General features: G+C 60.6%; 96 protein-coding genes and 1 tRNA gene (1 of these 97 running past the window's edge). 38 read left to right on the top strand and 59 right to left on the bottom strand.

What is annotated here, in order from left to right; genetic code table 11:
* From mltG to Q4S41_RS14205, 4 genes are all read right to left on the bottom strand, one after another.
* On the bottom strand, positions 1-151 hold the beginning of the coding sequence (mltG, locus tag Q4S41_RS14220; RefSeq protein ID WP_305031785.1) for an endolytic transglycosylase MltG. It extends 887 nt beyond the left edge of the window; 151 of the gene's 1,038 nt are visible here — the first part of the coding sequence; the start codon lies at positions 149-151; its stop codon lies beyond the left edge, outside the window.
* A 191-nt stretch (positions 152-342) separates the two neighbouring features.
* Positions 343-1,515, bottom strand: a complete 1,173-nt coding sequence (locus Q4S41_RS14215) for a ribonuclease D (RefSeq protein ID WP_305031784.1) — start codon at positions 1,513-1,515, stop codon at positions 343-345.
* 158 nt (positions 1,516-1,673) lie between these two features.
* Positions 1,674-2,585: a prohibitin family protein gene (locus tag Q4S41_RS14210; RefSeq protein WP_305031783.1), complete on the bottom strand. Its 912-nt coding sequence runs from the start codon at positions 2,583-2,585 to the stop codon at positions 1,674-1,676.
* A 66-nt stretch (positions 2,586-2,651) separates the two neighbouring features.
* The gene (locus tag Q4S41_RS14205) at positions 2,652-3,119 is read right to left on the bottom strand and encodes a hypothetical protein (RefSeq protein WP_305031782.1); all 468 of its coding nucleotides are present in this window, start codon (positions 3,117-3,119) and stop codon (positions 2,652-2,654) included.
* Between the two features lie 139 nt (positions 3,120-3,258).
* Between Q4S41_RS14205 and Q4S41_RS14200 the strand changes: the two genes are divergently transcribed.
* A complete protein-coding gene (locus Q4S41_RS14200; protein ID WP_305031781.1) occupies positions 3,259-3,495 on the top strand; it encodes a hypothetical protein in 237 nt (78 codons plus the stop codon).
* Between the two features lie 100 nt (positions 3,496-3,595).
* Here Q4S41_RS14200 and Q4S41_RS14195 read toward each other — a convergent pair whose 3' ends face one another.
* From Q4S41_RS14195 to Q4S41_RS14185, 3 genes are all read right to left on the bottom strand, one after another.
* Positions 3,596-3,904: a hypothetical protein gene (locus Q4S41_RS14195; protein ID WP_305031780.1), complete on the bottom strand. Its 309-nt coding sequence runs from the start codon at positions 3,902-3,904 to the stop codon at positions 3,596-3,598.
* Positions 3,905-4,031: 127 nt separating this feature from the next.
* On the bottom strand, positions 4,032-5,273 hold the full coding sequence (locus Q4S41_RS14190; protein WP_305031779.1) for an S-adenosylmethionine:tRNA ribosyltransferase-isomerase: 1,242 nt from the start codon (positions 5,271-5,273) through the stop codon (positions 4,032-4,034).
* Positions 5,274-5,381: 108 nt separating this feature from the next.
* The gene (locus Q4S41_RS14185; protein WP_369811303.1) at positions 5,382-6,185 is read right to left on the bottom strand and encodes a class I SAM-dependent methyltransferase; all 804 of its coding nucleotides are present in this window, start codon (positions 6,183-6,185) and stop codon (positions 5,382-5,384) included.
* A 219-nt stretch (positions 6,186-6,404) separates the two neighbouring features.
* Here Q4S41_RS14185 and Q4S41_RS14180 point away from each other — a divergent pair, with 219 nt between their 5' ends.
* A complete protein-coding gene (locus tag Q4S41_RS14180) occupies positions 6,405-7,046 on the top strand; it encodes a hypothetical protein (RefSeq protein WP_305031778.1) in 642 nt (213 codons plus the stop codon).
* 78 nt (positions 7,047-7,124) lie between these two features.
* Here Q4S41_RS14180 and priA read toward each other — a convergent pair whose 3' ends face one another.
* The 6 genes from priA to rpsF all read right to left on the bottom strand — a co-directional run bounded on the left by priA (position 7,125) and on the right by rpsF (position 15,943).
* On the bottom strand, positions 7,125-9,668 hold the full coding sequence (gene priA, locus Q4S41_RS14175) for a replication restart helicase PriA (RefSeq protein WP_305031777.1): 2,544 nt from the start codon (positions 9,666-9,668) through the stop codon (positions 7,125-7,127).
* Positions 9,669-9,734: 66 nt separating this feature from the next.
* A complete protein-coding gene (locus Q4S41_RS14170) occupies positions 9,735-11,831 on the bottom strand; it encodes a thioredoxin domain-containing protein (protein WP_305031776.1) in 2,097 nt (698 codons plus the stop codon).
* Positions 11,832-11,895: 64 nt separating this feature from the next.
* Complete coding sequence (locus Q4S41_RS14165) at positions 11,896-14,571, bottom strand: GSCFA domain-containing protein (RefSeq protein WP_305032006.1); 2,676 nt, start codon at positions 14,569-14,571, stop codon at positions 11,896-11,898.
* A 170-nt stretch (positions 14,572-14,741) separates the two neighbouring features.
* A complete protein-coding gene (rplI, locus tag Q4S41_RS14160) occupies positions 14,742-15,185 on the bottom strand; it encodes a 50S ribosomal protein L9 (protein ID WP_305011752.1) in 444 nt (147 codons plus the stop codon).
* Between the two features lie 92 nt (positions 15,186-15,277).
* Positions 15,278-15,511: a 30S ribosomal protein S18 gene (rpsR, locus tag Q4S41_RS14155; protein WP_035561439.1), complete on the bottom strand. Its 234-nt coding sequence runs from the start codon at positions 15,509-15,511 to the stop codon at positions 15,278-15,280.
* A gap of 54 nt (positions 15,512-15,565) precedes the next feature.
* Entirely contained in the window at positions 15,566-15,943 is a 378-nt protein-coding gene (rpsF, locus tag Q4S41_RS14150; protein WP_305011753.1) for a 30S ribosomal protein S6, read from the bottom strand.
* A gap of 504 nt (positions 15,944-16,447) precedes the next feature.
* Between rpsF and Q4S41_RS14145 the strand changes: the two genes are divergently transcribed.
* The 18 genes from Q4S41_RS14145 (at position 16,448) to Q4S41_RS14060 (ending at position 38,121) form a co-directional block, all read left to right on the top strand.
* On the top strand, positions 16,448-17,773 hold the full coding sequence (locus Q4S41_RS14145; RefSeq protein ID WP_305031775.1) for a cytochrome c3 family protein: 1,326 nt from the start codon (positions 16,448-16,450) through the stop codon (positions 17,771-17,773).
* Positions 17,774-17,874: 101 nt separating this feature from the next.
* The gene (locus tag Q4S41_RS14140) at positions 17,875-20,886 is read left to right on the top strand and encodes a TAT-variant-translocated molybdopterin oxidoreductase (protein ID WP_305031774.1); all 3,012 of its coding nucleotides are present in this window, start codon (positions 17,875-17,877) and stop codon (positions 20,884-20,886) included.
* A 12-nt stretch (positions 20,887-20,898) separates the two neighbouring features.
* Positions 20,899-22,353, top strand: a complete 1,455-nt coding sequence (nrfD, locus tag Q4S41_RS14135) for an NrfD/PsrC family molybdoenzyme membrane anchor subunit (RefSeq protein ID WP_305011756.1) — start codon at positions 20,899-20,901, stop codon at positions 22,351-22,353.
* Positions 22,346-22,873 carry a DUF3341 domain-containing protein gene (locus Q4S41_RS14130; RefSeq protein WP_305031773.1) on the top strand — a complete coding sequence of 176 codons (528 nt, stop codon included), beginning with the start codon at positions 22,346-22,348 and terminating at the stop codon, positions 22,871-22,873. The genes nrfD and Q4S41_RS14130 overlap by 8 nt, the downstream gene beginning before the upstream one ends.
* Positions 22,873-23,622 carry a c-type cytochrome gene (locus Q4S41_RS14125; RefSeq protein ID WP_305031772.1) on the top strand — a complete coding sequence of 250 codons (750 nt, stop codon included), beginning with the start codon at positions 22,873-22,875 and terminating at the stop codon, positions 23,620-23,622. The genes Q4S41_RS14130 and Q4S41_RS14125 overlap by 1 nt, the downstream gene beginning before the upstream one ends.
* Before the next feature lie 6 nt (positions 23,623-23,628).
* The gene (locus Q4S41_RS14120) at positions 23,629-24,954 is read left to right on the top strand and encodes a quinol:cytochrome C oxidoreductase (RefSeq protein ID WP_305031771.1); all 1,326 of its coding nucleotides are present in this window, start codon (positions 23,629-23,631) and stop codon (positions 24,952-24,954) included.
* An 86-nt stretch (positions 24,955-25,040) separates the two neighbouring features.
* Positions 25,041-26,111, top strand: coding sequence for a cytochrome c oxidase subunit II (locus tag Q4S41_RS14115; protein ID WP_305031770.1), 1,071 nt, complete (start codon positions 25,041-25,043; stop codon positions 26,109-26,111).
* A gap of 21 nt (positions 26,112-26,132) precedes the next feature.
* On the top strand, positions 26,133-28,025 hold the full coding sequence (locus Q4S41_RS14110) for a cytochrome c oxidase subunit I (RefSeq protein ID WP_305011761.1): 1,893 nt from the start codon (positions 26,133-26,135) through the stop codon (positions 28,023-28,025).
* An 83-nt stretch (positions 28,026-28,108) separates the two neighbouring features.
* The gene (locus Q4S41_RS14105; RefSeq protein WP_305031769.1) at positions 28,109-29,266 is read left to right on the top strand and encodes a COX15/CtaA family protein; all 1,158 of its coding nucleotides are present in this window, start codon (positions 28,109-28,111) and stop codon (positions 29,264-29,266) included.
* Positions 29,267-29,334: 68 nt separating this feature from the next.
* Complete coding sequence (gene cyoE / locus Q4S41_RS14100; RefSeq protein WP_305031768.1) at positions 29,335-30,186, top strand: heme o synthase; 852 nt, start codon at positions 29,335-29,337, stop codon at positions 30,184-30,186.
* A gap of 155 nt (positions 30,187-30,341) precedes the next feature.
* Positions 30,342-30,869, top strand: coding sequence for a cytochrome c oxidase subunit 3 (locus Q4S41_RS14095; protein WP_369811302.1), 528 nt, complete (start codon positions 30,342-30,344; stop codon positions 30,867-30,869).
* 22 nt (positions 30,870-30,891) lie between these two features.
* The gene (locus Q4S41_RS14090) at positions 30,892-31,665 is read left to right on the top strand and encodes a cytochrome c oxidase subunit 3 (RefSeq protein ID WP_305031766.1); all 774 of its coding nucleotides are present in this window, start codon (positions 30,892-30,894) and stop codon (positions 31,663-31,665) included.
* Between the two features lie 89 nt (positions 31,666-31,754).
* Positions 31,755-32,099: a cytochrome C oxidase subunit IV family protein gene (locus Q4S41_RS14085; protein ID WP_305031765.1), complete on the top strand. Its 345-nt coding sequence runs from the start codon at positions 31,755-31,757 to the stop codon at positions 32,097-32,099.
* A gap of 3 nt (positions 32,100-32,102) precedes the next feature.
* Positions 32,103-32,777 (top strand): hypothetical protein, encoded by a 675-nt coding sequence (locus tag Q4S41_RS14080; protein ID WP_305031764.1) that lies wholly within the window; start codon positions 32,103-32,105, stop codon positions 32,775-32,777.
* Positions 32,761-33,330: a DUF420 domain-containing protein gene (locus Q4S41_RS14075; RefSeq protein ID WP_305031763.1), complete on the top strand. Its 570-nt coding sequence runs from the start codon at positions 32,761-32,763 to the stop codon at positions 33,328-33,330. The genes Q4S41_RS14080 and Q4S41_RS14075 overlap by 17 nt, the downstream gene beginning before the upstream one ends.
* 72 nt (positions 33,331-33,402) lie before the next feature.
* A complete protein-coding gene (locus Q4S41_RS14070; protein WP_305031762.1) occupies positions 33,403-33,663 on the top strand; it encodes a hypothetical protein in 261 nt (86 codons plus the stop codon).
* A gap of 110 nt (positions 33,664-33,773) precedes the next feature.
* The gene (locus Q4S41_RS14065) at positions 33,774-34,058 is read left to right on the top strand and encodes a DUF983 domain-containing protein (RefSeq protein WP_305031761.1); all 285 of its coding nucleotides are present in this window, start codon (positions 33,774-33,776) and stop codon (positions 34,056-34,058) included.
* Between the two features lie 157 nt (positions 34,059-34,215).
* Complete coding sequence (locus Q4S41_RS14060; protein WP_305031760.1) at positions 34,216-38,121, top strand: sensor histidine kinase; 3,906 nt, start codon at positions 34,216-34,218, stop codon at positions 38,119-38,121.
* 50 nt (positions 38,122-38,171) lie between these two features.
* On the opposite strand, the gene Q4S41_RS14055 is transcribed toward Q4S41_RS14060, so the two are convergent.
* Complete coding sequence (locus tag Q4S41_RS14055; RefSeq protein WP_305031759.1) at positions 38,172-39,875, bottom strand: FG-GAP-like repeat-containing protein; 1,704 nt, start codon at positions 39,873-39,875, stop codon at positions 38,172-38,174.
* A 150-nt stretch (positions 39,876-40,025) separates the two neighbouring features.
* Here Q4S41_RS14055 and Q4S41_RS14050 point away from each other — a divergent pair, with 150 nt between their 5' ends.
* Complete coding sequence (locus tag Q4S41_RS14050; protein WP_305031758.1) at positions 40,026-43,910, top strand: hypothetical protein; 3,885 nt, start codon at positions 40,026-40,028, stop codon at positions 43,908-43,910.
* A 112-nt stretch (positions 43,911-44,022) separates the two neighbouring features.
* On the opposite strand, the gene Q4S41_RS14045 is transcribed toward Q4S41_RS14050, so the two are convergent.
* The 12 genes from Q4S41_RS14045 to Q4S41_RS13990 form a co-directional block, all read right to left on the bottom strand.
* Positions 44,023-44,628, bottom strand: coding sequence for a 3'-5' exonuclease (locus tag Q4S41_RS14045; protein ID WP_305031757.1), 606 nt, complete (start codon positions 44,626-44,628; stop codon positions 44,023-44,025).
* A 162-nt stretch (positions 44,629-44,790) separates the two neighbouring features.
* On the bottom strand, positions 44,791-46,275 hold the full coding sequence (locus Q4S41_RS14040) for a hypothetical protein (protein WP_305031756.1): 1,485 nt from the start codon (positions 46,273-46,275) through the stop codon (positions 44,791-44,793).
* On the bottom strand, positions 46,272-48,317 hold the full coding sequence (locus Q4S41_RS14035) for a beta-N-acetylhexosaminidase (protein ID WP_305031755.1): 2,046 nt from the start codon (positions 48,315-48,317) through the stop codon (positions 46,272-46,274). The genes Q4S41_RS14040 and Q4S41_RS14035 overlap by 4 nt, the downstream gene beginning before the upstream one ends.
* 158 nt (positions 48,318-48,475) lie before the next feature.
* Complete coding sequence (locus tag Q4S41_RS14030) at positions 48,476-49,825, bottom strand: DUF58 domain-containing protein (protein ID WP_305031754.1); 1,350 nt, start codon at positions 49,823-49,825, stop codon at positions 48,476-48,478.
* Between the two features lie 25 nt (positions 49,826-49,850).
* Positions 49,851-50,306: a hypothetical protein gene (locus tag Q4S41_RS14025; RefSeq protein WP_305031753.1), complete on the bottom strand. Its 456-nt coding sequence runs from the start codon at positions 50,304-50,306 to the stop codon at positions 49,851-49,853.
* Positions 50,307-50,409: 103 nt separating this feature from the next.
* Positions 50,410-51,546 carry an AAA family ATPase gene (locus Q4S41_RS14020; RefSeq protein ID WP_305031752.1) on the bottom strand — a complete coding sequence of 379 codons (1,137 nt, stop codon included), beginning with the start codon at positions 51,544-51,546 and terminating at the stop codon, positions 50,410-50,412.
* Positions 51,547-51,822: a hypothetical protein gene (locus Q4S41_RS14015; protein ID WP_305031751.1), complete on the bottom strand. Its 276-nt coding sequence runs from the start codon at positions 51,820-51,822 to the stop codon at positions 51,547-51,549.
* A complete protein-coding gene (locus Q4S41_RS14010) occupies positions 51,819-53,321 on the bottom strand; it encodes a DUF4350 domain-containing protein (RefSeq protein ID WP_305031750.1) in 1,503 nt (500 codons plus the stop codon). The genes Q4S41_RS14015 and Q4S41_RS14010 overlap by 4 nt, the downstream gene beginning before the upstream one ends.
* Positions 53,321-54,169, bottom strand: a complete 849-nt coding sequence (locus Q4S41_RS14005; protein WP_305031749.1) for a DUF4129 domain-containing protein — start codon at positions 54,167-54,169, stop codon at positions 53,321-53,323. Before Q4S41_RS14005 ends, Q4S41_RS14010 begins: the two co-directional genes overlap by 1 nt.
* Before the next feature lie 63 nt (positions 54,170-54,232).
* On the bottom strand, positions 54,233-55,243 hold the full coding sequence (locus Q4S41_RS14000; protein ID WP_305031748.1) for a hypothetical protein: 1,011 nt from the start codon (positions 55,241-55,243) through the stop codon (positions 54,233-54,235).
* Between the two features lie 75 nt (positions 55,244-55,318).
* Positions 55,319-56,275 carry a hypothetical protein gene (locus Q4S41_RS13995; RefSeq protein WP_305031747.1) on the bottom strand — a complete coding sequence of 319 codons (957 nt, stop codon included), beginning with the start codon at positions 56,273-56,275 and terminating at the stop codon, positions 55,319-55,321.
* An 18-nt stretch (positions 56,276-56,293) separates the two neighbouring features.
* Positions 56,294-57,253 carry a stage II sporulation protein M gene (locus tag Q4S41_RS13990; protein ID WP_305031746.1) on the bottom strand — a complete coding sequence of 320 codons (960 nt, stop codon included), beginning with the start codon at positions 57,251-57,253 and terminating at the stop codon, positions 56,294-56,296.
* 131 nt (positions 57,254-57,384) lie between these two features.
* On the opposite strand from Q4S41_RS13990, the gene Q4S41_RS13985 reads away from it, so the two are divergent.
* Complete coding sequence (locus Q4S41_RS13985; protein WP_305031745.1) at positions 57,385-58,104, top strand: RDD family protein; 720 nt, start codon at positions 57,385-57,387, stop codon at positions 58,102-58,104.
* A gap of 89 nt (positions 58,105-58,193) precedes the next feature.
* Here Q4S41_RS13985 and Q4S41_RS13980 read toward each other — a convergent pair whose 3' ends face one another.
* The 18 genes from Q4S41_RS13980 to Q4S41_RS13895 all read right to left on the bottom strand — a co-directional run bounded on the left by Q4S41_RS13980 (position 58,194) and on the right by Q4S41_RS13895 (position 82,305).
* Positions 58,194-59,717, bottom strand: a complete 1,524-nt coding sequence (locus tag Q4S41_RS13980; protein WP_305031744.1) for a RagB/SusD family nutrient uptake outer membrane protein — start codon at positions 59,715-59,717, stop codon at positions 58,194-58,196.
* A gap of 13 nt (positions 59,718-59,730) precedes the next feature.
* Positions 59,731-62,928, bottom strand: coding sequence for a SusC/RagA family TonB-linked outer membrane protein (locus tag Q4S41_RS13975; RefSeq protein ID WP_305031743.1), 3,198 nt, complete (start codon positions 62,926-62,928; stop codon positions 59,731-59,733).
* Between the two features lie 349 nt (positions 62,929-63,277).
* Positions 63,278-63,991, bottom strand: coding sequence for an SDR family oxidoreductase (locus Q4S41_RS13970; RefSeq protein ID WP_305031742.1), 714 nt, complete (start codon positions 63,989-63,991; stop codon positions 63,278-63,280).
* A gap of 134 nt (positions 63,992-64,125) precedes the next feature.
* Positions 64,126-65,664, bottom strand: coding sequence for a carbon-nitrogen hydrolase family protein (locus Q4S41_RS13965; RefSeq protein ID WP_369811308.1), 1,539 nt, complete (start codon positions 65,662-65,664; stop codon positions 64,126-64,128).
* A gap of 362 nt (positions 65,665-66,026) precedes the next feature.
* The gene (locus Q4S41_RS13960) at positions 66,027-67,181 is read right to left on the bottom strand and encodes a hypothetical protein (protein ID WP_305031741.1); all 1,155 of its coding nucleotides are present in this window, start codon (positions 67,179-67,181) and stop codon (positions 66,027-66,029) included.
* A gap of 72 nt (positions 67,182-67,253) precedes the next feature.
* Positions 67,254-67,910 carry a CoA transferase subunit B gene (locus tag Q4S41_RS13955; RefSeq protein WP_305031740.1) on the bottom strand — a complete coding sequence of 219 codons (657 nt, stop codon included), beginning with the start codon at positions 67,908-67,910 and terminating at the stop codon, positions 67,254-67,256.
* Positions 67,911-68,068: 158 nt separating this feature from the next.
* Positions 68,069-69,478, bottom strand: coding sequence for a serine hydrolase domain-containing protein (locus Q4S41_RS13950; RefSeq protein ID WP_305031739.1), 1,410 nt, complete (start codon positions 69,476-69,478; stop codon positions 68,069-68,071).
* Positions 69,479-69,499: 21 nt separating this feature from the next.
* A complete protein-coding gene (locus Q4S41_RS13945; protein ID WP_305031738.1) occupies positions 69,500-69,745 on the bottom strand; it encodes a hypothetical protein in 246 nt (81 codons plus the stop codon).
* A complete protein-coding gene (locus Q4S41_RS13940) occupies positions 69,738-70,118 on the bottom strand; it encodes a hypothetical protein (protein WP_305031737.1) in 381 nt (126 codons plus the stop codon). Before Q4S41_RS13940 ends, Q4S41_RS13945 begins: the two co-directional genes overlap by 8 nt.
* 22 nt (positions 70,119-70,140) lie before the next feature.
* Complete coding sequence (locus Q4S41_RS13935; RefSeq protein WP_305031736.1) at positions 70,141-70,842, bottom strand: CoA transferase subunit A; 702 nt, start codon at positions 70,840-70,842, stop codon at positions 70,141-70,143.
* Positions 70,839-72,074 carry a carboxypeptidase-like regulatory domain-containing protein gene (locus tag Q4S41_RS13930; protein WP_305031735.1) on the bottom strand — a complete coding sequence of 412 codons (1,236 nt, stop codon included), beginning with the start codon at positions 72,072-72,074 and terminating at the stop codon, positions 70,839-70,841. Before Q4S41_RS13930 ends, Q4S41_RS13935 begins: the two co-directional genes overlap by 4 nt.
* A complete protein-coding gene (locus Q4S41_RS13925; RefSeq protein WP_305031734.1) occupies positions 72,074-73,324 on the bottom strand; it encodes a carboxypeptidase-like regulatory domain-containing protein in 1,251 nt (416 codons plus the stop codon). The genes Q4S41_RS13930 and Q4S41_RS13925 overlap by 1 nt, the downstream gene beginning before the upstream one ends.
* Positions 73,325-73,357: 33 nt before the next feature.
* On the bottom strand, positions 73,358-74,305 hold the full coding sequence (locus Q4S41_RS13920) for a bifunctional riboflavin kinase/FAD synthetase (RefSeq protein ID WP_305031733.1): 948 nt from the start codon (positions 74,303-74,305) through the stop codon (positions 73,358-73,360).
* A gap of 190 nt (positions 74,306-74,495) precedes the next feature.
* Entirely contained in the window at positions 74,496-75,344 is an 849-nt protein-coding gene (gene truB / locus Q4S41_RS13915; RefSeq protein ID WP_305031732.1) for a tRNA pseudouridine(55) synthase TruB, read from the bottom strand.
* Complete coding sequence (locus Q4S41_RS13910; protein WP_305031731.1) at positions 75,341-76,171, bottom strand: undecaprenyl-diphosphate phosphatase; 831 nt, start codon at positions 76,169-76,171, stop codon at positions 75,341-75,343. Before Q4S41_RS13910 ends, truB begins: the two co-directional genes overlap by 4 nt.
* 79 nt (positions 76,172-76,250) lie before the next feature.
* Complete coding sequence (locus Q4S41_RS13905; protein WP_305031730.1) at positions 76,251-76,598, bottom strand: DUF3098 domain-containing protein; 348 nt, start codon at positions 76,596-76,598, stop codon at positions 76,251-76,253.
* Between the two features lie 98 nt (positions 76,599-76,696).
* The gene (locus Q4S41_RS13900) at positions 76,697-77,596 is read right to left on the bottom strand and encodes a cell division protein FtsX (protein WP_305031729.1); all 900 of its coding nucleotides are present in this window, start codon (positions 77,594-77,596) and stop codon (positions 76,697-76,699) included.
* Between the two features lie 92 nt (positions 77,597-77,688).
* On the bottom strand, positions 77,689-82,305 hold the full coding sequence (locus tag Q4S41_RS13895) for a translocation/assembly module TamB domain-containing protein (protein ID WP_305031728.1): 4,617 nt from the start codon (positions 82,303-82,305) through the stop codon (positions 77,689-77,691).
* Positions 82,306-82,667: 362 nt separating this feature from the next.
* On the opposite strand from Q4S41_RS13895, the gene tsaD reads away from it, so the two are divergent.
* The 5 genes from tsaD to Q4S41_RS13870 all read left to right on the top strand — a co-directional run bounded on the left by tsaD (position 82,668) and on the right by Q4S41_RS13870 (position 87,038).
* Complete coding sequence (gene tsaD, locus Q4S41_RS13890) at positions 82,668-83,687, top strand: tRNA (adenosine(37)-N6)-threonylcarbamoyltransferase complex transferase subunit TsaD (RefSeq protein WP_305031727.1); 1,020 nt, start codon at positions 82,668-82,670, stop codon at positions 83,685-83,687.
* 109 nt (positions 83,688-83,796) lie between these two features.
* Entirely contained in the window at positions 83,797-84,255 is a 459-nt protein-coding gene (gene smpB / locus Q4S41_RS13885; protein WP_305031726.1) for an SsrA-binding protein SmpB, read from the top strand.
* Positions 84,256-84,391: 136 nt separating this feature from the next.
* Complete coding sequence (locus tag Q4S41_RS13880) at positions 84,392-85,183, top strand: C40 family peptidase (protein WP_305031725.1); 792 nt, start codon at positions 84,392-84,394, stop codon at positions 85,181-85,183.
* A 233-nt stretch (positions 85,184-85,416) separates the two neighbouring features.
* The gene (locus tag Q4S41_RS13875; protein WP_305031724.1) at positions 85,417-85,908 is read left to right on the top strand and encodes an HNH endonuclease; all 492 of its coding nucleotides are present in this window, start codon (positions 85,417-85,419) and stop codon (positions 85,906-85,908) included.
* Positions 85,909-85,970: 62 nt separating this feature from the next.
* Positions 85,971-87,038, top strand: a complete 1,068-nt coding sequence (locus tag Q4S41_RS13870; protein ID WP_305031723.1) for a fatty acid desaturase family protein — start codon at positions 85,971-85,973, stop codon at positions 87,036-87,038.
* Positions 87,039-87,135: 97 nt separating this feature from the next.
* On the opposite strand, the gene Q4S41_RS13865 is transcribed toward Q4S41_RS13870, so the two are convergent.
* Complete coding sequence (locus tag Q4S41_RS13865) at positions 87,136-87,972, bottom strand: alpha/beta fold hydrolase (protein ID WP_305031722.1); 837 nt, start codon at positions 87,970-87,972, stop codon at positions 87,136-87,138.
* A gap of 138 nt (positions 87,973-88,110) precedes the next feature.
* Between Q4S41_RS13865 and Q4S41_RS13860 the strand changes: the two genes are divergently transcribed.
* The 5 genes from Q4S41_RS13860 to Q4S41_RS13840 all read left to right on the top strand — a co-directional run bounded on the left by Q4S41_RS13860 (position 88,111) and on the right by Q4S41_RS13840 (position 95,832).
* Complete coding sequence (locus Q4S41_RS13860; protein ID WP_305031721.1) at positions 88,111-88,731, top strand: HEAT repeat domain-containing protein; 621 nt, start codon at positions 88,111-88,113, stop codon at positions 88,729-88,731.
* Positions 88,732-88,872: 141 nt separating this feature from the next.
* Positions 88,873-91,020, top strand: coding sequence for a 30S ribosomal protein S1 (gene rpsA / locus Q4S41_RS13855; RefSeq protein WP_305031720.1), 2,148 nt, complete (start codon positions 88,873-88,875; stop codon positions 91,018-91,020).
* Positions 91,021-91,137: 117 nt separating this feature from the next.
* Positions 91,138-91,208 (top strand) — tRNA-Cys (locus Q4S41_RS13850).
* Positions 91,209-91,371: 163 nt separating this feature from the next.
* Complete coding sequence (gene cphA, locus Q4S41_RS13845) at positions 91,372-94,008, top strand: cyanophycin synthetase (protein ID WP_305031719.1); 2,637 nt, start codon at positions 91,372-91,374, stop codon at positions 94,006-94,008.
* Positions 94,009-94,905: 897 nt separating this feature from the next.
* On the top strand, positions 94,906-95,832 hold the full coding sequence (locus Q4S41_RS13840; RefSeq protein ID WP_305031718.1) for a T9SS type A sorting domain-containing protein: 927 nt from the start codon (positions 94,906-94,908) through the stop codon (positions 95,830-95,832).
* Between the two features lie 147 nt (positions 95,833-95,979).
* Here the strand turns inward: Q4S41_RS13840 and Q4S41_RS13835 are convergent, their stop codons facing one another.
* On the bottom strand, positions 95,980-96,930 hold the full coding sequence (locus tag Q4S41_RS13835) for a hypothetical protein (protein ID WP_305031717.1): 951 nt from the start codon (positions 96,928-96,930) through the stop codon (positions 95,980-95,982).
* Positions 96,931-97,056: 126 nt separating this feature from the next.
* Between Q4S41_RS13835 and Q4S41_RS13830 the strand changes: the two genes are divergently transcribed.
* From Q4S41_RS13830 to Q4S41_RS13820, 3 genes are all read left to right on the top strand, one after another.
* On the top strand, positions 97,057-97,665 hold the full coding sequence (locus tag Q4S41_RS13830) for a methyltransferase domain-containing protein (RefSeq protein ID WP_305031716.1): 609 nt from the start codon (positions 97,057-97,059) through the stop codon (positions 97,663-97,665).
* A 138-nt stretch (positions 97,666-97,803) separates the two neighbouring features.
* Positions 97,804-98,664, top strand: a complete 861-nt coding sequence (kdsA, locus tag Q4S41_RS13825; protein WP_305031715.1) for a 3-deoxy-8-phosphooctulonate synthase — start codon at positions 97,804-97,806, stop codon at positions 98,662-98,664.
* On the top strand, positions 98,657-99,208 hold the full coding sequence (locus Q4S41_RS13820) for an STM3941 family protein (protein WP_305031714.1): 552 nt from the start codon (positions 98,657-98,659) through the stop codon (positions 99,206-99,208). Before kdsA ends, Q4S41_RS13820 begins: the two co-directional genes overlap by 8 nt.
* A gap of 33 nt (positions 99,209-99,241) precedes the next feature.
* On the opposite strand, the gene Q4S41_RS13815 is transcribed toward Q4S41_RS13820, so the two are convergent.
* Together Q4S41_RS13815 and apaG are read right to left on the bottom strand one after the other, a co-directional pair.
* On the bottom strand, positions 99,242-100,021 hold the full coding sequence (locus Q4S41_RS13815; protein ID WP_369811301.1) for an O-methyltransferase: 780 nt from the start codon (positions 100,019-100,021) through the stop codon (positions 99,242-99,244).
* Positions 100,022-100,114: 93 nt separating this feature from the next.
* Positions 100,115-100,501 carry a Co2+/Mg2+ efflux protein ApaG gene (gene apaG / locus Q4S41_RS13810; RefSeq protein WP_196291557.1) on the bottom strand — a complete coding sequence of 129 codons (387 nt, stop codon included), beginning with the start codon at positions 100,499-100,501 and terminating at the stop codon, positions 100,115-100,117.
* 114 nt (positions 100,502-100,615) lie between these two features.
* Here apaG and Q4S41_RS13805 point away from each other — a divergent pair, with 114 nt between their 5' ends.
* Positions 100,616-101,278, top strand: a complete 663-nt coding sequence (locus Q4S41_RS13805) for a uracil-DNA glycosylase (RefSeq protein WP_305031713.1) — start codon at positions 100,616-100,618, stop codon at positions 101,276-101,278.
* 209 nt (positions 101,279-101,487) lie between these two features.
* On the opposite strand, the gene lepB is transcribed toward Q4S41_RS13805, so the two are convergent.
* The 7 genes from lepB to Q4S41_RS13770 all read right to left on the bottom strand — a co-directional run bounded on the left by lepB (position 101,488) and on the right by Q4S41_RS13770 (position 107,156).
* On the bottom strand, positions 101,488-102,651 hold the full coding sequence (gene lepB, locus Q4S41_RS13800; protein ID WP_305031712.1) for a signal peptidase I: 1,164 nt from the start codon (positions 102,649-102,651) through the stop codon (positions 101,488-101,490).
* Between the two features lie 96 nt (positions 102,652-102,747).
* Positions 102,748-103,467: a 4-hydroxy-tetrahydrodipicolinate reductase gene (dapB, locus tag Q4S41_RS13795; protein ID WP_305031711.1), complete on the bottom strand. Its 720-nt coding sequence runs from the start codon at positions 103,465-103,467 to the stop codon at positions 102,748-102,750.
* Between the two features lie 123 nt (positions 103,468-103,590).
* Positions 103,591-104,319 carry a DUF5683 domain-containing protein gene (locus Q4S41_RS13790; protein WP_305031710.1) on the bottom strand — a complete coding sequence of 243 codons (729 nt, stop codon included), beginning with the start codon at positions 104,317-104,319 and terminating at the stop codon, positions 103,591-103,593.
* Positions 104,320-104,415: 96 nt separating this feature from the next.
* Positions 104,416-105,399: a ParB/RepB/Spo0J family partition protein gene (locus Q4S41_RS13785; RefSeq protein WP_305031709.1), complete on the bottom strand. Its 984-nt coding sequence runs from the start codon at positions 105,397-105,399 to the stop codon at positions 104,416-104,418.
* A gap of 193 nt (positions 105,400-105,592) precedes the next feature.
* Positions 105,593-105,934 carry a hypothetical protein gene (locus tag Q4S41_RS13780; RefSeq protein WP_305031708.1) on the bottom strand — a complete coding sequence of 114 codons (342 nt, stop codon included), beginning with the start codon at positions 105,932-105,934 and terminating at the stop codon, positions 105,593-105,595.
* 22 nt (positions 105,935-105,956) lie between these two features.
* Positions 105,957-106,331, bottom strand: a complete 375-nt coding sequence (locus Q4S41_RS13775; RefSeq protein ID WP_305031707.1) for a hypothetical protein — start codon at positions 106,329-106,331, stop codon at positions 105,957-105,959.
* Positions 106,332-106,349: 18 nt separating this feature from the next.
* Complete coding sequence (locus Q4S41_RS13770) at positions 106,350-107,156, bottom strand: ParA family protein (RefSeq protein ID WP_198067939.1); 807 nt, start codon at positions 107,154-107,156, stop codon at positions 106,350-106,352.
* 179 nt (positions 107,157-107,335) lie between these two features.
* Here Q4S41_RS13770 and Q4S41_RS13765 point away from each other — a divergent pair, with 179 nt between their 5' ends.
* Both Q4S41_RS13765 and Q4S41_RS13760 read left to right on the top strand, forming a co-directional pair.
* On the top strand, positions 107,336-109,153 hold the full coding sequence (locus tag Q4S41_RS13765) for an ABC transporter substrate-binding protein (protein WP_305031706.1): 1,818 nt from the start codon (positions 107,336-107,338) through the stop codon (positions 109,151-109,153).
* A 29-nt stretch (positions 109,154-109,182) separates the two neighbouring features.
* On the top strand, positions 109,183-110,031 hold the full coding sequence (locus tag Q4S41_RS13760; protein ID WP_305031705.1) for an alpha/beta hydrolase: 849 nt from the start codon (positions 109,183-109,185) through the stop codon (positions 110,029-110,031).
* A gap of 133 nt (positions 110,032-110,164) precedes the next feature.
* On the opposite strand, the gene Q4S41_RS13755 is transcribed toward Q4S41_RS13760, so the two are convergent.
* The 4 genes from Q4S41_RS13755 to Q4S41_RS13740 form a co-directional block, all read right to left on the bottom strand.
* Positions 110,165-110,674 (bottom strand): DUF6438 domain-containing protein, encoded by a 510-nt coding sequence (locus tag Q4S41_RS13755; RefSeq protein ID WP_305031704.1) that lies wholly within the window; start codon positions 110,672-110,674, stop codon positions 110,165-110,167.
* 164 nt (positions 110,675-110,838) lie between these two features.
* Entirely contained in the window at positions 110,839-112,623 is a 1,785-nt protein-coding gene (yidC, locus tag Q4S41_RS13750; protein ID WP_305031703.1) for a membrane protein insertase YidC, read from the bottom strand.
* A gap of 227 nt (positions 112,624-112,850) precedes the next feature.
* Positions 112,851-114,497, bottom strand: coding sequence for a CTP synthase (locus Q4S41_RS13745; protein ID WP_305031702.1), 1,647 nt, complete (start codon positions 114,495-114,497; stop codon positions 112,851-112,853).
* Positions 114,498-114,691: 194 nt separating this feature from the next.
* On the bottom strand, positions 114,692-115,343 hold a 652-nt coding region (locus tag Q4S41_RS13740), incomplete at its 5' end, for an FG-GAP-like repeat-containing protein (protein WP_305031701.1).

The following is a 115,343-nucleotide window of genomic DNA, read 5'->3' as shown; positions in this document are numbered from 1 at the left end:
CGTAGCCCGTACCGGTACGGATGTAGAGGTAGGCCGGGCCCTCGGCAAATTCGCGCACATTGGGGCGGTAGAACACCCGCCACGCCGCGTACGCGCCCGCCAGCAGCACCAGTAGCAACACCAGTCCCCCAATAAGCCAGCCGCGCCGCATCAGGTGTTGGTGTTAGGAAAAAAGGTGGGGGAAGCTGGGCGCAAAGGGCAGTTGAATGAGCTAAACAAAGGACGTCATGCTGAGCGCAGCCGAAGCATCTCTACCGCGTAACTAATCAGTTTTAGTGTTGCGGTAGAGATGCTTCGGCTGCGCTCAGCATGACGTCCTAATCATCGATTGTCGGAACTCCACTACGCCTGAAACGGCGCCGCAATCTGCTCGTAGCTCTCGCCGTGGCGCTCGGCCGACTCGCGCAGGAGCTGCTGCTGCCAGGGACGCAGGGCCGCGTCGGCGCCCAACTCAATGATGTCGGCGATGAGGCGGTTGCTGAGCACCATGTTGGCCATGGTGGTGCCGTGGTCGGTGGCCAAGTGGCCTTTCATGGCGTTGAGCATGGTTTCGCGGGCCTCGGCGCGGGTGGCAGCGGGGCCGCTCAGGCGGCGCCGGAACGGAAACTTGCGCTGGTCGGGCGGGAGCGGGGCATCAGGAGCCAGGTCGGTCGTGCCGATGGCCAGCAGCTGCTCGGCGTAGGGCGAGCGTTTCAGTTCGGGGTGCAGGCCGTTGGCGGTGCGGAGCTGCAGCGAAGTTTCGATGGGGTTGCGCGTCAGCTCGGCCAGCTTGTCGTTGCTCAGTACGTGGTAGGGCGGGCGGTCGAGCTGCCGGGCCACGGCGTCGCGCAGCAGGTACAGTTCCCGGAAAACGGGCATTTCCTGCGGCGTTATCTTGTACTTGGCCGCATTGCGCGACCACGGGCGGGGGTCGTCGCGGCCGTAGCGCACGGCCTCCAGGGCCAGGTTCTCCTGGGCGGCCCAGTCGGCGCGGCCCAGTTCCAGCAGGCGCGCGCTGAGGCGGTCGGTGAGCTCAAACAGGTAGAGCACGTCGTTGGCGGCGTATTCCTTTTGGGCTTCGGTGAGGGGGCGCTTCAGCCAGTTCGACTTCTGCTCACCCTTGTCCACCTCAAAGCCCAGCTCGGCCTGAATGAGGCGGCCCAGCGAAATATTGTTGTCCTCGGCCGCCAGCAGCGTGAACTGCACGCTGGTATCCACGATGTTGCGGCAGTTTACGCTGAACACCTCGTCGAGGAGCAGAATATCGGATTTGCAGGAGTGGAACACCTTGGCAACGGCAGGGTCGCGCAGTACCGCGAAGAGCGGCTCCAGGCCGGCGGCCATGTCCGTGAGCGGCAGCGGGTCGATGAGGTACACCTCCTGCCCATCAAACACCTGAATGAGCGCCAAGTGGCGCCCGTAGCGGTGGCGCATGTCGTCAAACTCCAGGTCGATGCCGATGCGCGGCAGGGTGGCAAAATGCGCGGCCGCGGTGGCAATGGCGTCGGCGGTGGTCAGGTAATGGATGGTGGGCATTGAAGCAGGAAGCAAGTCGGCGGCGCTGGCACCGGGCCGCGCCCGGTTGGCGCGGTAAAGGTAGGCATCTGCGGCAGCAAACCGCGTTTTGGCCCGCAAGGCCATTGGCGGCCCGCGCCAGCGCCGGCGTAGCTTCTACGAACCAGTTTCCAAAGCAGTTATTTGTCGCCGAGCAGCAGTTGTGGCGTGGGGCCCCGGCCGCCGCCCATGATGATGACCTTGGCGTTGGGCGAGGTGGCAATGGCCTGGTTGGCCTTAATGGTTTCGTACTGCAGCAGCTTGTCGCTCAGCTCGGTATTCACAATGCGCTGATAATCAGCAATACCCTGGGCTTCTACGCGTTTGCGCTCGGCTTCCTGCTTTTCCTTCTGCAGCACAAACTGCATCTTCTGGGCGTCCTGCTCGGCCGAAATCTTGCTCTCGATGCTGCGCTTCACCGACTGCGGCAGCTGAATGTTGCGAATGAGCAACTGGTCGAGCTGCAAGCCGTTGGTCCGAAAGTCCTTTTCAATGGCCGCCAGAATACGGGTTTGGAACTCCTCGCGGCGCGTCGAGTACAAGGCCACGGCATCGTAATAAACCGCGTTGTCGCGGATGCGGGTGCGCGAAATGGCCCGCACAATTTTGTCCTGGTAATCCTCGCCGATGGTGGCCAGAATGCGCGGCGCCTGCGCCGGCACCACGTGGTAGAGCACCGTGAGGTCAATCACCACTTCCAGCCCGTCGGCCGAAAGCACGCGGATGGCGTCGTCGCCGGCCTGCGCGCCTTCGCCGTGCTGCGCCGACATGGTATAGTTCTGGGTGCGGGTGTCGAAGCGCGTTACGTCCACCAGCGGGTTCACCACGTTCAGGCCGGGGTAAAGCAGGCGCGGCTGCACCTTACCAAACAACGTCTGGACGCCCACCTGGCCCACGCCTACCTGCACCACCGTGCTCAGGGCCAGCCCCAGCAGTAGAAACGCCACGCCCAGGAAGACGAGCCCGGCGCGCATGCGCTCCACGCGCTCCGAAAACCGCGAGGCGCTAAAGCCCAGCACCACCAGAATGAAACCCAGAATACTTAGGAACATGGCAATTTTAGTTAACAATTAACAGTGAGCAGTGAACAGCTTTTATGTGCGCCCTGCATGGCGTTTCTACTCCTCGTCCTCGTCGCGCTCAAAATCCAGCGTGCGGGCCAGGTCCACGCCTTCCTGCGCTACTTCTTCCAGCAGCTCGGGCGCATCGGCGTCGAGGGTGCGGCCGAAGAGGTTGAGCAATTCCTCGCCCTCCTCGTTCACGTACAGGTCCTCGTAGAGGCGGTCGAACAGCTTGGCGTCGCGGCCCACAATCCGGTCGATGTCTTCCGGGGAGCGGGCTTCGTTCAGGGCGCGGTGCAGCACGTCGAGCACCTGCCGGCTGGCGTCGTGGTCGCCCAGCTCGCTCACCAGCTTCAGCAGGCTCATGGCCAGGCCGAGGCGCACCTGCTCGAACCGGAACGGCCGCTGGGCCGGCGCGGCGGTGCGCAGTTGGTCGTAGGCCTGCCGGGCCGTGGGCGTGAGGTAATACTTCACATCGTTGGGAGCAGTGAAGGCGAGGTGCAGCAGTTGTTCGTAGGGCGACATAAGGGAAGGCAGGAGCCGAAACACGGCCCGATTCGGTGCGTAAGCTAAAAGCCGAAAGGTACGCGAGGAAGCACGGCCACTTGCTTCATCGCCGGCCGCGGCCCTGCATTACACCCGTATCCAACTATTCCCCTTTCCTATGACACACAAATCGAAGTGGCTCCTGTTTTCCCCGCTGGGGCTGATGGCCATCGGAGCCGGAGCCTGCCTGGTGCAATGGGCCGGCCGCATGAAACACAAAGGCGCGCCCGCCAAAGACTGGGTGCTGGCCGGCACGGCCGCCCTCACGGTGTTCAACGCCGGCGTCAGCCTGTTTGGGCAGGGCGTGGTCGAAAAGGTGCTGCACGAAGTGCGCGAAAAGTCGCAACAGCCTTAACCACGACTTTTTTAAAACCTCAAAAGCATAAAAAACCCCGGCCTAAGCAGGCCGGGGTTTTTGGGGAAATGCGAAAGGGGAAGTGTGGATTCAGCCGAACCTATTCGGTTTTGGCTTCCATTTTGGCGGTGCCTTCTTTGGTTTTCTCGCCTACTTTGTGGGCGCCGTGCTTCACGGCAGCGCCGGTCTTCTTGGCGCCGCGCTTGATGGCGTGACCGGTTTTCTTGGCTACGTTGCCGGCGGCATCCTTGGTGTTGTCGATGGCCTGGCCGGCGTTGGTTTTGCCGGTTTTGGTCACGACTTTGGTGGTGCCGTTGTCACGCACTTTCACTTCGGTCGAAGGCGTGGTTTGGGCGAAGCTGGTGGTGGCGAAAGCGCACAGGGCGAGCAGCAAGGTTACTTTTTTCATGGTCAGAAGTTGAATTAAAGGGTAAGTGGGGCATTGTACGGCCCCTGTTTTCAAAGGTTCTGACAAGAGCCGTGCCGCAATTATTTGCTGCCACTCACTGCCGTGGCTGGGCTTTGGCGCTCAAGCGCTACGGTAGCAGCAGGGAGCTGTCGCCGTAGCTCAGAAACCGGTAGCCATTCGCCAGGGCGTGCGCATACACATCGCGCCAGCCAGGGCCTAATAGAGCCGCTACCAGCAGCAGCAAGGTGCTTTCGGGCTGATGAAAATTAGTGATGAGCCCATCGACCAGCCGAAACAAGTAACCCGGCGCGATGAGCAGCTGCGTGCGGGCCTCCAGCGTATCGGTGCCCGCCGTTTCAAGGTGCTGCAGCAGGGCAGTCAGGGCCGTTTCGGCGGTGATGCTGGCGGCGGCTTCGGCCCATTCGTAGGGCTGCCACTGCGTGACGAGTAGCTCGGAATTGCTTGGTGCTTCTTTTTTCAACAAGCTCACGCCCAGCCAATACAGCGTTTCTAGTGTCCGCAGGCTGGTGGTGCCCACGGCTATCACCGGGCGCGGGCGGTGCGCGAGCAGCTGCCGCAGCAGCGCGGCCGTCACCAATATCGGTTCGGTGTGCATGGGATGGTCGGCCATGCGGTCGGCCTTCACGGGCTGGAAGGTGCCGGCGCCCACGTGCAGCGTGACGTGGCCGATTTCAAAGCCCTTCTCCTGCAGTTCCGCCAATATCTCGGGGGTGAAGTGCAGGCCGGCGGTGGGGGCGGCCACGGCGCCCTCGGTGGCGGCGTACACGGTTTGGTAGCGCACAGCATCGGCGGCGGTGTCGGGCCGGTCGATGTAGGGCGGCAGGGGCAGATGGCCGGCGGCGCGCAATACCTCGGCAAACGGCAGTTCGGCGGGTTCCCAGCGGAAATCAATCAGGGCCGTGCCGCTTTCCTGGGCCTGGCGCTCGGCGGTGAGGGTGGCGGTTTGGCCGCCGGAAGTGGTGAATTCCAGCGTCACGGGGCCTGCTTTCCAGCGGCGGCCGTTGCCCACCAAGCAGCGCCAGGTGCAGTGGCCGGTTTGCTGCAGGGCCAGCTCCAGGCTGCGGTGCGGCGCCACCGGCTCCAGGCAAAACAGCTCGACCTGCCCGCCGGTGGGGCGCCGGGCCAGCAGCCGGGCCCGCACCACCCGCGTGTCGTTGAAGATGAGCAGCGCGCCGGGCGGCAATTCGCCGGGCAGGTCGCGGAACTGCTTATCGACCAACTCGCCGTGGCGGCTCAGGAGCAGGCGGCTGGCGGCGCGGTCGGGCAGGGGCTCGGGCGCGATGCGCTCGGGCGGGAGGGGGTAGGTGAAATCGTGAATGGAAAGCTGGCGCGGGTCGGGGGTCGTCATAGGCCCGCAAAGGTCGGAAACGGAGAGACAGAAGTCAGAAGTGAAGTGTCATGAGCTGAAAAAGGCCGCCTGATAATTCAGACGGCCTTTTCAGCTTTTCATGCTTGATTACTTGCGCCGAAACAGCAGCAGGTGCTGCTGGGGCAGGGTTTCCACGGTTTCGACGAACTCCAGGCCCACGGCGGCCATTTCCTTGCGGGCCTGCTCCACGCTCATCTTGTGAATGCGCTTGATGGGCACGTTGGGGTCTTCGGCCCGGTACTCGACCAGCGCCAGGCGGCCGGTGCCGGGTTTCAGCGCGCGCCGGATGGCCCGGCCCATCTCGCGCGGGTGGTCGAATTCGTGGTAGGCGTCTACGATGAGCACTAGGTCCACGCTGTCGGCGGGGAGGGCGGGGCTGGTGGTGGTGCCCAGCACGGGGCGCACGTTGGTGACTTTCAGCTTGCGCTTGTTGTCTTGCAGCGCCGTCATCATCTCGGGCTGAATATCGACGGCCAGCACCTCGCCTTTCGGTACTTTTTTAGCCAGCTGGAACGAGAAAAAGCCCGTGCCGGCGCCGATGTCGGCCACTACGTCGGTGGGCTTCAGCTTGAGCTCTTTCAACAGCAAATCGGTGCCTTCTTCCTGGCGGCGGCCACTGCGCTCCAGCCAGCTGGCGCCCTCGTGGCCCATGACGTGGGCAATCTGGCGGCCCAGGTAGTAGGTGCCAATGCCATTGGGGTCGCGGGGCGGGGCGGTTTCATAGCCGCTGGTATCGGCTTGCACCACGGCCTGCATGCGCTGGGCGGCGAAGGCCGACGGCCGCGTTTCGGCGGGCAATTGGGTGCAACTGGTCAGCAGTAGCAGGCCGGCGCTGCCGCTCGTGCCTACAGTATTTAATGCCCGTTGCCAGGATGAAAAACGATACCTCATACAATTCGCAAGTAAGCACATCCAAGGCAGTCAACAGCAATTCGCGGCGGGGCGTTCAGCAATTTTTAAAGCCCTTGGCGGCCAGCGTCCGCGTCCGGCAATAGCGTTTAAAAGAAAGATGAGAATTGATTAAACAGGGAAAATGCTTGAAACGAACCACCCGGCCCCGACATTCGCCGTAGAACGCGCATTCTGCTTACCCATTACCCTTTTCAGATTATGAAAAACCTTTTTCCCTCCATCAGCAAATTTGCGGCCGTCGCGCTCTGCGCCCTCGCAATGGGCAGCTGCAACCGGGCCGAATACGCCATGCTGCCCCAGGGCGCTTCTTACCACGGCGTGACGCGCGCCGCCACGCCCGTGCCGGCCAAGCCCGCCACCGTGGCCGTGCAGGCCCCCGCCGCCCCGGCCGAAGCCGCCGCGCCCGCTGTAGAAACGACAGCCCCCGCCGCCGAGGCAACCGTGGCCACGAAGGCTACCAACAAAGCCCCCAAGGCCTTTGCCGAACCCGCAACTCCAAAAGCCCTGACTGCGGAAGAAAATGCTACCGTAGCCGCTGCCGTGGCGTCCATGCCCCAGGCCCAGGCGCCCCAGAAAATGACCCGCGTGCAGAAATTCGCCGCCACGCGCCTTGTGCGCACCATGAGTAAGGTTTCGGGAATCAGCCAGTTTCAGAAAACGCTGAACGTGGCCAAGGCCCAGAAAGTGAGCGGCAACCTGCGCACCGGCATCATCCTGATTCTGCTGGGCATCCTCATTTCGCTGTTCAACCGGGTTAGCAGCATTTTCGGATTGATTGGCGCCATTATCGCCATCATCGGCTTGTTTTTCATCATCCTGTGGCTGTTGGATAACTTGTAAGAGTTGCCCATTCAGCACAGCAAAAAGCCCCGGCTACGTTGGTAGTTGGGGCTTTTTCTATGGTCGAAAAAAAGCGTTTTACATCGGGTCCACATCGGCCACCAGGCGGGCCTGCCGGAATTCCTTTTGGTCGCGTACCACGTCCATGGCGTCCATAATCTGCTGCTTGGCGTGCTTGAGCACCGTGTGAGCACGGTCGAGCTTTATGGTGATTTCCTGCAGGAAGAAGTTGCGGATGCGGAAAATGTAGGGCGCCTCAGGACCCAGCACGGCGGCCTGGCCCAGGCGCTCCACCAACTCCTGAGCGAGGCGAATGGCGGCTTCCTCGCCCACTTGCTGGTCGACGTGCTTTACCGTCATCTTGATGATGCGCATGAAGGGCGGGTAGCCGTGCTCGTGGCGCTGCACGATTTCGTAGTTATAAAACTCCACGTAATCGTTGCGAATCACCTTGTCGAAAATCACCTGCGTCGGGTCGGCCGTCTGGATGATGACCTTGCCCTTTTTGCCTTTGCGCCCGGCCCGGCCGCTTACCTGCACAAACATCTGGTAGGCCCGCTCGTGGGCCCGGAAATCGGGGTAGTGGATGATGCTGTCGGCGTTGATGATGCCCACGAGGCTCACGTTGGCAAAATCGAGGCCTTTGGTCACCATCTGGGTGCCGACCAGCACGTTAGTCGTCTGCTTCTCGAAGTCGCCGATGATTTGCTGGTAGCTGTTTTTGGCGCGGGTCGTGTCCAGGTCCATGCGCTGGATGTTGGCCTGCGGGAGCATGATTTTGAGGTCGTCCTCAATCTTCTCGGTGCCGAAACCCTGGGTTTTCACGGCGCGGGAGCCGCAGGCGGGGCACTTGGTCACCATGGGGTCGTGGTAGCCGCAGTAGTGGCAGCGCAGCTCGTGGCTGTGCTTGTGGTAACTGAGGCTCACGGCACAGTTAGTGCATTTGGGTATCCAGCCGCAGTCCTGGCAGGCCACCACGGGCGCGTAGCCGCGCCGGTTCTGGAACAGGATGACCTGCTCCTTGGCCCCCAGCTTCCGCTCGATTTCGCCCAGCAAATCGGCCGTGAAGTGGTTGTGCATGGTTTTGTGCTCGCGGGCCTTGCGGGTGTCCACCAGCTCAATGTCGGGCATTCCGGCTTCCCCAAAGCGTTTGGTGAGACTTACGAGGCCGTAGCGGCCCTGCTTGGCTTGGTAGTAAGTCTCCACGGCCGGTGTGGCCGAGCCCAGCAGGGTTTTGGCGCCCTGGAAGTTGGCCATCATCAGGGCCACTTCGCGGGCGTTGTAGCGCGGGGCGGGGTCGTACTGCTTATAGCTCGATTCATGCTCTTCGTCCACGATGATGAGGGCGAGGTTATCGAACGGCAAGAATACCGCCGAGCGCACCCCAATCACTACCTGGAAGCGGCCCGAGAGCACGCCGTTCCACACTTCCACCCGCTCATTATCCGAGAATTTGGAGTGGTACACGCCCAGCCGCGAGCCGAACACGCGCATGAGGCGCGTCACAATCTGGGCCGTGAGGGCAATTTCGGGCAGCAGGTAGAGCACCTGACCGCCGCTGTCCAGGGCCGTGCGGATGAGGTCGATGTAAATCTCGGTTTTGCCCGCGCCCGTCACGCCGTGCAGCAATACGATATCCTGTTTGCTAAAATGGCCCATGATTTCGTCGCGCGCCGCAGTCTGGGCCTCGGTGAGCGAGAAGTTCATCTGGATGGCGCCCTCGTTTTCGAGCGGGAAGCGACTCACAATCTGGTCGAACTGCTCCAGTACGCCGTTTTTGATGAGCGTGTTCACGGCCGAGGCCGAGAGGTGCGGGCTGCTGGTGAGGTAGGCTTTCTCCAGGCCCGCTTGGTTGGCGTGCTCGTTCTGGTACACCGGCACGCGCTGCATGAATTTCATCAGCACATCGAGCTGCTTGGGCTTGCTGCTGAGTTGCTCAAAGAGTTGCTCCAGTGAGGCTTCCGACACGAAATGATGCGCCAGCCGCACCTTCTTCACCACTTTGGGCGCGTACTTATCGGCCGTGTGCTCGAAGAGGAAAATGACGTCCTTGTGCATCAGTGACTTTATCACCTTGTGAAAAGACGTGACGCCCAGCAAGTCGCCCACTTCAGTGAAGGTCAGCGCTTTGCCTTGGTCGACGGTGCCCAGCGCGTCCACAATCAACTCCTCTTGCGTGGAAAGCGGGTACTCGTTGTCCTCGCGCGAAAAGCCGGGATGCAGCTGAATGCGCGACTCCGAGCTGAGCTTCAGGGCCGAGGGCAGGGCCGCGTTTATTACCTCGCCGATGGTGCAGAGGTAGTAGTCGGCCATCCAGCGGAACAGCTTAAGCTGCGGCTGCGTGACGACGGGCGCGTCGTCGATAAATTCGAGAATGTACTTGGCCTGGTAGTCCTTGGGCGCGGTTTCGTGCACGGCCGCCACGATGCAGCTGAGTGTGCGCTTGGCCCCAAACTGCACGATGACGCGCCCGCCAATCACCACGTTGTCATTCAGCTCATACGGCACCCGGTAGGTATAAAGCCGGGGCAGGGGCAAGGGCAAAATAACGTCGGCAAACAGCGTCACCCGGTCAGCCGAAGGGGCTGCGGCGGGCGAAATAAAATCAAGCGCGAGATTCAAAACGGGGATAACAAAGGGGCGGATAGTAAAGATAGCACGGCCGTAGCGGCGCACCATGCTCGGCCGCTACAAGGCTTTCAGCGCATCAGAAACGCTATATACGGGCGCTAAACAGGCCTGATTGCGGCACACATGAATGGCAGTCTGGCCGTTGTTGGCTGTTTTCAGCAACTGCAGCAACGGCAATTTCGAGGCTTGCTCAGTGCCGGCCAATATGGTATCAAACAAGAAATGCCGGCTAAGTTCTTCGCGGAATTCTTCCGCCTCCGGGCCGACGATGGATATTTCAGCCCCCGGCCGCAGCAGGGCGGCGTAGAGCGACGCCCAGTTGGCGAGGTGCTGGGCGTCCTTCACCACGAGGTGCCGCACCTGGGCCAGCATATCGGCGGCTAAAGTGGTGTAGCGTGAGTTTTCGAGGTGGCGGCCCAGCCGGCGCAGGTTGTGCGCCATCACCGAGTTGGAGCCGGGAATGACGTTGTCGAACAATTCCTTTTTGCGGGCAATGAGGGCTTCGGCCTGGCTGTCAGTGTAGAAAAACAGGGTTTCGGTAGGGTCGAAGAAATTGGCCAGCACGTATTCTGTCAGCGTCTGGGCTTCGCGAAGCCAGCTTTCCACAAAGCTCACTTCGTAGAGACTGATGTAGGCCTGAATAACCAGCGCGTAGTCTTCGAGGAAGCCGCTGATGCTGGCCCGGCCGTTTTTGCAGGTTCGGAACAGGCCCGCGCCGTTGCGCAGGTTGGCTTCGATGAAGCGGGCGTTGTGCTCGGCCATTACCAGAAACTCTGGTTCGCCGAAGGCACGGTAGGCGTCCGTCAGGCCTTGTAGCATGAGGGCGTTCCAGCTGGTTAGCACTTTGTCGTCGAGGCCGGGGCGCACGCGGGTAGCGCGCACGGCCATGATTTTTTGCCTCCAGCCGGCCACCAGCTCGGGCACGATGCCGGGCGTGAGCTGGTGCGCGGCGGCAAAGTCGGCTTCGGACTGGCGGCGGTGCAGGATGTTACGGCCGTGCTCCCAGTTGCCCAGCGCCGTGCAGTTGTAGTAGTCGGAAAACAGCGGCTCCTCCTCGCCCAGTATCTCGCGCAGCTCGTCTTTGGTGAAGACATAAAACTTGCCCTCTTCGCCCTCGCTGTCGGCATCGAGCGAGGAATAGAAGCCGCCCTCGTCATTGGTCAGTTCCAGTCGGATGAATTCGATGGTGTCATACACCGTTTCCCGAAACAGCTCGTCCTGCGTGAGTTGAAAGGCCTCGCTGTACAAGCTCACTAGCTGGCCGTTGTCGTACAGCATCTTCTCAAAGTGCGGCGCTAGCCACTCCGCGTCTACCGAATAGCGGGCGAAACCGCCGTGCGCCTGGTCGTAAATGCCGCCCCAAGCCATCTCGCGCAAAGTCAGCACGGCCTGGTCGAGCACCGCCTGGCTGCCGCTGATGGCGTAAGCGCGAAGCAAAAACCGCCAGATGCTAGGCATCGGAAACTTGGGCGCCCGGTTCAGGCCGCCGCGCTCCCGGTCGAACTGCGTGCTGAGGTTGTACACCAGCAGCTGAAACTCATCTTCCGAAACGCCGGCCGGCCCGGTTTCGGGCGCCACGCCAATGGCTTGCAATGCCGAATAGTCGGCTTCCTGCGCCGCGCTGCGGTTCTGCGCGCCGTATTTCCTAAGTTCACTGGCGCCGATAACGTCCATAAACCGCTCAGCTGACTGTTCCAGCTCGGCGCGGTGCTCACCGGCGTAAGCTTCGCCGATATTGGCCAGCAGCTTCATCCAGTTGCCTTTCGGGAAGTAGGTGCCGCCATAAAACGGCTTGGCTTCGGAGGTCAGAAACACATTTAGCGGCCAGCCGCCCTGCAGGCCCATAGCGTGCACGGCCTCCATGTACACCTGGTCCACATCAGGCCGCTCCTCGCGGTCCACCTTGATGCAGATGAAATGCTGGTTCATCACCTCAGCCACGGCTGTATTCTCGAACGACTCGCGCTCCATCACGTGGCACCAGTGGCAGGCCGCGTAGCCAATACTCACCAGAATGGGCTTTTGCTCGGCTTTGGCCCGGTTCAGCGCCCCAGGGCCCCACGGATACCAGTCCACGGGGTTGTAGGCGTGCTGTTGCAGGTAAGGGCTGGTTTCCTGGGCGAGGCGATTGGCGGAAGGCGAAGCGTGGGCCATAGCGGGAAGGGTAGGGGAGGTACTCAAACAACAAACCCGGCGAAAAGGCCGGGTTTGAAATTTATTAGGCCGGTTTCGCGGGCTTCTTGGGCGGCTTGGGCTTGGCGGCCGGTGTCGACGCGGCGGCTTTGGCCGTTGTCGTCTTAGGCTTTGCAGCTACTTTCGGGGCCACTTTGGATGCGGCAGCTTTAGAAGCGGCTTTGGGCGCAGCTTTATCAGCAGTGGCTTTCGCTTTTGCAGATGGCTTAGGCTTGGGACTGATTGCGGGCACAACTGGCGCCGAAGGCACTATTTCCAGTGTTGCTGCCAGCACCTCCGATACAGGAGCCGCAGCCGGAACCGACTTAGCTTTGGGCTTCGATGATGCAGGCTTTTTGGCCACACTCGCTTTCGGCGTTTCTGTTTCTGGCGTGTTGGCTTTTGGCGCTTCTGGCTCTGCTGCAGCCACTTTTGGCGCTGCTTTAGCTGTTGAGGCCTTCTTAGATGCAGCAGGCTTTTTCAGCGGAGCCGTCGGCTCAACCAAGGAAGCGGAAGAGCCCGTCAACCGGCCTGCCGCCACCTGCGTCCGCAGCTGCGACGCATCTTGCACGGGCACTACCGGCGTATCAAATTCCGGCTTTTCCGACCGCGCGCCGCTGACGGCGCGGCCCTTGGACCGGCGCGGCGAGCGGGAGGCGGGCGCGGCTGGTACAGGCGCAGTCACGGCGGCCGCAGCTTCTATGGTTGCAGAAACAGGCGTTGCGGCCGCTTCCTGACCACGGTCATTGGTTTCGGCCTCAGTAGTAGCTGCTGAGACCCCCGAAAGCTGCTCTGCAGTGCCAATAACCGGACTGATTTGCGGAACAGCTTCTGCACCAGCATCAGCTGTTGCGTTTGCCTCAACAGGCTCTGATGAAACCGCATTCGCTCTGGCCGCACTTTTCTTTTTCCGGTTGCGGCTATTGCGCGATTTCGACCCGCCGGGTACTGATTCTGAGGTAACATCAGAATTCAACACTTCTGGCAGTTCAACCGGAGCTACTGACAGGGCCGGCGGCGCCAGTTCTGCATCGCCAGTTACCGGAGTTACGGCATCCGGCTCGGCGGCAGCAGCAAACAGGGGGACCCGGGGCACACGCCCGGGGGCGTCGCGGCGCCCACCCCGCTTCACTGGCACAGATTTTACGATAACGCTCGACTTTTGACGCTCCGGCGGCTGCGTTGATTGGATAGCCGCAGCTTCAGCCGGGCTATTAGGCTCGGTCGAATCATCAGTTGCCTCACTTCCTTCCGGCATCAGACCCTGTTCAGCTGCGAGGCGCAAGGCGTGTTTCCGGGCCGTACGCTTCGCTCCGCCTCGTGAACGGCGCTTCTTTTTCTTGGCTTGCTCTGAACCGGCGGTTGCGTCCATACCAGCCGCCGCATCAGTTGCACCGGCACTCAGTTCCGTCAGCTCTGCTTCAAGAGAGGCCACTGACTCCGCCCGCGCATCCGGCATGATTGGCAATACCTCCGTTACCTCATCAGCAGCGGCAGAAAGCTGGAATTGCTCATTTTCGCTCGGTTGTGCCTGACGGTTTTTGCCGCGCCCATCGCGTCGGCCCCGCTCCGGCCGTCCGCCACGTTCCGCCCGTTGCGCCCGAAACTCTTCCGGCGACAAACGCGGCGGACGGCTTTCCGCCTCTGCGGGCTTAGCCGTGGCAGCCGCCAATGCAGCCTCAGCAGCTTGGGCTACTTCGGCGGTAGTAGCATCAGAACGGTCCACAGTCGAAACCACCGAGCCCTCACCAATATCAATCCGCTCTTCGCCATCCTCAATTTCTGCTACAGGCTCTGGCTGACGCGGCGCCGGCAGCGCCGCCAACTGCGTGCGAACCGTCCGCAACTCGTCGCTCACCTCCACGCGGCGCAAACTCATCTGCTCCAGCTTCTGCAGCGTGCTTTCCAGAAACTGCCGATGCTCCGGTGCCCCCGCGTGCAGCGGCCGGTGCCCCAGCGACTGCCGCACCGAAGCCCATTCCTTGCGGAACCGACCAAAATCAGCGTCGAAATACGCCCGCGCAAACTTCTCCCAGATGTAATCCTCGGCTACTTCCGACGGATGTAGCATGTCGGCCGCATAAAAACGGTAGTCGCGCAAGTCATCCACCAGCAGCTCGTAAGCTGGGAAATAAGCCACGCCCGGCAGCAAATCACTCACAATGTGCGTGGCCACCCGCAGCACCGACTTGCTCACCGTATTCAGCTGCAGCGTTTCCTTCAAATGCCGGACCGGACTCACCGTCAGCACAAAGCGCAGCTTCGGATTGATGCGGCGCAGGTAAGCATGCGTTTCAGCAAGCGCATTGATGATTTCATCCGGCGTCAGCAGCTCGCGCACAAACAGGTCGGCTGACTGCTTGTGGCAGTTGTTCACCAGCTGGCCGGTTTCGCGCAGGCGGTAGGCCCAGGCGGTGCCCAGCGTCAGCAACACCACGTCGGCCTGCCGCACAAACTCGCCGGTGCGGCGCACCAACTCCTGAATGTGCTGCAACAACTCCACCGGCGAGTCGGCCCCGATGCTGCCGTGCAGGTCGTAGCTCTGCCAGCGGCCGCGGGCCTCCACTAGGTGCCGCTGCCAGTCCACGTCCTCGCCTGCCGCGGCGCGCAAAAGCTGCGCCAGCGCTAGGGGCTGAAACACGGTGCCAAACGGGTTCACCAAGGCATCCACCTTGTTGGCCAGCAGGCGCGAGCCGATGCTGTCGGCAAAGCAGGAACCCATGGTCAGGACCCGCGCCGTGCGCGAAAGCTGGTCCGTGGCTGGAGCAATAGAAAGTTCAGTTCTAAACATTACAGCAAAAATAGCCCGCCGGCCGGGAAAGCGCCGGTGGCCGGAATAAAAAAAGCCCTGCCAGCAGGCAGGGCTTTTTCATACGAGTTGCGCAGCCGAAACTACTCAGCTACCACGCGGAATTTCACCGTGTGCTTCACTTCCTTGTGCAGGTTAGCGGTGGCGGTGTAGTCGCCAGCAGCCGAAGGCTCCTGGTCGAACGACAGACGCTTGCGGTCTACATCCACACCTTTCGCTTTCAGCGCGTCGGCCAATTGCAGGGTTGTTACGCGGCCGAAGATTTTGCCGCTTTCGCCCACCTTGGCGGGGATTTCCAGTACCGTGTCGCCGATTTGGTCGGCAATGGCCTGGGCGTCGCCCTGGATTTTGTCGGCTTTGTGAGCGGCTTGACGCACGTTCTCGGCCGTGATTTTCTTGTTGGTCTTGTCAGCCAGAATAGCCAGACCCTGCGGCAGCAGGTAGTTGCGGCCGTAGCCCGATTTCACGGTTACGGTGTCGTTCTTGTACCCGAGGCCCTTAACGTCGTCTTTGAGGATAATTTCCATTGTCTTGATTAAGATTTGAGAACCTGGAGCTTAGAGTCAAAAGCAGCAATTGCAGCCGATGATTCTCCATTCTGAGTTCTCAGGTCTAAGGTCTATTTCAGAGCGTCGGCTACGTACGGCATCAGGGCGAGGTGGCGGGCCTTTGCGATGGCCTGGGTCACTTTGCGCTGGAATTTCAGGCTGGTGCCGGTGAGGCGGCGGGGCAGCACGCGGCCTTGCTCGTTCACAAACTTCAGCAGGAAGTTCGGGTCTTTGTAGTCCACGTACTTAATGCCGTTCTTCTTGAAGCGGCAGTATTTCTTACGGGTATCCTGCGGCTTGTTCATAGCCGACCGGTCGTTGTTGCGGTTGAATGCGGGAGATGCCATGTCGTTGCTAAATTATTGGGCTACGGCTTCGGTTTCCTTGGCAGCCTTCTGCTGGTTCATTTCGCCGTTGCGGCGGCGGTTGTTGTATTCCACGGCGTGCTTATCGAGCACGGTCGTGAGGAAGCGGATAACACGCTCGTCGCGGCGGAACGCCAGCTCAAGCACGTCCACGATGTTGCCTTCGCCAGTGTAGCTCAGGCAGAAGTAGTAGCCGGTGCTTTTCTTTTGAATCGGGTAAGCCAGCTTGCGCAGGCCCCAGGCTTCGGTGGACAAAAGGGCGGCGCTATTTTCCTTAAGCACCTGGGTGAACTTCTCGACCGTTTCTTGCACTTGGCTCTCGTTCAGAACGGGAGTCACAATGAAGACCGTCTCGTAATTTCTAACTTCCATTACGATGGTGGTGAATGTGGGGGTGAAAAAATTAATTGGGGTGCAAAGGTACTGACTTACCGGCACATTGCCAAGCCTGTGTCGTGGATATCCTTATTATAAGGTATGGTCAGTGCCACTCCCCATAAATAATCCCTCGGCCTTGTCCCTCCGGCGCTCCCAAGCTTATCCGACGGGAGTCACAAATTCCTTGACCAGATTCAGGTAAATAGAAGGGCCAATTTTTATTGCCAATACCCAACAAAAACCTTGGAGGAGGGGTTGCTCAATAGTGGATTAACCGGCCAATGGTAGCCTCTAAATGAGCAGGTAAGCTTGACCTAAGCTCTGGTATGCTCCGGCCAGCAATATTGGGCTAGCGTAGGAGCCAAGCATATAAATGAGCCAATAGGAACGCTCCGGACTGCCCAGAAATTGTATTTCGCTTTTTGCCGCCTACGATTCCTGACCTACATTTGTGGCCTTGAAATGCCCCTAGCGTTTCGTTTTACCGTCTATTTTCGTATGAATAGCATTCGTCTCCGTTCCTTACCTCATCTGTTGCTGGCATTTGTGCTCACGTTTGCCGGCATCCAGCAGGCTTCGGCCCAAGCTGCCGCCGACGTGAAAAAAGAAGGGGTAGCCCCCGGCGGTGCCGCTGCCGCTACCCCCGCTACGGCTGCTGCCCCCGCCGCCGGTGGCGGTGATGCCGCCGCTGTAGCCGCCGGCGATGCTCTGTTTAAAGGCAATTGTGCCCAGTGCCACGCCGTGAACGAGCAAGTGGTAGGACCGGCCCTCGCTGGCATCACCAAGCGCCGCCCCATCTCCTGGATTTTGCCTTGGGTAAAAAACTCCAGCAAAGTGGTAGCCAGCGGCGACGACTATGCGGTAGCTCTTTTCAACAAGTTCAACAAGCAGCAGATGCCCTCGTTCGCACTGTCGGACAAGGAAATCACATCCATTGTTGCCTATGTGACTTCGGAGGAAGGCAAAGGTAGCCAACAGGCTAAAGCAGGCCCTACGGCTGAAAACCAGCCAACAACTGCTGGTGGCGCTGACGAAGCTGGCGCAGGCAAATACGTTGATATTCTGTTAATTGTCCTCGTAGTCGTGCTGATTGTGCTGGTGGTGACGCTCGTTATCATTGGCAATCTGATGAAGGATGTGCTGCGCGGACGCAAGGACCTCGACGGCCGCGACGTGGAGATTTTGGAGCAGCGCTTCGACTGGGGCAAGTTTTACCGCTCGCCCGTGCTGCGTGGCATTGTAGGTGTCGTTTTCGCGCTGGTTTTACTTTATGAAGGCGTGCAAAGCGTGATGGCCGTGGGTTTGACCCAGGGCTACCAGCCCACCCAGCCTATTGCTTTCTCGCACAAGCTGCACGCCGGCGAACACCAGATTAACTGCGCCTACTGCCACACCTCGGTGTACAAGAGCAAGTCGGCCAACATTCCATCGGCCAATATCTGTATGAACTGCCACTCGCAGATTAAAACGGAGTCGCCCGAAATCAAGAAAATCTACCGGGCCATCGAGCGCAAGCAGCCCATCCAGTGGGTGCGCATCCACAACCTGCCTGACCTGGCTTACTTCAACCACTCGCAGCACACGCAGGTGGCCGGCCTCCAGTGCCAGACCTGCCACGGCCCCATCCAGAACATGGAAGTGGTGTACCAGTATTCGGCCCTCACCATGGGCTGGTGCATCAACTGCCACCGCGAGATGCCCATCAACTCGAAGGACAACAAGTACTACGACAACCTCGTGAAACTGCACGACAGCAAAAATGCTGGTGCTCCTTTCACCGTGTCGTCGAACGGCGGTACCGAGTGCTCGAAGTGCCACTACTAAGCTAAAACTGATTGTAGTAGACAGTACTGGGTAGTCAGTATTGAGACTACTGATTATTTGACTACTGACTACCCAATACCGACTACTGATTACCATTTCAAATGAAGTACTGGAAAGGAATTGAGGAACTGGAAAGCGCTCCGGAATTTATGAAATCGGCTTTTGCCGAATTCATGCCGGTGAAGGAAAGCCATGAGAGCAAGGACGATACCTCGGCTCCCCGCCGCGACTTCCTCAAACTCATGGGCTTCGGCGTAGGCGCCGCCGTGCTTGCTTCGTGCGAAACGCCGGTTATTAAGGCCATTCCGTATCTGAACAAGCCCGAGGAAATTGACCCGCTCATTTCCAACTTCTACGCTTCCACCTACTTCACCGGCTCGGACTACAACGCCGTATTGGTAAAGTCCCGCGAAGGCCGGCCGATTAAGCTGGAAGGCAACCCCGAGTCGCCCATCACCAAAGGCGGCTTGTCGGCCCGCGGCCAGGCCGCCGTGCTGAGCCTTTATGACGGTGGCCGCCTGCAGCATTTTGCCATTAAAGGCCAGAAGGCCGAGGTGAAGCAGGTTGACCAGGAAATCCGCACGAAACTGGCGGGCACCACGGGCCGCATTGCCATCGTGTCGCCCACCATCATCAGCCCCAGCACGAAGAAGGCCATTGCCGAATTCGCCAGCCGCTACCCCAACACCACGCACGTGATGTATGACGCGCAGTCGGCCAGCGGCCTGCTGCAGGCCAACGGCGGTGTAGTGCCCGGCTACGACTTCAGCAAAGCCACCGTCATCGTAAGCCTCGGCGCCGACTTCCTTGGTACCTGGATTTCGCCGGTTGAGTACGCCAAGCAATACGTGGTGAACCGTAAGGTAAGCTCAGCCAAGCGCACGATGTCGCGCCACTTCCAGTTCGAAACTACCATGTCGCTCACCGGCTCCAACGCCGATGTGCGCGTGCCGGTGAAGCCTTCGGAGATGGGAGCTACCGCACTGGCGCTGTATAACGCTGTGGTAAACGGCGGCGGCGACACGAAAACCAAAGTAGGCATGGCTGCCGCTGAGCTGAAAGCTGCCGGCAGCACTGGTCTTGTGGTGTCGGGCTCGAACGACCCGGCCGTGCAGACGCTGGTTACCGCTATCAACCAAACGCTGGGCAACGCGGGCACTACCATCGGTGCCGCCGCCAGCAACCTGCGCCAGGGCGACGACGCCCGTATGGCTGCGCTGGTAAACGATATGAACAACGGCACCGTTGGCGCCGTGATTTTCTACAACGCGAACCCGGTGTTCAACCACCCGCTGGGCACGAAAGTGAAGTCGGGCATTGCCAAAGTGCCGCTGACCATTTCGCTCAATGACCGTCTGGACGAAACCGGCAGCCTCTGCCAATATGCTGCTCCCGACAACCACTGGTTGGAATCGTGGAACGACTTTGAGCCTAAAGCCGGCTACCTCAGCTTGGCCCAACCGGTTATCACGCCGCTCTTCACTACGCGCCAGGCGCAGGAGAGCTTGCTGAAATGGGCTGGCAACAACACGACTTACTACAAATACCTGCGGGCCAACTGGCGCGGCATCACCCCGACGGACGCCGCCTGGGATAAGGCCGTGCACGATGGCGTAATGATGGGCACCGCGCTGCCCGCCGCTCAGGCTCCCGCTACGGCCGCTTTGAGCCCGGCTGCCGCCGCCGCTCAAATCAGCGGTGCTGCCAAGCCGACCGGTATCGAACTGGCGCTGTACGAGAAAGTAGGTTTGAGCGCAAATGGTAGCGAAGCCAACAACCCCTTCCTGCAGGAACTGCCCGACCCAATTTCGAAAGCTACTTGGGGCAACTACGTGGCTGTACCGCGTAAGATGGCTATCGAGCAGAAGTGGGAGCAGGGCGACGTGCTGAAAGTGAGCGCCAACGGCTACAGCGTGGAATTGCCCGTGCTGATTCAGCCCGGCCAGACCAACGGCACGGTGAGCATTGCGCTCGGCTACGGCCGTACCGCCGCTGGTAAGGCTGGCGATAAAGTAGGGGAGAACGCCGCGCCGCTGGCGATGACGGCCAACGGTATTCAGTACATGAACACCGTGACGCTGGCTAAAACCGAAGCCACTTCGCCCATTGCCCAGACCCAGACGCACCAGACCCTGATGGACCGCAAGCCGGTCGTACAGGAGAATTCGCTGGCGAACTACATCAAAAACCCGAAAGAAGTAACCGAGTACGAGAAGATTTCCACGCCCGATGGCTTGGAAGCTCCGAATAAGGTTTCGCTGTGGCAGGACTACCAGTACAACAACCACCACTGGGGAATGGCCATCGACCTCAACTCGTGCATCGGCTGCGGCTCGTGCGTGATTGGATGCCAGACCGAGAACAACACCGCCGTGGTGGGCAAGCAGCAGGTGATTAACCGCCGCGAAATGCACTGGATGCGTATCGACCGCTACTATAGCTCGGATACGCACAAAGATTCGTTCGATACCAAAGGTAAGGTGGCTACCTACGCCGCCATGGAGGACCCTTCGGAAAACCCGCAGGTGATTCACCAGCCGATGATGTGCCAGCAGTGCAACCACGCGCCCTGCGAAACGGTGTGCCCGGTACTGGCTACCACGCACAGTTCGGAAGGTCTCAACCAGATGACCTACAACCGTTGCATCGGCACGCGCTACTGCGCCAACAACTGCCCCTATAAAGTGCGTCGTTTCAACTGGTTCTCGTACTACTCGAACGAGAAGTTCGAAATCGTGAACGGCCACATGTTCACCGACCTCGGCCGCATGGTGCTGAACCCGGACGTAACCGTACGGGCCCGTGGTGTGATGGAGAAATGCTCGTTCTGCGTGCAGCGCATCCAGCTCGGCAAACTCGAAGCCAAGAAACAGAAGCGCCGCCCGGTGGATGGTGAGATTGTAACGGCTTGCGCTCAGTCGTGCCCCACCGAAGCCATCGTGTTCGGTGACATGAAGGACCCCAAGAGCCGCATCAGCCAGTTGCTCCGCCGCGAGGACGGCGAGCGCGCCTTCCACTCGCTCGACTCCATCAACGTGCAGCCGAACGTGACCTACCTGACGAAGATTCGTAACGCCGAATCGGAGTTCTTTGCTAAAGAAGAAAACGCTTAATACTTACCATATATGCAGCACGTATCATCCTTACGCGAGCCGCTCGTCACTGGCGGTAAGACGTTACACGACGTAACGCAGGACATCTGCTACCAGGTAGAGGCCAAGCCCAACCTGCGCTGGATGGCCGCCCTGAGCGTGGCCCTGTTTTTCCTGGGCGTTTTCTTCTACTCGGTATACCGCACTGTATGGTACGGCATCGGCGAGTGGGGCCTGAACAAAACCGTGAACTGGGCCTGGGACATCACCAACTTCGTGTGGTGGGTAGGTATCGGCCACGCCGGTACCCTGATTTCGGCGGTATTGCTGCTGTTCCGTCAGAAATGGCGCAGCTCCATCAACCGCGCGGCTGAGGCCATGACCATCTTCGCCGTAATCTGCGCTGCCATGTTCCCGGTGTTGCACATGGGCCGTCCTTGGTTGGCATTCTACGTTTTCCCGTTCCAGAACACGCTGGGTTCGCTCTGGGCTAACTTCAACTCGCCCCTGTTGTGGGACGTGTTCGCCATCTCGACCTACTTCACTGTGTCGCTGGTGTTCTGGTACATCGGTCTGATTCCCGACTTCGCTTCGATTCGTGACCGCGCCAAAGGCCCCATCGCCAAGTTCAGCTACTCCATGCTGAGCTTCGGCTGGAAAGGTTCGGCAAAGGCTTGGTCGCGCTACGAAACGGTTTCGCTGATTCTGGCCGGTGTTTCGACTCCGCTGGTACTCTCGGTACACACAATTGTATCGATGGACTTTGCAACGTCGGTAGTACCGGGCTGGCACACCACCATCTTCCCGCCCTACTTTGTGGCTGGTGCTATCTTCTCGGGTTTCGCCATGGTGCTTACCCTGATGCTGATTACCCGCGTGGTGTTCCGTCTCGAAGATTACATCACGCTGGAGCATATCGCGCTGATGAACAAAATCATGATGGTGACCGGCTCCATTGTAGGCGTGGCTTACATCACGGAGTTCTTCATTGCCTGGTACTCGCAGGTGGAGTTTGAGCAGTACGCCTTCATCAACCGCGCTACCGGTCCGTACTGGTGGGCTTACGCTTCGATGATGACCTGCAACGTGATTACGCCGCAGCTGGTGTGGTTCCGCCGCGTACGCTACAGCATTCCGCTCACGTTCATCCTGTCCATCATTGTGAACATCGGCATGTGGTTCGAGCGCTTCGTAATCATCGTGACCTCGCTGCACCGCGACTACCTGCCGTCGAGCTGGGCCATGTTCTCGCCCTCGATTATCGACATCGGCCTGTACGTGGGTACGCTCGGTCTGTTCTTCACGCTGTTCCTGCTCTTCGCCAAGTTCTTCCCCGTGATTAACATGGCCGAGGTGAAAACCATCCTTAAGTACACCGGCGACAACGGCCCGACATACAATCCCAAGGCCCACGCTGCACACGCTCACCATCCTGCCACCCACGGGGCACCGGCTTCGGCACCTGTAACCTACAACCAGCATGACTAAGCAATATGCCCTCGGCATCTTCGAGGACGAAGATGTGCTGCTGCACGCCGTCGAGAACGTGCGCGCGGCGGGAGTGAAAATCTACGACGTGTTTTCACCTTACCCGGTGCACGGCATCGACGATGCCCTCGGTATCGAACGCTCGCGCCTGCCCATTGCCGCCTTCTTCTTTGGCCTGACGGGTTTGTCGTTCGCGCTGTGGATGCAGATTTATATGCTGGGTTTCGATTGGCCGATGATTATCGGTGGCAAGCCGCACATTGGTCTGCCCGCCTTCGTGCCGGTTGCCTTCGAATTGACGGTGTTCTTCACTTGCCACGGCATGGCCCTTACCTTCTTCACGATTACTGGTCTATACCCGCGCTTCAAGGTGCCGGTAATGGATGTGCGTGCCACCGACGACAAGTTCGTAATGGCCATCGAGCTGGATGAAACCGGTTCGCAGTTTTCTCGGCTGACTCAACTGCTACGCGACAACGGCGCTTCGGAAGTCAACCAAAAAGAAATGACCAATAACTAATGACGCATCCGCTGACCCTGAGCCTGCGCGTTTCGGCGCTGCTGCTGTCCCTGGGACTGGCCACGACGGCCTGCACCCACGATGGAAACGACCCTGGCGTGGAGTACGCCCCGGAGATGTACGAGTCTATCCCGTACGAGCCTCTGCGCCAAACCAGCTTCAACACCATCAACTCGTTTGGCATCAACGAGCGCACGCCTGCCAACGGCACCATCCCGCGCGGTAAGCTGAACTACTTCGACCACATACCAAAGGATAGTGTGCGCATGGCCGAGCGTATGCTCCACAATCCGTATGCTTACACCAAAGCCAATCTGGAAGAGGGCAAAGTGTTGTACACGCGTATTTGCTCACACTGTCACGGTGAGCAAGGCGATGGTCAAGGTCTAGTTGGTGCCAAATTTAAAGGCGTACCGAACTACTCAACCGGTGCTTACAAGACGATGAATGATGGCCACATCTACCACGTCATCCAGTGGGGCCGTAACCGCATGATGCCACACGGCTCGATTGTGAATCCTGAGGAACGTTGGAAAATCGCCATGTACGTGCGGGTGTTGCAGCGTGGTGAAGGCCCCGATGCGCTAAGCAAACTGGTGGCCAAAGGCCCGACCAGCACTGTCACCAGCGATTCCACTGAAACCCGCGACGCCGCCAACACAGCACCGGTAGGGCAGGCCCAGGCCGGCACCGGTGCGGCAACCCCGGGCGAAGGCAAAACCAAAGCAACTAACGGCACCGCCAACTAACGCACTATGGCAACTCTGACGCACCACGAAAGCGCCACGGCTGAACAGCTCGTCGTTACGGATGGCGCCCGTAAAACATTCTTTGCCATCATCGCCGCCGGCGTGCTGGTACTCATTCTCGGTATCTTGGCTCAGGTAATGGGTTGGGGTGCCGAAGAGCACGCGGCTGCCGCGCATGCTGCTGGCGGTCACGCCGCTGCGGCGCACGAGGAAGGTAGCTCCACGCTTGTTAAGCGTATTCTGGTAAGCCTCTGGCATAGCAATGTGTTCTTCCTGGGCGTTTCTACCATCGGTACCGTGTTCATGGCCATCAACTACGTAGCCTACGCAGGCTGGTCGGTGATGGTAAAGCGTATCTCGGAAGCCCTAAGCGCTTGGATTATCCCCGGTGCGGTGATTATGCTGGTCGTATTCCTGCTCGGCCGTCACGACATTTTCCACTGGACCCACGAGGGTATCATGGACAAAATGGTGAATGGCAAGCCGAACCCCGGTTACGATGCCATCATCGCCGGCAAGAGCGGTTTCCTCAACCTGCCTTTCTATCTGATTCGTACGATTGTTTACCTCGCTATCTGGGCTTTTTTCAGCTACAAACTGCGTCAGTTGTCACTGGCCGAAGACCAGTTGGGTGGTACGGTATGGTTCCACAAGAGCGTGAATGCTTCGGCTCTTTTCCTAGTGCTTTACGCCGTGACTTCCTCCATGTCGGCTTGGGACTGGGTGATGTCAGTTGACACGCACTGGTTCAGCACTATGTTCGGCTGGTACGTTTTCGCTTCGTGGTGGGTGTCGGGCATCGCTGCCATCGCCCTCACGGCCATCTTCCTGAAACAAGCTGGCTACCTGCGTGCTTTGTCCTCCAACCACCTGCACGATTTGGGCAAGCTGATGTTCGGCTTTAGCATCTTCTGGACCTACGTATGGTTTGCGCAGTTCATGCTGATTTGGTATGCCAACCTGCCTGAAGAAGCGGTGTACTACAACCAGCGCCTTGGTGGCTATGAAGGCCGCTACACGGGCATGTTCTTCTTCAACATCATCATCAACTTCGTTTTCCCTTTCCTCGGGTTAATGACGCGGGATGCCAAACGCCAGATGATTATCATGAAAATCGTCTGCATCGCCATTCTGGTAGGCCACTGGTCCGACTTTTATTTGATGTTCATGCCGGCAACTTTGCGCGGTGAGAATGGGTTCTTGATTGAGATTGGCATTGCTGCTATTTTCTTAGGCACTTTCCTGATTCTGTTCACGCGCCGTCTGGCTTCGGCCTCGCTCGTTCCGGTAAACCACCCCTTCCTGGACGAAAGCATTCACCATACTACCTAAGTTTATAGTAGGAAGTATTGCGACGCAACCGCCTAGCTGGCGTTGCGCTCAATCCTCAATACTGAGTACACAATACAAAAAACTCAATGACTGCTCTGACCATTTTGCTGGTGTTGGTGTTGCTGTTGGTCGTGTTCGGCCTGCTGTTCCGCTTGCAGATTCTGACTTCCATTTTTTCGGGCACGTTCACTCGTGACATCGGCATGAGCAATAGCGTTAACGCTATTCTGATGCTCGTTTTCCTCGTCTTTGGTGGCGCATGGTTCGCGTATTCGTTTGTTGAAAACTTCAACAAGATGAACCCGCCCATTGCCTCTATTCACGGCCACCAGATGGAGCGCATGTTCTGGACGACCATGGCGGTTATTGGCGTAGCTTTCGCCATCACCCAGACGCTGCTGTTTGTTTATTCTTACAAATACCAGCACAAAGAAGGCCGTCGGGCTTACTTCTTCGCGCACAACAACAAGATTGAAGTTATCTGGACGGTGATTCCGGCAATCGTAATGGCCGCGCTGATTTTCGCTGGTTGGAAAGCCTGGACTCGCATCACCGGCCCGGCTCCGAAGAACTCAGTGGTTGTGGAAGTAATGGGCAAGCAGTTCAACTGGCTGGTGCGTTATCCTGGCCGGGACATGAAACTTGGTGTAATCAACTACCGCATGATTGATGCCGTGAACGAATGGGGTTTCGACTTGAGCGATAAGTCGGCCCTTGATGATTTTACTACCAACGAAATCCACGTGCCGAAGGGTGTGCCGGTACTGATTAAGATTCGTTCGCGTGACGTTTTGCACGCTGTGTACATGCCGCACTTCCGCGTGCAGATGTATGCTGTGCCCGGTATGCCGACGCGTTTCTGGTTTACGCCTACGATTTCGACTGATGAGATGCGCGCTAAGTTGGGCAATCCCAAGTTCAACTATGAATTGGCCTGCAACCAGGTGTGCGGCGGCAGCCACTTCGCTATGAAAGCGACGGTGATTGTTGATGAACCAGATGATTATCAGAACTGGTATGCCGCACAACAGTCTTTCTCTGCCAAAAACCCTGAGGTGATGGCTGCTTTAAAACAGAAAGCCAAAACGTTGGTTAATCCAGTAGTCGCGCAGCCCGAAGTGGAGGCCGCGCCTATGCCCTTAGCCGCCTCGAACTAACTACTCAAACGGTATCCTGCTATGTCAGACCTGACACCCAAACCCAATTTTTCGGCCAGCGTGCAAGCGTCGGGCGGCGTGGGCTCTGCCCCAGTGCCAACTACTGAGCACGGCGACCACCTGTTGCACGACGACCACGACCACGAGCATCACGACCAGCACTGGCTGTGGAAGTACGTGTTCAGCCAGGACCACAAGCAAATTGCCAAGCAGTTCCTGATTACGGGCATGTTCTGGGCCATTTTGGGCGGTACGCTGTCCAGCTTGTTCCGTTTGCAGCTGGGCTGGCCGGAAGGGTCGATGCAATGGCTAACGCCCTTCCTCGGCCATTGGATTCAGGCTGGTAAACTCAACCCGGAGTTCTATCTGGCGCTGGTGACGATGCACGGCACCATTATGGTATTCTTCGTGCTCACTGCCGGTCTGTCGGGTACGTTCTCCAACTTCCTGATTCCGCTGCAAGTAGGTGCCCGCGATATGGCATCCGGCTTTATGAACATGCTGTCTTACTGGTTCTTCTTTATTTCCAGTGTGATTATGTTCTCGTCGCTGTTTATTGAGACGGGCCCGGCTGCTGCCGGCTGGACAATCTACCCGCCGCTGAGCGCTCTGCCGCAGGCTATTCCCGGTTCCGGCATGGGCATGACGCTCTGGCTGGTGAGCATGGTGTTCTTCATCGTGTCGCAGTTGTTGGGCGGTGTTAACTACGTGACGACGGTTATCAACCTGCGTACCCGCGGCATGAGCATGAGCAAGCTGCCGCTCACCATTTGGGCTTTCTTCCTGACAGCTATCCTCGGCATTCTGTCGTTCCCGGTACTATTCTCGGCTGCATTGCTGCTGGTGTTCGACCGTTCGTTTGGTACTTCGTTCTTCCTGTCGGATATCTACATTGCTGGTCAAGCGTTGAGCAACCAGGGCGGTTCGCCAGTTCTCTTCCAGCACTTGTTCTGGTTCCTGGGTCACCCCGAGGTATACATTGTGATTATGCCTGCGATGGGCATGGTATCGGAAGTTCTCTCGACCAATGCTCGTAAGCCTATCTTCGGCTACCGTGCCATGATTGGTTCGCTGATTGGCATTTCGCTACTGTCGTTCGTGGTGTGGGCTCACCACATGTTCGTGACGGGCATGAACCCTTTCCTGGGTTCGGTATTCATGTTCCTGACGCTGATTATTGCTGTGCCTTCGGGCGTGAAGGTGTTCAACTGGCTGGCCACGCTGTGGCGCGGCAATATCCGCTTCACGGCCGCTATGCTGTTTTCTATTGGCTTCGTGTCGCTGTTCATCTCGGGTGGTCTAACGGGCATTATCCTTGGCAATGCTACCCTCGATATTCAGATGCACAACACTTACTTCGTGGTAGCTCACTTCCACTTGGTAATGGGTAGTTCGGCCTTCTTCGGTCTGTTTGCCGGTGTTTACCACTGGTTCCCGAAGATGTTTGGTCGCATGATGGACGAGAAGCTGGGATACATCCACTTCTGGCTGACGTTTGCTGGAGTATACCTTGTGTTCATGCCGATGCACTACGTAGGTATCGCCGGCTTCCCCCGTCGTTACTACGCCTGGACTGGCTTTGATGCCTTCTCGCAATTCGCCGACATGAACAAATTCATCTCGATTGCAGCCATCATTGCCTTCTTAGGTCAGTTCATCTTCATCTTCAACTTCTTCTACAGCATCTTCCGCGGCCGTCGTGCTACCCAGAACCCCTGGAACTCGACCACGCTGGAATGGACGACGCCCATCGAGCCCGGCCACGGCAACTGGCCCGGCGAAATTCCCGCCGTCTATCGCTGGCCATACGACTACAGCAAGCCCGGCTCCGATGTGGACTTCATTCCGCAAAACGTGCCGCTCTCGCAAACGCAGTCGTCGAACCTGCCCTACGAGCAGGAAATGGCCGACTAGTTTGGCTGAAGTAATAAAGTCCCGAAGCGGGCCGCCTGACCGGCGGCCCGTTTTGTTTTCTGCAAAATCCCAAATCTAAAAATATGGCTAGTCTGACGATAAGCCCGGTCGTGCGTCGATTCCGTTTCGTAGGGCTGCTGACGGTGGTAGCCGTTTACCTGTTGATTCTGGTCGGTGGCGTCGTGCGCAGCACCGGTAGCGGCATGGGCTGCCCCGATTGGCCCAAATGCTTCGGCAGTTGGGTGCCGCCGACTAAAGCCAGCGAGTTACCCGCCAACTACAAAGAGGTATATACAACTCAGCGAGTAGCGAAGAACCAGAAGCTGGCGCGGACCCTGCAGCGCTTGGGTTTTGCGCAGGTAGCGGGCAGCATTTTCGCGCATCCTACGCAGTATGTTGAAACCGATTTCAATCCGGTGAAAACCTGGATTGAGTATGTCAACCGCTTGCTCGGCGCGCTGATTGGTATCTTCGTCTTTCTGACGGTGGTGTTTGCACTGCCTTACTGGCGCCGCGACCGCCCCATCTTTTGGCTTGCTTTCGCGTCGTTCATTCTCACCGGCGTGCAGGGATATCTGGGCTCATTAGTGGTGTCGACCAACCTGCTGCCTGTGATGGTGACGGTGCATATGGCTTTGGCGCTGCTTATTGTGGCTTTGCTATTGTATGCAGTGGACCGCGCTCGGTGGGTAAGGCGAGGAGTAACGCAAGAACACCAAGAATTGACCGATAGCACTGCCGAAGCGCAGTTGCTTGAAGACTCGGGCCCAGTACCTAGCATAGGCTTGAACTTATGGCTGTGGGCAGCCCTGTTGCTCACCTTCTGGCAAATCGTGCTTGGTACCCAAGTGCGGGAGCAGATTGATATAGTCTCGGCGGCAGCGAATTATGCCGGGCGTGAAATGTGGATATCGAAGCTGGGAACCACGTTTAGCATTCATCGCACGGTATCGGCGGTTGTGCTGCTGTTCAATGTTTATATCGGGTATGAGCTGTGGCAGTTGGGCCGTGAGCGTTTGCGCAGGCTGGTAGTTGTTACACTAGCCGTCATTGGACTGGAAATTCTCGCAGGCATCATTCTCGCCTCATTTTCCTTCCCGGCTTGGGTGCAGCCAGTGCACCTTACGCTGGCCACCGTCTTGTTCGGTGTTCAGTTTCTAACCTTGCTAGCCGTGGCGCGGGCGCGAAAAGTTCCGGAAACTATTGCGCCGACGGATGCCGCCCGGCGCGTTGTTGCGTAACTTTGCGGCCCGTTTGGCGCTCGTCTGTTTTACAGACTAAACCGACTGATTCATTTTTCGAGGTATTGATGGTTAAGGCCCGCGCCTATTTTCAGCTGCTCAAATTCCGGCTTTCGCTCACTGTAGCGTTTTCCAGCGCAATTGGGTATCTGCTGGGGGCGCATGAGTTCAACTGGAGCCGGGCGCTGCTGGTATTGCTGGGTGGTTTGCTCGTGACGGGTTCCGCCAACATCATCAATCAGATTCACGAGCGGGAACTCGACAAGCTTATGACCCGCACGGCCAAACGGCCGCTGCCGTTGGGCATTATCTCCCCGGCCGAGGCGTGGGTGTTTTGCGTACTATTGGGTGTGGCCGGACTGGGGCTGCTGGCTTATGTATTCAATCCGCTGACAGCCGTATTGTCGCTGCTGTCACTTATTCTCTACGGCTTCATTTACACGCCGCTTAAGACGATTTCGCCCATCTGTGTGGCTGTAGGGGCTATTCCAGGTGGATTGCCGCCGCTGATTGGCTGGGTGGCCGCTACGGGCCATTTGGGCGTGGAAGCGTGGGTGCTGTTCGGCATTCAGTTTATGTGGCAGTTTCCGCATTTCTGGGCCATTGCCTGGGTGGCTGATGAGGACTACAAGCGGGCGGGCTTTAAGATGCTGCCGTCGCCGGGCAACCGTGACATCCGCACAGCTTTCCAAATCATGACTTACACGTTGCTGTTGATTCCGCTCAGCCTGCTGCCGCTCGAATTCAATATCTCGGGCCGGATTTCAGCATTGGTGGCGGTGGTATGCGGTGTGCTGTTTCTACTGCTCACAGTGCAACTCATGCGGACGCAGTCGCGCAAGGCGGCGCTGCGCATCATGTTCGCGTCTTTTTTATACCTGCCCATCGTTCAAATTGCGCTGGTGCTGGACAAAATCTAGCTGTCGATTGTTAGGTATTTGTTGTGATGGTAACGAGCCAATTTGCTTGAAAACCCACTGACATCGCCCAATTATTCATTAATAACTAGCACATGAATCCTCAACCCGAGCTTTTATCCGAAAAGGAAGTTGGCCTTGGCTGGCACCCGAAGCGCGTGCTGCTCATCCTGCTCATTTTCAGTATTGTGATGATGTTTGCTGCCTTCACCAGCGGCTACATCGTGCGGCGCGACGAGGGCAACTGGCGCGAATTTGACCTGCCCGCTTCGTTACTCATCAATTCTATTCTCATTGCCCTGAGCAGTGCCAGCATGCAATGGGCTTATTTCTCAGCACGTAAGGATGAAATCAGCCGAGTCAAAATCGGCCTGATTATCACGCTGGTGCTGGGCCTGGCCTTTCTGGTAGGGCAGTACCACTCCTTCGGCGATTTGGTGGCTGGTAACACCTACTTTGGTGGTGCTGACGCCAATCCTTCCGGTTCATTCGTATACGTGCTGATGGGCGTGCACGCTTTTCACTTGGTAACGGGGTTAATTTTTCTGGCGGTTGTGCTGCGCCGGACCCTTAATTATCAGGTGCATTCGCGCGCAATGCTTTCCATTGGCAACGCTACCTTATACTGGCACTTCCTGGGCGGACTTTGGCTGTACCTGTATTTGTTCTTACTTTTGAACCACTAAAACGACGTTTACGCTGTCCGCTATGGCCCAATCGACCACTTTGCAGTCACCCGCTGCTGCCGCTACTCACGACGCTCCACGCACCGGAAACTGGGATGGCGGCAACGAACCCTTCAAGGCGAGCTACGGCAAGCTGATGATGTGGTTCTTCCTCCTGTCTGATGCTTTCACCTTTGCCGCCTTCCTCACCACTTATGGCATGATTCGCCACAAGCACGAGGTATTCACTGGCGAGGCCAAGGATTTCGTGTTCAGCACGCGGTGGTGGCCGATTCCGGACCACGTTTTCAACGCCTTCCCGGGCATGGGCGAAGCCAACGTGCCCCTGGGCTTTGTGGCTTTGATGACCATGATTCTGATTTTGAGCTCCGTGACGATGGTGCTGGCCGTAGAAGCCGGCCACCGCATGGATAAGAAAGACGTGCAGAAGTGGTTGCTCTGGACCATCCTGTTCGGCAGCACCTTCCTGCTAAGCCAGGCTTGGGAGTGGAGCCACTTCATCCACGGCCACGCCGAGCCCACCATTATGGCCGACGGCACCAAGCTTTTCGGCGCCAACCTGGCCATGAACCAGTACGGCCCGGTACTTTTCGCCGACCTGTTCTTCTTCATCACCGGCTTCCACGGCACGCACGTATTCTCAGGCGTCTGCCTGCTGGTGTGGTGCTTCATCGCCACCACCAACGGCACGTTTGAGAAGCGTGGCCACTACGAAATGATTGAGAAAATCGGCCTCTATTGGCACTTTGTAGATTTGGTGTGGGTGTTCGTATTCACCTTCTTCTACCTCGTTTAATTAAGAGTGTTGCATGCTGAATGTGGCGTGCTGAGTTTCAACTTCAGCCCACGTTCAACCCCTAACCCTCAACATTCAAAACTTCAAAAATGGCTTCCCACGCAACTACTGAGCATACGCTCACACCCGGCGAAATCGCCAAACCCAATACCGGCTGGATTTGGCGCGTATTCGGCATTCTGGTGCTGATTACGGCCGTTGAATTCGTGTTTGTGTTCCTGATGCACCCGAGCACCCTGCGCAACAGCATTTTCATTGTTCTCACCATCTTCAAGGCCTTCTTTATCGTGGGCGAGTTCATGCACTTGAAGCATGAAACCAAAGGCCTCATTTGGACCATTCTGGTGCCCGTGGCGCTGTTGGTGTGGCTGCTCGTGGCATTGATTACCGAAGGCTCGTTCATCGGCGAAGTCCTGCAAAATATGTTCAAGTAGCCGATGCGGCCCCGCCAAACCCTGTTGTTGGGGCTGTTGCTACTGCTGCCGGTACTGGCTTTTCTGTTCCTGTTCAGCTTCGGCAAAAACCGTTACGCGCTGCCCACTTACCTGCCCGACCGCGTGGATTCCACGCAAGTCGGCGGGGAGTGGCGGCGCGATACTGTTTTCCACCAAATCGCGCCGTTTGAGCTTTCGGCATCTACCGGCCGCCCAGTGAGCAGTGAGGAACTGGGGACAGGGCTCTACGTTGCGCAATTCTACGACGACAACGCTGCCAGCTCTGCTACCGCCCGGTTTTTGATACGGGTGCAGGAGAAATTCCGGAAAGAGCCAAGAGTTCGGCTGGTGACCTTTGTGCTGGACGGCGGAAAACGCGAAGATGCCCTTCTAACGAGCTTAGCCGAGCGGTATGGAACAATTGCCGGGAAATGGTTTTTCCTGACGGGAACGCGGGAGGAAACGTGCCGATTGACCCAACAGGAGTTTCGCCTCACTTCCGACCCCAAGCGCCTGCCGGGCGCCGTGTACACGGCCAACATCCCGGCGGGCCGGCTGTTGTTGATTGACAATCAGCGCCGCGTGCGCGGTATCTACGACGGTACCGATGGCCGCGAAATAGACCGATTACTCACGGAAATCACCGTGCAGCTTTACGATTATGAGCACCCCCACTGAGCAACTGCACCCCCCGGTGCTCCAACCCGGCGATTATACGCGCTACAAAATCATCCTTGGCACTTTGGGCGCGGTGGTGCCCCTGCTGGTAGCCGTGCTGTATTATTTCCCCGAGACGTTCCGCATTCCTGGCGCGCAGGTTAAGTTTTTGCCCGCGCTGAATGCAGTGCTCAACTCGCTCACGGCGGTGTGCCTGCTAGCGGGCTTTTACTTCATTCGCCAGAAGGATGTGCTAAAGCACCGCGCCATGATGGGCACGGCTTTCGCGCTGGGCGGCGTGTTTCTGCTGTCGTACGTGGCCTACCATTCGCAGGTGGCCAGCACACACTTTGGAGGCGTAGGACTGATTCGTTCGGTCTATTTTTTCCTGTTGCTCACGCATATCAGCTTGGCGGTGGTGACAGTGGCATTGGTGCTCTTCACGCTTTATTTTGCCCTAACCGGGCAGTACACCAAGCACAAAGCCATTGCGCGGTGGACGTTTCCGGTGTGGCTGTACGTGTCTGTCACGGGTGTCATCGTTTATTTCATGATTTCACCTTATTATACTTAACTTGAGTCAAAAGTTGGAGCTCGAATCCGCTCGCTTCCAAGAACTTTACCGCCATTCTGGTGTTCCATTCTTATGAAAAAGACCCTTTTCTCCCCCGTTTTTGCTCTGTTGCTGGGCGTGCTCTTGAGTGTGGCGCCACTGGCGGTTCGTGCGCAATGCGTGATGTGTAAATCGCAGGTAGAATCGGCTCGGCAGGAGCGCGACGACTACGATGTGGCCGGCCTCAATAAAGGAATCGTGTATATGATGACCGTGCCGTACATTTTGATGGGCGCCGTGGGCTACTTCTGGTACCGCCGCACCCACCCCAGAGCCAAACAGGCGCGAGCCTAATGCTGCCGCTCACGGCTATCAATTCGACGCCGATGGCGTTGCTGCATTTGAGGTGTCCGCGCTGCCACACGGGGGCTCTGTTTACACATCCGGGACTGAGTACCAGTTTTATGGACATGCCGGATGCCTGCCCGGTGTGCCGCCAGACGTATGAGCCGGAGCCCGGATTTTATTACGGGGCCATGTATATCAGCTCGGGGTTTTCGACAGGTTTGCTGCTCGCCATCGGCTTTCTGTTGTTCTACCTGGCACACGACCCGCCGCTGTGGGTGTACATTGTATCGGTAGCGGGGGCCGTGCTAGCAGTGGCACCGTTGCTATTTCGGTACTCGCGCGCCGTGATGCTTTATGCGTTTGGCGGGACCCGGTTTGACCCTCGTTATGCTACGCCTTAGAGCAATGGTTTGCGTATGTACTGAGATGCCGCCTTCGGGCGGCATTTTTATTAGGCTCAGATTTTGCGGGGGCTAGTGCGGAGCTAAATGTCAGCGCCTGATTTACTCGTTTAATTTGAGTTGAAAACTTAGCTCTGGTCCACTTTAAGGCACTTTCTTGTTGCAGACTTCTACACCTTCCGGCAAAATTGGGGTTTCTGAGCCGGCGTGGCGGCATTTGCCGTGGTGGCTGTTGTTGGCGGCGGCCGTGTGTTTTGTCGGCGGCTACCTGGCCAGCCGTTACGCTCAGGCGCCGGGGGTGGTGCAGCGAACCGACGTGGCACGCCTGCAACAGCTGGTGCGCACGGCCGAAACCCAGGCCCGCCGCGAGGCCGACACGGTAGCCGCCCAATTGCCGCGCGGCAATTACAGCTTTCAGCAGCTGCTCGCCCAGACCATCTACCCCGTCTGCATTCTCGAAAACGGCGCCCTGCGCTATTGGTCCGATGCCACGCTGCGGCCCGAGGCCGAAGCCATCAGGCCGGCTTCCGAGCAGCTGATTGAAACGTCGGTGGGCAGTTTTCTGCTGTTGCGGCGCATGGCCGGGCGGTTCACTATTCTCACCTACGTGCCGCTGGAGCGGCATTATAATATCAAAAACCGCTACCTGACGGAGGGGGACCAGCACGCGCTTTTCCGCGGCTTGGAGTTGAAGGTGGTGGCCGATAGCGCCGGGGCTGGCCGCGCACGGTTCGAAGCGGCCGATGGGCACTACCTGTTTTCCATTGAGCGCCAGCAGCCGAACCCCCTGACGGGGCAATATGTGCCGCTGGCGCTGCTATGCGTGGGCAGCCTGCTGTATGCGGCCGGCTGGCTGCTGCTGGCCCTGCGCTGGTGGCGGGCGCGGCGGGCGGGGGCGGCCGTGGTGGCGCTGGTGGGCCCGCTGGCCGTGCTGCGGGGGGCGCTGCTCTACCTGGGTTTGCCGTATTCGTTCATCGAACTGCCTTTGTTCGACCCGCGGGTGTATGCGGCAGTGTGGTGGGCGCCTTCTTTGGGCGATTTGCTGCTCGACGCGCTGCTGGCTTTGCTGGTAGCTGCGGCGGGCATCGCGCTCTGGCGGCATTGGGGCATGCTGGGCCGGGTGCGCGCCCCGCGCAAGCCGGCTGGGCAGCTGCTGGCGGCGGCGGGGGTAGGCGCGGCGTTCTGCGGCTGGCTGGCGGCGCTGTTTGTGTACTACACCACTGTTTTTGGCAGCTCGCAGCTGAGCCTGGATGTGTCGCACAATCTGCAGGTGACGAGCTTTTGGCTGCTGCTGGCCTTGGCGGCGCTGCTGCATACGGCGGCTTGGCTCGTCGGCTTTTTCGGGCTGACGCAGCTGGCGGGCGCCCTGCTGCAGCACGTGCCCCGGCGGGCGCTGCTGCTGGGGCCGGCGCTGTTGGCGCTGCCGGTGCTGGGCGTGGGCGTGGCCTGGGGGCTGCCCTGGGTGTTGCTGGCGGGCGTGTTGCTGCTGTTTGCTTCGCTGGTGCGCTCGGCGGGCTTGCAGGCGGCGCCCACCACGGGCAGCTACCAGTCGACAATACTGCTTGTGCTGCTGCTGGCTCTGACGTCGGCCACTGGGGCACTGGCCCTGTATGCGCATTTCGAAAAGCAACTGCTGATTGACAAGCAGCGTCTGGCAGGCAACATGCTTGTCGATAACGACTTGCAGGGTGAATATCTGTTGGGGGAACGGATGCGTGAAATTGCCGCCGACCCCTTTGTGCGGCGGTCCTTGGCGGCCGCTTTCGGACGGCCCGAAGTGGTGCGGCAGCGCGTGGCGCGGCAATACCTGAGCGACTATTTCGACAAATACGAGAGCACCGTCACGCTCTATGACGAAGCCGGCGACCCCATCGGGGCTGCGCCGGGCACCGCGGGCCTGGTGGCGGCGCGCACCGAGCTGGAGCGTACCGCCACCCCAACCGAACAGCAAGGGGTTTACTTGGTGAATTCGGCCAACCCGTTTAGCTCGCGGCGGTACGTGGCCTACATCACGGTGCCGGGCACGCGGGTGAACGGCGTGGGCTTGCCCCTGGGAGCGGTGCGGGTGGAACTGACGCTCAAAAAGCTCACCACCTACAGCGTGCTGCCCGAACTGCTGGTGGACCAGAAATTTTTCCAGCCGGGCCTGGCCACCGAGTTGAGCTACGCGGGCTACAACCGAGGCCGACTGGTGTACAGCGAAGGTGATTTCGACTACGCTAACCGCTTGCCCGAAGCCTTGCTGGGCGACACTACTTCCCGTCTTTACGTGGGCGGCCTGAGCCGGCGCGGCTACCACCACCTGGCCGTGTTGGGCTCGCACCACCGCACCGTGGTGGTGACGACGGCCACGTATTCGGTAGGCGACTGGCTCGCCAATTTTTCGTTTCAATTCCTGCTCTCGTCCTTTTTTTGGCTGCTGCTGGCCGGCCTCGGGCTTTTGGTGCGCGGTCGGACGGCACGCCTGCAGCTCAACTTTAGTACGCGCATTCAGCTGTTGCTCAACGTGGGCATTGTGGTGCCGCTGCTGGTGGTGAGCGTGGCCACGGCCAGCCAGCTGATTGATTCGTACAAGCGGGATTTGTCGCACACCTACGAGCGGCGCGGGCAGCTGGCCCTCGAAAGCCTCCGCCGCCAGCGCCACCTGCTTAACGACAGCAGCGCCCGGCCCACGCTGGCCGTGCTGGCCCGCAACGTGGCCGCCCTCACCGAAACCGACCTCAACCTGTATGACGCCCACGGCGAGCTGCTGGCCAGCAGCCAGCCCCTGATTTTCGACGCCGGCCTGCTGGGGCCGCTGCTCAATCCGCAGGCCATGGTGGCCTTGAATGAGCGCAACCGGCCCCGGGCCCTGCTCACGGAGCAGGCGGGTTCGCTTTCGTTCAACTCGTTGTATTTGCCGGTGCGGGCCAGTGAGGGCGAGGCCGTGGTGACTGATTTGGCCGGCCATGCGCTGGCGCACGGTGGGCTGGGGAAAGCGCGCCGGACTTCCGCCACGCCGGAGTTTGACGACGACGACGGCTCGTCGGACGATGAGGTGGCCATGCCGACCGGGCCGATTCTGGGCTACGTGGGTATTCCGTTTTTCGACTCGGAGAAGGAGCTGAATACCAAGCTGACGGAGCTGTTCACAACCATTCTCAACATCTTCACGCCGATGTTTCTGCTGTTTCTGGGGCTGGCGTTTGTGGCGGCGCGCCAGCTCACGGCGCCCCTCAAGCTCATTACCGAAAAACTGACGAAAACTACCCTTACCGGCGAAAACGAGCTGCTGGACTACCGCAGCTCCGACGACGAAATCGGCCTGCTGGTGCGCGAATACAACACCATGCTCACCAAGCTGGAAGCCAGCAAGCGCGAGCTGGCCGCCCAGGAAAAGGAGGCCGCTTGGCGCGAAATGGCTCGGCAGGTGGCCCACGAAATCAAGAACCCGCTCACGCCCATGAAGCTGAGCCTGCAGTTTCTGCAGAAAGCCATCAACGAGCGCCGGCCGAATGCGGAGGAGCTGATTGGCCGCATCAGCCAGACGCTGATTACGCAGATTGACGTGTTGAGCGACATTGCCACCAGCTTCAGCACCTTCACCAACCTGCCCACCATGCGGCCCGAGCGGCTGGACGTGGCCGCCGTGCTGCGCCGTTGCGCCGCCCTGCACCAGCCCGATGCCACCGACGGCGCTCTGGCCCTGCACCTGCCGCCCGATGCCGAAACCGGCCGGTACGTGGTGTTTGCCGATGAAAACCTGCTGGTGCGCACCTTCAACAACCTGCTGATAAACGCCCGCCAAGCCGTGCCGGAGGGCCGGGAACCCCACATCGATGTATCGCTGGCGCCCGTGAACGGCAGCAGCGTGCGCGTGGCCATCCGCGACAACGGCGCCGGCATCCCCGACGAAGTGCGCGAAAAAGTATTCGTGCCCAACTTCACCACCAAGGCCAGCGGCTCGGGCATTGGCCTGGCAGTGGCCAAGCGCGGCATTGAAAGCGCGGGCGGCAAAATCTGGTTTGAAACCGAAGTGGGGGCGGGGACGGACTTCTTCATCGAGCTGCCGCTGGCGGGATGAAGACGGTTAGCCCGCAGCTGTGAAGTGGCCAGAAACGGAACTTTGGGCGGCTAATCGATGACCAATCGGGCGGTAGCTGCTCCGCAGCGCACGGTGTAGAGGCCGGGTTGCAGGCGGGCCAAATCAAGCACCAGCGTGCCGGACTGGGCCGGTAGGGTCTGCTGGCGCACCACCCGGCCCAGCGCATCGACCACGACCACGGCGCGGGCACTTGGGCCGGCCGCCAGCGTGAGGGTGGCGCTGGTTTGGGCGGGGCTGGGATGCAGAGCGAGGCCAGAAGCAGGCGTGGCGCTTTGCGCTGCCGTAGGCGTGAGCACCGAAAAATCGGTGGTGCTCGTGACCGTGCCATTGGGCGTGACGACGCGCACCCGGCCGCTGGCGGCGCCGCTGGGCACCACAACGCCCGTAATCTGGGTGCCGGCGGCGTTCACTGCGAATCCGCTGCTTACACTGCGCGTGCCCGCACCCTCGAAAACCACGGCCACTGCGCCTTGCAAATTGCTGCCGGCCAAGCTGATGGTGCTGCCTAAGGCGCCGCTGCTCGGGCTCGGGCTGGTTAGGGTCAGCGGCGCGGGAGTTGCGTTTAACAAGACGCCCACCGAGGACGTCGCCGAGTTGGTGGTGACAATATCTGGCCGGCCATCGTTGTTCACGTCGCCCAATTTTACGGCGTAAGGGACGGTGCCGGTCCCGGTGAAGTATAGAAATGGGGCGCTGAAACCGCCCGGGTAGCCGAGAAAAACCCCGACGGAATTGGCCCGGGGGCTGGCCAGCACAAGGTCGGGCCAGGTGTCGGCATTGACATCGCCCACGGCTACGCTGTTTGACAGGAGGCCGCCTGCTGGATAATATGTAATGGGCCCCAGGCCGCCGGGCTGGCCCAGCAATACGCCCAGGGTAGCGCTGCTCAACGTGTCTTGCGTCGTCACCACCACGTCCAGCCGGCTATCGGCGTTCACATCGGCCAAGGCCATGCCCAGGAAAGGAATGAAGTTGCCACTCGACCCATTGCGAAAAGCACTGTAGGTGACCAAAGGCGCAAACCCGCCGGCCTGGCCTTGCAGCACCCCAATGGTGGACGACTTGGCGTTGCCCACCACGATGTCGAGCCGCCCGTCGCCGTTGAGGTCGCCGAGCGCCACCGCAAACGGGGAGCTGTTGGGGCCCATGGAATACCGGGTGATGGGGGTGGGGGCGAACCCGCCGGCCTGGCCCCGTAGTAGGTTAACGGTGCTGTTGCCCATGTCGGCCACTACGAGGTCGGGTAGGCCGTCGCCGGTTACATCGCCCACGGCAATACCCTGGACGATGCCGCCGCCCGTCTGGTAGGTGGTCAGGGCGCCGAAGCCGCCGCCGGGCTGCCCAAGCTGCAGTGCCGCCTGGGCGACGCCGTTGCAGCCGGTCACGAGGTCGGGGCGTCCGTCCAGGTTCACGTCGGTCACGGCCAGGTCCCAGGAGCCGGGTACCGACGGATAGGCCGTGGCCGTGCCAAAGCTACCGCCCGGCTGGCCCAGCAGTATGCTGGTGGTGTGGATGTTGGCATTGTTGTCGCCGGCCACGATGTCGAGCCTTCCGTCGCCGTTGATATCACTCAGCGCCAAGCCGTAGGGGCGGGTGCCGGCCACGGTGGGGTAGGCGATTACCGGGTCGAAGCCCTGGGCCTGGGCCGGCGAACCCACTGTGGCCAGGCCCAGCAACAGGCTACAGAGATAGAAACGGCAAGTGCCGGGCAAGCAGGGTAGTGGTAAAATCATGGCGCGGAAGGGAAGCCTGGTCAGCAACGAACTGCCAAGTCTGCCAAAGTAAAGAAAAACAATCTGCATGGCAGCGGCTTATGCCGGCCCGCCGGGCACCAAAATTCGGCAGCGTAGCGTTGTGCCCCCGCTACTCCCGACCTTTACCGCATGATTCGCCGCCTACGCCTGTGCTTCCCCTTCGCGGGCCTGCTCTTCGCGGCGCTATTCTTTCTAAATCAGGCGGCAGCGGCCCAAACCCGGCCGGCCACAACCGGCCAAGCGCCGCCGCCCAGCACGCGGCGCTGCCGCTGGGTGCGCCTGGCGCCGGGCCGCGACACCACCTATTTCAAGCTAACGGATACGCTCACGGTGGTGCCTTCGTCCGTCATCGCCCAGCGGCGCGGGCTCGATTATGACGGCCGTACCGACCGGTTTCGCTGGGTGCGGCCGGCCCCGCGCGACAGCAGCGGCGCGCCGCTGGCCGACTCGCTGGAGGTGTGCTACCGGGTGCTGCCGCTACGCCTCACGGCCGCGCGCTACCGCCGGCCCATCGGGCTCATGGACAGCCTGAGCTTTCGGAAGCCAATGCTGAACATGGAGGATTTTTCGGTGAAGGAGCAGATTCTGAGCACACCGGGCATCAACAAAACGGGTAATCTGGCGCGGGGCATCAGCTTTGGCAATACTCAGAACGTGTTTGTGAACTCGGCTCTGAACCTGCAGCTCGAAGGCAAGTTGGCCGAAAACATTAACCTCACGGCCGCCATTTCCGACCAGAACGTGCCTTTCCAACCCGAGGGCAACACCCAGCAGCTGCAGCAGTTCGACAAAATCTACATCACCCTCACCAACCCCAACTGGAGCCTGACGGCCGGCGACGTGGTGCTGCGCAACAAGCCCGACTACTTTCTGCGCTACTACAAAAACATCCAGGGTGCGGCCGCGGAGGCCAATTTTGGGCCGCCCATCGTTGGCCTGTCCGGCACAGGGGCCTCGCAGGGCGTGTCGAATGCCACGTTTCTGAACGGCCAGCAGGGCCAGGTGGTGAATGGCAGCCTGCCCGCCGGGCCGGGCAACACTACGGCCCCGGCCACCCTGAACCCGCCCGCCATTAGCCAGCCCCAGCTGACGGACCCCAACCGGCAGGGCAGCACGGGCGCAGCCCCGCCGCTGCCCCAGGGCGACGCCGCGCCCGTGGCCGGCGCCACCGTGAACAGCGGCGGCGTGCGCAAGGGGCTGGTGTGGCGCTCTTCCACGGCCATAGCGGGCGGGGTGGCCAAAGGCAAGTTTGCCAGCATCGACGTGCCGCCGATTGACAACGTGCAGGGCCCGTACCGCCTCAGCGGGCCCAACGGTGAGCCCTACATTATTGTGCTGGCCAACTCGGAGAAGGTGTACCTCGATGGGCGCTTGCAAAGCCGGGGGTTCGATGCCGACTACACCATTGATTATAATCTGGCCGAGGTCACGTTCACGCCGCGCCACCTCATCACGCGCAACTCGCGCATCAAGATTGACTTTGAGTATTCGGACCTGAACTACTCCCGCTCGCTCGTCACGGCCAGCCACTACCAGCAGCTGGGCCGCCTGAGCGTGCACGGCAACTTCTATCAGGAAGCCGACAACCCCAACAGCCCCCTCAATATCAGCTTGCAGGATACTACCCTCGTGCGCCAGCTGACGCAGGCGGGCAACGTGGGCGTGGCCGCCGTGGCAGGGGGCGACTCCACTGCCTACAACCGCCGCATTGTGCAGTACCACCGCGAGTTTCGGGTGGTGGCCGGGCGGCGCGTGCCGGTGTTCACCTACGTGGGCGCCGACTCGCCCGTGGATTCGGTGCGGGGTTCCTATACGGTGCTTTTCACGGACGTGGGGCAGGGCAATGGCGACTACGAGCGCAGCCTTGACCCCCGTTTCCAGAGCACCAACGGCACCGTGTACAACTACCTGGGGCCGGGCCTGGGCCGCTACCAGCCGATACGGCGCATTGCCACGCCGCTGCGCAAGCAGATGATAGCCGGTGGCCTAAGCTACCAGGTGGATAGCAGCACCACAGTTTTTGTGGACGCCGCCCAGTCGCGCCTCGACCGCAACCGGTTTTCCTCGGCCAGCGACCAGGACGGGGCCGTGCGCGTGGGCTACGTGATGCAGGACCGCCGCCTGCCCGCCGCCCTGGCCGGGGGCGCGCTGCGCGGCTACCGCCTGCGCTCGACATTGGACTACGAGTACACCGGCAAGCGCTTTTCGCCGATTGACCGCTACCGCGACGTGGAGTTTGAGCGCAACTGGAGCAATGGCAGCACCCAGCAGAGCACCGGCGTAGCCTCGGTGGCGCGGGAGGACAATATCCTGAATTTCAGCGTGGGCGCGGCGAAGGATTTTAACAACAACGTGAATTACCGCCTGAGCCGGCGCTACCGGCCGGGCGAGGTGAGCGGCCTGCAGCACTGGCTGGATGCGGCCCAGAAGCTGGGCAATGTGGAGCTGCGCGGCTCGCTGTTTGTGCTGAATTCGGACGCCGGGCGCTTCCATTCCAGCTGGGCGCGGGGCGAGGCCACCGGGCGCCTGGTGGGCGGACGCGTGGTGCCGGGCTATACCTATCGGTTCGATAAAAACCGCGTCAGCTCAACCCGCACCGATACCATTCGCTCGGCCAACTACTTCGACGAGCACAACATTTTCCTGCAGAGCCGCGACTCGGCCCGCACCCAGTTCCGGCTCGACTACAGCTACCGCCGCGACCAAACGCCCAACAAGGAGCAAAACGCCCTGCAAAGCCGCGGCACGGCCCAAACCTGGCAGGGCACCATGGCCGCCCGCCTAAGCAAAAACCAGGACCTGCGCCTGCTAGGCACCTACCGCGACATCGACTCCCTGGGCCTCGCGCGCAACCGCACCGTGCTGGGCCAGGTGTTCTACAACGCCAGCCTGCTCCAAAACCAGGTGCGCTCCGAGCTGAACTACAGCGTGGCCACCGGCCGCGAGCTGAAGCGCGACTACTCATTCCTGGCCGTGCCCGCTGGCCAGGGCACCCACTACTACGCCGGCGACCTCAACGGCAACCTGCGCGAGGACAAGGAGGAATTTTTCGAGGCCCAGACGCCCGACGCGCAATACCGCACTTACATCAAGGTGTACCTGCCCACCACCGACTACATCACCGCCTTCACCAACCGCCTCAGCTACCGCCTCACCACGGCCGCCCCGCGCGGCTGGCGCGAAGCCGGCGGCTGGCGGGCGGCCGCCTCGCGCTTCGCCACCCTTACCAGCATCACCGTCGACCGCCGCACCACCGACCCGCGGCTGCTCTCGCGCCTCAGCCCTTTCAGCTACGACAAGGAGGACGACCAGCTGCTGGCCTTTAACCAGCTGTTTCGGAACACGCTGTATTTCAACCGTTCCAACCCGGTGTTCGGGGGCGAGTTCACGGTGCAGCAAACCCAGCAGAAAACCCTGCTGGCCCAGGGCCGCGACCTGCGCAACCTGAGCACCCAGAGCCTGCTGCTGCGCCGCACGCTGGCCACCTCATTCACGGGCCGCCTCACGGCCACGCGCGACATCCGCGAAGCTGCCAGCAGCTACCTGCTCACCCGCAACTACCGCCTGCTGATTTACACCCTGCAGCCCGAAATCAGCTACCAGCCCTCACCCAGCCTGCGCTTCACCGGCACCTACCTGCGCACCCACAAGCAAAACACCCTCACCGCCGACCTAAAAACGTATCCTAACCCCACGCCGGCCCAAACCAACCCTGGCATCTTCGATGAGTTGGGCATCGAAACCCGCGTGAGCCAGGTTAACAAGCGCACCATTACGGCCGCCACGCGCTTCACCCGCGTGCAGTTCGATGTAGCCAAGCCCGAAGACCTCAACTCCGTGGTCGCCATCGAAATCCTCAACGCCCTGCGCCCCGGCAGCAACTTCACCTGGAACCTGAACATTGAGCAGCGCCTGAGTAACGGCCTGAACATCACCCTGGCCTACGACGGCCGCAAAGCCCAGGGATTGAACGCTGTACATACCGGTCGCATGCAGGTGGCGGTACTGTTTTAAGACAACCATCTGTCATTCTGAGCGCAGCGAAGGACCTTATCAGGTCAGAACGAAAGCCGTGCTAACGTGATAAGGTCCTTCGCTGCGCTCAGGACGACAGGCGATATAGTTACTACGAATACGCCATTTTCGCGGCCCGCGCCGCCAGTCCGGCCGTGAGCTCGCGCTGCTTGTAGCACAGCGGCAGCGCCGTGCCCGACTGGAACGCCCGTACCGTGATTTCGGCGCAGGCGCGCGCGTCGCTCAGCGCGTCGTGGTGGTTGAGCGGAATGCCGAAATGCCCGGCCACGTGGTCGAGTTTGTGGCGTTCCAGAAAGGGCCAGCACACCTTGGCCAGCTTCACCGAGCACAGGGCGTGGAAGTCGGGAATGGGGAGACCGAAATCGCGACAGCTGTATTCAAGCACGCTCACGTCGAAGGCCGAATTGTGGGCCACCACGGGCTGCTCGTGCAGGTAGGGCAGCAGGTGGGCCCATACATCGGCCAGGGTGGGGGCGTCGTGCAGCTGCTCTTCGGCGATGCCGTGTACCTGCTGGTTGCGCCAGTCCACGCGCAGCACGCGGGGGCGGAGCAGGGTGGCGTAGGTTTCCACAATCTGGCCGCCGCGCACCCGCACCACCCCCACGGCGCAGGCGCTGGCCCGCTGCTCATTAGCGGTTTCGAAGTCGATGGCCGTGAAGTTGAGGTTGGCCAGGGCCTGGGTAATGGCAGCTTTCATGCTGGCAAGTTAAGGCCGCGGTGCGGTTGAGAGAGATGCATCAGGGATAGGAATACAAAAAGGAAGAACATCATGCTGAGCGGAGTCGAAGCATCTCTACCACGCAAGTAATTCATTTAGTATTGCGAGAGAGATGCTTCGGCTGCGCGCAGCATGACGTTCTTATTGCACCGTGCGCATGGTATCGCAGCACACATCGGGTACTTCGAAGTACCGCTCCATCACGCCGTTAATGTTGCCTTCGCAGCCGGGCGTGAGGTCAATATCGAACTCAATATCGTTGCTAAACCGGCGCAGCGGAATCAGCACCCGGCCGTAGGGGAGGCGCAGGGGAGGCAGCGTCACATTGGGCTGCCCGGTGCGGTGGGCGGCGCGCAGCGCGGCGAAGCGGGTTTGCATCTGAGCATCGAAAGACGCGGCGCTGGTAAGCAATTCGCGCCAGGCCTCGGGCACGTGGCCGGTCAGGAACACGCCGGTTAGCAGCAGGGGGGGCACCAAGCCGGTGCGCAGCCAATTCGGCCAGTTGGTCGTGGCCCCGAAAACTTGTTGTGCGGCCAGCCAAGCCAGCAGAGCCGTTGAAATCAGCATCACCAGCAGAATTTCGTTTTGCGCGCGCATGAGCGGCGGGCCCACCACGACGTAGCGAAACAGCAAAAAGCCAGCGAAATGGAGCGCCCCAAACGCGGCCAGCAGCACCCACCACTGCCGTCGGCTCACCGAAACAACTACGCCGCCCGCCTGGCGGTACCAGCGGCCCAGCCACCCGCCGGCGCCGGCCGCAGCCAGCAAACTCAGCAGAATTTGCGGCTTGAGAAGAAACAAGGCCAGCGAGTACAACGTGCGCGGCCCCAGCACCAGCCAGCGGTAGGCGTGCAACGGGTCGGATGGCGGCGCCATGGCGATGACGCGGGCCCAGTTGCCGGGCGCTACTACTGCCGCTGCCGTGGCCGCGCCGCCTACCGCCAGCCAGAGCCACAATTTTGGCCGCGCTGCGGTGGGCAAAAAGGAGCCCAGCACGACCAGCACCGGCAGGGCCTGTACCAGCGTTAGCTCGTTGCCCACCAGGGCCAGCACCAACGGCACGCAAGCCCAGCCGGCGGTGCGCCAGGGCCGCGCCGGCTGGCCCCAGCCCACGCGCAAGGCCAGCGCCGTGAAATTGAGCAACCCAATCAGCGGCACCTGGTAAGCCACCGCGCCGCAAAACCAGTACAAAAACGAAAAAGGCGCGGGCGCCGCGTTGCAAAAAAGCGCCAGCAGCAGCCCCGCCACCCAAAACGCCGTACCCCAAGAGCACGCCACCCGCAAAGCCCTGTGAAAGAGCACCCGGATAAGATGCGCAACACTGAGCCACTGCGCCACAAAAAGCGCAGCTGTGATGGGCTTCACCCCGCCCAGCCAGCCGTAGGTGACGGGGTTGAGCCAAGTCATAAAAACCGTGGAGGTGTAGCGGCCGGTCCAGGTCAGGTACAGCCAGCTTTGTACGCCGGCCAGACCATGTTGCCGCGTCCAGTAAGCATCGCGGAAATCATCGAAAAACGGCTGATTGAACGCTGTCAATAGCAAAAAAGGAGCCAGCGCCAGCAGCAGGCCCAGCCGCAACAGCAGCTTGAGCTGCTGCCTTCCCAAGGTGTCGGAGTCGGGCATCACGGGGCCGAAACACCCGTTAAGGCCAGTTTCCGGGCCGTTTTCACCACGGCCAGCTCGGCCTGCCCGGCCGGCGCCTGGGCTGCATCCAGCGTCTTCCTGGCCGCGGCCAGCCACGCCGCCGAAGGTGTCTGGCCGGCTTGCAACTGCGTGAGACGCTCCAGCAGTAGCCGGGCCACCGCCGCCAGATTGGTGGAAAGCGGGGCGTACTCGCGCAGCGTCGGACTCAGCAGAAACTGCGGTTGCAGCACCACGTCGTTGGCCTGCCAGCGTAGCAGTTGGGCCCGTAGCGCGGCTGTCTGCCGTTGCGAGGCGGCCGTGCGGCCCGCCGCCGTGGCGCCGCCCGCCAGCACGCTATCCACCAGCACCCCAAAGCGTCGGGCCACTTCCGACTCGGCCGGGGCGGCGTCCACCAGCCGGTTGAGCGGCGTAGCGGTTGTGTAGGTGAAGCCCTGAAAATGCCGCTTGTATTCCTTCACCGGTTCCAGCACCTCGGCCAGCGTGTGCAGTGGCGCCACATTGGTGCTACCGGCCATCTGCTTGAGCAGCAGTTCGGGCACGATGCGGTGGCGCAAACCCAGCGTTTCCAGTTCGGCCGAAATGACGGGCAGGCGGCGGTGGAAGTCGGCCACGCTCTGGGTGGCGGCCTGGGGCGACCACAGCCGCTCGGCCACGGCCGCTGCCCGCGGCCAGATGCGGGAGTCCAGCACCACGGAATCGGCGAATTCCGCCCACATGGCCGCTTCGCCGCCCAGCACCAGCTTCTGCTCAGCGGGCGTGAGGGGCGTGTCGGGCGGCAGTGGGTCGGTGAGGTAGGAACTGGCGGCGGTGTTGTTCAGGTCGAGGTAGTACCCGTTCGAGAGCAGCACCGGGTGGCCCAGCTGGGCCGCATCCACCAAGCCTTTTTTGCCGCGCCAGCTTTGAATAACGGTTTCCTTGGGCAAATCAGGGCCGAGGATTTCATCCCAGCCAATCATCGTTTTGCCGCGCTTTTGCAGCAACGCCAGCACGCGGCGATTGAAATAAGTTTGCAGCTGGTGCTTATCCACGGTTTTACCGTCAGCTTTCACCATTTTGTTGGCCTGCATATAGGCCACGATGCGCGGCGTGCGGCGCCAGTTGCGCCCGTCGTTCTCGTCGCCCCCGGCGTGGAAATACGGGTCCGGAAACAGCGCCGTCATCTCGGTAAACAGCGAATCCAGGAAGGTATAGGTGGTTTCGCGCGTGGGGTCGATGGCCACGTTGGTGGTGCGCCACGAAGTGTAGGGCGCGTAGGTCGAGTCGTTGGATTTCAGGCGTGGGTAGGCCACAATCCAGCTGGTGGTGTGGCTAGGCATGTCGAACTCCGGTACTACCCGAATGCCCCGCGCCGCCGCGTAGGCCAGCACCTCGCGCACCTCGGCCTGGGTATAAAACAGGCCGTCGGTGCTGCCCACCGTGTGCAGGCGCGGAAACACCAGGCTCTCGACGCGAAAGCCCTGGTCATCGGTCAGGTGCCAGTGCAGCACGTTCAGTTTCACGGCCGCCATGCCATCAATATTTCGCTTGATAACGGCCACGGGCATGAAATGCCGCGCTGCGTCAATCAGCAGCCCGCGCCAGGCAAAGCGCGGCTGGTCCTGAATGTCTACCTCGGGCAGGTAGCGCTGTTTTTTCTCGGCGATGGGCAGCTGCTCCAGCGTGGCCAGCGCCCGCAGCACGCCCAGGCTGGTGGGGGCGTCGATGCTCACGCCCATCGGTGTCACGCGCAACGAGTACCGCTCCTCGTCAAACTTCTCGGGCTTACCCACGCGGCCGTACCGGATTTGCAGCACCGGGCCGGTGGGCGGCTCGGCCGGCCCTTGCAGGCGCGTGAGCAGCCGGCGCACGGCTGGGCGCACTGCCGGGTCGGGCGAGTTGTCAAGCTGAAGCCTGAGTGGCTTGCTGAGGCTCAGGCGGCCTTTGCCCCAGCGCATTTCGGCGGGCACGGGCAGCAATGTCGATGCCGGCTGAGCCCGTCCCGATTGGGCCGCCAGCATAAGCAACGCCAGCAGCCAAAGTCCCATTTTTTTTAGTCTGTCGGCCTTCCGCATCATGTTTCGCTAAAGATTTTTCCTGCCACAGCTTACAAATACGCGTCCACAACCGAAGGTCAGCAAAGCTAAAATCCGTGGAATCTGAAAAAAACCGAGCGAAACGAAGTTCGGCGTAGCCAATCCGTGGTCTATATCAACCCGCGGGCCTTGAATTCCAGGTACTTGTTGATTGTGTTCACCGTCAAATCCTTCGGCGCCGTCAGCAACGAATAAATGCCGTAGCGCTGCAATTCGAGCACAATCTGGCGCTTTTCCTGCGCAAATTTCTCGGCGATGGTCTGATTGTACACGTCCTCCGTCGTTTCGGCCGGCGTCTCTAAAAACTCCCGCAGCTCGGTGTTCTCGAAGAAAACCACCAGCAGCAGGTGGTCTTTCGACATGCGGCGCAGGTAGGGCAGCTGCCGCTGCATGCCGTGCAGCGTCTCGAAATTAGTGAATAGAATCAGCAGGCTGCGCTGCTTGATGCGGGCCCGAACCGTGGCGTAGAGCAATTCGAAATCGGTTTCGAGGTACTTGGTTTTCTGGCGGTAGAGGATTTCGAGCAGCTTGAGTAGGTGGCCGGGGCGGCGGTCGGCGGCCAGGGTGGCGCCGGGTTGATTTGAAAAGGTGAGCAGGCCGGCCTTGTCGTGCTTGAGCAAGGCAATATTGCTGACCACCAGCGTGGCATTGATGGCGTAATCGAGCAAACTCAGCCCGTCGAAGGGCATGCGCATCACCCGGCCTTTGTCGATGAGGCAGTACACCTGCTGGGCGCGCTCGTCCTGGAAGTGGTTCACCACCAGTGCATCGGCCGCGCCCGTGCCGCTGCGGCGGGCGGTGGCTTTCCAGTTGATGCTGCGCGGGTCGTCGCCGGGCACGTAGGGCCGGATTTGCTCGAACTCCATGCTGTGGCCCACGCGCCGGATGCGCTTCACGCCTACTTCCGTGAGGCGGTTGTGGATGGCCAGCAGCTCGAACTGCCGCATCTGCAGAAACGAGGGATACACCGGCACCGTGCGGCCCTGCTCGTAGCGGAAGCGCCGCCGCACCAGCCCCAGCGGCGAGGCGGCGTAGATGTTCAGCGCCCCGAACTCGTACTCGCCGCGCTTGGTAGGCCGCACCTGGTAGTTGATGATGGTGGTTTCGCCCGGCTTCACGGCGGCCCGAAACAGCACATCGCGCCGCTGAAACTGGTGCGGAATCTCGTCAATTGTCTCCGTCCGAATCGGGAAGCGGTAGCGGTTCTCGAGGTAAATCTGCACGTCGTTGTCCGAGCCGTTGGCCAGCTTGTCGCCCATCACGCGGCGGCCGAACACGGGTGCGGTTTTGTTTTTCGACGGAGCATAAAGCAGCAGCGCATCGAGTAGCGCCAAGACCACGAACACGCCTAGCGCAATCTGCATCGGCCCCAGCAGCCACGGCAGGAAAAAAGCCACGATGAAGCCGATGGCCAGAATAGTCACTAGCAGGAAAAAGCGCCGGGTCAGGAAAAAGCTCATTATTATGCAGCAGCGGCTGAGAGTCTTAAGTGGCAGAATTATTACCATCCCAAATCGTATATCCACCGCCATGATTAGCAATAATAAGGTAGTGGTGCGGGTCTTCTTCGGGGCTCCCTTTACCAATCTGCCAGGGCTCTGTGCAAGTCTTGTCGGCGGGCTGACCACGGAAAGCCAGATTTCGGCCGTTGTCGAAGTTGATTGTCAAAGTGCCTGTATCACTGCACTGAATTCCAATAATCTTTCTCAGATTGATACGACTGAATAAAATCAGCGCCTGTTCGTTGTTGGATAGATTTGAAGAGTTGAAATCCAGATTATTAGAGAATATTTCAGTGTCAATTGAAAGTGTGTGGTCTTCAGGAGTATCATCTCTGAACACAATGCATAGAAACTGATGAAAGAGCCCAAAGCTTTCTACTGACGCGCCCAAAAGCTTGCGTTTTAGGAGTGCGTCGGCGGCTTTGGTGTTACTATTCATGAGTTTGGACGGTAGGTTGTGCGGTATCACATCTCAGGGCTGGTCGCATTGGGAGGACGGATTGCCGCGTTCCGCTGCGCTTCACTCGCAATGACAGACGATTTTAGCGCGGCACCTCAATCTGCTGCATAATCTGCTTCACCACGTCGTCGGGCGTGCCGCCTTCCATCTCGCGCTCGGGCGTGAGCATGATGCGGTGACGCAGCACGCTGGGGGCCAGGAACTGCACGTCTTCGGGCGTCACGAAGTCGCGGCCGCGCAGGGCGGCCAGGGCTTTGGCGCCGTTGAGCAAGGCCAGCGAGGCGCGGGGCGAGGCGCCCAGGTACAGCGACTTGTGCGCCCGCGTCTGGCCCACCAGCTTGGCGATGTATTCCAAAATGTTGGCTTCCACGCGCTGCTGGCGCACTTGCTGGCGCAGCGTGGCTAGGTCAGCGGCGCTGAGGATGGGCTGCACGGCTTCCAGGTGGGTGCTGCCCAGGCCGGCGTGGTGGCCGCTGAGAATCTGCACTTCCTCGGCCAGCGTGGGGTAGCCCACGTGCAGCTTGAACAGGAAGCGGTCGAGTTGGGCTTCGGGCAGGCGGTAGGTGCCTTCCTGCTCCACCGGGTTTTGGGTGGCCAGCACCAGGAAGGGCTCCTGCATTCCGTAGGTGGTGCCGTCCTGCGTCACGGTGCGCTCCTCCATCACCTCAAACAGCGCCGACTGCGTCTTGGCGGGCGCGCGGTTGATTTCGTCAATCAGCACCACGCTGGCGAAAATAGGGCCGGGCCGAAACTCAAAATCCGCCTTGCTCTGCCGAAATACCGAGGTACCCAGCACGTCGCTCGGCATCAAATCGGGGGTGAACTGAATGCGGCTGAACGGTACTTCCAGCGTGCGCGCCAGCAGCTTGGCCATGAGGGTTTTGGCCACGCCCGGCACGCCTTCGAGCAGCACGTGCCCATCGGCCAGAATGGCGGTGAGCAGCAGCTCCAGCAAGTCGGTCTGGCCCACGATGATTTTACCGATTTCCGCCTTAATGGCTTCGGTTTTGGCCGTGAGGCGGGCGAAGTCGGTGCGCGGGCCGAAGGTGTTTTCTGGCGCGATGATGGCCTCAGAGGCGGACTGAGTTTCAGGAGCAGCAGGCGTTTCCGAGGCGTCAGTGGCCGGTCGGATGTCGGCGGGCTGGGATGCGGCTGGGGTACTGCCCGCCGTGTTGGGGGCCGGGGTAGGGGAGGTCAGGTCGGGGTTTTCGTTTTCCATTTACAAAGTGCTGGCGTAGCCAATGAATGTCTGGGCGGTTTCCTCATCGGCGCAGGCCGCGAGCAGTTCCGCATGAATTTTAGCGGCGTAATCAGCCGAAACGAGTTGGTGATGATAGCGCTTCAGGTCTTGCAGCAGCTCGGCCAGGTTGTTCCAGTCGAGGCCATCCATCAGGGCCATTTCGGTAGCCGAAGCCTGCTTGTAGAAGTGCCGCAAATCCCACTGGTATTTGATGAGCACGGCGAGCTTTTCAACGGTGAGCAAGTGCGCATTCATCGGCCGGCCTCCCGTTTAAAATCACCGAGTGCCTTGCTTAGCTGCAGCAGCTGCTGGTCCGTCATTTGGGGCGCAGTGCGGGCAAAGTTTACCAGCCGCAGCAGCTCATCCACGCGCTGGCGGGTGAGGCCCGATTTCTGGCTTAGCCGCTCGCGGAAGTCGGCGTCGGCAAAGTCGGGATTGGTTTCCTGGAAGCGTTGGCGCAGATAGTCCATAAACAGGGCCACCTTCTTTTCCCCAATCAGCGCGTGGTTGCTGCCCTGCCGGTAGAGGCTGGCCACGGTGCGCGTAAATAGCAGCGTGGTATTGGGCAATGGCTTGATGGTGGGAATGATGCGCTGCCGACGCCGCGCTTCAATCAGCACAAACAGCAAGCCGCCGAACAAACACAAATAATACGCCCAGCGCAAAGCCTCGTGGGCAAATACCACCCGCAACAGCGACTGCTCGCCCACCGGCCCCTGCTTCAGGTACTCGTCCCATAAGGCCCGGCGCGCGGGCAGATACGCCAGTGCCGCCTCAGCAAACCGCGCCGTGCGCGGCCGCAGCAGATAGTAGTTGGTGAAAGCCACCGGCGCCGTGCAGAGGTAAAAATGCCCCCGCCCGTAATCAATGCGAACAAATACGGCGTGGCCCTGCGCATCCGTGGCCAGGGTGCGCCCCACGCGCCCCGAATCCACCTCCAGGTACTGCTCCACGCTGACGCCGGGCAGCCGGATGTGGGCCCGCGCCAGAGCCGGATTGGTGAAGCGCAGGTCGACGGAATCGATGGAAAAAATGCCCTTCAGGTTTTTGGAAGACGTAAGCGCCCGCTCTTTCACACCGAAGCCCAGGCTGTCGCGCAGTAGCCCGCGCTGGCTGCGGAAGTATTTGGCCGCCACGAAGGCATTGTTGCCCCGGGCTACGTACTGCAGCAGCGCCCGGGCGTCGGTCCGACTCAACTCAAAGCCTTCATTAATAAACAAGTAGTTGGCCAAGCCCGCGCGGAGCGGAATGGCGTCGGCCGATTCTTCCGGCTCCTCTTCCTCGTATACTTCGTCCTCATCAGCTGCCGTCTGAGCGGTCGAATCGGTGGCGGCCGATGCCGTGGCGGTGGAGTCAGCCTCCTCGTTCGTCACCGAGTCGGCCGGTTCCGCGGCAGCCGCCACGGTGGCCGAATCCGTTGCCTCAGACGTCGCCGTGGTATCGGTCGACGCTTTGTGCTTGCGCCCGCGCAGGAGGTCTTCGGGCGTGGGCGCCCGGAGGCCATCATATTCATCCTGCGTCAGGCCGGTGAGTTGGCTGTACACGGGCAGGCGCACGGTTTCCACCGAGTCGGTGCCGAGCAGGCGCGGCAGTTGGTCATACAGCACGTAGGTGCCGTAGGGAATCTTGTCTTTGTTGATGTAGGTCGGGCTCCAGTCCAGGGGCTTGGGCCGGTTGTATTCCAGCGTCACGTAGCCCGCAAACAGCAGCGCCACGCCCAATAAATAGAGGCGAAAGGTGGTGAGCTGCGGCATCAGGCGGGCTGGGGAATAGAGGCCGAAACGGACGCCGGGCGGCCCGCGAGCAGGCTACTCACGGCGCGCTGGCTGGCGCGGGCCTGTTGGTAAAGCACGGCATTGAGGCGCAGGTCGCCGTACCACACGTACTCAAACTCGCGCGTAGCCCCGCGGAAAGCCTCGCGCAACGGCCCGGCCGCCAGCTCCGCCAGGTAGGCGTGGTTGGTTTTGTCGGGCTGCCATTGAATAAAGCCGCCATCGGTCAGGTGCTTCAGCACTTCGAGGTAGCCCAGGCGGGTGGCCAGGCGGAAGTTGCCGGCGGCCTCGGCCTCGGCAATACGAGTGCGGAAGTCCACTTCGTGAATATTCTCCGAAGCCGTGTCGTAGGCCAACTGCCCGCGCCGGCCCGAGCGCCCGAAGGCGGCCGTCACGTCCACCTGCATCAGCTTGAGCACGGCATACACCAGCAAGGCCAGGACCACCGCGTACACGCCGTATTTCCAGCTCAGGCGGCCGGTGGGCGTGTCGAACAAGCTGCCCAGCCAGCGCCAGATGCGCGCCCAAAAGGCCGCCCAACCGTCGGTGCTGGCGCTGGGCTCTTCGTAGCGGAAATCGCGCTGGCTGGCCAGCTCGCGCAGGCGGGCCGCGTCGAGGTGGCGCGAGGGCAGGGCCGTGGTGCGGTCGGGCGGCAGCGGCTTCGGGCGAAATTCGGCCTGCGCGGTTTTCGGCCCAGGCGTCGGCTTGGGCGCCGCCTGAGTGCCCAAGCCAGCCGCCAGCAGGCACCCGGCCAGCAGCAGGCGCCGGGCCACGCGGCCACCCGGCCGGCTGCCCTTCGTCAATACAAGCTTTCCCAGGGACTCACGCACGCCAAAAACAGACAACGGCCGTAATCAATCGGTTATAATTTCGCCAAAGCTAGCCGCCGGGCGCTAGTATTCGCCCTCCTCGTCGGGGCGATAGGTGGCGCTGCTCACCTGCGGCGCCGTGGTTTGGCCCAACTGGCTTATCAGCTGGCGCAGGCCCACGCCCTCGCGGCGCTCCACCAGGTTGAAGTACTGGAACAGCATGGCCACCAGCGGCAGCACCGCCGTGAACACCCAGCCCAGGGCGTAAAAGCTCATGGCCGCCACGCTCAGCAGCTCCATGTCGAACTCCCAGTGCAGCAAGACCTTGCTCATCATCAAGGCATAGAAGGGAATGATGAACAGATAATTGATGACGCCCGTGATAAAGCTGATTATCAAATACAAACCCAGCGTCGACCACCATTTGCCCTTTATCAGGTAAAACGAGCGGCGGAAAGCGGCTGTCACGCCGCCGTCTTCCATCCAAAGGGCCGGGAAATACAGCGACAGGCACACGCCCACCCACAGCAGCAGGGGCCCCATCAGCACGATGAAGCCCGGACCGATGAGGCTCAGCGCGCCGCCAATCACGCCCATCCCAATCACCATGATGATGCTGATGAGCAGCCAGGCGCCAATTACGCGGCCCAGCCGGGCCCACACCACGGCCCACACGCGGCCGGGCTCCACCCGCTCTTCGGGCGGCGTGGCCATGCGCACGCGCACAAAGCCGTACACCGTGCTCGAAAGCAGGATGAACGCCGCCAGAAAGCCCAGCGCCGTGAGGCCGATGCCCAGCACGGCGGTGGCATTGGCGAAGGGGTTGGTGGGGTCGTATTGTTGCGCAATCTGCACCGGCCCGCCCAGCCGGTTGCGGCCAGTGGGGCCACTAGGTAGCATGCCCAGCAATTTGCTCATAAAGAGGCCCATGCCGATGCCTGCCAGCAGCGCACCCGGCAGCACAAAGTAGAGCAGGCACTTCATAAGCGGCTTAAACTGGGCCACCACAAACTCGAAGGTAGCGCCGACTTTGGCCCCAAAATCCCGCTCGCGCCGGAAGTCGGCTTCGCGGGTAAATCTGCTTTTTGCTGGCATCACCGAAAGGTAGGAGTGTGCGTTGAAATGGTTGAAATGGCTGAAAGGCGGTTGGCTGGCTGAACCCGCCAAGGGTTAATACTCGCCTTCGTCGGTGGGCTGGTAGGTGGCGCTGCGAACCTGCGGGGCAGGGGTTTTACCCAGCGTATCCACCAGCAGGCGCAGGCCGGAGCCTTCGTGGCGCTCCACCAAGTTGAAATACTGGAAAGCCAGCGCCAGCAGCAGCGGCGGGTAAAGCAACAGCGTGGAAAGGCTGGCAATGCAGGCAATGACCACGCTCATCAGCGGCGACCGGGTTTGTGCGGCCTGCAACATGGCCGAGAACCCGCCCGAAGCCAGCACTGCCACGCCGCCAACACCTGCAACGACCACATAGTAGAGTAGCAGCACCAGGGCAATGAGGCCGAACGTCGACCACCACTTGCCGCGCACGAGGAGCCAGCAACGGCTGAGCGTGGCGCCAAAGCCGCGGCCTTCGTTGAGCTGGACGATGAAAAACAGGCTCAACACAACGCCGAGGTACAACCCGGGAACCAGCAGCAGAAAGAAGCTTGCCCCCACGAGCAAACCCACCATCCAAAGCGACAGGAAGGAGCTTAATAAGTTGCCGCGCACTTCGGCCCACACCTCCGCCACCGTGGGCGCCGGGCCGGGCGTGCGCCGCTGGGCCAGCAGCGTCACATAGCCATAAAGGCTTAAAATCAGCAGAATAAACGAAATGGAGCCAACCAGCGAACCGAGCCAGTAGGCCGGCGAAAAGAAAAAGCTTTTTAAGTAGCCGGCCTGCAACTCCGTTGTGCCGCCGGGGCGGGTAAACTGGTCGGGCGCCGGGCGTGAAAACACCACTGGCAGGTAGCGCTGAATCAGGGCCTGCAACACGCTGCGGACCAACAGAACGGGCAGCATCACATAAGCCAGCACCCGGCCCAGCGGCCGCCAGTGGGCGCCGATGAACTCCAGCGTGGCCGAGATTTTCTGGCCGAAGTCCCGCTCGTGGTAAAAATCAGCAGCCTGGGTAAAAGGGAGACGCATGAGCAGCCCGTGAGAAACCTAAGTGGAAGAAACCAGGGCTTGCCGCCGTGCCAGCTGGCGCGGGTAGAGCCCGAAATACCAGCCGATGAAGGCCGCCGACGTGCCAATAATGCCCAAGCTGGCGGCCAGCGGCATTTCGGTGTGGCGCGTCACGAAGCCTTCCAGAAAGCCGGCCACCACAAAAATGGGCACCAGCCCAATGGCGATTTTCAGGCCGTCGCGCGCGGCTAGCCGGAAGGCTTCGGCCCGGCTGAATGTGCCCGGAAACAGGATGCCCCGCGCCATGACAAACCCCGCCGCCCCGGCCACGACGATGGCCGAAATCTCCAGCGTGCCGTGAATCCAGATGGTAAGCACCGAGGCCTTCAGCACGTGGTAGTGGTGGAAAAAATACTGGAACGCGCCCAGCATCAACGCATTCTTAAACATCATATACAGCGTGCCCCCGCCCAGCGTGACGCCCATCACGAACGTCATCAGGGCCACATAAATGTTGTTGGCCGTAATGCCCAGAAACATTAGTGTTTCGCCCTCCTTCTTATACACCGCCATGGGGTCGCCTTTGCGGATGTTTTCGATGGTCTGGTTCACGTAGCCATCGCCGAGGATAACGCGCACAAACGAGTCGTCATAAGCCGCCGAAAGCGCGCCCAGGGCCGTGAACACCAGAAAGATGAGCGCCGTGAAGGCCAGTGTGCGGTGGTGCCGCGCCACCACCAGCGGCAACTCCACGGCCCAGAAGCGAGCGAAGCGGCCGTGGTCCTGGCGCTTGTTGGCGTAGAGGCGCTGGTGCACCTTGCCGGCCAGCCCGTTGAGGTAGGCCGTGGTGGGCGAGGTGGGGTAGAAGGTTTGGGCGTAGGCCAGGTCGTCGGTGAGGGCCACAAAGCGGGCAGCCAGCTCGTCGGGGCCCACCTGGGGCCGCTTTTCGTACTGCTGCCAGCGCACTTGGTTCTGGCGCAAAAAAACGGCTTCTCGCATGGTTCAGAATTGAAGGCCTTAAAGATAGGAAGCCGTCGTTACCAAACTACCCGCGCCGAAGCGGGCAGCGGCGAAGTTTTGCGCGGCGCCGGTTTTCCCGTTTCTTCGTTCGAAATTCCAATTGCTACCGCATGGCCACCGTCCGCGTCCACACTGCCCAAAACGTTTCGCTCGAATACGAAGTCGCCAGCCTCGGCGACCGCATCGTGGCCGCCATTCTCGACTATCTCGTGCTCGGGGCCTGGATATTTGCCTGCGGGCTGGTGTACTCCGGGCTGAGCCTCCAGGGCAATGCCGCCTCGGTAGGGCTGGGGTTGGCGATTGGCGTGCCCTACGTGTTCTATCATCTTATCAGTGAGGTGTTCTTCAACGGCCAGAGCATTGGTAAGCGGGCCCGCGACATCCGGGTGATGCGCCTCGACGGCACCGCGCCCAGCGTGGGCGACTACCTGCTACGCTGGCTGCTGCGCCTCATCGATACCGGTTTGTTTGGCGGTCTCGTGGCCATCATCACCATCGCGGCCAACGGGCGCGGGCAGCGCCTCGGCGACCTGGCCGCCGGCACCACCGTGGTGAAAGTGCGTCCGCTGGCTACGTCGCCGCTGGCCCCCGGCCTCAGCCCCATTGCCGGCTACCAGCCGGTATTTCCACAAGCCGCCCTGCTCGCCGACCACGACGTGGCCTTGGTGCGCCAACTGGTGCAGCAAGCCAGTGCCCGCGGCAACTACGAGGTACTCAACGAAGTAGCCAACAAGGTGAAGGAAATCACCGGCATTCGTACTGATTTGCAGGATGGGCCCTTCCTCCAAACCGTGCTGCGCGACCACGCCCACCTGGCCGCCAGCGCGTAGAAAAATAGCCTGCATCAGAACGCAAAAAAGCGGCTTGCCCAGTCTGGGCAAGCCGCTTTTTTGCGGTTGCAGCCGAAGCTTACGGGCGCCTAGTTGCGCGTCATCAGTTTGTTGGTAGCCAGCTCGGTCGAGGGAATTGGCCACACGTAGATGGTGTTGGTGGGGTCGATGGCCGGTACGGAGCTTTTGGCCGGAATCGTCGCCAGCAAGCGCATCAGGTCATGGTTGCGAATGCCTTCACCCAGAAACTCAATGCGCCGTTCCAGCACAATGGCATCAGCCATGGCGGCCGCCGACGTGAAGCTGGCAGCCGTGTAAACGCCGGCCGCATTCGAGCGGCCCCGCACCGCGTTGAGCAGTAGCAGCGCCTGCGGGTCGATGGTGTTAGTGGAGCGCACGCGGGCTTCGGCCAGGCTCAGCAGCACCTCGGCGTAGCGAATGGCGGGCGCTTTGTCGGTGTAGGGCGAGCCCGTGGGGTACTTCTTGAGGAAGGATTCGGAGGAAGTCCCCGTAGTCACCACCGCCACAAAGCTGGTGCGGCGCGCATCAGTAGCGGCAAAAGCCGGGTTTGCCAGAATGCCGCCCGCGGCGGTATTCAAGCCGTACTCACCGCCGCCACCCAACGAGGTAGGTAGGAAGTAGTAGGCCAGCTGGTTTTGGGTTCCGGGCGGGTCCTGTGCCGTGAAGGGGAAGCTCAGGATGCTCTCCGTGGTTTCCTGCGGCACGGCAAATACGGCGGCAACGGAGGCGTTCAGGGAGTTGGGCACCCCCGTGGCAGCCGTGAAGGGCGCTGCAGCGGGCACAATCTTGTTGGCTTCGGTGATGACGTTGGCATACTGGCCCATGCTCAGATACACCCGGGTTTTCAGGGCAATGGCCGTGTTGCGGTGAGCGCGGGTCGTGTTCAGGGTGCTGGCGGCGGCACTGGTGCCGTAGGTCAGCGGCAGGTTCTGCTCGGCAAAGTTCAGGTCGGCCAGAATCTGGGCGTACACTTCGGCCACCGAGCTGCGAGCCAGGTCGTTGCCGGTGTCGTCGGTTTCGGCGCGCAGGCGCAGGGGCAGGCCGGGCTTGCTGCCGTTGCCGTCGGCGTAAGGCCGGGCGTAAAGCTGCAGCAGCGAGTAGTAGCAAAGCGCCCGCAGCAGCCGAGCCTCGCCCCGGTACTGGTTGGCGGTGGTGCCAAAGTCGGTCGGGAACGTGGGCGCCACAAACTTGGCCGCGTTGGCGTCCATGCCGGCCAGAAACACGTTGATTTGGTTGATGGCAGCGTAGCCGGCCCCCCAGGTGTTGATAACGTCGTTCTGGGACGCTTCGGTGAGGGTGTGGTTCCACACGCTCTGCCCTGTCACGCCGTTCGATGTGCGGTTGATGAAGTCATTGGCCCGGATGTCGCTGAAAATCTGGTACCGGCCGCCCAGAAAGCTGCCGCTCTTCGTGTAACTGTACAGGTTGTTCACCTGCAGGGCAATGCGGGCCGGGGTGTCGAAAACGACTTTATCAGAAAAGGCAGTAGTCGGCGTGGGGTTCAGCAGGTCGGGGCGGCAGGAGAAAGTACCCAGGGCCAGAAATGCTGCACAAGCTGCCAAAGCGGCCTTTTTGGTTATAATTCGGTTCATCGGAGATAGTCGGTTAGAAGCCAATGTTGAAGCCAACGGTGTAGGTGCGGGCCTGGCCCACCGAGTTGCGGTCGACGCCGGCGGCGGCATTGTTGGCGCCGTTGGTGGAAATCTCGGGGTCGATGCCCGAGTACTTGGTCACGAGGGCAGCGTTTTGCACTTGCACGTAGAGGCGGGCGCTGGCCACGTTCACGCGGCTGAGCAGCGTCTGGCCGAAATTGTAGCCGAGCGACACCTGGCGCAAACGGGCAAAATCACCCTTTTCCACGTTCGACGACATCACGATGGTCGAGCCGTTCGACACGTTGTCGCCATACACCACCCGCGGCCATTTGGCGCCGGTATTGTCAGCCGTCCAGTGGTCGAGGATGTCCGATTTGTTGTTCCAGAAGCGCTGGTCGTGCAGGCCGGCATTGGTGCCGTTGTAGATGTAGTTGCCGCCTGAAAACTGCACGAACACGCCCAAATCAAAGCCCTGGTAGCGGAACGTGTTGTCGAGGCCGCCGTAGTAGGTTGGCAGCACGGGGCCGTAGTACTTGCCGTCGGCCAGCTGCGTGGGGGCCGGCACGTTCGCGCCGTCCATAGTGGTCCAGCCCGTCGAGCCCACGCCCGTGGTGCCCTGGTGGTTGTATTCCACCACCGAGCCATCGGCCCGTTGCAGCATGCGGCGGCCGTTGCGCGGGTCGACGCCCAGCGAGGGAACGGCCAGAATTTCGCCAATCGAATGGCCCACTTCGGTGTAGTTCGACGTTTCGAGGCCGCCCGAGGAGGGCGTGCCGATGCGCTGGCCTTCGCTAGCCAGGGTCAGAACGCGGTTTTTCAGCGTGGTGACGTTGCCGCTCACCGTCCAGGTAAAGGCCTTGTTCTGAATGGCATTGAAGGTGAGATTCAGCTCAATGCCCGTGTTTTGCATCGAGCCCACGTTGGCCAGGATGGTGTTGTTGAGCGTCGTGCTGGGAATGCCCTTCGATGGTGCTTGCGGGGCACTCAAAATCAGCCCGTCCACGAGGTTGCGGTAGTAGGCGAAATCACCCCGCAGGCGGTCCTGCAAAAAGCCAAATGACAAGCCGACGTCAGTTTTCTTGCTCACCTCCCAGGTCAGGTTGCTGTTGGCGGCGTTGGCGAAGTACAGCGAAGAATTAGCGCCGTAATACCCCGAGGAGTAGGAGGAAAGAAACGCAAAGTCGTCGATGCCCTGGTTGTTGCCCACGCTGCCGTAGCTGCCGGTCAGCTTCAGGAACGAAAACGCCTGGGCAAACGAGGAGTTTTTCCAGAAATCTTCTTCCGACACCACGTAGCCCAACGAGGCGCCGTAAAAGTTGCCGTACTTTTTCACGAAAGCCGAGTAGCCGTCGCGGCGCACGGTGAGGCTGGCCAGATACTTGCGGTCGTAGTTATAGTTGAGACGCCCGAAAAACGACACCAGGTAGTTAGTACCCTGGTAGTTGCCTGCCGCCGCAATGTTGGTGAAGTTGCCCTGGAAGGTGTTGAAAAGCGGGTCGGCTACGCCCGTCCGGGTAGCGCCCCAGCGCTGAATGTCGGTGGCCTGCTGCTCGTTGCCCAGCAGCACCGACAGGTTGTGCTTTTCGCCAAACGTGTGGTCGTACTGCGCGGTGTTCTGCCAGTTCCAGCGCTTGTTGGTGCGGTAGTAGTTGCTCGCCGAACCCACGGTGGAGTAGCCATCGCCGGCCAGCGCCGTGTAAAACGACTTGTCTTCGAAGGAAATGTTGTTCAAACCTACCGTGCTGCGCACGTGCAGACCCTTGGCAAGCTCCACGTCGGCATACACGCTGCCTTCAATCTGGCTGCCATCGGAATTGAAGTAGTTGTTGTCCAGGTCCACTACCGGGTTGTAGTAGCCCGGCAGCAGCGCGGCCCCCGTGGTGGGGTTGATGTTGGGCCCGGCCCCGATGCCGGCGCCGTTGGTTGCGGGGGTGCCGTCGGCGTTGTAAGCCGGAATGTTGGGGGGCAGCACCAGCGGCAAGCGGCCCAGACCGGCCGTGCCAAAGGCGCCTTCGCCCACCGAGCCCGAGTTGGGCGACGCGTTGCGGGTGCTCGAATAGCCCACGCGCATGCCCACCGTTAGCCGGTCAAACACCTTATGGTCCACGTTCAGGCGGGCCGAGATGCGCTTGAAGCTGTTGCCCACCAGCATGCCTTTCTGGTCGGTGTAGCCCACCGAGCTGTAAAACGACGTCTTTTCCGTGCCACCCGAGAAGTTCAGGTTATGCGACTGCGAGAAGCCCGTGCGGTAGATGTAGTCGTACCAGCGGGTGTCGTAGGCATTGCCGTTGGCGTCGGCCAACTTGAAGCCCTCGATGTTGGAGCCGGCCGCCCCGATGGCCACGCGGTTGGCGTTCAGGTTGCGCACGGCTTCGTTTTTGATGTTCACGTAGTCTTGGGCGCCCAGCACGTTGTAGAGGCGCACCGGCTTGGTCCAGCCCACCCACGTGTCGTAGCTGACGTGGCTCTGGCCCTTGCGGCCCTTCTTGGTGGTAACGAGGATGACCCCACCGGCCGCCCGCGAGCCGTAAATGGCCGTAGCCGAGGCATCTTTCAGCACTTCCATGCTTTCAATGTCGGCCGGGTTCAGGTTGCTCAGCGGGTTGTTTGGCACGCTGCCCACCGCCGACGAGTTGCCGCTGAACGCCGGAATGCCGTCAATCACCACCAGCGGCGCCGAGCTCAGGTTGATAGAATTTACCCCGCGGATGCGGATAACGGGCGGGTTGTTGAGCACGCCGTTGGGGGTGGTGATGTTTACGCCCGGCGCGCGGCCCTGCAAGGCCTGGTCGAAGCTTTGCACCGGAGCCGTGGCAATTTCTTTGCCGGTAATGGTGGCCACGTTGCCGGTCAGGTCGCGGCGTAGCTGGGTGCCGTAGCCCACCACTACCACTTCGTCGAGGCCTTTGGCATCGGTCACCAAGCCAACATTGATGGTCGATTTGTTGCCGATGGCCAGTTCCTGCGTGGCGTAGCCCACATAGGAAAAAACCAGCGTGCTGGCCGTTGGAGGCACCGCGATGGAGTACTTGCCCTCGACATCGGTCGAGGTGCCGAGCTTGGTGCCTTTCACAAGCACCGTCACGCCCGGAATCGAAGCGCCGTCGGAGCCTGCCACGGTGCCGGTCACCGTGCGGTCCTGGGCCCGCACGGTGTGGCACGTCAGCACCAGCAGCAGGGCCAAAAAGAGGAGTAAGGTTCTTCTCATGAGAGTAAAATTTTGATTAAAAAATGGTGAGTGAATTGGCGAATATAGAGAATGGATTTTTGACAACGGAAGCGCTGAATCGCATTAATTTTTTTAATCGGTTTTTGGGATTGGATGATTCGTTAGCGGTAATAATGAAGTTAATTAAAAGAAATGCCAAAGCAGATATAGTGAGTGATGCATCACTGCCCGGAATTACACACTGCTGAACATTAAAGCCCTGATTGATTTTGCTGAACAAAGGGTTGAATCATAAAAAAAGTCCGCTGAGCAGGGCTCAGCGGACTTTTTCGGAAAGCAGGATTTTCAGCCGCGACTCACTGGGCGCACTGCCCGGGCCGCAGCGTGCCTACCACGGCACGGGCTGGCCCTGCCAGGTCAGGAAGCTGCCGTTTTCTTCGGCGTGTAGTTGCTCGGCCAGCCGGATGATGCCGCGGGCCGAGTCGGCGGGCTCCTGGGTGGCGTGGTCGCCTCCCATGTCGGTGCGCATCCAGCCCGGGTCTACGAGCACCGAAATCAGGCCCATGTGGCCGACTTCGGCGGCCAGGCTGCGCATGTACATGTTCAGGGCGGCCTTGCTGGCGCTGTAGTGGTAGGGGTCGCCGGTGGCTTTCCACGTCAGGGAGCCCTGGCCCGATGAAATGCTCAGGATGCGGCCTTTCTGGCCGGCGCGCAGCAGCGGCAGCAGCGCCTGCGCTACCAGCAGCGGCCCAATGGCGTTCACCTGCATGGTTTCGATGGCGTCGTCGTGGGTGAGCTGGCCCAGGCGCTGGTGGGCATCGCCCGAGCCCGCGTGTGGGTACACGCCGGCGTTGTTGATGAGCACGTCGAGGGCATCGGTGTTGCTTCGCACGGCCTGCACGGCGGCGGTAATGGAATCGGCGCTGGCCACGTCGAGGGGCAGCAGCACGAGGCGGTCGGCATACTGCTGGTGCAGCTGCTGCAACTCGGTGGCTTGGGCCGGCTGCCGGCTGGCGGCAAACACCTGGTCGCCGCGCTCCAGGTACTGGCGGGTGAGTTCGAGGCCCAGGCCCCGGTTGGCTCCGGTGATGAAAACGCGCATGACTTGCGAAGGGATTGGTGGAGAAAGCGTGAGAATTTGGGGCTGCAGTTTACGCACAAAAGCCCGCCGGTTCAGCAGAGCCAGCGGGCTTTTCTCTGATTTAGAGGGATTGAAAAAGGGTTTCCGCCGGGTTATTACCCAGCCGCCACGGCCTTGCGGCGGCTGGGGCGCGCCAGTCGCTCGGTTCCCTGTTCCAGCAGCTCCTCGTCGCGGTCGGTCTTTTTCACGGTCCAGCTCAGCGAGTAGAGGTCCTTGCGGCGGTCGCGCAGGTTACGCACGGCGCCGCTGGTGTTCAGGTCCTTGAGCAGGTCCAGGTCCAGGTCGGCAATGAGCGTCATCTCCGTGTTGGGCGTGGCCTCGGCCACGATGGCATCGTGCGGAAACGCAAAGTCCGAGGGGCTGAACACGGCCGACTGCGAGTACTGAATGTCCATGTTTTCGACGCGCGGCAGGTTGCCCACCGAGCCGGTGATGGCCACGTAGCACTCGTTTTCGATGGCCCGGGCCTGGGCGCAGATGCGCACGCGCTGGTAGGCGTTCTTGGTATCGGTCCAGAAGGGCACGAACAGGATTTTCACGCCCTCGTCGCTGAGCATGCGGGCCAACTCTGGGAATTCAATGTCGTAGCACACCAGAATGCCGATTTTGCCGAAGTCCGTGTCGAAGCATTTCAGCTTGTCGCCGCCGCGCATGCCCCAGTAGCTGGCCTCGTCGGGCGTCACGTGCAGCTTGTACTGCTCGTCCACGGTGCCGTCGCGGCGGCAGAGGTAGGCCACGTTAAACAGCTTGCCTTCTTCGTACACCGGCATCGAGCCGGCCACGATGTTGATGTTGTAGCTCACGGCCAGCTCCATCATCTTGATTTTGATGGGCTCGGTGAAGGCCGCCATGGCCCGGATAGCCACCGACGGCGAGTCCTCGTTGGTGAGGGCCATGAGCGGGGCGTTGAAAAACTCCGGAAACATCACGCAGTCAGACTTATAACCACTCACCGTGTCCACGAAGAACTCCATCTGCTGCAGCAAGTCTTCCAGGCTGCGGGTGGCGCGCATCTGCCACTGCACAATGCCAATGCGGACGTTGGACTTGGTGTTGCCGATGAGCTTTTCCGTCTCTTCGTAATACACGTTAATCCACTCCAGCAGCGTGGCATAAGCCTTTGATTCGGAGTCATAAGGCAAATAGCCGCGGATGAGCTTACGCACGTAGAACTCGTTCGAAAGCTGGAAGGTGAGGATGGGGTCGACCAGCTCCTTGTTGCGCACCATTTCCACGTACTTGGCGGGCGTCATCTCGTTGGCATAAGCCGCGTAGCCGGGGATGCGGCCGCCGGCCACCATGGCGCGCAGGTTCAGGTTCTCGCATAGCTCCTTGCGGGCATCATAAAGGCGGCGGCCCAGGCGCAGGCTGCGGTACTCAGGGTCGACGAATACATCGACGCCGTAGAGGGTGTCGCCGTCGGGGTCGTGGGTGTCAAATTTGCCGTTGCCCGTGATTTTGGCGTAGGTGTGCTTATCGCCGTACTCGCTGTATTCCACGATGATGGCCAACGCAGCGGCCACCAACCGGCCGTTGTCCTCGATGCCAATCTGGCCCTCCGGAAACTTGCGGAGCAGGGCCGCAAACTCATCGGCCGCCCAGGCGCCTTCCATGTTGGAATACACCTTGTCCATGATGTCCTTGATGGCCTTGAAGTCGGAGCGGCGCAGGGTGCGCAGCACCAGCTTGTGGGCCGGCACGGCCGTGGGCGTGAGGCGCTCGGCCACCAGCGCGGCGGTGGGCGTGGGAACTTTTTTGGCGTGGGCGCCGCCGGGGGCAGCTTTGCCGTTCGCGGCGGGCGTGGTTTTGCCGTTGGAGTTGGAAGAAGAACTCATAAAATCAAAATTGAAAGTGCGGGGGAATAGCGGGCCGCCGCAGGAAGCTGCGAAGCCAAAGCCAGCCCCCACAAAATTACCCATGAAAAAACCCGTTGGCCGGGGTAGCCAACGGGTAAGCAAACGAAATACCGCGCAAAACGGTGCAGTTTGGGCCAAAATTACTCCCGCACCACGCGCCGGGTAGCCGTGCCCCGGGCCGTGCTGATGGTGAGCAGCGCCACGCCGCGAAAGCTGCCAAAAGCCGCCGCATCCAGCGTCAGCACCGGCCCCGACCCATTGAAAGCGCGCCGGAAAAGCTGCCGGCCCACCAAGTCGGTGGCTGTCACGGTGAGTGGCCCGGTGCCAGCCGGCACGCCCAGCGTGAGCGGACTGCCTACCACCGAAGGGTTGGGGTAAGCACTCAGCCCCGCATCCGTTGCGGCGTCGCGGGTGGCGAGGCGCACAATGCGGCGGTAAATGTCGCGGTACTCAACGCCGGTGATGGTTTCCTGGCCCGCCACCATCGTAGTGGTGATGGTGAGCACCGGCACGTGCTGGGTTTTGGCCAGCCACTTGTACTCGCGCGTCACCGGCACATCAAATCCCTGGCTGATGCCGCCCACCGAAACGCTGTCGTGGTCCTGCAGGCGCGTCACCACCCGCACCGTCTGGAAGGTGCCGAAGGGCGTGGTGAGCGTGCCCCAGGCGTCGGGCTTGTTCACGCGCTTGCGCTTCTGGCTGAGGTAGCCCACCCCTGCGGCCGCCGAGGGCGTGGTGAAGTAGGAGTTGCTCGAATCGGCCGCGCTGGCGAAGCTCAGCGGAAAGCGGTAAATAATGTCCTGCTGGCCCTGGCTGGCATACGTAACCGGCACGGCCGTGCCCGCCAGCGTACCCCCAAAGCCCACCGAACGGAAGTCCTGCACCGCCGCGGTACCGGTCGAAAGCTTGTAGAACTGGTAGGTATCGGTGATGGGCAGCACACCGGCCGCGGCCAGCGGCAGGGGCTGCTGCGCGGCCACCGTGGCTTGGTTCACGCCCCCAAACGGCCCGAACGTGAGGGCATATAACAACGACGTGGCCGTGACGGTGGTCAGCGGCACATACGTTTCCACGCGCTGCGAGGTGGGCACCAGGCTGGCGTAGTTCCAGGTCTGGTTGGCGCCGCGCCGGGTGAGGGGCGGCGCCGCGGCGGGCAGCACCGGGCTGGCCACGCTCAGGCGCAGCGAATCGATGCCCGCGGTGAGCGAGGGCATATCCGTGCGGTCGATGACAGGCGACGTCTGGGCCAGGGCCGGGCCGGCCAGCAGCAGCAAAAAGGGTAGGAGTGAGCGCATAAAGTCGGGAAAATGGGGGGCTACGAAGATACGTGCCGAACCACTTTCCAACTCCATGCGCCGCGTTGGGCTTTAAAGCGCCATCTCGGGCACTTCGCCCGCTGGCACCACCAGCTTGCCAGCGGTAGCGGCCACAATTTGCTCTACCGTCACGCCGGGCGCCCGCTCGCGCAGCACGAAGCCGTCGGGCGTCACGTCCATCACGGCCAGTTCGGTCACGATTTTCTTTACGCAGCGCAGGCCGGTGATGGGCAACGTGCAATCGGACAGAAGCTTGCTGCTGCCGTCTTTGGCCACGTGCTGCATGGCCACGATGATGTTTTTGGCCGAGGCCACCAGGTCCATGGCGCCGCCCATGCCCTTCACCATCTTGCCGGGAATCTTCCAGTTGGCAATGTCGCCGCGCTCCGACACTTCCATGGCGCCCAGAATGGTCAAATCCACGTGCTCGCCGCGAATCATGCCGAACGAGTCGGCCGAGGAGAAGATGCTGGAACCGGGCAGCGTGGTCACGGTCTGCTTGCCGGCGTTGATGAGGTCGGGGTCGACCTGGTCTTCCGTCGGGAAGGGGCCCATGCCGAGCAGGCCGTTTTCCGACTGCAGCTCCACGTTGATGCCGGCGGGTATGTAGTTGGCTACCAGCGTGGGAATGCCGATGCCGAGGTTGACGTAGGAGCCGTCTTTCACTTCCTGGGCAATTCGTTTGGCGATGCCGTGTTTGTCGAGCATGATAAAGGGATTTCGGGGTGGGAGGGGAGATGATTTTAATAGTAGAACGTCATGCAGAACCTAGCGAAGCATCTCGCGTGCAGCAGTTAATTAAATTAGCGACTGCGGTAAAGATGCTTCGCTTTGCATGACGTTCTTTTTTGCTTTTCGCAGCCGGCCTACGGCTTCTGTTCCGGTACAAACGCCTCGTAAACGGCCGCCTTAAACTTGCCGGCCAGGTCGCGGCCGGTGGAGTTGGGGTACTTCTGGGTGTAGATGAGGGCCACCAGCTTCGTCTTGGGGTCGACCCAATACGTGGTGCCAAAGATGCCGCCCCACTCATACGAGCCGGCCGATAGGCCGGGCACCTTGGCATTCTGGGGTGTCACGATGCTAAAGCCCAGGCCGAACTTGTTGCCGCCCTGGCTCACCTCGCCCATCTGGTTCTGCGTAATCAGGGCCACGGTGGCGGGTTTGAGCAGCTGGCGGCCGCTGTAAGAGCCATTGTTGAGCATCATTTGCAGGAAGTGGGCGTAGTCGTCAATGGTGGACGAAAGGCCCGCGCCGCCCGAAAAGTACGTGCCGCCCGATGCCTTCGGGTAGTTCGGATACATGCCGTCGTGCGGCTCCATGGGCACTGTCGCCTTGTTTTTGTCTTCTGTGTAGAGCCATGCGAGGCGCGCCTGCTTGTCGGCGGGCAGGTAAAACCAGGTATCCTGCATGCCCAGCGGCTCAAATAGACGCGTGCGCAGGTACTTATCCAGCGGCTGGCCCGAGAGCACCTCAATCAGCCGGCCCAGCACGTCCACGCTCAGCCCGTAGGTGAACCGCTCGCCGGGCTGGTGCATGAGCGGCAGCTTGCCTAGCGCATCCATCGACACCGCCAGCGAGCCCGATGGTGTACCAATGCCGCTCGGAATGTGCGCTTTGGCATAAATGGCCGTGGCTTCCCTGCTGCCAATAATCGGGTAGCCGATGCCCGACGTGTGCGTGAACAACTGCCGGATGGTGATTTCGCTCCGGGCCGGCACCGTGGTGTAGGTGGTGTCTTTTTCGTTGAAGGTAGCCAGCACCGTGGGGTTTTTGAACGCCGGCAGGTACTTCGAAATGGGGTCGTCGAGCTGGAATTTACCCTCGTCGTAGAGCAGCATCAGCCCGATGCTTGTAATGGCCTTGGTCTGGGAGGCAATGCGCACGATGGCGTCGGTGCGCAGCGGCGTTTGGGTGAACATGTTGTCGACGCCAAAGGCCTTGCGGTACACCACCTTGCCGTCGCGTAGCACCAGCGCGATGGCGCCGGGCACGTGCTTGTCGTAGCGGCGGATGGAACCGGCCGCCGTCGGCAGCGACAACGGGCCGTACGCGCCGCGCGAGCCCACGTCGGCGGTGTATTGGGTCAGCAGCTCGTCGATGCGCTGGGCCTCGGCCGGGTCGACGACGGGCGGGACTACTGCAGGGGCCGAGGGACGCTGCTTCTGCACGACGGCCGGGCGGGCCGGCGCCTTCCGGGCGGGGGCTGCCACCTGCGCCACCGCGCCGTAGCCGCTCAGTAGCAGCAGCAGTACGAAGGGTTCTTTGCGTAAAATCATGTAAAAGAATGATTTATTGAGCTATGAGGCCTTGGGAAGGGAACGGGCTGCCCGCCCGGCCGCTGCCAACCGCCGCAGCTGAAACCACTGCACCACCCGCACGCCCACCAGCAGCACCAGCAACCCGGGAATCAGCAGCAGCAGCACCCAGGTATTGGCTTCGTTGTAAGACGTGTGCGTGCGATTGGCCAGGTTCACCATGAAATCGGTGCAGTACCAGAACGCGAAATGTACAAATCGGGCGCCCCACGCAATCAAACTATTCACGGTACTGCGCTTTAAGTTGTCGGATGAGCACCGCATTGCGCAGTGCCCCATACGTGAGGCCCAGCAGCAAAAGCGGAATCAAAACCAGGTAAAAGGCAATATTGGCGGCTGCATACCACTTGCGCCCTCCGCCCATCAACCCCTGAATAGTGGCCACAAACAGCGGACGTAGCTTATAATAAGCCGGACTGTTGGCCGGCGTGGCGTGCGGGCAGCCGTAGGCTTCGCAGTAGCGCGAGCAGCGGCCGGCCAGCCGAGCAGTAGTAGGCGGCGGGCTGGTTTCGTTGATGTACACCCCGAAAGCCACCGGCACGGTGGCCAGCACCAACACCAGCAGCGCCAGCAGCAGGCGGATACGCAGCGCAACTCGCATAGCTCAAGGGGCTTAATTGAGATTACACCGCCGCCCGTACCGTGCGCTGCTCGATGCGCTTCTCGTACCGCTCACCCTGGTAGATGCGCTGCACGAAAATGCCCGGCGTGTGAATCTGGTTGGGGTCGAGCTCGCCGGCGGGCACCAGCTCTTCCACCTCGGCCACCGTGATTTTGCCGGCAGTGGCCATCATCGGGTTGAAGTTGCGGGCCGTGCCCTTGTAGATGAGGTTGCCGGCCGTGTCGCCCTTCCAGGCTTTTACGAAGGCAAAATCGGCGTGCAGCGCGGTTTCGAGCAAATACATCTTGCCGTTGAACTCGCGGCTTTCCTTGCCTGCGCCCACCTCCGTGCCGTAGCCGGCCGGCGTGAAAAAGGCCGGAATGCCCGCGCCGCCGGCCCGGCAGCGCTCGGCCAGCGTGCCCTGCGGAATCAGCTCCACTTCCAGCTCGCCGCTCAGCAGCTGGCGCTCAAACTCGGCATTCTCGCCCACGTAGCTCGAAATCATCTTGCGCACCTGCTTGGTCTGGAGCAGCAGGCCGATGCCGAAGTCATCGACGCCGGCGTTGTTCGAGATGCAGGTCAGCTCCTTCACCCCAAGGCGCAGGATTTCCTGAATCGAGTTTTCGGGGATGCCGCAGAGGCCGAAGCCGCCGAGCATCAAGGTCATGCCATCGGCGAGGCCCTGGAGGGCTTCCCGGGCGTTGGAAACGGTTTTGTTTATCATCGGGTGGGTTGGGATGGCGGGGCCGCCGGAGCTGGCGGCAGGTAATTCACGGGTAAAAATTCACCCATTTTTTCGAACCCCCAGTATTCGTCGGTGAATACGGCCAGCGGGTTCGCCAGTTGGCCGTTGGGCTGAATCTCAATTTCGGGCACCATCAGCACCAGCTGCGACACCTGCCGGTCGCTGGGCGGAAAGGGCGCGTTGGTGGGCAGCGCGGTCCGAATCTGGTAGTTCGGGTCGGGGCCTTCGCGCAGGTAGCTCACCTGCAGGTTGTCCACGAAGCGCAGGAAAACGTGCTGGCCATCAGGCGATACGCGCCGCAGGCTGTCGAGCGGCCGGGGCCGGGTGTAGAGCATCGAAAACGCCGGCGGTACCTTGGCCCAGCGCGCCATCGAATCCTGGTCGGCGCGCGAAAAAACTGAATTCATCCGCTCGCGCCGCAGCTGCCGCATCAGGCTGTCGGCTCTCGGGAAACGCTTGTTAGGCACGATGCGCAGCCGCTGGGCCAGAAAGCCCGCTGCGGTGACGTCGCCGTCGTGCACGCTCTTCAGAAAGTGCGTGAGCGAGCCGTTGTAGGCCTTCGCGCGGTTGGCCTCCCAGCGGCGCTGCTGGCGGGCGTTGCCTGTCATTTCCTCAAACACCGGCTGGCCATAGAAGCTGACCACGTGCTGGGTGAAATTGGTGTTGAACTGCAGGCCGTAGTACTTGATGCGGTAGCCCAGCGCTTGGTTATCCACCTGCACAAACTTGTAGGCCGACGCCGTCAGCTCGTTTTTGTCCGCATCGAAATCGACCAGCACGTCGTCGGGATTCCGAATGCGGCACTGCGCCGAAAAGGTAGTGCGACCCAGAAAAAGCTCCACAAATTTTCGATAATCGTCGGCCCGGTGCGGGTTGGGGCGCACCACTACTTCGCCCAGCCGGTTGGCCGTGGGGCCCAGCCGCAGCGTGAACTGCTGGGGCGCGGTGCCCACCGTCACGGCCTGTTTGGCCAAGCGGTAGCCCACGTAGGAGCCCACCACGTCGTAGTTGCCGGCCGGCACCTTAGGAAAGGTGAAGGTGCCCTGTTCGGTCGTCGTCACGCCCAGGGTGGTGTTGGCCAGAAACACGCTGGCAAACGCCAGCGGCGCGTGCGTCGCCGAGTCCTGCACCACGCCGCTCAGGCTGCTCTGGGCCCGGGCAAATCCCGGCCCCAGCACCAGGGCCAGCAATAGGAGCAGGCCGCGCCGCATTATTGGCGAACCCCCGTAGCAGCCGGCGGCAGGCTGCCGGGCACGTAGTCAACCGGCAAAAACTCGCCAATCTTCTCGAAGCCCCAATACTCGCCGTTGAAGATGTCCAGCGGGTTCAGCGGCGTGCCGTTGGCCTGAATCTGGGCCTCGCGCCCCTGCAGCTTCAGGCGCGACACCTCCCGTGGGCCCACCGGAAACGGCGTTTTGGGGTAGCCCAGCGGCGACATCGGCCGCTTGTAAAGCGGGTCGGGTGCTTCGCCAAAGTAGGCTACCTGCAGCTCGCCGTTGAAGCGCAAAAACGTGCGCTTGCCCCCCGGCCCCACCCGCCGGATGCTGTCGATGGGCACCGGCTCCTGGTTGAGCGTCGCCAGCACGGGCGCCAGGGTATCCCACTGGTCGAGCGAATCCTGCTCGGCGGCGGTATAGGGGCCGTTCGGCTTGCTGGCGGTCAGAGCTTTGCGCTGCTCCTCGGCCCGCACGTAGCGGGGGTTGTCAAACACCCGAATCTGCTGCGCATAAAAGCCCTCGGCCTTCAACCGGTCATTGTACACGCTGCGCAGGAAGTGCATAAAAGAGCCTTTGTAGGCCGAGAGGCGGTTGGCGGCCCAGAGCTTGCGCTGGCGGTCGTCCTTCGGCTTCAACTCCTCAAACACCGGCTGGCCGTAGTAAAAAACCGACCGGTCCTCGTCGTTGAAGGAGAATTGCAGGCCGTAATATTTCAGGCGGTAGCCCAGGGCCTCGTTGTCAATCTGCACAAATTCCTTGGCGTAGGCCGTCAGCTCCTTGGTCGAGTCGTCGTAGAGCACCTGCACATCGTCGGGATTGCTGATGCGGCACTGCGCCGAAAAGGTGCTGCCGCCCAGGAATAGCTTCGAGAATTTCTGGTATTCCTCGGGCTTATTCGGCGCCGGTTTCACCACCACTTCGCCCAACTGGTTGCCGGTCGAAGCCAGCTTAAGGGTCACCTCCTGCGCCTCTTTGCCCATAGTGATGCTCTGCTTGGCCAGGCGGTAGCCCACGTAGGAGCCCACCACATCATACGTACCAGCCGGCACCTTTGGGAATACAAACGTGCCCTGCTCGGTGGTGGTCACGCCCAGTGTGGTATTGGCCAGAAATACGCTGGCAAACGACAGCGGCTCGTTCGTGGCCGAGTCGCGCACCACGCCGGTCAGCTTGCCCTGGGCCTGCGCCGCGACTGTGGTAAATAGCGTGAGGCAACCAATTAGCAATAAGCGGAAATAACTCATGGGTAAGAATAGAAGTTAGAATAACCGGAAAAACTAGGCCAGCGCCGCCCGCGTGGACTGAGCATCCAACGCCAATTGGGTCGTTAGCGCGTCCAGACCGTCGTATTTTTCTTCGGCCCGCAGCCAGGCCACAAATTCCAGGGTCAGCAACTGGTCGTATAAATCGCCGCTGAAGTCAAGCAAATTCACCTCAATAGTTTGTTCCAAATCTGTGCCAATGGTAGGCCGCACACCAATGCTGAGCATGGCCCGGTGCCGCGTGCCCGCCGCCGTAATGGCCCACACCGCGTAAATGCCCCGGGCTGGCACCAGCTTCAGCGGTTCCGTGGTCACCATGTTGGCCGTGGGGTAGCCTATTGTGCGGCCCAGTTTCTGGCCATGCACCACCAGGCCGGTGAGGGGGTAGTGGTAGCCAAGGTAGCGGTTGGCGGTGGCCACGTCGCCCTGCCGCAGCGCCTGCCGGATGCGGGTGCTGCTCACGCCCACGGCGTCCACGTCTTCGCGCGGAATCTCTTCCACCGTGAGGCCGTAGCGGTCAGCGTTCTGGCTGAGGTAGTCAAAACCGCCTTCCCGGTTTTTGCCGAAGCGGTGGTCGTAGCCAATAACGAGCTGCTTGGCGCCCACGGTTTTAAGCAGCAGATTTTGAATGTATTCCTCCGACGTCCACTGCGCAAATTCCTTGGTGAAGGGCACAATGAGCAAGTATTCCACGCCCAATTCGGCCAGCTTGGCAATGCGCTCGTCCAAGGTGTTGAGGAGTTGCAGTTCCAGCAGTTCGGGGTGGGAGGGCGGCGGGCCCAGCACCAGCCGCGGGTGCGGCCAGTAGGTGATGACCACCGACGGCCCGCCGCTGGCCTGCGCCACCTCGCGCAACCGCGCCAGAATGCGCTGGTGCCCCAAATGGACGCCATCGAACGTGCCGCTGGTGACGACGGCATTGCCAAGAAACGGAAACTGAGCCGGGTCGCGGATGACGTGCATGAGGGCGCCGGGAAAGCTAATGAATGAAGAGAAACGGCGCCGCGAAGGTAACGGGTACTGGCCTGAATGGTCGGTATCCGGGAATTAGCCGCACGATGTAGAGACGCGACACTTCGCGTCTCGGATTCCGCGCCAAATGGGTGACGTTCTGCGGTAGGCGTTCAATGCCGAGACGCGAAGTGTCGCGTCTCTACTGCTCGTCCGCCGCCTCAGAAGCCGCGGCTTCTTCTGCCGCCTGCCGGGCTTGCACCGCCAGCGCATCGGCCTGCAGCGCGGCAAAGTATTGCAGGCCAGCGCGGTTTGGCGCGGTGCCAGGCCGCTCGGCGCGTGGGGTGCGCTGCGCGTCTTCGGGCCGGGGCGGGCGCAGGGCCTGGATGTCGTCCAGCGTGAAAGCATCCTCTACCCGGTACTCGCCGATGCGCGTGCGCACCAGCCGCGTAAGGTGGGCGCCGCAACCCAGCGCCAAGCCAAAGTCGCGCGCCAGGCTGCGTACGTAAGTGCCTTTGGAACAGACAATGCGAAAATCAACCTCGGGCAGCGCAATGCGCGTCAGTTCAAAGGCTTTGATTTCGACGGTTTTGGCTTTGATTTCGGCGTCGAGGCCCTTACGGGCGATTTCGTAGGCGCGCTTGCCGTCGATTTTTACCGCCGAAAACAACGGCGGCGTTTGCTGAATATGGCCAAGGAAGGGCGTCACAGCCGCTTGAATCTGCTCCTCGGTGAGGTGCGCGTAGGGGCGGGCCATATCCACGGCCGTTTCCAGGTCGAAGCTGGGCGTGGTTTCGCCGAGGCGGAAAGTGCCGGTGTACTCCTTTTCCTGCGCCTGAATGAGGTCGATTTCCTTGGTTTTGCGGCCCGTGCAGAGGATGAGCAGACCCGTGGCCAGGGGGTCGAGGGTGCCGGCGTGGCCGATTTTCTTGATGCGCAGGGCATTCTTCACCTTGCGCACCACGTCGAAGGAAGTCCACGTCAGGGGCTTGTTCAGCAACAGGACTTCCCCCGTTTCAAAATCAAAATCGGCCAGGCTTTTGGTACTCATAGCACGTTCAAAGGAAGTTTCAGGGCCAGCATAATCAGCAGCACCCCGCCCGCAACGATGCGGTAGATACCAAAGGCTCGAAAGCCGTATTTCGCCACAAAGCCTACAAACAGCCGGATGGCCAGCAGCGCCACCACAAAGGCCACCACGTTGCCCAAGGCCAGCATCTTCAGCTCGGTGCCCGAAAACAGGTGCGCCACGTCCACACCGTGGAGTTTGGCTTCTTTGTAGTAGTCATAAATGTCCTTCACGGCCGCCGCCGCCATGGTGGGCATGGCCAAGAAGAAGGCAAACTCAGCCGCCGCGCGGCGTGTGAGCTTCTGGGTGAGGCCGCCGATGATGGTGGCCGCCGAGCGGCTGGTGCCCGGCACCACCGCCAGGCACTGAAACAGGCCGATAATCAGCGCTTCTTTAAAGCTGGGGTTCGTGACCGGGTGGCCGCCCTCCTGCGGGTCTTCCTGCGGAAACCAGCGGTCGATGAACAGCAACACCACGCCACCGATGACAAGCATCACGGCCACCGTCGTTACCGATTCCAGCAGCGCATCAATGTGTTTTTTGAATAGCAGGCCCACCAGCACGATGGGCAAAAAGGCCACCAGCAGCTTCAAATAGAAGTCGATGCTCTGAAAAAAGCGCTTCCAGTACACTACCAGCACCGACAGAATTGCCCCCAACTGGATAACCACCAGATAAAGCTTGAAAAACGGCGTGGCCGGAATGCCCAGAAGCGCCGAGGCAATAATCATGTGCCCCGTGCTGGAAACGGGCAAAAACTCAGTCAGGCCCTCCACAATAGCGAGGAGCAGCGCGTGCCAATAGGTCATTTTTTATCTATTAATAGTCAATGATTAGTGGTCAATGGCCGATGCATTAATCATTGACCACCAACCGCTAACCATCAAATTACAGGCGCTTGTAGGCCGGGGCAGAAGGGGCTGACGGCACCACAGGCGCATTAGCAGCCGCCACGGCATCGGCGGAGGTGAGGCCGGGCACCGAGGTTGGGGCGGGGGGCGCGGGCGCCACCACCAGCGACTGGTCGCGCACCATAATGGCCGCAAACTCGATGCAAAAGCCCGCAATGAGCAGCAGCGGCCCCAGCGTGATGCCCACGAAATCTTCGCCGTAGTTGTCCTTGTCGCCAAACATCATGGTGATGAAGCCGGCGGCCAGCACGGCCAGGCCAATCCACATCAGGCGGTAGTTGCGGGGGCCGAAGGCGAAGCGCGGAGCAGGTTTGGTGGGTTGCATAATTTCAGTGGACAGTTAACAGTGAGCAGTGAACAGTTATTCGGTTGGCAGAAAGCAACCGGGCATTGCTCACTGTTAACTGTTCACTGTTAATTGGTTTAATACAGGTCGTCGAGCGACATTTTGAGGTATTTGTGCACGGCGCGGGCCGAGCTGAAAAAGCCGATGACCACGCCCAGTAGCACCACGCCCAGCAGCAGCAGGCCGAGGTTTACATCGTCGCGCAGCAGGCGTAGCTCGCTCACTTCCAGGTAGGCATATTGCAGCAGGGCAATGAGAATAAGCGCCGCCAGCACGCCGGCTGCCAGCCCCTGCCACGTAGCGCGCCGCAAAAACGGCTGCTGGATAAAGAGGCGCGTGGCGCCCACCAGTTGCATGGACCGGATAAGAAAACGCTGCGAAAACAGCGCCAGCTTGATGGTGTTGTTAATGAGAATGACTACCACCAGCACCAGCACCGCCGCGAAGCCCAGCAGCACCAGGCTCACCCGGGTCAGGTTGTTGTTGATGCTGGCGAAAAGGTCCTGCGGGTACTGCATTTCGAACACGCCGCGCTGGGTGCTGACGCTGCGCTCCAACTGGTGCAGGTGCAGGGTGTCGGTGTATTCGGGCTTAATTTTGAGGGCGTAAGCGTCACGCAGCGGGTTGTCGCCGAGGAACTGGCGGAAGTCTTCGCCGGTGCTTTGCAGCAGCTGGCGGGCGCCTTCTTCCTTGCTCACGAAGCGGATTTGGGGCTTGCCGTCGCGCTCGGCCACCTGGGGCAGTTGGCCCAGGTCCTGCTGCAGGCGAAGCAGCTCGGTTTCGGGCAGGTCGCGGTCGAGGTACACTTGCACCTCCAAGTTCTCGCGCACCACTTCCGAAAGTTTGTGGGCGTGCACCAGCAGCAGGCCAAACAAGCCAATCACCACCAACGCCAGCGTAATGCTGAACACCACGAGCAGAGTGGGGTAGGAGCCAAGCTTCTTTTTGCGGGTGTGGGGAGCGGTGGGGGTGGCCATATTCGGGCAAAGGTAGCAAACGAGGCTAGTAGAACGTCATGTCAAGCTTGCCGAGACATGACGTTCTCAACTCATTCACCACTGCTAACACCTCACAGATTTGTGCGCGGGTCTTCATCTACGTTCAGCACTTCCCGGCCTTCGCGGGCGCGCTGGGTGCGGCGTTCGTTTTTCTTGGGGTTTTTGCGGCTGAACAGCTCCCCGAAGGTGTTGAACTGTTCGGTGTGCAGCAGCGAGAGGCCCGCCCGCGGCTGGTTGATGGTTTCGAGGTCGCGCGGAGTGGTTTCGTAGCGCAGCTTGGTGCGGAACTTCCCGTCGGGCCGCAGGTAGTATTCCAGGCTCAGGTCGCCGAGCAGGGAAGCCTGGCCGGCGGTGTTGCCGGTGGGAATACCGCCCGTGCCACTGTTTGGGAGACCTACCAAGTTGGCATTGCTGGTGAAGCCGCCTTCGCGGGTCAGGCGCAGCCGGCCGTTCAGGAAGGAGTAGCTTAGGCGCACCTGTAAGGCCTGCAACTGCTCGGCGGTGAGGCCGTTGATGTTGAAGTCAATTTCCAGGTTCTGGTCAATTTGCGAAGTGAGCAGGCCCAGCTGCGTGCTCAAAATCTGGCCCAGGCTGTTTTGCACGGTATTGTCTTGGCCGCGCAGCGAAATAGTATTGCCAAAAGAACCCGGCGGCGACAGCTGTTTAAAAACCAGTAAGCTGAATACCTGTCGGTTAAGCTCCTGCTCATCATTGCGTAGCGAGGTCGTAAACGCCGCCAAATCGCCCTGCAGAGCGCCCGGCGCGTCGTTGAATTCCAGGCCCAGCCGAATGGCGGGCAGCAGCAGCGGCCCGGTCAGGTTCATCACGGCCGTCACGGGTACCACGGCGGCCGCGCCGTTGGTGTTGGTGCCCAGCACCGGCGCCAGCGAGGTGCGCTGCGTGTAGGTGGCCGTAATGTTCATCTCGCCGGCCAGCGGGTCGCCGTTCCACGACACAATGCCGCCGGGCCGCACCAGAAATTCTTTGTTGATAAGCCCTTGCAACGTGAAATTGTAGGCCCCGCGTACGATTTCCACCTGCCCGAACATGTTGAACTCGCCGCGCGTGTCGATGGCCATGCGCAGCTGCCCCGCTGCCGAGCCCCGAATCACGTCGCCGGTGCTTTCGTCGAGCAGGATTTCGAGGTAGGCGTCCGGCGTCACGGTCAGGTTCATGTTGAGGGTGATGCCCGAGAGGTCGATTTTATCCTGCGCGGCGGCCACCAGCTTGGCCTTGTGTATCAGCACGGTGTCGCCCACCGGGTTGTTATTCACAAACTTGATGTAGCCGGCTTTCTGAGCACTGGCGGCGTTGTCGAAGGGCAGCGACATGCGGGTGCCGGCTTCGCTGGTGGCGCGCACGGTCACGGTCAGGTCGTCGGTGGGGCCCGTCACACGGGCCGTGCCGGTGGCGTAGGCCGTGCCGAAATACAGGTCGTTGTCCTTGCGGGTTGTGTTGAGCACCTGCATCTTCCGGAAGCTGGCCGCAATGTCCAGGCTCATGTCCTTAAAGCCGTGGTGGCTCACCACGCCGTCCACGGTGCCGGTGTTGCCCAGCGCATCGTGCAGCTTGATGTTGCGAAACGCAATGCTGGTGTTGGTGAAGCTGATGCGGTCGGCAAAGGTGTAGGTGGTGCCCAGGTAACCGAAGGTGAAGCGCCCGTTGCTCACGTCCACGGCCCCAATCAGGTTGGGCGAGCCAAACAGGCCGGTGAGGCGCAGCTCGCCCCGACCCGTGCCGCTCAGGTTTTTCATGATGGACCCTAGGAACGGCTGCGCCAGCACAATAGGCGCATCGTTGAGGGTGCCCGCGAGGTTGAGTTGGTTGGTATTGTCGCGCGGCGCGATGTCGCCCAGCACCGTCAGCACCGACTGGCCGGCGCGGGCCACGTCCAGGTTCACGCGCAGCTTGCTGGCGGCGTTGTCCCAGTCGCCGCGCCCGGCTACCTGCCCGATGAGCGTGCCATCGTAGGTCAGCGAGTCCACGCCCAGCGTGCTGTTGATGGTGAGCGGACCGTACACGCCGCTCATGGTGCCCTGCGCGTTCACGCGGCCGCCCAGGCGCTGGCCAGTCAGCGTATTCAACGTGGCCAGTTGAAAGTCTTTCACCTGCAATTGCAAGGGCGGCTTGCTGGCATCGGGCGAGATGAAGCCCTGCGCGCCCACAAACTGCACGCCGTTGCTAAAGGTCAGGTTCTTAATGTCAAACTCGCGGCCGTAGTCCGAAATTCGCACCGAGTTGTCGGCCGCAATGGTCCAGTCTTTATCGAGCAGGTGCACGCCCGACTGCCGGAACACCACTTCCACCGCCCGCGGCAGGAAGCCCATTGAGCCGTTGATGGTCGCCTTGTTTGTAGTGCCCGTTTGGGCCAGCGAAGTGGAGAAATTGATGTGCTGCTGGTCCCACACGCCCTCCACGATGAACTTTTCGGTTTTGCCCAGTCCGGGCAGCACCTGCCGGTCGCTGGTAATGCTGGCCTGGGCCAGGATGTCGGACTTATAAGGCAGCTTCGATGTCAGGAAGTCGAAGTCGTCGTTCACGGTCATCACCGGGCCGTAGCGCAGGCTGTCGAGGTGGCCGCCGAGCTGGAAAATCGACGTCTCGCCGTTGCGGAACGAGCCGTCGATGCGGCTGCCGTTGGCCACCTCCAGCTCGGGCACAAACAGCCCCAGAACCGGGTTGGGCTTTTTTAAATTAAGCTTAAAATCAACCTGATACACCGGCAGGGCGCGCTGGCGCTTGCGGCGGTAGTAGTCGGCCGTGGCGGTGGCATTGCTCTCAAAGTTGAGGCGGTACTCGGTGAGCAGCGTCTGCACATCGCGCACCACATCGGAGGTGTTGAAGGTGCCGGCCACGTTGGCGTTCACGGCTTCGGAGCGCAGCGTCACGCGGCGCTGATTCAGGCGGTTGCGGGTGCTCACCACGTCCAGGGTGTCGAGGCGCAGCCGGCGCTTGCCCATCGTAAACAGGGACTTGCGCAGGTAGGCGTGCCCGATGAGCGAATCGAGCTGCACGCCCTTAAACTGCACGTCGGCCGTGGTCGAAACCACCAGCGGCTGGCTCATCAGGCCCAAGGCGCGCAGGTCGGCGCGGTCAATTTTGGTTTTGACGGACACGTTTTCGTGCTTGCGCTCCAAGTCGATAAGGCCGTCGGCCACGAGGCGCACGGCCGGGTCGTTCACGCTCACGTGGCCGTTGAAGTGCTGGGGGCGGAAGTCGCCATCGAAGGCCACGTTGCGGTAGCGGTGCCCGCTCAGCCAAATGGCCGGCACCGTCAGCTTAGCCCGGCCCTGCGCGGTTTCCGGCAGGAAGCCCACGCCGGCCACGTGCCCGTTCAGCGTCACATCCCGAATCACCGATTCATCGCCCAAAAACTTGCCCAATTGGAAGGCATTGCTGCGCACCGTGCCTTCGTAGGCGGCGTGGGTGAGGTCAGTTTTGGTTTTCAGGTTCACGTCCGTGGCCACGAAGCCCAACGCGGTATCGAACGAGGCGTCGGCCACGAAGTCATCGTAAAAGCCCAGTACCGTGCCCTGCAGCTTTACGGTGCCCAGCTTCTGCACAAACTTGTTGGCCGAAGCCGGCAGCCAGTGCCGGATGTCGCTGGTTTTCACCACCGACGGCAGCAGACGCAGGTCCACGAAGCTCTCCTTGAAGTTGGGCAGGCCGTCGGCGTGGGCGCGCTTGGCCACAATGTGCGTGCCCGAGCCGTAGCGCACATCCAGGTTGTTCACCTTGAAATCGCGCACGTAGCCTTCGGCATCGCCCGAAATGGCCACCGATTCCTTCAAATCGCGCAGCTGCGGCGCAAACTTGGCAATGTCATCGGAGTAAACCCGGGAATTGCGCAGCCGCGCAATGGTCTTCATCGAGTCGTTGTAGTCCGTGAAATTACTGAATACCCGGAACTCAAAGCGCACATAATCTTTAATTTGGCTGCGGCCCACGCGCAAGCTCAAATCCTTAAACTCCCAAAAATGCGGCCCGTACGTCATGTCGGCCGTGATTTCGCGCAGCTGCGACTGCGACGGCGTTTCCACGGCGTGCAAGTGGCTGATGCGCAGCCCCAGCGTGTCGCCCAGCTTTATTTTGGAAATGTCGGCATAGATGCTGTCCACCAGCAAATGGTCATAGTCGATGCTCTGGCCGTAAGTTTTGGCCCGGGGCACGTCGCCTTTCTCAATGGCAAAATGCCCATTTCGCAGGGCCACGCTTCCCACCTGGAAGTCAAAGGGCTGCGACGTGGCCGTGTCCTTCGACGGCCCAATCATGCGCTTCATCGCCGCCATAAACTGGCTGAACGTGGTCGAATCGGGCTGGCCGGGGAGGTTTTTTAGCTCGAACCGCGGCTCATTGAGCGTGAGCGTGCTGATGTGCAGGTGGCGCGGGTCGAACACCGAAAACAGCGAAATACTGGCGTCAGCCTGCCCAATGCCGAACAACTCGCCCCCGCGCCGGTCCTTCACGCTCACCGAATCGAGCAGCACGCGCGAAAACGGCCGGATATCCACCCCGCCGATGGTGACCTGCTGGCCCAGTTTTCGGGTGAGCACGTCGGCCACCTCGTGGCCGATGCGGGTTTGCACGCTGGGCACCCGCAGCGCAATCAGGGCTCCCACCACGGCCAACACCACTAGGAGCACAAAGCCCAGCAGTATTTTTAGCAGAATGGCGAAGAAACGACGCACCGGAACAGAACAGTTGAAGGCGAAAAACGCGGGTTAATCCGCAAAGTTGCGGTTTTTTAGTCGTTTGGTTAAAACCACAAAACCGCCCAGCCAATTATCAGGCCAACGGAACGGCCCGCGGCAAGCCGTGGTTCAGTTCTCTTACGGCGAATTCAAGCCCGTAACGCGAACTTTGCAACTCAAGTCCCGCGACAGCGAGAAATCGGCCCAAAAATCGACCTGGCCGGCCAATTCATCTACCAGCAGCGCGGACTTTGCAGTCCGCTTCCTGGGTGAATACCCGGCCAACTGCCTAATGGCGTAGTGGCGCGGACTGCAAAGTTTGTGCTACGGCCCACCGCAAAACTTACGTACCAAATACCATGGCTTCACCCGCTCACCCCATCATCCTCGCCATCGAATCTTCCTGCGATGACACCGGCGCGGCCGTGCTGGCCGGCGGCCAACTGCTGAGCAACGTTGTGGCTACCCAGAAAGTCCACGAGCAGTACGGCGGCGTGGTGCCCGAGCTGGCCTCGCGGGCGCACCAGCAGCATTTGCTGCCCGTCGTGACGGCTGCTTTAAAAGAAGCCGGCCTCACCAAAGCCGACCTCGACGCCGTGGCCGTGACGCAGGGGCCCGGCCTGCTGGGCTCCTTATTAGTAGGGGGGATGTTTGCCAAGACGCTGGCGCTGGCGCTCGACAAGCCGCTGCTGGCCGTGAACCACATGCGCGCCCACATTCTGGCCCACTTTATCCGCGACCCCAAGCCCAGTTTCCCCTTCCTCTGCCTCACCGTGAGCGGCGGCCACACGCAGCTGGTGGTGGTGAAGTCGGCCCTGGAAATGGACGTCATCGGCCAAACCATCGACGACGCCGCCGGCGAGGCCTTCGACAAAACCGCCAAGCTACTGGGCCTGCCGTATCCCGGCGGCCCGCACCTCGACAAGCTGGCCCGCCAGGGCAACCCCGAGCGGTTTGCCTTCCCCGTGGGCACCATGCCAGGATACGATTTCTCCTTCAGCGGCCTGAAAACGGCAGTGCTTTATTTCCTGAAAAAGGAAACCGCCGCCAACCCCGACTTCGTGCAGGAAAACTTGGCCGACCTCTGCGCCAGCATTCAGCACACCATCGTGGCCACGCTGTTGCGCCAGCTCCGCCGCGCCGCCGCCGATACCGGCCTCACGCAGGTGGCCCTGGCCGGCGGTGTGGCCGCCAACTCCGGCCTGCGCACCGCTCTGGAGGCCGAAGCCGCTGCGCAGGGCTGGCAGGTGTTCATCCCGGAATTCCAGTTCTGCACCGACAACGCGGCCATGGTGGCCATGACGGCTCACTTCCAGTACGAAGCCGGCGACTTCGCCGACCAGCTCACCAGCCCCAACCCGCGCCTGAAGCTGACGTAGGCGTAGCTTCGCGCCCCGTTTGCGACGTACCGCTAGTGCATAGGCTTGCGCTTGTGTGCCGTTGCGCATTTCCGGCACCAGCGAAAGCCGGTGCTACAATCCGACCATCATGGCCAAAGAAGCTAAACCCGTCATCATCAACATCAAAAACCGTCGCGCCAGCCACGAATACACTTTCCTGGCCAAGTACGACGCGGGCGTGATGCTGCAAGGCACCGAAATAAAAAGCATCCGCGAAGGCAACGTGAACCTGACCGATGGCTACTGCACTTTCGACCACAAAGGCGACCTCTGGATTCACAGCATCCGAATCGCGCCCTATTCCTTAGGTACTTACAATAACCACGACGCCATGCGCGCCCGCAAGCTTCTGCTCAACAAGCGCGAGCTGAAGCAGCTGGCTGGCAAAAGCGTCGACCAGGGCCTCACCATCATCCCCCTGCGCCTGTTCGTGACGGACCGCGGCTTCGCCAAAATCGAAATTGCCCTCGCCCAGGGCAAAAAGCTTTACGACAAGCGCAACGACCTCAAGGAAAAAGCTCAGAAGCGCGACATGGAGCGGATGTAATTTTATTGTATTCAGTATCAGGTAGTCAGTATTCAGATAATTGATTTGGGCGTTGGCTCCCGAGATTGTGCTGAATATTGTGCTGAAATGTAGTTGTCTGACTACTTGATACCCGATACTGAATTACTCAATTATAATGAATCCCGGCATCTGCGCCCTGAGCGCCGTCCCCGCCCGCGCCGAGCCCAACGACCGGGCCGAACTCGTCACCCAGTTGCTCTTTGGCGAGTGCTACCAGATTCTCGTCACCGAGGGCAACTGGCTGCAGGTGCAGCTGGCCGCCGATGACTACGTGGGCTGGATGGATATCAAGCAGCACACGCCCGTATCGCCCGAATACCTAGCGGCCTGGAAGGCGCAGGACCATCCCCGCGCCCTCGACGTGGTGCAGGCCGTGAGCGACGCCACCACCAAAATTCCGCTAACGCTGGGCTGCCGCCTGCCGTTTTTCGATGGCATGAACGTGCGCATCGGCGACCGGACCTACTTCTACAACGGCACCGCCACCAACCCCACCGCCGCGCCCGATGCCGCCCGCCAAGCCGCACTGCTGCGCAAAATGGCCCTCGTCTATTTGAAAGCGCCCTACGTGTGGGGCGGCAAAAGCGTCTTTGGCCTCGACTGCTCCGGCTTGTGCCAGCAACTCTACGGCCTAGTGGGCATTCAACTCCCGCGCGATGCCCGCCAGCAGATTGACCACGGCCGCACCGTCGATTTTGTGACCCAGGCCCGCCCCGGCGACCTCGCCTTCTTCGACAACGCCGAGGGCCGCATCGTGCACGTGGGCATGGTGTTCGACGAAGGACAGATTCTGCACGCCCACGGCGAGGTCCGCATCGACCCGCTCGACCACAACGGCATTTTCAACCGCGACCGGCAGCGGTACAGCCACAAGCTGCGCCTGATAAAGCGCCTGCTGCCGGAGTAGGAGGGGAGGGTAGAACGACAGAAAGGCACGTCATGCAGAGCGCAGCGAAGCATCTTGCCCGCTACCAGTAAATCTTTTCGATTGGATTACTGGTAGCGGGCAAGATGCTTCGCTGCGCTCTGCATGACGTGCCTATATATCCTTAAGTCGACAGCTGAACTTAACCCTCACACGCTTGTTTATCTGCTCGGAAACCGCTAGCTTTCGGCGGGTTACCCGAGCCCCAAGCGTGTATGGACCAAAAAGTGTTAGTGCTGAATGGCGACTATACCGCCATCACCCTGTGCAGCGTGCAGAAGGCGTTTGTGCTCCTGTTTCTCGATAAGGCGGAAATGGTGGCCAAGTCCGACGGCACCCTGCGCACGATTTCGCAAGCTTACCCCAAGCCGAGCATCATCCGCTTGCAGCGCTACGTGCGCGTGCCATACAAAGGCATTGCCCTGAGCCGCCACAACATCTTCAAGCGCGACCATTTTGAGTGCCAATATTGCGGCTCCACGAAAAATTTAACGCTCGACCACGTGTTGCCACGCTCCCGGGGTGGAGAATCTTCGTGGACCAACCTGCTCACGGCCTGCGCACGGTGCAACCACGCCAAAGGCCACCACACGCCCAATGAAGCGGGTTTGACCATCCGGCAGCAGCCCAAAAAGCCCACGCTGGCCGGCTTCCTTAAGCTCTCGGCGGGCACCATCGACCAGAACTGGCACGCGTACCTGAATTAAGTTCTGCCGTATAGGGTTAGGCGGGGGTACCTTTGACCATATTCCACCCCCAATTCTTGCCTATGGCCCTGCCCAAGTTCGCTGCAACCCGCTCGTTTCACACCGAGCTCAAAACCCGTATAAATCACTATTTCGAGGAATCGGGGCAGCGGATGACAGGTGACACCAGTCTCATTTTCAAGGGCGTGCTGCTCGTGGGAATGATGGCTGCTCTCTACGTACATCTGGTGTTCTTCACGCCGGCCTGGGGCTGGGCTCTGCTCGAATGCGCTTTGCTGGGCTGTGTCATCGCCGCCATCGGCTTCAACGTGATGCACGATGGCGCCCACGGCAGCTTCTCGCGCTTTGCGTGGGTGAACAAGCTGGCGGCCTACACGCTGGGCGTGCTCGGCGGCAGCCCCTACATGTGGAACTCCAAGCACAACCTCATTCACCACACCTATACTAACATCGAGGGCCACGACGACGACATCAACATCCAGCCCTGGATGCGCATGACGCCCGAGCAGCCCAAGCACGCCCTGCACCGCTACCAGCACTTCTATTTCTGGGCGCTTTACTGCATGCTCTACACGTCCTGGATTTTCGCCATGGACTACCAGAAATACTTCTCCCGCCAAATCGGCGCCATCGGCCTCAAGCCCATGAACACCGGCGAGCACGTCAGCTTCTGGGGCTTTAAAGTGCTGAACCTCTTGCTCTACGTGGTGTTGCCCATCTACATGGTTGGTTTCCTGCCCTGGTTTGCCGGCTTCATGCTGAGCACCGCCGTGGCCGGCCTCGTGCTGAGCATGGTGTTCCAACTGGCCCACACCGTGGAGGACGCCGCTTTCCCAGTGCCCCACGCCACCACCCACAAGCTGGAAGACGAGTGGGCCATCCACCAGGTTCGCACCACGGCCAACTTCGCTACCGATAACAAAGTGGTTAGCTGGCTGGTAGGTGGCCTCAACTTCCAGATTGAGCATCACCTCTTCCCCAAAATCTCGCACGTGCACTACCCCGCCATCAGTAAGATTGTGCAGCAGGTATGCAGCGAGTTCGACATTACTTATAACAACTACGCCCGCACCCGCTCCGCCGTGGTGTCGCACGTTATGTTCCTGCGGGAAATGGGCCGCGCTGCGTAGAGACGCATATTTGCGTCTCGTCGTTGAAGATGACAGAAAATACAAAAGGCCCCGACGCTATTGCATCGGGGCCTTTTGCATTGTTGCGGAGTGGCTACTATTTGCCAATAAAGGTCAGCAAATCAGCCGTCAGCTTGTCCTTCTCAGTGAAGAACAAACCATGCGGCGCCCCTTCGTACACCTTCAGTTCGGCGCCGGAAACCATTTTGGCCGTGCGCTCGCCGCTCACCGGGTAAGGCACCGTCTGGTCCTTGTCGCCGTGAATCACCAGCGTCGGCACCGTCACTTTCTTGAGGTCGTCGCGGAAGTCAGTGCCTGAGAACGAGGTCACGCAGTCGTCCGTCGCGTTGGGCGCGGCCAGTGTGGTCACGGTCTGGTTCCAGTTCAGCACGGCCTGGCTCACCGGGTGGCTGATGAGGCTCTGGCCGTAGAAATCCTTGGCGAAGCCTTCCAGGAAGGCGAAACGGTCCTTGGCGATGCCTTCGTGCATCTGGTCGAACACCTTTTGCGGCACGCCGTCGGGGTTGTCGCCGGTTTGCAGCATGTAGGGCGTCACAGCGCTCACAAAGGCCACGCGGGCCACCCGCGCCTGCCCGTAGTTGCCAATGTAGCGGGCAATTTCGCCGCCGCCCATCGAGAAGCCCACCAGCGTCACGCCGGTCAGGTTCAGTTCCGTCAGCAGCGCGTTCAAGTCCGATGCCAGCGTGTCGTAGTCGTAGCCACCCCACGGGCGCGACGAACGGCCGAAACCGCGGCGGTCGTAGGCAATCACACGCTTGCCGGCCTTAGCCAGCGCCACCGCCTGATGCTCCCACATGGTATGGTCGAGCGGCCAGCCGTGGATGAGCACCACTGGGGCGCCCTGGCCCCAGTCTTCGTAGAAAATATTAATCGGGTTGCCGGCTGTGTCTTCGCCTGCTTTGATATAGGCCATTAGAGTAAGGTGTTTGGGGTGAATGAATACCTTCTCCTTACGGGCGTGGCGTTGCGCGGGGTTTGGCGGGGTAGTGTTAAGATTGTGAATTAGGAAAATTCAAGCATATAGCGCACAACTATTGAAAACAATTTCGAAATGAGCAAACCCCGACTAACTAACCGGGAGAAGTTGCAAAAGCTACTAAAAGAAGCTGAAGCAGATTCAACCTTGCATGAAGAGCTTTTAGCTGTGAAATCTGCTATAGAAAAGCCAAATTATCAGGCTGTAACGACGCTAATCAAATTGTTGGGGCAAATTCAAAACCAGTCAGTAAAAGAGCTTGTCGCCAAGATAATTGCTTCAACAAAAGACAATAGGGCAACTCAGGCGCTGCTCCGAGCGGCAGGTGACTCGCAAAATGAAGGCTACCGTGCTAACTATCTATGGCCGCTCGAACGAAATGGAATCGACTGCACCCAATATGTATCTAGGCTGGTAAACCTCTTGGTCACAAGAACCGGATTCGACGAAATGACTTGGGTTTGCATTGAGCTTATTCGCAAAATGGAAGGCCCTTTTGAGCCAATGGCAGCTCGAAAATGCGTTCGCAAATTGCTAGCTGAAATCAAGCAGCCACTTTCGGAAAAAGAGTTGATTTCAACCCATGCCAATCGGTTGGAAGCAGCCGACGTCATCATGTGCGCATATTTCAATCAAACACGGCGGACATACTGGAAAAAATGGAACAAGGGCGAATGGCATACGGAGGACAGTTAGCAAAACCGCCTCATAATCCGTACCTTTGCGGCCCCGCCAAGGTGGCGGGCCTTGCGCCCTAACGGCAAGAGGTTCAAAAGCAACGGCGTAGCAGTCTGGGCTTCGGCCGCTGCGCTTTTACATAGAAGCCCGCATACAAGTATGGCAACTGAATTAGTTGACGATTTTGATTGGGACAACGTTGGAGCCACTGGCTTCGGCGGCAACTATTCTTCGGACCAGCGCGCTGAGATGGAGAAAATGTACGGCGACACCCTGACGACCGTACAGGAAGAAGAAGTGGTGAAAGGCACCGTGGTAGGCATCACCGACCGCGACGTAATCCTGAACATCGGCTTCAAATCCGATGGCTTGGTGTCCATCACCGAATTCCGCGACCTGCCCGACCTGAAAATCGGTGACGAGGTGGAGGTGTTCATCGAAGACCAGGAAGACATCAACGGCCAGCTCATCCTGAGCCGTAAGAAGGCTAAAATCAAGCAAGCCTGGAAGGCTATTTACGATGCCCTCGAGTTGGATACCATCCTCGAAGGTGTGGTGAAGCGTCGCACCAAAGGCGGCCTCATCATGGAGCTCGACGGCGTGGAAGCTTTCCTGCCCGGCTCGCAAATCGACGTGAAACCCATCCGCGACTTCGACATTTATGTGGGCCGTCGCATGGAAGTGAAAGTGGTGAAAATCAACTCCGCTTTCGATAACGTGGTGGTTTCGCACAAAGTACTCATCGAGAAAGACCTCGAGAAGCAGCGTGAGGCCATCCTGAACAACCTCGAAAAAGGTCAGATTCTGGAAGGCAACATCAAGAACATGACCAACTTCGGCGTGTTCATCGACCTCGGCGGTGTCGACGGTCTGCTGCACATCACGGACATCTCGTGGGGCCGCATCGCTCACCCGAGCGAAGTGCTGACCCTGGACCAGAAGCTGAACATCGTGGTATTGGACTTCGACGAAGCCAAAAAGCGCATCAGCCTAGGCCTGAAGCAGCTGACGCCCCACCCGTGGGATTCGCTGCCGGCCGACCTGCAGCCGGGCTCCAAAGTATCGGGCCGCATCGTGAACGTGGCCGACTACGGCGCTTTCATGGAAGTGGTACCCGGTGTGGAAGGCCTCATCCACGTGTCGGAAATGAGCTGGAGCCAGCACCTGCGCAACCCGCAGGACTTCATCAAGCAGGGCGACACGGTGGAAGCGCAGATTCTGACGCTCGACCGCGAAGACCGCAAGATGAGCCTCGGCATCAAGCAGCTGACCGAAGACCCGTGGACCCGTGGCGACTTCGCCTCGACCTACGCCGTGGGCACCAAGCACAGCGGCACCGTGCGTAACCTGACCAACTTCGGCCTGTTTGTAGAACTGGAAGAGGGCGTGGACGGCCTCGTGCACGTGTCTGACCTGAGCTGGACCAAGAAAATCAAACACCCCTCCGAAATGGTGAAGGTGGGCGACAAGCTCGACGTAGTGGTACTGGAACTGGACCTCGGCGCCCGTCGCCTAGCCCTGGGCCACAAGCAACTGGAAGAAAACCCCTGGGATACCTTCCAGACGGTGTTCACCCCCGGCTCGGTGCACAAGGCTACCATCACCGAGAAGTCGGAGCGTGGCGCGGTACTCGAATTGCCTTACGGCATCGAGGGCTTCGCTTACCCCAAGTCGCTGGTGAAGGAAGACGGCACGACCGCCGAGAACGGTGAGTCGCTCGACTTCCGCGTAACGGAGTTCTCGAAGGACGACCGCCGCATTGTGCTCTCGCACACGGCCGTGTTCAACAAGGAAGCCGCCGCTGAGGACGACAGCCGCAACGCCAAGTTCAAGAAGAAAACCAACACCAAGGCTGGCGAAACCCAGGGTGAAGGCAAAATCAGCGACCTGAAGAAGAACGACGAGAAGTCGACCCTCGGCGACCTCGACGCCCTGAGCGCCCTGCGCGACCAGATGATGGGCAACGAGCGCAAGGCCGGTGAGCAGAAGCTCGCCGCCGCTGCCAAGCCCGCCGCTGCTCCCAAGGCTGAAAAGGTTGAGGCTGCTTCGGCTGCCGAAGCCCCCAAGGCTGAGGAAGCTTCTGCTGCTGACGCTCCGGCTGAAGGTGGCCTGCTGGCCGGTATCACGGGCGCTGCTTCGGCTGCCTTCGACACCGTGAAGCACGCTGCTTCGGACGCCGTGGACGCTGTGACGCACTCGGAAGCCTTCCACAAAGCTTCGGAAGTAGCCGGCGACCTTGTTGACAAAGCCAAAGGCCTGGTGGCCGGCGACGATGCCGACAAAAAAGACGACGAGGCCAAAGCCTAACCGCTTAGCCTAGTTGCAGAAAGGAGCCCCGGCCGCAACGCCGGGGCTTTTTTTGTGCCGAAACCTTGCCTACGCCAAACCGCTTGCCTACCTTTGCGCTCCCAAAAGACCACAACTGGTGACGTGACCGAGTGGCTAGGTAGAGGTCTGCAAAACCTCCTACAGCGGTTCGAATCCGCTCGTCACCTCTTCTTAATTGCTTGTTGCTGAGAGCCCCGACTGTTTCGCTACAGTCGGGGCTTTTTTGTGCCCAAAAGCCAGCGAAGGTTTTAGCGCCATATTCTCCCAACAATTCGGCTGCATTGCCCAGAAATGCCGTAATTGCTGCCAAAGCGCCTTTTTTTCCGGTTTATGAAGATAATTGACATCCGCACCATGCGCGGGCCCAGCTACTGGTCCGTGAAACACACCAAGCTCATTGTCTCGAAAGTGGACCTGGAGGAATTTGCGGGCACGTGGTCGAACGGCATTCCGGACTTTCCGGCGCAGTTCATGCAGCTGTTTCCCAAGATTGGGCAGCCGCAGCCAGGCGGCATCAGCGGGCGGCAGTCGCCGAAGCACGCGCCGCTGAATGAAGACCAACTCAACGACGGCGAGCCGCTGGGCCACGTCATCCAGCACGTGGCGCTGGAGTTGCAGCGCCTGGCGGGCATGCCGGTGTACTGGGGCAAAAGCTACCCGGCCCGCGAAGAAGGGGTAGAGTACGTGGTGTTTGCTTACCAGGAGGAGCGGGCCGGCCGCCGGGCGGCCGAATATGCCGTGGAGATTGTGGAGGCGCTGTGCAAGCAGGAGCCCGTCAACCTGAAGCCCATCATCGACGAGCTGCACGAAATTCGGGAGGATGAGTTCATCGGGCCGAGCACCTATAGCATTGTAGCCGAGGCCGCTTCGCGCAATATTCCGTACATCCAGCTCAAAAACAGCAGCATCATTCAGCTGGGCTATGGGGTAAACCAGAAGCGCATCTGGGCCACCACCACCAGCTTCACCTCGCACGCCGGGGTGGAAGTGGCCGGTAATAAGAACCGTACCAAGGCCATGCTCAACGACGCAGGCGTGCCCGTGCCACGCGGCACCACGGTGTATTCGGAGGACGGGCTGCGCGATGCCATCGACGAGCTGGGCTTCCCCATCGTGACCAAGCCGCTCGACGGCAACCACGGCAAGGGCGCCACCATCCGCATCATGAACTGGGAGGATGCCGCCGCCGGCCTCAAGGCCGCGCAGGAGTACTCGCGGGCCGTGATTGTGGAGCAGTTTGTGGAAGGCTTCGACTTCCGCCTGCTGGTGGTGAACGGCAAGCTGATAGCGGCCGCCAAGCGAACGCCCGCCGCCGTGACCGGCGACGGGAGCAGCACCATCAAACAACTCATCGACAAAGTGAACGAGGACCCGCGCCGCGGCGTGGGCCACGAGAAGGTGCTCACGAGCATCAAAGCCGACAAGCACACGCTCGACATTCTGGAAGGCAAGGGCCTGACGCTGGAATCGGTGTTGCCGGCCGGCGAAACCCTGTATTTGAAAAGCACGGCCAACATCAGCACCGGCGGCACGGCCACTGACGTGACCGACAACATGCACCCATACAATGTGTTGCTGGCCGAGCGTGTGGCCGGCATCGTGGGCTTGGACATCTGCGGTATCGATTTGATGGCCACCGACATTGCCGTGCCGCTCAACGAGAGCCGCGGCGCCGTGATTGAGGTGAACGCCGCGCCGGGCTTCCGGATGCACATTGCACCTGCCGAAGGGCTGCCCCGCAACGTGGCCGCGCCGGTGGTGGATATGCTATTCCCGCCCGGCAGCACGGCCCGCATTCCCATTATTGCCATCACGGGCACCAACGGCAAGACGACCACCACGCGCCTCATTGCGCACATGGTGGCCAGTAAGGGCTACAAGGTGGGCTTCACCACTACCGACGGCATCTACATTCAGGGCGTGCAGCTGCAGAAGGGCGACTGCACCGGCGGCCAAAGCGCCGAGTTTGTGCTGAAAGACCCCACCGTGAACTACGCCGTGCTCGAAACCGCGCGCGGCGGCATGCTGCGCTCGGGCCTGGGCTTCCATACCTGCGACATTGCGGTGGTGACCAACGTGGCGGCCGACCACCTGGGTTTGCGCGACATTTACACCGTGGAGGAAATGGCGGCCGTGAAGGGCGTGCTGCCCCGCACGGTGCGCAAAAATGGCTGGGCCGTGCTCAACGCCGACGACGACTTGGTGTACGCCATGGCCCGCACCGTGGACTGCCGCGTGGCCCTGTTCAGCATGCGCGACGACAACCCGCGCATTCAGGAGCACGTGGAGGCCGGCGGCGTGGCGGCTGTGTACGAGGAAGGGTACGTGACCATTTACCGCAACAGCTACAAGCTGCGCATCGACCGGGCCGCCGAGTTTCCTATCACCCTGGGCGGGCGCGCGGGCTTCAACATCGAGAACAGCCTGGCCGCCGCGCTGGCCGGCTACTTGGCCGGGTTCGACAAGGACGAAATCAAGACGGCGCTGCGCACCTTCATCCCCTCGGCCACCAAAACGCCGGGCCGGATGAATATCTACAAATTCGCAGACTTTGAAGTCGTTGTGGACTACGCCCACAACACGGCGGGCATCACCAAATTTGCCGAGTTCATGGAGGCCACGCCGGCCACCCGCAAAATCGGCATCGTATCGGGCCTTGGCGACCGCCGCGACGAGGACACGCTGGGCTTCGCCCGCATTGCCGGCCGCATCTTCGACGAGGTGATTCTGCGCCAGGACCGCGACCTGCGCGGCAAGTCGGCCGAGTTCCTGCGCGAGATTATGGAGCGCGGCCTGCGCCTCGACAAGCCGGACCTGAAAATCATCTACATCGAAAACGAGCCCGACGCCATCGACCACCTGCTGCAGCACACGCCGCAGGGCGGCGTCGGCGTCATCTTCACCGAGAACATCAGCGCCACCCTGGCCAAGCTGGACGAGTTCGAGAAGACGAGCGCGGAGAGCTAGAGGCCGCTGTTAATCAAGTCGAAAGAGGGAGCGGGATTCGTCCAGCTCCCTCTTTTTATATTGCGTCCTATCTGAAACCTCCATTTCCTTTCCTTTATGGTTAACTTTTCCTCTCTACCTCCCGCCGCGCTGGTTCGCACTCTGGTGGCTTTGTTTCTATTGGCTCTGCGGTTCCCGGCGGCGGGTCAGGCGCCGGCTTGGCAGTCGGCGCGGGCGGTGGCGGTGGCCACGGCGGCAGGAACAGGCAATTACTCCTCAGTAAGCGCTACGTCGGTTGATGCAGCGGGCAACGTGTATTTGGCTGGCAGTTTTGTGAACACGGTAGTGCTGGGCAACACTACCTTAAGCTGCCGTGGAGGCAGAGACATGTTTGTAGCCAAGTTTATTCCTTCAAGTAATCAATTTGCGTGGGTACAGCAGGCTGGAGGAGCAGGGGTGGATAATGTAGGGGCGGTGGCTGTAGTTGGAGGTAACGTGTACATAGCAGGTAGTTTTGGGGGCCCTGCCGCGGATTTTGGCCCAATTACTTTATCCGGTATGAACATGGGCAATGCGGGGAGCACTGATATATTTGTGGCCAAACTAACCGATACCGGCAGCTTTGTATGGGCACAACGGGCTGGCGGTACGAGTATCGATGATGCTAGCGCGTTGGCCGTAAACGGTAGCAGCGTGTATGTGGCAGGCCTTTTTTACAGTACTACAGCCAGCTTCGGACTCAACACTTTGACAAACGCTGGCAGTGGGGATGTGTTTGTGGCCAAACTGACCGATGCGGGCAGTACAGCAGACTTCGTGTGGGCACAACGGGCCGGCGGCACAAACTATGACGATGCCTCCGGACTGGCTGTGAGTGGAACCAGTATATACATGACTGGGAATTTTCGGAGTTCGGTGATGGATTTTGGCTCTGTCACTCTGACCAAGGCAAGCACCAATTCCTTTACTTATAATGGGTTTGTGGCCAAACTCATCGATATAGGCAATGCTAGCAGCTTCGTGTGGGCGCAGCGTGCAAGCGGCACGGGAGATAATACTATCAGTGCGTTGGGCGTGAGCGGCAGCAACGTATATGTGGCCGGAGGATTCAATTCTACCATTAACGTTGGCCCCAATACATTCACCCACATGGGCAACGGAGATATTTTTGTGGCCAAACTAGCGGATGCAGGCAGCACCGCTAATTTCGTGTGGGGTCAGCGGGCGGGCGGCACCGGTGTAGATGGTTCTTCCACATTGGCCGTGAGCGGGAACTACATATACGTAGGCAGCATGTTCCGCAGCGCTACAGCCGACTTTGGTGCCACCACCCTGACCAATGCCGGCAATAATACCGGCGACATGTGTGTGGCCAAACTGACCGATGCGGGCAATACGGGGAGTTTCGTGTGGGCGCAGCGAGCCGGTAGTGTCAATGAGGAAATACCTTATGCACTGGCTATAAATGGCACCAGCCTTTATGTGGTGGGAGAGTTTGAGGGTACTACAGCCGGCTTTGGGTCTATTACTATTTCCAATGCACCTTATTTCGGAAACACCGGCTTCCTCGCCTCCCTCACCGACCCCACCCTGACGGCCACCACGGCCGCCATCCCCCGCGAGCCAGCCCAACTCTACCCCAACCCCGCCCGGCACGCAGCCACCTTGCGCCTGCCCGCCGGCACGGCCCCCGCGCCCCTCACCCTCACCGACGCGCTGGGCCGCCCCGTGCGCCGCTACCCCGCCCCGGCTGGCCCCGAAACCTCCCTCGACCTGCGCGGCCTGCCCGCCGGCCTCTACCTGCTGCGCGGCGCCGGCCCGGCCCAGCGCCTGGCAGTGGAGTAGGGGAGGAACAACCAAGCACAAAAAAGCCGCTTCAGCAACTGAAGCGGCTTTTTTAATGGATGGTGCTTGAAAGGTCCGGTTGCGAGCGTCAGGCGCTGGTCGAATCCGTTCTTATCCGTTAAATCTGCGGCAATCTGCGGTTCAGACCTACTTCAGCGTGAAGGTGGTTTTACCCATCAACTGGCCACTTTCATACAGCTCTACCGTGTGTTGGCCCTTTTTGTAGTCGGCGCCTTTGGCGTAGATGAATTCCAGCTTTTGCTTGGTATTATCATACACCACATCCTGCTTTTGGGTGTAGAAAGCCTCCTGGCCGTCCACGGTGAAGGTGCCGCCGCCCGTGCTCAGGTTGTAGAGGGCCGCGCCGTCGGGCTCCAGAATGCGCATGTAGATGGCTTTGGTTTCTTTGGGCGACACGTCGTTGCGGGCCAGGTTGAAGGTCACTTTTACCTTCTCGACGCGCTTGGCTTTAAACTCTTCCTTGTCGTCCTCCTTCTCCTTGTTTTTGGAAGTGATGATGGCCACTTTGATGTTGTCGGCCTGCAGGCGTGAGGCAATGCCCACTTTCTCGGTCAGCTCCTTGTTGCTGCGCACCACCGTGCTGATGGTGTCGGCCAGCTTGTTCTGCTTTTCCTTAAGGGTGGTGGTTTCGGTGTAGAGGGTTTCGTTGTCCTTCTTCAGCTGGGCAATGTCGTCGTCCTTCTTGCGCAACTGGCCTTCCAGGTTCTGGGCGCGCTGCTTAAACAGGTTTTGCTGGGCAATGGAGAAGCTGCCGGCCTTAAAGGAACGCAGCTTCAGCAGGTCGGCGTTCACGGCGGCGATTTTGGCCGTGAGGGAGTCGTTGCTCAGGCCCAGGGCTTGCAGCTCCTGGCTTTGGCGCTCAAAATCGGCCTTCAAGGCTTCGTATTGCTTGATTTGTTCCTGCAGCTTGCTGTCTTTGGCCTTTACTTCGGTGGTCAGTACTTCGTTTTGCTGGCCCTTCTGCTGGTTCAGGTAGAACAGGACGCCATTGATGCCAAGCAGCACCAGCACGAGGGCTACCCAGAGCAGGACGCGGCTATTGTTGGAGCGGGGTTCGGGCGTTTCGTTAGGGTCCATGCGGGAATTGATTAAGCGAGAAAAGCGAAGAGAAAGCAGGGCACCCGCCACAGTGTAGCACGTACCTTTGGGCGTAAAAATAGGGGACTTCCGCGCCCTGGCAAGTTTTTACTATACTTCACCAGCATGCAAACGGTTTTTCCAGACTTCGATGCCGCCTACTGGCAAGGCCGTTACGCCGCCGGGCGCGACGGCTGGGACGCCCACGCCATCACCCCGCCGCTGCGGGCTTATTTCGACCAGCTCGACGTGGCCCGGCAACCCCGCATCCTCATCCCCGGCGCCGGCCGCGCCTACGAGGCCGAGTACCTGCACCGGCGTGGCTTCCAGCACGTTTTCGTGGCCGACATTGCCCCCGAAGCCTTGGCGGCGCTGGCCCAACGCGTGCCCGATTTCCCCGCTGAACACCTATTGCTGGCTGATTTCTTTACCCTACCCAACGAGCCGGCCTACGATTTGATTGTGGAGCAAACATTCTTTTGCGCCCTCAACCCCGCCTTGCGTTCAACCTACGCCCGGCAATGCGCCCACTTGTTACGGCCCGGCGACACGCTCATGGGCCTGCTGTTTGACACCGATTTTGGCCCGGTGCAGGAGCCGCCGTTTGGCGGCAGCAAGGAGGAATACCGCGCCTATTTCGCACCGTATTTTGAATTTAAGTACTTCGAAACGGCTACCAATTCGCTCAAGCCCCGGCAGGGGCGGGAGCTGTTTATTTGTTTGAAACGGAAATAATTGTATAATTCAGAACGTCATGCTGAGCGCAGCCGAAGCATCTCTACCGCGCAACGTAATTCATTTACTATTGCGGTAGAGATGCTTCGACTATGCTCAGCATGACGTTCCTACTGCTCACCACTCACTACCTCCCTCATGCTCCAAGCCCTCGCCAACACGCTTCCGCACTTCCGCCACACCAACTCCGGCCAGTTTTTCCTCATGGCCGGCCCCTGCGTCATCGAAGGCGAGAACATGGCCCTGCGCATTGCCGAGCGCATCAAGCGCATGACGGACAAGCTGCAGATTCCCTACATCTTCAAGGGTTCGTACCGCAAGGCCAACCGCTCGCGGCTCGACTCCTTCACCGGCATTGGCGACGAAACGGCGCTGCGCATTCTGCAGAAAGTGGGCCGCGAAATTGGGGTGCCCACTGTGACGGACATCCACGAATCGAGCGAAGCGGCACTGGCGGCGGAGTACGTCGACGTGCTACAAATTCCGGCTTTCCTGTGCCGGCAGACCGATTTGCTCATTGCCGCCGCCCAAACCGGCAAGGTGGTGAATGTGAAAAAAGGCCAATTCCTGAGCGGCGAGGCCATGAAATGGGCCGTGGATAAAATCCGTCAGTCGGGCAACCCGCACGTCATCCTCACCGAGCGCGGCAACTCCTTCGGCTATTCCGACCTGGTGGTGGATTTTCGCAACCTGCCCGCCATGCGCGAGTTTGAGGTGCCCGTGGTGATGGACGTGACGCACTCGTTGCAGCGCCCCAACCAGAGTAGCGGCGTGACTGGCGGCCAGCCCGCCCTCATCGAAACCATTGCCAAAGCCGCCATCGCCGTGGGCGCCGACGGCCTGTTCATCGAAACCCACCCTACGCCCGCCACCGCCCTCTCCGACGGCGCCAACATGCTGCCCCTCGACCAGTTGGAGGCCCTTTTGGTGAAGCTCACACGGGTGCGCGACGCCCTGCGGCCCATGCCCGGCATCGATACGCAAGGGTTGAATGCCTAACCACGTAAATTCCGGTACGCAGGAGTTCCGGCTCTATAAGTCGCCCTGGAAAGCGCTGAAGCTGCTGGCGGGCTGCGCGGCTTTCGTCGCCATCGGCTGCCTGATGCTGAGCCGGCCCGACGCGCCGAGGTGGGTGGCCTGGATGAGCATTATGTTTTTCGGGCTGGGACTACCCGTGAGCCTCTTTCAACTGCTTGACCATCGGCCGCAGATAATCGTCAACGACGTCGGGGTGTTCGACCGGACAATGCACCACGAATTCATCAACTGGACCCTTATTCAGGATGTGTACCTGGCCGAAGTGAACAAGCAGAAATTCCTTTGCCTAGTGGTGGATGAGGCGTTTGAGCCATCGCGGCACAAAGGCAAGTTCAAGCAGGGAATGGCCAGCCTGAACAAGGGAATGGGCTTTCAGGAACTGAATATTTCGCTGGGCTTTGTCAACATCGATGCCTTCCGCTTTGCTGAATTCATTCTGGCCATGCGCGGCGCGGCGCGGCCCGAGCGGGACGAACTGGTTAGGAAAGCCATTGCGAATCTCTAGCATGCCCGGACTCGCAGAATCCAAGCTACTGGCTCAGGTGCGCAGCCAGAAGTGCTGCTTGGGCTGATTCTTTCGGAAAAACACCAGCCCAATGTAGAACAAGTCCACCGTTAGCGTCACGTCGGGGTGGGCTTTGATGGTTTCCCAGGCGCGCTCCATGTCTTCCGACCAGTGAATGTCATCGAAGACGAACACCGAGTGCTCGGTGCGGTGGGCCAGGCACTGCTCGAAGTAGCGCAGGGTGGGCTCGTAGCGGTGGTTGCCATCGAAAAAGGCGAAGTCGATGGGAGCGGAGAGGGCAGCCAGGGCCGGGGCCAGGGTCTGGTCGATGTTGCCCTCGATGAGGTCGATGTTGCGCAGCTGCAGGGCCGCGAAGGTTTCGCGGGCCACGGCGGCCACGTTGGGACAACCCTCGAAAGTGACGACGCGGCTCCGGGAGTCGGCCGCAGCCAGGTAGGCTGTGGTGAGGCCCAGCGAGGTGCCCAGCTCCAGAATGGTGGCCGGCCGGAAGTAGTTGGCCAGCCGGAAGAGCAGTTGCGCCAGCTGCGGCGGCTTGGCCGCCGTGCGGGCAATGTCGGCCACGCGGCGCTGCCGGCCCGCGCCGGTGTGCGAGCCCGCCCCAAAATCTGTAACACTAATGCTGGCAGCGCTGCTGAGCAGCTGTCGGCGCCGCGTTTCGACGGCGGCGTAGGTCTTGTAAAGGCCGGTGTGGCGCACCGCCGAGGTGTAGAGGCCGAACACAAAGGGCGAATGCAGCCCGTGGGCATTGCCCGAACGAAGCCAGAAACGGAGGTAAGCGAGGAGTTGAAACAAAATAGTTGTTTGTTGTTAGTTGTCCGTTGTCAGGCAAACACGACAACCACGGTACAAACTAACAACCGACAACGAGCAACTGACAACCAAACGCTAGTTCAGCCGGTACGGCACCATGAGGGTGAACTCCGGAATTTCGACCGTGAATTCCTGGCCGTTGGCCAGCCGCTCCATCAGGTAGGTGCCGCGCATCTTGCCCACGCCCGATTTCAGGTTGCAGCCGCTCACGTACTGGTGGGCCTCGCCGGGCTCCAGCACGGGCTGGCGGCCCACCACGCCTTCGCCCTCCACTTCGCGCACCACGCCGTTGGCGTCGTGAATGTGCCAGTGGCGGCGCAACAGCTTCACCGTGAACTCGCTGTTGTTGCGAATCTCAATCTTGTAGGCAAACACGAAATGCTCCTGGCCGGGGCTGGAATAGTCGGGCAGGTAGTTGGTCGTAACCGAAACGGTGACGCCTTGCGTAGTGGTGGTGGGCATAGGTGTCGGAGCTAAGAGGGGCTGCGGGCGTAACAGCCGCCCGCCGAAATTGGTTTTACGCAAAAGCGGCCTTCTAACGCCGCATCTACCCGATTATTTTTCTTCCCAATTTCCATGGTAAAGATAGCCGAAAGCTGGCGGCCGGTGCTGGCCGATGAGTTCGAAAAGCCCTATTTTCAACGCTTAATTGCCTTTGTGAAAGGGGAGTATGCCACGGCCACGGTGTACCCGGCCGGCTCGCAGATATTCCACGCCTTCGACGCCACGCCGTTCGACAATGTCAAAGTCGTCATCCTGGGCCAGGACCCCTACCACGGCAAAAACCAGGCGCACGGCCTCTCGTTTTCGGTGCAGGACGGGCAACGCACGCCGCCGTCGCTTGTCAATATTTTCAAGGAGCTGCAAACCGACGTTCCCGGCACGCCGCCCGCTCCCAACGGCAACCTCGACCGCTGGGCCCGCCAAGGCGTGCTACTCCTCAACGCCACCCTCACCGTACGGGCCGCCGAGCCGGCCTCGCACCAGAAAAAAGGTTGGGAAGAATTCACCGATGCCGTTATCCGCAAGATTTCGGCGGAAAAGCAGCACGTCGTGTTCATCCTCTGGGGCGCCTACGCGGGCAAAAAGTCGGAGCTGATTGACGAACGCAAGCACCTGGTCTTGAAATCCGTCCATCCCTCGCCTTACGCAGCCGACAAAGGCTTTTTTGGCAGCAAGCCTTTCAGCAAAGCCAACGCCTGGCTGCAAAGCAAAGGGCTGGAGCCGATTGAGTGGTAAGGGCTACTGAGCGTCGCCCGTCATTGCGAGCGAAACGAAGTGGAGCGTGGCAATCCGTTCTGTTCTCAGCGACCAGCTTTGAGAAGTGACGAAGCCTTTTTAGCCAAAAAGTCCCGGCTCTGCGCAGAGCCGGGACTTTTTATATTGGAAGGTGAGTCGCTGAGAACAGGACGGATTGCCACGGCCTGCGGCCTCGCAATGACAGGAGCTTAATGGATGATATTGAAGAGGCGGCTCCAGCGGATTTTGTGCCAGAAGTCGGCGTTGGGGTCGACGGACAGCCAGATGAGGACGGCTTTGCCCACCACGTGGTCTTCGGGCACGAAGCCCCAAAAGCGCGAATCCTCGGAGTTGTGGCGGTTGTCGCCCATCATCATGTAATAGTTCTGCTTGATTTTATAGCTGGTCAGCTGCTTGCCGTTCTGGTAAATCATGCCGTCCTGGTTGTTCCAGGTCACGTTTTCGTTGTGCTCGTAGCGGGCAATTATTTTGAAATAAATGGCCGCATTGGCGGGGCTGAGCGTGATGGTCTGGCCCTTTTTGGGGATGGGCAGCGGGCCGTACTTGTCGAGGTTCCACTTGCGGGGGGTGATGCTGGTGGCGTCGGAATTGGTGAAATCGGCCTTGTCTGGGAACAGGCCCGTCACCGGTGGGTTGTACACCTCGAGGGCTTTCACGTAGGGCTGCTTGCGAAAAAAATCGGCCGTGGCCTGCGTGCAGCTGATTTTGTAGATGAACGAGCCGGGCTTGTCGCCGCTGCCCACGGCCTGCGGCACGCCGCCGGGCATCAGGTAGTCGACCACCCCGTGCTCGCGCAAGGCGGTCGTCACCTCGTCGTTGGGGTTGTCAATCTGCATCAGGTAGTCGGTTTGCAGGCCGGGCACGGCCTCGCCGGGCTTGCCGTTGAGGAACACCTGGCCGTTGCGGATTTCCAGGGTGTCGCCGGCCACGGCCACGCAGCGCTTGATGTAGTTGGTGCGCAAATCGGCGGGGTACTGCGTCTCATGCGGCACATGGAACACCACCACGTCGTTGCGCTTGATTTCGGAGAAGCCAGGCAGCCGGTAGGTGGGCAGCTGAATCAGCTCCGAATAGCTTTGCAGGCCCGTGCCCCAGATGGTTTGGTGGGTGAGGGGCACCTGCAGCGGCGTTTGGGGCGTGATGGGGCCGTAGTGCAGCTTGCTCACAAACAGGTAGTCGCCCACCAGCAGGGAGTTTTCCATGCTGGGCGAGGGAATGGTGTAGGCCTCAAACGTGGCCCAGCGGATGAGCGTGGCGGCCACAATGGCAAAAATCAGCGAATCGGCCCATTCGCGGGTTTTCGTTTTAGGCGGCTTGGGGGGAGCGGTGGGGTCGGTTTTGAGCAAAGACATGGAGAAGCAAGCTTGGGCTTGGCAATTTAAAATCAGGCAAAGAAACGCAGCAGAACGCCAGCAAACCGGCGCCACGACTGCCAACGAGTGAGACGCTTACAGCCCCAGCAACTCTTTCATGCCGAACACACCGTGGCGGCCGGGCAGCCACTCGGCCGCCAGCAGCGCCCCCAGTGCGAAGCCCTCGCGGCTGTGCGCGGCGTGGCTGAGCTCGAGCGTGTCCACGTCGGAGGTGTAGGTGACGATGTGCGTGCCCACGGCGTCGCCGATGCGCTCGCTGATGACGGCCAGCTCGGCCGGCGATTCGGCCGGGGCGTTGCGCCAGGTGGTTTTGGCCGGGAAGTGGTGCATAATGCCTTCGGCGGTGGTGAGGGCCGTGCCACTGGGCTGGTCGATTTTCTGGGTATGGTGGATTTCGCGCACGGCCACGTCGTAGCCGCCAAACTGGTTCATTTTGGCCGCGATGTACTCGTTGAAATGAAAGAACAGGTTCACGCCTACGCTATAGTTGGAGGCGTAGAATAGGCTGCCGCCCAGCTCTTTGGTCAGGGCCGTGGCTTCCTCAAAATGGTGTAGCCAGCCCGTGGAGCCGCACACCACCGGAATGCCTTGGCGCAGGCAGGCCGCCACGTTGCCGAAGGCCGAATCGGGGTGGGTGAACTCGATGGCCACGTCGACGGTGGCGGGGGTGAAGTCGGCAATGGTGGCCGGGCTGGCGTGCAGGTCGACAATGCCGGCGATTTCGTGGCCGCGCTGGGTGGCCAGGGCGCCAATGGTCTGGCCCATTTTGCCGTAGCCGATGAGGAGGATTTTCATGTGAATAAGGTAAATCGTCTGTCATCCTGAGCACAGCGAAGGACCTTCTCACGCTTGAATAGCTTGCTCATACGTGAGAAAGTCCTTCGCTGTGCTCAGGATGACAGGCAAATAAGATGTCACTTACTTCACGCGCAGCGCAAGTGAGAGGCCCGGGGCCGTGGGCAGCCCCAGCGCCTGGCCGGGCACCGGCAGCAGGGCCGGCTCCCAGTGCAGGCTGAGGTCGTCGCTCACGTCAAAATCTTTGAGGTGGGCGTCCACCAGCGCATCCACTACCTGCAGGCCGTAGGCCAAGCCGATATAGAGGTAAAACAGGTCGCGGTTGCCGCGGTAGAAAACGATGCCGCTTTTGATGCCATCGGCGGAGTTGTAGAGCATAGCTTGGCTGCCCAGCGCCGGCGAGCGGAGCGGCAACTTGCCCGTCGTCACGGCGTCGTAGGCATCCACAAACTCGTTGAAGCGCATCTGGTAGAACACCTCAAGGCCCACCACCGTGCCCAGCGACCCGTACACGAGCGGCAATTTCCACCAGCGGCGGTTGTAAATCTGGCCTGCGCCGGGCAGAATGGCCGCCAGCAGCGCCGCCTTGCCCGGCCGCGTGAGGCGAATGCCTTTGTAGCCAAACGCCCGGAACATGTGCTCGGTGCGCTTGGCCGAGTCGGCGGCGGCTTTCTGCCGTTTGGCGGCGGGCGTCACCACCACTTCGCGGCGCTCGGTGGTATCGGCCAGAATTTTGGCGGGGTCGACGGGCGTCGTAGTGGGCGAAAATACCTGGGCCCGGCTGGCTGGGCCAGCCAGCAGCAAGCCCAGGCACAGCAGCACCGCTGCGAGGTAGGAATACGATTTGTTCATAGTAAACCCGCTAACGGAAAAGCCGGATTTTTAGCGTGTTGCACCATTGGCGGGCACAGGGAGCGATATGTGCCGTCCCAGTGGTTCAGCCGCGCTTTAGGAGGGATGCAGAATGTGCAGGATGCGCTGCATGTCCTCAATCGAGTCGAAGGCGATTTTAATTTCGCCGCTGCCTTTGGCCGTGGGGCGCACCTGCACGCGCGAGCCAAACCGGTCGGTGAGGTGGCGCTCGGTGCGGCGCAGCTCGGCGGCGGGCACGGCGGGCTGCGCCGGGGCGGCGTTGGCTTCGCCGTTGGGGCTGGCGGGGGCCGCGTTCCGGCCGAAGCCGCCGCGCACGAGTTCCTCCACGCGGCGCACGGACAGCTCCTCGGCCACGATTTTGCGGAACAACTCCACTTGGGCCTTGGCGTCGTCGAGGCCGATGAGGGCGCGGGCGTGGCCCATGCTGATTTCGGCGTCGCGCAAGCCAATCTGCACGTCGGGCGGCAGCTTGAGCAGGCGCAGGTAGTTGGTCACGGTCGAGCGGTTTTTGCCCACCCGGTCGCCCAGCTCTTCCTGGCGCAGGTTGCACTCGCTCAGCAGGCGCTGGTAGCTGAGGGCAATTTCGATGGCATTCAGGTTTTCGCGCTGAATGTTCTCAATCAGGGCCATTTCCAGCATCTGCTGGTCGTCGGCCTTGCGGATGTAGGCCGGAATCGTCTCCAAACCCGCCAGCTTCGAGGCCTGCAAGCGGCGCTCGCCCGAGATGAGCTGGTAGGAGTTGGTGCCGAGCTGGCGCAGCGTCACGGGCTGAATAATGCCCTGAATTTTGATGCTGTCGGCCAGTTCCTGCAGGGCTTGCTGGTCGAAGTGGGTGCGGGGCTGGTAGGGGTTGGCCTCGATGTGCTCGACGGAAATGAAGCCCACCGAGTTGACGGGGTGTGACACGAGCCGGTCGCTGGAGCCGGGCCGCTCGCCTTTTTTCTCGTAGCTGCCCTCAATCAGGGCGTTGAGGCCGCGGCCCAGGCCACCCTTGCGTTTCACGGCGGCGGCGGCCGCCAGGGCCGCTTGCAACTTCTCTTCGTTCTTCTCTAGTGGCATAGTGCATCGGCCAGGCCCATAAAAGGCGGTTGGCAACCGAACGTCAAATTTACGGATAGTTGGCCGAAGGGCAAGCCGGAAGTTTTGGGGGCGTTCTAACGGGCGCCTCACCCCCCGGCCCCCTCTCCTCAGGGAGAGGGGGAGCCAGACGTAAAACCTGAATAACGAGCCCCACCGTAACTGGGCGCTCGGGCTATGACTTCGGGTTCTGGTGAAGCGCCAGCACCTCAACCACTTCGCAAACGCCAATTCTGTTGCCTTCGTGGATGTGGCCTTTCACGCCAACGCTGATGTGCTGGCAATGAAAATTTCGGAAAGCTGGATTGACAATAAACATATCCGCTAATCCGTGCCGGGGCATGGGCTCGCCCTCGGGCAGCACCTCGCCAGTAGATGAAACAAACTCCGGCCAAATCATAAAGGCTTGGCCCGGTTTGCCGATATTTTCGTCTTCGTAAGAGAAATCCCAGCGAATACCTTGGAAATGCGGGGTCTTTCGCCCGCCCTCTTCGACGCTGAAGAGGCTGTATGTCACTCGAAAGTCTGGTGGCAGGTGCTCAGCGTAAGAATCCGTTGCTGTCTGCATCAGGATGAAGGATTTTCAAGCCAAGTCGACATACATCAATTTGTCGATTGCCCTTATTAAAACCGCAAAACTGTCCGCTGATTACGCTTCCAATAGCAGGGTAGTCGTCAGGAAATACCAAGCCATTTGGTTTTATTAACCCAAATTCAATGACTCTCATCAAAACCATGAATCCCAAACCGGCATCAATAAAAACGCCGAACGGAGCTTGATGAACGACTTTGCCAGTGATAATTGAGCCAATTGGCAGGCGTTGCTTTAGTGTCTCCCATTCGTCAACTCCAAAGCCCGGCTTGAAGAACATTCCGCCTTCGTAATAGGCATCTTCAATTTCTTCAGGCTGCATCGGGTTTACTATAAACCCCTAAATCCGCTCGTCCTCGGCCGTTTCCTCCGTCGCCTCCACGCTGTTCTTTTCCACGATTTCGCGCGCCAAGTTCAGGTAGCTGATGGAGCCTTTGCTCTCGGCGTCGTGCAGGATGACGGGGATGCCGAAACTGGGCGACTCGCTCAGCTTCACATTGCGCGGGATAATGGTGTCGAAGGCCAGCTGCTGGAAGTGCATGCGGACTTCTTCCACCACCTGGTTGCTCAGGCGCAGGCGCACGTCGTACATCGTGAGCAAGATGCCTTCGATTTCCAGCTCGGTGTTGAGGCGGCTCTGAATGATTTTAATGGTATTCAGGAGCTTACCCAAGCCTTCCAGGGCGAAATACTCGCACTGCACCGGGATGATGACCGAGTGCGCGGCCGTGAGGGCGTTGACGGTGATGAGGCCGAGCGAGGGCGAGCAGTCGATGATGATGAAGTCGTACTCGGCGGCGAGGGGGCGCAGGGCCTCCTTCATCTTTTCTTCGCGGTTGGGCAGGTTTATCATCTCCACCTCGGCGCCCACCAGGTCGATGTGGGAGGGCATGAGGTCGAGGTGGGGCAGGATGTTGGTGGGCACGATGATGTCCTGGGCGTTGATGCCGTCCACCATGCACTCGTAGATGCTGTTCTGGATGTCCTTGGGGTCGTAGCCCACGCCGGACGTGGCGTTGGCCTGGGGGTCGGCGTCGACGAGCAGGGTCCGGTAGTCCAGGGCGGCCAGGGACGCCGCGAGGTTAATGGAAGTAGTGGTTTTGCCCACTCCGCCCTTCTGATTGGCTACCGCGATGATTTTTCCCATTGGATTTAGTTGTCAGTTGTCAGTTGTTCGTTGCCAGTTGCTGGTTGTTTGGTGTTCAGGGTCAGTTCGCAGGCTTTCTAAGCGTAGCAGACTAACAACTGACAACGAACAACTGACAACTAATAACTAGTAACTTTTGCCGTAGCATTGTGACAAAGATACATTCTTTCCCTGTTCGCATGGCCCCTTTTTTGGCTCGTTGGGCTAGCTTCTCGGCTAAACTATTTGGATTTTCGGCAGCGGCGCTGGCCCTGGCCGGCTGCCACGACGCGGCCCGCCCGGCTGCCGATGAACGCCGCGTGTTTCGCTACAACCAGCCCGAAGCCCTTTCGTCGCTCGACCCCGCTTTTGCCCGCAACCAAGCCAACTGGTGGGCCGTGAACCAGCTCTACAATGGTTTGGTCGAACTGGATTCGACCTTGCAGCCGGTACCAGCGCTGGCCCGGCGCTACAGCATTTCGCCCGATGGGCGTACCTATACTTTCGTGTTGCGCAAGGGGGTGTTTTTTCACGAAGATTCGGCAGTTTTTAAGCCCTCTGAAGCATCTTTGCGAGCTATGGCCGAACAGGAGGCACGGGACCATCACCGGCCGGTTGATTACGACCACCTAGAATCTTACCCGGTTCCCACTCGTCAGGTTAAGGCGCAGGACTTCGTTTATTCCTTCAGGCGCATCCTCGACCCGGCCACGGCCAGCACCGGCGGCTGGATTTTTCGGGGCAAAATCCTGGAAAAGCCGGATGGCAGCCCCAGCGATACCGCCTTCGTGGCCGCCAACGATTCCACGCTGCGCATCCATTTGAAGGAGCCGTTTGTGCCCTTTCTGGGAATCCTAACCATGCCCTATGCCTACGTGGTGCCGCACGAGGCGGTGGAGAAATACGGCAAAGATTTCCGCGAGCATCCGGTGGGCACGGGCCCGTTCCGCTTCAAGCTGTGGGACGAGGGCAACATTTTGCTTTATGAGCGCAACCCCAGCTACTGGCGGCGCGACCGGCAGGGCAAGGCGCTGCCGTATCTGGACGCCGTGGCTATCAGCTTCTTGCCCGACCGCAAGACCGAGTTTCTGACATTCATGCAGGGCAAGCTGGATTTTCTGTCCGGCATCCGGGCCGGCTCGCGCGACCTGATTATGCACCAGGACGGCAGTATTCGGGAAGATTTCAAGGGCAAATTCACGGTCCAGAAAGTGCCGTACCTGAACAACGAGTACTTGGGCTTTCAGCTCGATTCGGCGAACCTGACCGGCGAGCAGGCCGCGCAGGGCCGCGCCCTGCGCGACAAGCGCGTGCGCCAGGCCCTCAACTACGCCCTGAACAAGCCCGAAATGCTCAAATACCTGCTCAACGGCGTGGGCGACCCGGGCACCTCGGGCTTCGTGCCCAAGGCCCTGCCTTCGTTCTCCGAAAAGGAAGTGCCCGGCTACAGCTACCAGCCGCAAAAGGCCCGCCAGTTGCTGCGCGCCGCCGGCTACGGCCCCCAGCGACCCCTGAAGCTGCGCCTCAGCACTGTGCTGGAACGCAAGGAGATAGGCGAATACCTGCAAAAGCAGTGGGCCGACGTGGGCGTGCAGGTCCAGATTGACATCAACCAATCGGCTGCGCAGCAGGATTTGGTGGATAATGGCCGGGTGGCCTTCTTCGCCAAAAGCTGGTTGGGCGACTACCCCGACGCCGAAAACTACCTGGCCCTGTTCTACAGCCCCAATTTCAGCCCCGGCGGCCCCGACAAAACCCACTTCAAAAGCGCCGTCTACGACAAGCTTTACGACGAAGCCCGCCGCACCCAGGACGTAGCCCGGCGCACGGCCCTCTATCAGGCCATGGACCGCATTGTGGTGGAGGAATCGCCCGTCATCAGCCTCTATTATGACGTGGTGGTGCGCCTGACGCAGAACAACGTGCGCGGCCTCACCCCCAACCCCATGAATACTCTGCTGCTGGAGCGGGTGCGTAAGGAGTCGCCGCATCTTTTCCAGAAGACTCTGCGTCGTTGAGCCGGATAAATCTCATTCCAACATTGCCAATGAACCGCTTCCGCATCGCTGTTTTTTTGATGGTCGGCCTTTTGGGGCTTTTCGGGGCGCATGGTCAGGCCGTGGGGCCGGTATCGGGACCGGTGCCGCTGGTGATGGGCCAGACGTTTACCATTGCCTCCAAAAGCCTGGCGGAGACCCGGCGCATCAACGTGTACCTGCCGGCGGGCTATGCTGAATCGGCCACGCTGCGGCTGCCGGTGCTCTACATGCCCGATGGCGGGATGCAGGAAGATTTCCTGCACGTGGCGGGCCTGGTGCAGGTACTGGTGGGCAATGGCACGATGCGGCCTTTCATCCTGGTCGGCATCGAAAATACCCAGCGGCGGCGCGACCTCACCGGCCCCACCACCAACGAAAAGGACAAGCAGATTGCGCCCAAAGTGGGCGGCTCGGCCGCGTACCGGCAGTTTATCCGTGAGGAGCTAATGCCGGCGGTGAAGCAGCGCTACCGCACCACGGCCGAAACGGCCATCGTGGGCGAGTCACTCGCCGGCCTGTTCGTGGTCGAAACCCTGCTGCTCGAACCCTCTTTATTCAACACCTACCTCGCCTTCGACCCCAGCCTGTGGTGGAATAATGGCCAATTGGCCGCGCAAGCCGCAACGCAACTCCAGAAAACGCGCCCCGCCGCCACGGTGTACCTCGCCACCAGCATCCATGGAGACACGGTCGTCACGCCCCATTTGGTAGAGTTGGCCCGCCAGCAGGCGGCGCGCCTGGGCAACTGGCATTACGAGGCCATGCCCCAAGAAACGCACGCCACCATCTACCATCCGGCGGCGCTACGGGCTTTTCGGGCGGTGTTTGCGCCGCAAGCTGCTGGCGCGAAGCATTGATTTGGGTGCGGGTCTGAGCGCTGTAGAGACGCGACACTTCGCGTCTCTACGTTGAACGACCGGAACAGTACCGTTCCCACGTCATTCAAACGAGGAGACGCGAAGTGTCGCGTCTCCTCGTTTGAATGACTCCTTATTTCTCCGCGCCTTTCAGCTGGGCCAGCGCATCGAACTGCGTGGTGAGGAAGGTGAAATAGCTTTGCACGTTCTCGGGGATGTTCGATTCGGCCGTTACTTTTTTGAGGGTGCCGTCGGGCTGGCGAATGGCCACAATGGTGCTGGGCATGTCCGTAACGCCGCTTCGGTACTGCGTTTCGAACGTTTCGAAACGGGCTTCTTTGGCTTGGCGCAACATATCGGCCACCACGGTAGCGGGTAGTTTCAGGGCCTGTTTGCCCATCAGGGGCACGTGGCTGCGGCCTTCGTAGGCCACGCGCCCGTCGGCGTACACCTGCATCGTGTAAGCCGGGCAGGTGCCGAAACACGGCGTGCGCTCGTAGGTGAGCACGGGGCCGGCTTCGGTGGGCGCGGCCTTTTTGCTGGCCTTCTTGGTCTTGGTTTTCTGGACCGTGGCCTTCTGGGCGCAGGCGGGTAGGATGCAGCTAAAGAAACTGAGGAGCAGGAGGAGCGGAAGGTGGCGCATGGTGAATCGAAGCATTATGGCCGTGAAAGTAGGCACACAAAAAACCGACAGAACGAAAACCGTGCCTACGGTTGCGTTCTGTCGGTTTGGAAGGTTGTCTGCAATTACTACGAACGTCATGCAGAGCGCAGCGGAGCATGACGGTTTTCTATCAGTCGTCCTGATTACGACTTGCGCTTGGCCTGGGCTTCGCGCTCCTGTGCGGCTTTCATCGCTTCGGCGATGCGGCCTTGCAGGCCGCCGGGCTTCTTGTCCTTGTTCTTGATTTTGTTGGCGTCGAGCTGGGCGCGGATTTTGGTGTCATCCACCAGGGCGCGGGTGAGGGCCTGCTGGGCGAAGGTGATGACGTTCGACACGAAGTAGTACCAGGTGAGGCCGGCCGCAAAGCTGTTCAGTACGAACAGGAAGATGATGGGCATCAGGTAGCTGTACGTCTTCATGGGGCCCTGCATGGCCGTGTTGGTCTGGTTGCTCTGCCAGGTCATGAGCAGGGTGGAGGCCGTCATGAGCAGCGTGAACATCGACACGTGGTCACCGTACCATTTCACGTAGAAGGGCAGCTTCACAAACACGTCGTAGCTGCTCAGGTCCTTGGCCCAGAGGAAGGTCTGCTGCCGCAGCTCGATGGCGTTGGGGAAGAACTGGAACATGGCAAACAGGATGGGCAGCGTGAGCAGCGTGGGCACGCAGCCACTGAGCGGGCTCACACCGAAGGTCGAGTAGAGCTTCATCGTTTCCTGCTGCACTTTCGTCTGGTCGTCGCCGTACTTGGCTTTCAGCTCGTCAATCTCCGGCTTCAGCACTTTCATGCGGGCCTGGCTCTCGTAGGTTTTGTAGGTCAACGGCCAGGTTACCAGCTTAATGAGTACCACCAGCAACAGGATGATAATGCCATAGGAACTGATGTACTGCTCCAAGAAGTGGAACACCGGCAGCACCACAAAGCGGTTCACCCAGCGGAACAGGCCCCAGCCCAGGTACACGTTGCGGTCAAATTCGGGCGTCACGGCCTTCAACAGATTGAACGAGTTCGGGCCGAAGAAGAAGCGGTATTGGCCGCGGCCCTGCTCCACCTCCGCCACCGGAATGGTGAGGGTGGTGCTCAGCGTTTTGATGGTGCTGGAATCGGCCAGGTTCACGTTCGAGTTGAACGCACCGCCGGCGAAGGGCTGCTGGTCGGCGATGAGGCCAGCCACGAAAAAGTCGTGCTTGTGGGCCGCCCATTTCACCGGGCCGCTGGCCTTGATTTCCTCGGGCTTCTCGCTGGCTTCGGCCAGGGCGCCCTGGTCGCCGGCGGCCAGGTAGTGGTTGATGGTGGTGTGGTTGCGGTTCTGCTTAAGGTCCTGCTCGGTCTGGCGCACCTCGTCGATGAACGAGAAGGTGAGCGGCTCCTGGGCCACGGTGCGGTCCAGGCCGTTGAGGCGCAGGTCGTACTTCACCTCGAAGCTGTTGGCGGGCAATGTGTACGTCTGCACGATGCTGCCACCGGCCACGGGCGCCGTGAAGGTGAGCATCGAGCCGCCACCCGCCGCCTGCGAAGGCACGGCCTGGAAATTCAAATCCGAAAACTGCACGGTTTTGCCGTCCAGGGTCCGGAATTTGGTGTCCATGCGCGCGCTGTTGGCGTCGAACAAGTCCATCGGCTTGCCGAAGAACGTCTTGTACTTCAACAGGCGCACGGCCGAAATCCGGCCGCCCCGCGTCGAGAGCGTCACGTCGAGGTTGGCGTTGGTCAGGTGCAGGTCCTGGGCTGGGCCGGCGGTGGTATCAAGAGTAGCTTCCGGGGCCAGGGCCGTGGTGAGTACGGCGGGCGCTTTGGCGGCGGCCGTGGTGGCCGGCGGGGTTTTGCCGGCGGCTTTTTCATCCGTCTTCTTCGGGCTGAAGAAGAACAGGTACACGAGAAGCAAGGCCGAAATCAGAAAAAGGCCGGTTGCTGAATTTTTATCCATCAGTTGTTAAGGGTTGCGAAGGGGCAAAGGTACGGCGGGACGCTGCGCTTAAGGAAGAATGAAAAATGAGGAATGAAGAACTGGGGACGCCTGTCATCCTGAGCGTAGCGAAGGACCTTATCGCGCTTGAGTAAAAAGAATTACAACAAGCTACTCTGGCGTGATAAGGTCCTTCGCTACGCTCAGGATGACAGGCGTCCCCAATTTCTTAGTAAGCCGCAGGCAGCCTATCCCTTGCGGTGCTGAATAGCAGCCCGCACGAAGCGCACGAACAGCGGGTGGGGCTGTTCCACGGTGCTTTTCAGCTCGGGGTGGAACTGGCCGGCCACGAACCAAGGGTGCGTGGGCAGCTCAATTACCTCCACGAGGCCGGTTTCGGGGTTGGTGCCGGTGGCTTGCAGGCCGGAGTCCTCGAACTGCTTGAGGTAGTCGTTGTTGAACTCGTAGCGGTGGCGGTGCCGCTCGCTGATGTGGTTTTTGGCGTAGGCTTTGGCGGCTTTCGAGCCGCGGCGCAGGTCGCAGGCGTAGGCGCCGAGGCGCATGGTGCCGCCTTTGAGGGTCACGTTTTTCTGCTCTTCCATCATGGCCACCACGGGATTGGGCGTGAGGGCGTCCATCTCGGTGGAGTTGGCGTTGGGCAGGCCCAGCACGTTGCGGGCGTACTCCACCACGGCCACCTGCATGCCCAGGCAGATGCCGAAGAACGGAATGTTGTGCTCGCGCACGTACTGCACGGCCACAATCTTGCCCTCAAATCCCCGCTCGCCGAAGCCGGGCGCCACCAGCACGCCGTCGCAGCCGTGGAGCAGGGCGGCGATGTTTTCGTGAGTGATGTTGTCGGACTGAATGCTGCGCACCGTGACCTTGCACTCGTTCTGAGCGCCGGCGTGCACGAAGGCTTCGTTGATGGATTTGTAGGCGTCGGGCAGCTCCACGTATTTGCCCACGAGGGCAATGGTCACTTCCTCGGTCGGGTTTTTTAGCTTGCCGAGGAAGTCCTTCCAAGCTTCTAAATCGGGCTGCTGGGCGCCGCCGGTCAGTTTCAGGCGCTTGATAACCCGCTCATCGAGGCCCTCTTTGCGCATCAGCAAGGGCACCGAATAGATGCTGTCGGCATCGAGGCTTTCGATAACCGAGTTGATTTTGACGTTGCAGAACAGCGCGATTTTGCGGCGCATTTCCACCGGAATCGGATGCTCGGAGCGGCAGACGAGGATGTCGGGCTGCAAACCAGCTTCGCGTAAGTCGCGCACCGAGTGCTGGGTGGGCTTGGTTTTGAGCTCGCCGGCCGCCTTGAGGTAAGGCAGCAGCGTGAGGTGAATGACCAGCGAGTCGTACTCGGGCAATTCCCAGCGGAGCTGGCGCACGGCCTCTACGAAGGGTAGGCTCTCGATATCGCCGATGCAGCCGCCGATTTCGGTGATGACGACGTCGAACTGGCCGGTTTGGCCCAGCAGCAGCATGCGGCGCTTAATTTCGTCGGTGATGTGGGGCACCACCTGCACGGTTTTGCCGAGAAAGGCGCCTTCGCGCTCGCGGCGGATGACGTGGTCGTAGATGCGGCCGGTGGTGACGTTGTTGGCCTGCGAGGTGGGCGTGTTCAGGAACCGCTCGTAGTGGCCGAGGTCGAGGTCGGTTTCGGCCCCGTCATCGGTCACGTAGCACTCGCCGTGCTCGTACGGGTTGAGCGTACCGGGGTCGATGTTGATGTAGGGGTCGAACTTCTGGATGGTGACTCGGAAGCCGCGGGCCTGCAAAAGCTTGGCCAGCGAGGCGGAAATAATTCCTTTGCCGAGTGAAGAAGTGACGCCGCCGGTAACGAAAATGAATTTCGCAGCCGACGCGGAGGGGGAGGGGGTTTGGCGTTCGGGCATGACGGGAGTCAAAAGTACGGCACCCAAATTTGGGATGCCGGAAAAAATGCGCCGGTTGCCGCCGACTCACTGCCTGCCCCGGCCTCCAATTGTCTGAGCCCCGCCTATTCAGGCAGCTTGACTACCAGCTAAAAAAAGACTCCACAGCCGAGCAGCGGTGGAGGCGAAAGTTCAAACCCGGGACGCGAAGCGAGCTATTCGACCACCACGCGTTTGGTCAGAGCGTGGCCGCCGGCGTGCAGCCGTAGGGTGTAGATGCCCGCGTTCAGGCCAGCCGTTTCCATGGTGAGTGTGGCCCCGGCGGTAGGCTGCGCCGCGCGGGTTGCTACCACTTGGCCCAGCGCGTTCAGCAACTCGGCCCGCACGGGGGCGGCGCCCCAGGCGGCGGGCAGCTGCACCGCGAAGCTGCCCCGCGCCGGGTTGGGAAACAGAGTTACTTCAGCGGCTGCCGCAGCGGCGGGCGTGGCGGCCAGGGGCGTGAACGTGCCGGTGTTGAGCAGTACCGCGACCGCGCCGTTCCTAGAGTTCCCCGTCAAAAGGTCGGGCCGGCCATCGCCGTTCACGTCAGCCACGGCAATGCCATCGGGGCCGCTAGCGGTGCCGGTAGAATAAGTGCTGACTGGGGCAAAGCCGCCGCTGGCGAGCCCCAGCAATACCCCGGCCGTGTTGCTGCCGGTATTGGCCGTCACAATGTCGGGCCGACCGTCGCCGTTGACGTCGCCTACAGCTACGCTAAGGGGGGAGCCGCCGGTGCCAGATGGGTAGTTATTGACTGGGGCAAAGCCGCCGCTGGCGAGCCCCAGCAATACCCCGGCCGTGTTGCTGCCGGTATTGGCCGTCACAATG

It is taken from the genome of Hymenobacter convexus (genome assembly GCF_030580955.1).
Lineage (GTDB): Bacteria > Bacteroidota > Bacteroidia > Cytophagales > Hymenobacteraceae > Hymenobacter.
This window is presented reverse-complemented; position numbering and strand designations above follow the sequence as displayed.

Coding starts and splice junctions, on each gene's coding strand:
- Q4S41_RS13980 (WP_305031744.1), bottom strand. CDS start 59,717: ATGAACCGAATTATAACCAAAAAGGCCGCTTTGGCAGCTTGTGCAGCA.
- Q4S41_RS13835 (WP_305031717.1), bottom strand. CDS start 96,930: ATGGACCCTAACGAAACGCCCGAACCCCGCTCCAACAATAGCCGCGTC.
- Q4S41_RS13745 (WP_305031702.1), bottom strand. CDS start 114,497: ATGCCCGAACGCCAAACCCCCTCCCCCTCCGCGTCGGCTGCGAAATTC.
- Q4S41_RS13875 (WP_305031724.1), top strand. CDS start 85,417: ATGGACCAAAAAGTGTTAGTGCTGAATGGCGACTATACCGCCATCACC.
- Q4S41_RS13790 (WP_305031710.1), bottom strand. CDS start 104,319: ATGAACAAATCGTATTCCTACCTCGCAGCGGTGCTGCTGTGCCTGGGC.
- Q4S41_RS14120 (WP_305031771.1), top strand. CDS start 23,629: ATGGCAACTCTGACGCACCACGAAAGCGCCACGGCTGAACAGCTCGTC.
- Q4S41_RS14185 (WP_369811303.1), bottom strand. CDS start 6,185: ATGAGGTATCGTTTTTCATCCTGGCAACGGGCATTAAATACTGTAGGC.
- apaG (WP_196291557.1), bottom strand. CDS start 100,501: ATGCCCACCACCACTACGCAAGGCGTCACCGTTTCGGTTACGACCAAC.
- Q4S41_RS14050 (WP_305031758.1), top strand. CDS start 40,026: ATGATTCGCCGCCTACGCCTGTGCTTCCCCTTCGCGGGCCTGCTCTTC.
- Q4S41_RS14190 (WP_305031779.1), bottom strand. CDS start 5,273: ATGACGACCCCCGACCCGCGCCAGCTTTCCATTCACGATTTCACCTAC.
- Q4S41_RS13935 (WP_305031736.1), bottom strand. CDS start 70,842: ATGATAAACAAAACCGTTTCCAACGCCCGGGAAGCCCTCCAGGGCCTC.
- Q4S41_RS13860 (WP_305031721.1), top strand. CDS start 88,111: ATGAGCAAACCCCGACTAACTAACCGGGAGAAGTTGCAAAAGCTACTA.
- Q4S41_RS13765 (WP_305031706.1), top strand. CDS start 107,336: ATGGCCCCTTTTTTGGCTCGTTGGGCTAGCTTCTCGGCTAAACTATTT.
- Q4S41_RS14105 (WP_305031769.1), top strand. CDS start 28,109: ATGGCTAGTCTGACGATAAGCCCGGTCGTGCGTCGATTCCGTTTCGTA.
- Q4S41_RS13865 (WP_305031722.1), bottom strand. CDS start 87,972: ATGGCCTATATCAAAGCAGGCGAAGACACAGCCGGCAACCCGATTAAT.
- Q4S41_RS14215 (WP_305031784.1), bottom strand. CDS start 1,515: ATGCCCACCATCCATTACCTGACCACCGCCGACGCCATTGCCACCGCG.
- Q4S41_RS13995 (WP_305031747.1), bottom strand. CDS start 56,275: ATGCGTCTCCCTTTTACCCAGGCTGCTGATTTTTACCACGAGCGGGAC.
- Q4S41_RS14030 (WP_305031754.1), bottom strand. CDS start 49,825: ATGAGCTTTTTCCTGACCCGGCGCTTTTTCCTGCTAGTGACTATTCTG.
- Q4S41_RS13920 (WP_305031733.1), bottom strand. CDS start 74,305: ATGCACGTCATCCGCGACCCGGCTCAGTTTCCGTTTCTTGGCAATGCC.
- Q4S41_RS13985 (WP_305031745.1), top strand. CDS start 57,385: ATGGCCACCGTCCGCGTCCACACTGCCCAAAACGTTTCGCTCGAATAC.
- rpsF (WP_305011753.1), bottom strand. CDS start 15,943: ATGGAAGTTAGAAATTACGAGACGGTCTTCATTGTGACTCCCGTTCTG.
- Q4S41_RS13785 (WP_305031709.1), bottom strand. CDS start 105,399: ATGCCACTAGAGAAGAACGAAGAGAAGTTGCAAGCGGCCCTGGCGGCC.
- Q4S41_RS13990 (WP_305031746.1), bottom strand. CDS start 57,253: ATGCGAGAAGCCGTTTTTTTGCGCCAGAACCAAGTGCGCTGGCAGCAG.
- Q4S41_RS14195 (WP_305031780.1), bottom strand. CDS start 3,904: ATGAAAAAAGTAACCTTGCTGCTCGCCCTGTGCGCTTTCGCCACCACC.
- Q4S41_RS13840 (WP_305031718.1), top strand. CDS start 94,906: ATGGATTTTGGCTCTGTCACTCTGACCAAGGCAAGCACCAATTCCTTT.
- Q4S41_RS14110 (WP_305011761.1), top strand. CDS start 26,133: ATGTCAGACCTGACACCCAAACCCAATTTTTCGGCCAGCGTGCAAGCG.
- dapB (WP_305031711.1), bottom strand. CDS start 103,467: ATGAAAATCCTCCTCATCGGCTACGGCAAAATGGGCCAGACCATTGGC.
- Q4S41_RS14015 (WP_305031751.1), bottom strand. CDS start 51,822: ATGAATGCGCACTTGCTCACCGTTGAAAAGCTCGCCGTGCTCATCAAA.
- Q4S41_RS14115 (WP_305031770.1), top strand. CDS start 25,041: ATGACTGCTCTGACCATTTTGCTGGTGTTGGTGTTGCTGTTGGTCGTG.
- nrfD (WP_305011756.1), top strand. CDS start 20,899: ATGCAGCACGTATCATCCTTACGCGAGCCGCTCGTCACTGGCGGTAAG.
- rplI (WP_305011752.1), bottom strand. CDS start 15,185: ATGGAAATTATCCTCAAAGACGACGTTAAGGGCCTCGGGTACAAGAAC.
- Q4S41_RS13755 (WP_305031704.1), bottom strand. CDS start 110,674: ATGCGCCACCTTCCGCTCCTCCTGCTCCTCAGTTTCTTTAGCTGCATC.
- Q4S41_RS14020 (WP_305031752.1), bottom strand. CDS start 51,546: ATGGAAAACGAAAACCCCGACCTGACCTCCCCTACCCCGGCCCCCAAC.
- Q4S41_RS14035 (WP_305031755.1), bottom strand. CDS start 48,317: ATGGGACTTTGGCTGCTGGCGTTGCTTATGCTGGCGGCCCAATCGGGA.
- Q4S41_RS13830 (WP_305031716.1), top strand. CDS start 97,057: ATGCAAACGGTTTTTCCAGACTTCGATGCCGCCTACTGGCAAGGCCGT.
- Q4S41_RS14125 (WP_305031772.1), top strand. CDS start 22,873: ATGACGCATCCGCTGACCCTGAGCCTGCGCGTTTCGGCGCTGCTGCTG.
- rpsA (WP_305031720.1), top strand. CDS start 88,873: ATGGCAACTGAATTAGTTGACGATTTTGATTGGGACAACGTTGGAGCC.
- Q4S41_RS14210 (WP_305031783.1), bottom strand. CDS start 2,585: ATGTTCCTAAGTATTCTGGGTTTCATTCTGGTGGTGCTGGGCTTTAGC.
- truB (WP_305031732.1), bottom strand. CDS start 75,344: ATGAGTACCAAAAGCCTGGCCGATTTTGATTTTGAAACGGGGGAAGTC.
- Q4S41_RS13955 (WP_305031740.1), bottom strand. CDS start 67,910: ATGCTCGACAAACACGGCATCGCCAAACGAATTGCCCAGGAAGTGAAA.
- Q4S41_RS13970 (WP_305031742.1), bottom strand. CDS start 63,991: ATGCGCGTTTTCATCACCGGAGCCAACCGGGGCCTGGGCCTCGAACTC.
- Q4S41_RS13910 (WP_305031731.1), bottom strand. CDS start 76,171: ATGACCTATTGGCACGCGCTGCTCCTCGCTATTGTGGAGGGCCTGACT.
- Q4S41_RS14085 (WP_305031765.1), top strand. CDS start 31,755: ATGGCTTCCCACGCAACTACTGAGCATACGCTCACACCCGGCGAAATC.
- Q4S41_RS13950 (WP_305031739.1), bottom strand. CDS start 69,478: ATGATTTTACGCAAAGAACCCTTCGTACTGCTGCTGCTACTGAGCGGC.
- Q4S41_RS14090 (WP_305031766.1), top strand. CDS start 30,892: ATGGCCCAATCGACCACTTTGCAGTCACCCGCTGCTGCCGCTACTCAC.
- Q4S41_RS13975 (WP_305031743.1), bottom strand. CDS start 62,928: ATGAGAAGAACCTTACTCCTCTTTTTGGCCCTGCTGCTGGTGCTGACG.
- Q4S41_RS14130 (WP_305031773.1), top strand. CDS start 22,346: ATGACTAAGCAATATGCCCTCGGCATCTTCGAGGACGAAGATGTGCTG.
- Q4S41_RS13960 (WP_305031741.1), bottom strand. CDS start 67,181: ATGCGCTCACTCCTACCCTTTTTGCTGCTGCTGGCCGGCCCGGCCCTG.
- Q4S41_RS13900 (WP_305031729.1), bottom strand. CDS start 77,596: ATGGCCACCCCCACCGCTCCCCACACCCGCAAAAAGAAGCTTGGCTCC.
- Q4S41_RS14055 (WP_305031759.1), bottom strand. CDS start 39,875: ATGATTTTACCACTACCCTGCTTGCCCGGCACTTGCCGTTTCTATCTC.
- Q4S41_RS14025 (WP_305031753.1), bottom strand. CDS start 50,306: ATGAATAGTAACACCAAAGCCGCCGACGCACTCCTAAAACGCAAGCTT.
- Q4S41_RS14145 (WP_305031775.1), top strand. CDS start 16,448: ATGAATAGCATTCGTCTCCGTTCCTTACCTCATCTGTTGCTGGCATTT.
- Q4S41_RS14065 (WP_305031761.1), top strand. CDS start 33,774: ATGGACATGCCGGATGCCTGCCCGGTGTGCCGCCAGACGTATGAGCCG.
- smpB (WP_305031726.1), top strand. CDS start 83,797: ATGGCCAAAGAAGCTAAACCCGTCATCATCAACATCAAAAACCGTCGC.
- Q4S41_RS14180 (WP_305031778.1), top strand. CDS start 6,405: ATGAAAAACCTTTTTCCCTCCATCAGCAAATTTGCGGCCGTCGCGCTC.
- Q4S41_RS13965 (WP_369811308.1), bottom strand. CDS start 65,664: ATGGACAAGGTGTATTCCAACATGGAAGGCGCCTGGGCGGCCGATGAG.
- cphA (WP_305031719.1), top strand. CDS start 91,372: ATGAAGATAATTGACATCCGCACCATGCGCGGGCCCAGCTACTGGTCC.
- Q4S41_RS13770 (WP_198067939.1), bottom strand. CDS start 107,156: ATGGGAAAAATCATCGCGGTAGCCAATCAGAAGGGCGGAGTGGGCAAA.
- Q4S41_RS13820 (WP_305031714.1), top strand. CDS start 98,657: ATGCCTAACCACGTAAATTCCGGTACGCAGGAGTTCCGGCTCTATAAG.
- Q4S41_RS14170 (WP_305031776.1), bottom strand. CDS start 11,831: ATGGCCCACGCTTCGCCTTCCGCCAATCGCCTCGCCCAGGAAACCAGC.
- Q4S41_RS13925 (WP_305031734.1), bottom strand. CDS start 73,324: ATGAGTTATTTCCGCTTATTGCTAATTGGTTGCCTCACGCTATTTACC.
- rpsR (WP_035561439.1), bottom strand. CDS start 15,511: ATGAACAAGCCGCAGGATACCCGTAAGAAATACTGCCGCTTCAAGAAG.
- Q4S41_RS14080 (WP_305031764.1), top strand. CDS start 32,103: ATGCGGCCCCGCCAAACCCTGTTGTTGGGGCTGTTGCTACTGCTGCCG.
- Q4S41_RS14075 (WP_305031763.1), top strand. CDS start 32,761: ATGAGCACCCCCACTGAGCAACTGCACCCCCCGGTGCTCCAACCCGGC.
- Q4S41_RS14165 (WP_305032006.1), bottom strand. CDS start 14,571: ATGGGTTCCTGCTTTGCCGACAGCATCGGCTCGCGCCTGCTGGCCAAC.
- Q4S41_RS14000 (WP_305031748.1), bottom strand. CDS start 55,243: ATGCCAGCAAAAAGCAGATTTACCCGCGAAGCCGACTTCCGGCGCGAG.
- Q4S41_RS13880 (WP_305031725.1), top strand. CDS start 84,392: ATGAATCCCGGCATCTGCGCCCTGAGCGCCGTCCCCGCCCGCGCCGAG.
- Q4S41_RS13775 (WP_305031707.1), bottom strand. CDS start 106,331: ATGCAGCCTGAAGAAATTGAAGATGCCTATTACGAAGGCGGAATGTTC.
- tsaD (WP_305031727.1), top strand. CDS start 82,668: ATGGCTTCACCCGCTCACCCCATCATCCTCGCCATCGAATCTTCCTGC.
- Q4S41_RS14010 (WP_305031750.1), bottom strand. CDS start 53,321: ATGCCGCAGCTCACCACCTTTCGCCTCTATTTATTGGGCGTGGCGCTG.
- Q4S41_RS14045 (WP_305031757.1), bottom strand. CDS start 44,628: ATGAAAGCTGCCATTACCCAGGCCCTGGCCAACCTCAACTTCACGGCC.
- Q4S41_RS13940 (WP_305031737.1), bottom strand. CDS start 70,118: ATGCGAGTTGCGCTGCGTATCCGCCTGCTGCTGGCGCTGCTGGTGTTG.
- Q4S41_RS13805 (WP_305031713.1), top strand. CDS start 100,616: ATGGTAAAGATAGCCGAAAGCTGGCGGCCGGTGCTGGCCGATGAGTTC.
- Q4S41_RS14205 (WP_305031782.1), bottom strand. CDS start 3,119: ATGTCGCCCTACGAACAACTGCTGCACCTCGCCTTCACTGCTCCCAAC.
- Q4S41_RS14070 (WP_305031762.1), top strand. CDS start 33,403: ATGAAAAAGACCCTTTTCTCCCCCGTTTTTGCTCTGTTGCTGGGCGTG.
- Q4S41_RS13905 (WP_305031730.1), bottom strand. CDS start 76,598: ATGCAACCCACCAAACCTGCTCCGCGCTTCGCCTTCGGCCCCCGCAAC.
- lepB (WP_305031712.1), bottom strand. CDS start 102,651: ATGTCTTTGCTCAAAACCGACCCCACCGCTCCCCCCAAGCCGCCTAAA.
- Q4S41_RS14200 (WP_305031781.1), top strand. CDS start 3,259: ATGACACACAAATCGAAGTGGCTCCTGTTTTCCCCGCTGGGGCTGATG.
- kdsA (WP_305031715.1), top strand. CDS start 97,804: ATGCTCCAAGCCCTCGCCAACACGCTTCCGCACTTCCGCCACACCAAC.
- Q4S41_RS13930 (WP_305031735.1), bottom strand. CDS start 72,074: ATGCGGCGCGGCCTGCTCCTATTGCTGGCCCTGGTGCTGGGGCCGGGA.
- cyoE (WP_305031768.1), top strand. CDS start 29,335: ATGGTTAAGGCCCGCGCCTATTTTCAGCTGCTCAAATTCCGGCTTTCG.
- Q4S41_RS13870 (WP_305031723.1), top strand. CDS start 85,971: ATGGCCCTGCCCAAGTTCGCTGCAACCCGCTCGTTTCACACCGAGCTC.
- yidC (WP_305031703.1), bottom strand. CDS start 112,623: ATGGATAAAAATTCAGCAACCGGCCTTTTTCTGATTTCGGCCTTGCTT.
- Q4S41_RS13760 (WP_305031705.1), top strand. CDS start 109,183: ATGAACCGCTTCCGCATCGCTGTTTTTTTGATGGTCGGCCTTTTGGGG.
- Q4S41_RS14140 (WP_305031774.1), top strand. CDS start 17,875: ATGAAGTACTGGAAAGGAATTGAGGAACTGGAAAGCGCTCCGGAATTT.